This is a genomic window from Streptosporangium roseum DSM 43021 (assembly GCF_000024865.1).
In the GTDB taxonomy this organism is placed as follows: Bacteria; Actinomycetota; Actinomycetes; order Streptosporangiales; family Streptosporangiaceae; genus Streptosporangium; species Streptosporangium roseum.
The window spans coordinates 8909355-9024697 of sequence record NC_013595.1 but is presented as its reverse complement, the minus strand read 5'-3'; the positions used below and the strand labels follow the sequence as shown (position 1 = coordinate 9024697).

97 protein-coding genes and 2 pseudogenes (2 of these 99 cut by a window edge) are annotated in these 115343 nt (G+C 70.4%); 56 read left to right on the top strand and 43 right to left on the bottom strand.

Annotated features, from left to right (window positions below):
- Positions 1-236 carry the 5' portion of a hypothetical protein gene (locus SROS_RS39465; protein WP_012894563.1) on the bottom strand. The gene continues 1753 nt to the left of window position 1, outside the view, so 236 of the gene's 1989 nt are visible here — the first part of the coding sequence; the start codon lies at positions 234-236; the stop codon falls past the left edge of the window.
- A gap of 296 nt (positions 237-532) precedes the next feature.
- Between SROS_RS39465 and SROS_RS39460 the strand changes: the two genes are divergently transcribed.
- The 6 genes from SROS_RS39460 (at position 533) to SROS_RS39435 (ending at position 7036) form a co-directional block, all read left to right on the top strand.
- Positions 533-1636, top strand: a complete 1104-nt coding sequence (locus SROS_RS39460; protein WP_012894562.1) for an ABC transporter ATP-binding protein — start codon at positions 533-535, stop codon at positions 1634-1636.
- The gene (locus tag SROS_RS39455; RefSeq protein WP_012894561.1) at positions 1629-2291 is read left to right on the top strand and encodes an ABC transporter permease; all 663 of its coding nucleotides are present in this window, start codon (positions 1629-1631) and stop codon (positions 2289-2291) included. Before SROS_RS39460 ends, SROS_RS39455 begins: the two co-directional genes overlap by 8 nt.
- Positions 2288-2959, top strand: a complete 672-nt coding sequence (locus SROS_RS39450; protein WP_012894560.1) for an ABC transporter permease — start codon at positions 2288-2290, stop codon at positions 2957-2959. The genes SROS_RS39455 and SROS_RS39450 overlap by 4 nt, the downstream gene beginning before the upstream one ends.
- A gap of 37 nt (positions 2960-2996) precedes the next feature.
- Entirely contained in the window at positions 2997-3911 is a 915-nt protein-coding gene (locus SROS_RS39445) for an ABC transporter substrate-binding protein (RefSeq protein ID WP_012894559.1), read from the top strand.
- Between the two features lie 248 nt (positions 3912-4159).
- Entirely contained in the window at positions 4160-6370 is a 2211-nt protein-coding gene (locus SROS_RS39440; protein ID WP_012894558.1) for a transglycosylase domain-containing protein, read from the top strand.
- Positions 6371-6556: 186 nt separating this feature from the next.
- The gene (locus SROS_RS39435) at positions 6557-7036 is read left to right on the top strand and encodes a flavin reductase family protein (RefSeq protein ID WP_012894557.1); all 480 of its coding nucleotides are present in this window, start codon (positions 6557-6559) and stop codon (positions 7034-7036) included.
- 133 nt (positions 7037-7169) lie between these two features.
- Here the strand turns inward: SROS_RS39435 and SROS_RS39430 are convergent, their stop codons facing one another.
- Positions 7170-8144 carry an ArsR/SmtB family transcription factor gene (locus tag SROS_RS39430; protein ID WP_012894556.1) on the bottom strand — a complete coding sequence of 325 codons (975 nt, stop codon included), beginning with the start codon at positions 8142-8144 and terminating at the stop codon, positions 7170-7172.
- A gap of 162 nt (positions 8145-8306) precedes the next feature.
- Here SROS_RS39430 and SROS_RS39425 point away from each other — a divergent pair, with 162 nt between their 5' ends.
- Positions 8307-8621, top strand: a complete 315-nt coding sequence (locus SROS_RS39425; protein WP_012894555.1) for a hypothetical protein — start codon at positions 8307-8309, stop codon at positions 8619-8621.
- A gap of 39 nt (positions 8622-8660) precedes the next feature.
- On the opposite strand, the gene sppA is transcribed toward SROS_RS39425, so the two are convergent.
- From sppA to glgB, 5 genes are all read right to left on the bottom strand, one after another.
- Positions 8661-10361 (bottom strand): signal peptide peptidase SppA, encoded by a 1701-nt coding sequence (gene sppA, locus SROS_RS39420; RefSeq protein ID WP_012894554.1) that lies wholly within the window; start codon positions 10359-10361, stop codon positions 8661-8663.
- 30 nt (positions 10362-10391) lie between these two features.
- Complete coding sequence (locus SROS_RS46610) at positions 10392-12374, bottom strand: S8 family peptidase (RefSeq protein ID WP_012894553.1); 1983 nt, start codon at positions 12372-12374, stop codon at positions 10392-10394.
- A gap of 150 nt (positions 12375-12524) precedes the next feature.
- Complete coding sequence (locus tag SROS_RS39410) at positions 12525-14108, bottom strand: glycosyl hydrolase family 18 protein (protein ID WP_245564446.1); 1584 nt, start codon at positions 14106-14108, stop codon at positions 12525-12527.
- 249 nt (positions 14109-14357) lie between these two features.
- Positions 14358-16304: a S8 family peptidase gene (locus SROS_RS46605; RefSeq protein ID WP_012894551.1), complete on the bottom strand. Its 1947-nt coding sequence runs from the start codon at positions 16302-16304 to the stop codon at positions 14358-14360.
- Positions 16305-16451: 147 nt separating this feature from the next.
- Positions 16452-18809 carry a 1,4-alpha-glucan branching protein GlgB gene (gene glgB, locus SROS_RS39400; RefSeq protein WP_012894550.1) on the bottom strand — a complete coding sequence of 786 codons (2358 nt, stop codon included), beginning with the start codon at positions 18807-18809 and terminating at the stop codon, positions 16452-16454.
- A 191-nt stretch (positions 18810-19000) separates the two neighbouring features.
- Between glgB and SROS_RS39395 the strand changes: the two genes are divergently transcribed.
- Positions 19001-19714, top strand: a complete 714-nt coding sequence (locus SROS_RS39395; protein ID WP_012894549.1) for a DUF4328 domain-containing protein — start codon at positions 19001-19003, stop codon at positions 19712-19714.
- A gap of 27 nt (positions 19715-19741) precedes the next feature.
- Here SROS_RS39395 and SROS_RS39390 read toward each other — a convergent pair whose 3' ends face one another.
- The 7 genes from SROS_RS39390 to SROS_RS39360 all read right to left on the bottom strand — a co-directional run bounded on the left by SROS_RS39390 (position 19742) and on the right by SROS_RS39360 (position 24484).
- Entirely contained in the window at positions 19742-21043 is a 1302-nt protein-coding gene (locus SROS_RS39390) for a copper amine oxidase (protein ID WP_218919757.1), read from the bottom strand.
- Positions 21040-21693: a hypothetical protein gene (locus SROS_RS39385; protein WP_148269354.1), complete on the bottom strand. Its 654-nt coding sequence runs from the start codon at positions 21691-21693 to the stop codon at positions 21040-21042. The genes SROS_RS39390 and SROS_RS39385 overlap by 4 nt, the downstream gene beginning before the upstream one ends.
- A 221-nt stretch (positions 21694-21914) precedes the next feature.
- A complete protein-coding gene (locus SROS_RS39380) occupies positions 21915-22406 on the bottom strand; it encodes a GNAT family N-acetyltransferase (RefSeq protein ID WP_012894546.1) in 492 nt (163 codons plus the stop codon).
- Between the two features lie 220 nt (positions 22407-22626).
- Complete coding sequence (locus SROS_RS39375) at positions 22627-23268, bottom strand: DsbA family oxidoreductase (RefSeq protein ID WP_012894545.1); 642 nt, start codon at positions 23266-23268, stop codon at positions 22627-22629.
- A gap of 13 nt (positions 23269-23281) precedes the next feature.
- Complete coding sequence (locus SROS_RS39370) at positions 23282-23755, bottom strand: nucleoside deaminase (RefSeq protein ID WP_012894544.1); 474 nt, start codon at positions 23753-23755, stop codon at positions 23282-23284.
- Between the two features lie 6 nt (positions 23756-23761).
- Positions 23762-24082 (bottom strand): DMT family transporter, encoded by a 321-nt coding sequence (locus SROS_RS39365; protein ID WP_012894543.1) that lies wholly within the window; start codon positions 24080-24082, stop codon positions 23762-23764.
- Between the two features lie 57 nt (positions 24083-24139).
- Positions 24140-24484, bottom strand: a complete 345-nt coding sequence (locus SROS_RS39360) for a DMT family transporter (protein WP_012894542.1) — start codon at positions 24482-24484, stop codon at positions 24140-24142.
- 124 nt (positions 24485-24608) lie between these two features.
- On the opposite strand from SROS_RS39360, the gene SROS_RS39355 reads away from it, so the two are divergent.
- A complete protein-coding gene (locus SROS_RS39355; RefSeq protein WP_012894541.1) occupies positions 24609-25070 on the top strand; it encodes a MarR family winged helix-turn-helix transcriptional regulator in 462 nt (153 codons plus the stop codon).
- 499 nt (positions 25071-25569) lie between these two features.
- Here SROS_RS39355 and SROS_RS39350 read toward each other — a convergent pair whose 3' ends face one another.
- The 3 genes from SROS_RS39350 to SROS_RS39340 all read right to left on the bottom strand — a co-directional run bounded on the left by SROS_RS39350 (position 25570) and on the right by SROS_RS39340 (position 28521).
- Positions 25570-26697 (bottom strand): serine hydrolase domain-containing protein, encoded by a 1128-nt coding sequence (locus SROS_RS39350; RefSeq protein WP_012894540.1) that lies wholly within the window; start codon positions 26695-26697, stop codon positions 25570-25572.
- A gap of 64 nt (positions 26698-26761) precedes the next feature.
- Positions 26762-27580 (bottom strand): ABC transporter permease, encoded by an 819-nt coding sequence (locus SROS_RS39345; RefSeq protein ID WP_012894539.1) that lies wholly within the window; start codon positions 27578-27580, stop codon positions 26762-26764.
- Positions 27577-28521: a daunorubicin resistance protein DrrA family ABC transporter ATP-binding protein gene (locus tag SROS_RS39340; protein ID WP_012894538.1), complete on the bottom strand. Its 945-nt coding sequence runs from the start codon at positions 28519-28521 to the stop codon at positions 27577-27579. Before SROS_RS39340 ends, SROS_RS39345 begins: the two co-directional genes overlap by 4 nt.
- A 58-nt stretch (positions 28522-28579) precedes the next feature.
- Between SROS_RS39340 and SROS_RS39335 the strand changes: the two genes are divergently transcribed.
- Together SROS_RS39335 and SROS_RS54670 are read left to right on the top strand one after the other, a co-directional pair.
- Positions 28580-29425: a TetR/AcrR family transcriptional regulator gene (locus tag SROS_RS39335; RefSeq protein WP_245564443.1), complete on the top strand. Its 846-nt coding sequence runs from the start codon at positions 28580-28582 to the stop codon at positions 29423-29425.
- Positions 29426-29488: 63 nt separating this feature from the next.
- Positions 29489-29793, top strand: a pseudogene (locus SROS_RS54670) (Scr1 family TA system antitoxin-like transcriptional regulator).
- Here the strand turns inward: SROS_RS54670 and SROS_RS51760 are convergent.
- Complete coding sequence (locus SROS_RS51760) at positions 29768-30067, bottom strand: hypothetical protein (RefSeq protein ID WP_043653864.1); 300 nt, start codon at positions 30065-30067, stop codon at positions 29768-29770. The pseudogene SROS_RS54670 and the gene SROS_RS51760 overlap by 26 nt on opposite strands.
- A 39-nt stretch (positions 30068-30106) precedes the next feature.
- Positions 30107-31381 carry an FAD-dependent monooxygenase gene (locus SROS_RS39325; protein ID WP_012894536.1) on the bottom strand — a complete coding sequence of 425 codons (1275 nt, stop codon included), beginning with the start codon at positions 31379-31381 and terminating at the stop codon, positions 30107-30109.
- A gap of 114 nt (positions 31382-31495) precedes the next feature.
- Between SROS_RS39325 and SROS_RS39320 the strand changes: the two genes are divergently transcribed.
- From SROS_RS39320 to SROS_RS39295, 6 genes are all read left to right on the top strand, one after another.
- Complete coding sequence (locus tag SROS_RS39320) at positions 31496-32020, top strand: TetR/AcrR family transcriptional regulator (RefSeq protein WP_012894535.1); 525 nt, start codon at positions 31496-31498, stop codon at positions 32018-32020.
- Positions 32021-32191: 171 nt separating this feature from the next.
- The gene (locus SROS_RS39315; RefSeq protein WP_012894534.1) at positions 32192-33100 is read left to right on the top strand and encodes a helix-turn-helix domain-containing protein; all 909 of its coding nucleotides are present in this window, start codon (positions 32192-32194) and stop codon (positions 33098-33100) included.
- A 440-nt stretch (positions 33101-33540) separates the two neighbouring features.
- Positions 33541-33870, top strand: a complete 330-nt coding sequence (locus SROS_RS39310) for a vWA domain-containing protein (protein WP_043653861.1) — start codon at positions 33541-33543, stop codon at positions 33868-33870.
- A 558-nt stretch (positions 33871-34428) separates the two neighbouring features.
- Entirely contained in the window at positions 34429-35064 is a 636-nt protein-coding gene (locus tag SROS_RS39305) for a TetR/AcrR family transcriptional regulator (RefSeq protein ID WP_218919756.1), read from the top strand.
- 85 nt (positions 35065-35149) lie between these two features.
- The gene (locus SROS_RS39300; protein ID WP_012894532.1) at positions 35150-37054 is read left to right on the top strand and encodes a S9 family peptidase; all 1905 of its coding nucleotides are present in this window, start codon (positions 35150-35152) and stop codon (positions 37052-37054) included.
- A gap of 296 nt (positions 37055-37350) precedes the next feature.
- Positions 37351-37959, top strand: coding sequence for a response regulator transcription factor (locus SROS_RS39295; protein WP_012894531.1), 609 nt, complete (start codon positions 37351-37353; stop codon positions 37957-37959).
- Here the strand turns inward: SROS_RS39295 and SROS_RS39290 are convergent.
- Positions 37900-39645, bottom strand: a complete 1746-nt coding sequence (locus SROS_RS39290) for a sensor histidine kinase (RefSeq protein ID WP_012894530.1) — start codon at positions 39643-39645, stop codon at positions 37900-37902. The genes SROS_RS39295 and SROS_RS39290 overlap by 60 nt on opposite strands.
- Before the next feature lie 103 nt (positions 39646-39748).
- On the opposite strand from SROS_RS39290, the gene SROS_RS39280 reads away from it, so the two are divergent.
- Both SROS_RS39280 and SROS_RS39275 read left to right on the top strand, forming a co-directional pair.
- Positions 39749-41701: a serine hydrolase domain-containing protein gene (locus SROS_RS39280; protein WP_169369477.1), complete on the top strand. Its 1953-nt coding sequence runs from the start codon at positions 39749-39751 to the stop codon at positions 41699-41701.
- Between the two features lie 280 nt (positions 41702-41981).
- Positions 41982-44429 (top strand): M14 family zinc carboxypeptidase, encoded by a 2448-nt coding sequence (locus tag SROS_RS39275; RefSeq protein ID WP_012894528.1) that lies wholly within the window; start codon positions 41982-41984, stop codon positions 44427-44429.
- A 62-nt stretch (positions 44430-44491) separates the two neighbouring features.
- Here the strand turns inward: SROS_RS39275 and SROS_RS39270 are convergent, their stop codons facing one another.
- The 3 genes from SROS_RS39270 to SROS_RS39260 are packed head-to-tail and all read right to left on the bottom strand — an operon-like array spanning position 44492 to position 49745.
- Complete coding sequence (locus SROS_RS39270) at positions 44492-45805, bottom strand: maltokinase N-terminal cap-like domain-containing protein (protein ID WP_012894527.1); 1314 nt, start codon at positions 45803-45805, stop codon at positions 44492-44494.
- Between the two features lie 4 nt (positions 45806-45809).
- On the bottom strand, positions 45810-47513 hold the full coding sequence (gene treS, locus SROS_RS39265; protein WP_012894526.1) for a maltose alpha-D-glucosyltransferase: 1704 nt from the start codon (positions 47511-47513) through the stop codon (positions 45810-45812).
- Between the two features lie 45 nt (positions 47514-47558).
- Positions 47559-49745, bottom strand: a complete 2187-nt coding sequence (locus SROS_RS39260) for an alpha-1,4-glucan--maltose-1-phosphate maltosyltransferase (RefSeq protein ID WP_012894525.1) — start codon at positions 49743-49745, stop codon at positions 47559-47561.
- Between the two features lie 355 nt (positions 49746-50100).
- Here SROS_RS39260 and glgP point away from each other — a divergent pair, with 355 nt between their 5' ends.
- A complete protein-coding gene (glgP, locus tag SROS_RS39255; RefSeq protein WP_012894524.1) occupies positions 50101-52683 on the top strand; it encodes an alpha-glucan family phosphorylase in 2583 nt (860 codons plus the stop codon).
- A gap of 193 nt (positions 52684-52876) precedes the next feature.
- Here the strand turns inward: glgP and SROS_RS39250 are convergent, their stop codons facing one another.
- On the bottom strand, positions 52877-54817 hold the full coding sequence (locus SROS_RS39250; protein WP_012894523.1) for an N-acetylmuramoyl-L-alanine amidase: 1941 nt from the start codon (positions 54815-54817) through the stop codon (positions 52877-52879).
- A gap of 143 nt (positions 54818-54960) precedes the next feature.
- Between SROS_RS39250 and SROS_RS39245 the strand changes: the two genes are divergently transcribed.
- Positions 54961-56430: a protoporphyrinogen/coproporphyrinogen oxidase gene (locus SROS_RS39245; protein WP_148269351.1), complete on the top strand. Its 1470-nt coding sequence runs from the start codon at positions 54961-54963 to the stop codon at positions 56428-56430.
- A 45-nt stretch (positions 56431-56475) separates the two neighbouring features.
- Here the strand turns inward: SROS_RS39245 and SROS_RS39240 are convergent, their stop codons facing one another.
- Both SROS_RS39240 and SROS_RS39235 read right to left on the bottom strand, forming a co-directional pair.
- Positions 56476-56859, bottom strand: coding sequence for an ArsR/SmtB family transcription factor (locus SROS_RS39240; RefSeq protein WP_012894521.1), 384 nt, complete (start codon positions 56857-56859; stop codon positions 56476-56478).
- A 164-nt stretch (positions 56860-57023) separates the two neighbouring features.
- Entirely contained in the window at positions 57024-58217 is a 1194-nt protein-coding gene (locus SROS_RS39235) for a DUF418 domain-containing protein (protein WP_012894520.1), read from the bottom strand.
- Positions 58218-58298: 81 nt separating this feature from the next.
- Between SROS_RS39235 and SROS_RS39230 the strand changes: the two genes are divergently transcribed.
- Positions 58299-58910 carry a TetR/AcrR family transcriptional regulator gene (locus tag SROS_RS39230; RefSeq protein ID WP_012894519.1) on the top strand — a complete coding sequence of 204 codons (612 nt, stop codon included), beginning with the start codon at positions 58299-58301 and terminating at the stop codon, positions 58908-58910.
- Positions 58911-58958: 48 nt separating this feature from the next.
- On the opposite strand, the gene SROS_RS39225 is transcribed toward SROS_RS39230, so the two are convergent.
- Positions 58959-59735, bottom strand: coding sequence for a glycosyltransferase family 2 protein (locus SROS_RS39225; RefSeq protein ID WP_218919755.1), 777 nt, complete (start codon positions 59733-59735; stop codon positions 58959-58961).
- 180 nt (positions 59736-59915) lie between these two features.
- On the opposite strand from SROS_RS39225, the gene SROS_RS39220 reads away from it, so the two are divergent.
- The 7 genes from SROS_RS39220 to SROS_RS39190 all read left to right on the top strand — a co-directional run bounded on the left by SROS_RS39220 (position 59916) and on the right by SROS_RS39190 (position 68787).
- Positions 59916-60101 carry an NAD-dependent epimerase/dehydratase family protein gene (locus SROS_RS39220; RefSeq protein ID WP_012894517.1) on the top strand — a complete coding sequence of 62 codons (186 nt, stop codon included), beginning with the start codon at positions 59916-59918 and terminating at the stop codon, positions 60099-60101.
- 110 nt (positions 60102-60211) lie between these two features.
- Positions 60212-61618 carry a hypothetical protein gene (locus tag SROS_RS39215; RefSeq protein WP_043653852.1) on the top strand — a complete coding sequence of 469 codons (1407 nt, stop codon included), beginning with the start codon at positions 60212-60214 and terminating at the stop codon, positions 61616-61618.
- A gap of 12 nt (positions 61619-61630) precedes the next feature.
- Positions 61631-62653: an iron ABC transporter substrate-binding protein gene (locus tag SROS_RS39210; protein WP_012894515.1), complete on the top strand. Its 1023-nt coding sequence runs from the start codon at positions 61631-61633 to the stop codon at positions 62651-62653.
- Positions 62654-64162 (top strand): ABC transporter permease, encoded by a 1509-nt coding sequence (locus tag SROS_RS39205; RefSeq protein ID WP_012894514.1) that lies wholly within the window; start codon positions 62654-62656, stop codon positions 64160-64162.
- Positions 64159-65160 carry an ABC transporter ATP-binding protein gene (locus tag SROS_RS39200; protein ID WP_012894513.1) on the top strand — a complete coding sequence of 334 codons (1002 nt, stop codon included), beginning with the start codon at positions 64159-64161 and terminating at the stop codon, positions 65158-65160. Before SROS_RS39205 ends, SROS_RS39200 begins: the two co-directional genes overlap by 4 nt.
- A gap of 165 nt (positions 65161-65325) precedes the next feature.
- Entirely contained in the window at positions 65326-67446 is a 2121-nt protein-coding gene (locus SROS_RS39195; RefSeq protein ID WP_012894512.1) for an amylo-alpha-1,6-glucosidase, read from the top strand.
- 234 nt (positions 67447-67680) lie between these two features.
- Positions 67681-68787, top strand: coding sequence for a glycosyltransferase family 4 protein (locus SROS_RS39190; RefSeq protein ID WP_012894511.1), 1107 nt, complete (start codon positions 67681-67683; stop codon positions 68785-68787).
- A gap of 7 nt (positions 68788-68794) precedes the next feature.
- On the opposite strand, the gene SROS_RS53545 is transcribed toward SROS_RS39190, so the two are convergent.
- The 4 genes and pseudogenes from SROS_RS53545 to rsgA form a co-directional block, all read right to left on the bottom strand.
- Positions 68795-68953 carry a hypothetical protein gene (locus SROS_RS53545; protein ID WP_245564441.1) on the bottom strand — a complete coding sequence of 53 codons (159 nt, stop codon included), beginning with the start codon at positions 68951-68953 and terminating at the stop codon, positions 68795-68797.
- A 182-nt stretch (positions 68954-69135) separates the two neighbouring features.
- Entirely contained in the window at positions 69136-69648 is a 513-nt protein-coding gene (locus SROS_RS53540) for a GNAT family N-acetyltransferase (protein WP_245564788.1), read from the bottom strand.
- A 237-nt stretch (positions 69649-69885) separates the two neighbouring features.
- A pseudogene (locus SROS_RS53535) lies at positions 69886-70530 on the bottom strand (class I SAM-dependent methyltransferase); the annotation flags it as partial.
- On the bottom strand, positions 70527-71609 hold the full coding sequence (gene rsgA / locus SROS_RS39180; RefSeq protein ID WP_012894509.1) for a ribosome small subunit-dependent GTPase A: 1083 nt from the start codon (positions 71607-71609) through the stop codon (positions 70527-70529). The pseudogene SROS_RS53535 and the gene rsgA, both read right to left, overlap by 4 nt.
- 322 nt (positions 71610-71931) lie before the next feature.
- Between rsgA and SROS_RS39175 the strand changes: the two genes are divergently transcribed.
- The 11 genes from SROS_RS39175 (at position 71932) to SROS_RS39125 (ending at position 85284) form a co-directional block, all read left to right on the top strand.
- Positions 71932-72705: an enoyl-CoA hydratase/isomerase family protein gene (locus SROS_RS39175; protein WP_012894508.1), complete on the top strand. Its 774-nt coding sequence runs from the start codon at positions 71932-71934 to the stop codon at positions 72703-72705.
- A gap of 229 nt (positions 72706-72934) precedes the next feature.
- The gene (locus tag SROS_RS39170; RefSeq protein WP_174435274.1) at positions 72935-73348 is read left to right on the top strand and encodes a hypothetical protein; all 414 of its coding nucleotides are present in this window, start codon (positions 72935-72937) and stop codon (positions 73346-73348) included.
- Positions 73345-74568, top strand: a complete 1224-nt coding sequence (locus SROS_RS39165; protein ID WP_012894506.1) for a DUF6395 domain-containing protein — start codon at positions 73345-73347, stop codon at positions 74566-74568. Before SROS_RS39170 ends, SROS_RS39165 begins: the two co-directional genes overlap by 4 nt.
- On the top strand, positions 74565-75407 hold the full coding sequence (locus SROS_RS39160) for a M55 family metallopeptidase (protein ID WP_012894505.1): 843 nt from the start codon (positions 74565-74567) through the stop codon (positions 75405-75407). The genes SROS_RS39165 and SROS_RS39160 overlap by 4 nt, the downstream gene beginning before the upstream one ends.
- A 5-nt stretch (positions 75408-75412) precedes the next feature.
- On the top strand, positions 75413-76975 hold the full coding sequence (locus tag SROS_RS39155; RefSeq protein WP_012894504.1) for a flavin monoamine oxidase family protein: 1563 nt from the start codon (positions 75413-75415) through the stop codon (positions 76973-76975).
- Positions 76976-77028: 53 nt separating this feature from the next.
- Entirely contained in the window at positions 77029-77550 is a 522-nt protein-coding gene (locus SROS_RS39150) for a YbaK/EbsC family protein (protein WP_012894503.1), read from the top strand.
- Positions 77551-77681: 131 nt separating this feature from the next.
- Positions 77682-79868, top strand: coding sequence for a serine/threonine-protein kinase (locus tag SROS_RS46600; protein WP_169369475.1), 2187 nt, complete (start codon positions 77682-77684; stop codon positions 79866-79868).
- Positions 79865-81829: a serine/threonine-protein kinase gene (locus SROS_RS39140; RefSeq protein WP_012894501.1), complete on the top strand. Its 1965-nt coding sequence runs from the start codon at positions 79865-79867 to the stop codon at positions 81827-81829. The genes SROS_RS46600 and SROS_RS39140 overlap by 4 nt, the downstream gene beginning before the upstream one ends.
- A gap of 59 nt (positions 81830-81888) precedes the next feature.
- Entirely contained in the window at positions 81889-83205 is a 1317-nt protein-coding gene (locus SROS_RS39135; RefSeq protein ID WP_012894500.1) for a serine/threonine-protein kinase, read from the top strand.
- 327 nt (positions 83206-83532) lie between these two features.
- Positions 83533-84312: an electron transfer flavoprotein subunit beta/FixA family protein gene (locus tag SROS_RS39130; RefSeq protein WP_012894499.1), complete on the top strand. Its 780-nt coding sequence runs from the start codon at positions 83533-83535 to the stop codon at positions 84310-84312.
- Between the two features lie 18 nt (positions 84313-84330).
- A complete protein-coding gene (locus SROS_RS39125; RefSeq protein WP_012894498.1) occupies positions 84331-85284 on the top strand; it encodes an electron transfer flavoprotein subunit alpha/FixB family protein in 954 nt (317 codons plus the stop codon).
- A 78-nt stretch (positions 85285-85362) separates the two neighbouring features.
- Here SROS_RS39125 and SROS_RS39120 read toward each other — a convergent pair whose 3' ends face one another.
- Both SROS_RS39120 and SROS_RS39115 read right to left on the bottom strand, forming a co-directional pair.
- Positions 85363-86553 (bottom strand): MFS transporter, encoded by a 1191-nt coding sequence (locus SROS_RS39120; protein ID WP_012894497.1) that lies wholly within the window; start codon positions 86551-86553, stop codon positions 85363-85365.
- 128 nt (positions 86554-86681) lie between these two features.
- Positions 86682-87188, bottom strand: coding sequence for a TetR/AcrR family transcriptional regulator (locus SROS_RS39115; protein ID WP_012894496.1), 507 nt, complete (start codon positions 87186-87188; stop codon positions 86682-86684).
- Positions 87189-87298: 110 nt separating this feature from the next.
- On the opposite strand from SROS_RS39115, the gene SROS_RS39110 reads away from it, so the two are divergent.
- Positions 87299-88462 (top strand): cysteine desulfurase family protein, encoded by a 1164-nt coding sequence (locus SROS_RS39110; protein ID WP_012894495.1) that lies wholly within the window; start codon positions 87299-87301, stop codon positions 88460-88462.
- A gap of 466 nt (positions 88463-88928) precedes the next feature.
- Here SROS_RS39110 and SROS_RS39105 read toward each other — a convergent pair whose 3' ends face one another.
- On the bottom strand, positions 88929-89975 hold the full coding sequence (locus tag SROS_RS39105; protein WP_012894494.1) for a DUF695 domain-containing protein: 1047 nt from the start codon (positions 89973-89975) through the stop codon (positions 88929-88931).
- 59 nt (positions 89976-90034) lie between these two features.
- Here SROS_RS39105 and mnmA point away from each other — a divergent pair, with 59 nt between their 5' ends.
- Positions 90035-91105 carry a tRNA 2-thiouridine(34) synthase MnmA gene (gene mnmA / locus SROS_RS39100; protein WP_012894493.1) on the top strand — a complete coding sequence of 357 codons (1071 nt, stop codon included), beginning with the start codon at positions 90035-90037 and terminating at the stop codon, positions 91103-91105.
- A 104-nt stretch (positions 91106-91209) separates the two neighbouring features.
- On the opposite strand, the gene SROS_RS39095 is transcribed toward mnmA, so the two are convergent.
- From SROS_RS39095 to SROS_RS46595, 4 genes are all read right to left on the bottom strand, one after another.
- Positions 91210-91851: an MBL fold metallo-hydrolase gene (locus tag SROS_RS39095; RefSeq protein ID WP_012894492.1), complete on the bottom strand. Its 642-nt coding sequence runs from the start codon at positions 91849-91851 to the stop codon at positions 91210-91212.
- A gap of 92 nt (positions 91852-91943) precedes the next feature.
- Positions 91944-93194 carry a WXG100 family type VII secretion target gene (locus SROS_RS39090; RefSeq protein WP_012894491.1) on the bottom strand — a complete coding sequence of 417 codons (1251 nt, stop codon included), beginning with the start codon at positions 93192-93194 and terminating at the stop codon, positions 91944-91946.
- Positions 93191-93487 carry a hypothetical protein gene (locus tag SROS_RS39085; protein ID WP_012894490.1) on the bottom strand — a complete coding sequence of 99 codons (297 nt, stop codon included), beginning with the start codon at positions 93485-93487 and terminating at the stop codon, positions 93191-93193. The genes SROS_RS39090 and SROS_RS39085 overlap by 4 nt, the downstream gene beginning before the upstream one ends.
- A 233-nt stretch (positions 93488-93720) precedes the next feature.
- Entirely contained in the window at positions 93721-94902 is a 1182-nt protein-coding gene (locus tag SROS_RS46595) for a bifunctional WXG100 family type VII secretion target/C40 family peptidase (RefSeq protein ID WP_012894488.1), read from the bottom strand.
- A gap of 350 nt (positions 94903-95252) precedes the next feature.
- Here SROS_RS46595 and SROS_RS39075 point away from each other — a divergent pair, with 350 nt between their 5' ends.
- Positions 95253-95657: a YbaB/EbfC family nucleoid-associated protein gene (locus tag SROS_RS39075; protein ID WP_012894487.1), complete on the top strand. Its 405-nt coding sequence runs from the start codon at positions 95253-95255 to the stop codon at positions 95655-95657.
- Between the two features lie 119 nt (positions 95658-95776).
- Here the strand turns inward: SROS_RS39075 and SROS_RS39070 are convergent, their stop codons facing one another.
- Positions 95777-99775, bottom strand: a complete 3999-nt coding sequence (locus SROS_RS39070; protein ID WP_043653845.1) for a type VII secretion protein EccC — start codon at positions 99773-99775, stop codon at positions 95777-95779.
- A 137-nt stretch (positions 99776-99912) separates the two neighbouring features.
- On the opposite strand from SROS_RS39070, the gene eccD reads away from it, so the two are divergent.
- Positions 99913-101358, top strand: coding sequence for a type VII secretion integral membrane protein EccD (eccD, locus tag SROS_RS39065; protein WP_012894485.1), 1446 nt, complete (start codon positions 99913-99915; stop codon positions 101356-101358).
- Positions 101359-101503: 145 nt separating this feature from the next.
- A complete protein-coding gene (locus SROS_RS39060) occupies positions 101504-101947 on the top strand; it encodes a YbaB/EbfC family nucleoid-associated protein (RefSeq protein WP_012894484.1) in 444 nt (147 codons plus the stop codon).
- 69 nt (positions 101948-102016) lie between these two features.
- Here the strand turns inward: SROS_RS39060 and SROS_RS39055 are convergent, their stop codons facing one another.
- Positions 102017-102898 (bottom strand): hypothetical protein, encoded by an 882-nt coding sequence (locus tag SROS_RS39055; RefSeq protein ID WP_012894483.1) that lies wholly within the window; start codon positions 102896-102898, stop codon positions 102017-102019.
- Positions 102899-102903: 5 nt separating this feature from the next.
- Positions 102904-104253, bottom strand: coding sequence for a hypothetical protein (locus SROS_RS52470; protein WP_218919754.1), 1350 nt, complete (start codon positions 104251-104253; stop codon positions 102904-102906).
- Between the two features lie 574 nt (positions 104254-104827).
- Between SROS_RS52470 and SROS_RS39045 the strand changes: the two genes are divergently transcribed.
- From SROS_RS39045 to SROS_RS39010, 8 genes are all read left to right on the top strand, one after another.
- Entirely contained in the window at positions 104828-105169 is a 342-nt protein-coding gene (locus SROS_RS39045) for a WXG100 family type VII secretion target (protein ID WP_012894481.1), read from the top strand.
- A 9-nt stretch (positions 105170-105178) separates the two neighbouring features.
- Positions 105179-105514: a WXG100 family type VII secretion target gene (locus SROS_RS39040; protein ID WP_012894480.1), complete on the top strand. Its 336-nt coding sequence runs from the start codon at positions 105179-105181 to the stop codon at positions 105512-105514.
- Between the two features lie 115 nt (positions 105515-105629).
- Positions 105630-106067, top strand: a complete 438-nt coding sequence (locus SROS_RS39035) for a hypothetical protein (protein WP_012894479.1) — start codon at positions 105630-105632, stop codon at positions 106065-106067.
- 11 nt (positions 106068-106078) lie between these two features.
- Positions 106079-107464: a WXG100 family type VII secretion target gene (locus tag SROS_RS46585; RefSeq protein ID WP_012894478.1), complete on the top strand. Its 1386-nt coding sequence runs from the start codon at positions 106079-106081 to the stop codon at positions 107462-107464.
- Between the two features lie 24 nt (positions 107465-107488).
- The gene (locus SROS_RS39025; RefSeq protein WP_012894477.1) at positions 107489-107968 is read left to right on the top strand and encodes a hypothetical protein; all 480 of its coding nucleotides are present in this window, start codon (positions 107489-107491) and stop codon (positions 107966-107968) included.
- Positions 107969-107979: 11 nt separating this feature from the next.
- On the top strand, positions 107980-109332 hold the full coding sequence (locus SROS_RS46580) for a hypothetical protein (protein ID WP_012894476.1): 1353 nt from the start codon (positions 107980-107982) through the stop codon (positions 109330-109332).
- Positions 109333-109499: 167 nt separating this feature from the next.
- On the top strand, positions 109500-110612 hold the full coding sequence (locus tag SROS_RS51455) for a hypothetical protein (protein WP_012894475.1): 1113 nt from the start codon (positions 109500-109502) through the stop codon (positions 110610-110612).
- Between the two features lie 50 nt (positions 110613-110662).
- Entirely contained in the window at positions 110663-111379 is a 717-nt protein-coding gene (locus SROS_RS39010; RefSeq protein ID WP_012894474.1) for a hypothetical protein, read from the top strand.
- A gap of 120 nt (positions 111380-111499) precedes the next feature.
- Here the strand turns inward: SROS_RS39010 and eccB are convergent, their stop codons facing one another.
- Entirely contained in the window at positions 111500-112951 is a 1452-nt protein-coding gene (eccB, locus tag SROS_RS39005) for a type VII secretion protein EccB (protein WP_012894473.1), read from the bottom strand.
- Positions 112952-113172: 221 nt separating this feature from the next.
- Here eccB and SROS_RS39000 point away from each other — a divergent pair, with 221 nt between their 5' ends.
- From SROS_RS39000 to SROS_RS38985, 3 genes are read left to right on the top strand one after another with little or no spacing between them, the layout of a single operon-like run.
- Positions 113173-113475 (top strand): hypothetical protein, encoded by a 303-nt coding sequence (locus tag SROS_RS39000; protein WP_012894472.1) that lies wholly within the window; start codon positions 113173-113175, stop codon positions 113473-113475.
- A 15-nt stretch (positions 113476-113490) separates the two neighbouring features.
- Positions 113491-114306, top strand: coding sequence for a hypothetical protein (locus SROS_RS38990; protein ID WP_012894471.1), 816 nt, complete (start codon positions 113491-113493; stop codon positions 114304-114306).
- A gap of 26 nt (positions 114307-114332) precedes the next feature.
- Positions 114333-114725, top strand: coding sequence for a YbaB/EbfC family nucleoid-associated protein (locus SROS_RS38985; RefSeq protein WP_148269349.1), 393 nt, complete (start codon positions 114333-114335; stop codon positions 114723-114725).
- Positions 114726-114770: 45 nt separating this feature from the next.
- On the opposite strand, the gene SROS_RS38980 is transcribed toward SROS_RS38985, so the two are convergent.
- Positions 114771-115343 carry the 3' portion of a hypothetical protein gene (locus tag SROS_RS38980; protein WP_012894469.1) on the bottom strand. The gene runs 264 nt beyond the window's last position, so 573 of the gene's 837 nt are visible here — the last part of the coding sequence; the start codon falls outside the window, past its right edge; it ends in the stop codon at positions 114771-114773.

Here is a 115343-nt window from a genome sequence, read left to right as displayed (position 1 = left end):
GGCGGGGCGTGGACGACGTCCCGCAGGTGGATCTCGCGGCGGGCGAACGCGTAGAGCGCGGCGCGCGGGGGCTCCACGTCCGGGACGGCGGTGAGGACGGCCACCAGCGCGGCGGCGGCGGATCCGGGATCGCCGAGCTGGTCGTGACAGTACGCGAACAGCCCGGCGGCGTGACGGTCGTAGAGCTCGGCGATCAGTTCGCCGCGCGAGCGCTGACCGAGGAGCGGTTGGGTCACGGGACCGGTTCCTCTGGGGTTCGAGCGAGTGTGGTGATGAACAGAGACCGCGAGGCCTGTGGTACGCATGGCGCTGGAGGTGTCAATCTCCACGATATGGGTAATCATGCCGATCTGTTGAGGTTCTCCGCAGTATTGAATGCCCATTTGATAGATATCGCGGGGGCGGGGGGCATCGATCGAAGGCGGGAAGTCAGATCGGAAATGTCGGGCATAGGCCCTAGGGTGGTCCACGTCAGATCATGGGGCAGTTGTGGCAGGGGGCCGCAGCCCTGCCGAGGAGCAAGAGGTTGCGCATGATCAAATTTGACCGGGTCACCAAGCGTTACGCCGACGGGACCGTCGCCGTGGACAACCTCAGCCTTGAGGTGCCCACGGGGGAGATAACCGTGTTCGTCGGCCCTTCGGGCTGTGGCAAGACGACCTCCCTGCGGATGATCAACAGAATGATCGACGCGACCGAGGGGCAGATCCTTCTCGACGGCGTGGACGTGACGACCATCGACCCGCCGACGTTGCGCCGGGGCATCGGCTACGTCATCCAGCAGGCGGGGCTCTTCCCGCACCGCAAGATCGTCGACAACGTGGCGACGGTGCCCTACCTGCTCGGCTGGGACAAGAAGAAGGCCCGGGACCGGGCCATGGAGCTGCTGGAGCGGGTCGGGCTCGACCTCAAGATGGCCGACCGCTACCCCTTCCAGCTCTCCGGCGGCCAGCAGCAGCGCGTCGGCGTGGCCCGCGCGCTGGCGGCCGACCCGCCGGTGCTGCTGATGGACGAGCCGTTCAGCGCGGTGGACCCGATCGTGCGCACGAGCCTGCAGGAGGAGCTGCTCCGGCTGCAGGCCGAGCTCAACAAGACCATCGTGTTCGTCACCCACGACATCGACGAGGCCATCAAACTCGGCGACCGGGTGGCCGTGCTCCGGGTCGGCGGACGGCTGGCGCAGCTCGCCGACCCCCCGACGCTGCTGGCCCGCCCCGCCGACGACTTCGTCCGCGAGTTCCTCGGCCGTGACCGGGGCATCCGGCGGCTGTCGTTCGTCTCCGACGAGGGGCTGCGGCTGCGCGCCGACCTGACCGTGCCCGCCTCCGCCGACGTCTCCACGGTGCGCGGCACGGCGGAGTCCTGGCTGGCCGTGGTGGACGGGGAGAACCGGCCGCTGGGCTGGGCCTCCGTCAAGGACCTGCCGGAGACCGGCACGCTCGCGGACGCGCGGCTCGCGCCGTACGGGACGTTCGTCAGGGGCCGTGACTCGCTGCGCGGCGCGCTGGACGCGGCGCTGCTGTCCCCCTCGGGGAGCGCGATCGCGGTGGACGAGACGGGCAGGGCCGAGGGCGTGGCCACCCGTGAGGCGCTGGACGAGGCGCTGGGCAAGGTCGCCGGGGGCGTCGGTGCATGAGGAACCGCTGGTCCGCTGGGACTGGATCGGGCGCAACTGGCCCTCCATCCAGGTCCTGCTGGAGGACCACGTCGTCATGGCGCTGGTGCCGATCGTCATCGGGCTGCTCGTCGCGCTCCCGCTCGGGCTGGCCGGCGTCCGCTGGCGCTGGCTCTACCAGCCGACCGTCGGCGTCATGAACGTGATCTACTCGCTGCCCTCGCTGGCGGTCTTCATCGTGCTCATCCCGGTCACCGGCCTCGCCACCCGGACGACGGTGATGGTCCCGCTCACGTTCTACGCCATGGCGGTGCTGATCCCGGCCGTCGTGGACGGCCTCACCTCGGTCCCCGACCATGTGCGCCAGTCGGCGGTGGCCATGGGCTTCACCCCGCTGCGGCGGCTGCTCCAGGTGGAGCTGCCGATCGCGGTCCCGGTCGTGCTGGCCGGGCTCAGGGTGGCCGCGGTCTCCAGCATCAGCCTGGTCAGCGTGGGTGCCCTGGTCGGCCGGGGCGGGCTGGGCTACCTGTTCATCGACGGCTGGCAGCGGCAGTTCTACACCCCGATCATCGTGGGCATCGTGCTGGTCGTGGTGCTGGCGGCAATCGCCGACCTGCTGCTGGTCCTGGCGCAGCGCCTGCTGACCCCGTGGTCGCGGGCAAGGGGGGCCGCGTGAACTGGCTGATCGACTTCTTCGGCAACCCGGACAACTGGTCCGGCCCGGACGGCATCCCCGTCCGGCTGCTGGAGCACCTGGAGTTCTCCGGGCTCTCGCTGCTGCTGGCCATGCTGATCGCGCTGCCGCTGGGGCTGTGGATCGGCCACACGGGCAGGGGCGCGCTGTTCGCGATCCTGAGCGCCAACGCGGCCCGCGCCCTGCCGACGCTGGGCCTGCTCGTGCTCATCGTGCTGCTGATGGGCGTCGGCACCATCGTCCCGGTGCTGATCCCGCTGGTGGCGCTCGCCGTACCGCCCATCCTGGTCAACACCTACGAGGGCCTGCGCGGGGTGGATCCCGACCTGCGCGACGCCGCGTACGGCATGGGCCTGCGCGGGGGCGAGGTGCTCGGCCGGGTGCTCGTGCCGGTGGCGCTGCCGCTGATCCTGCTCGGCCTGCGGATCGCCGCGATCCAGGTGGTGTCGACCGCGACCGTGGCCGCCTACGTGGGCCTGGGCGGCCTGGGCCGGTTCATCGTCGACGGCCTGGCGACCAAGGACTTCCCGCGCACGATCGGAGGGGCAGTCCTGGTGGCGCTGCTGGCCCTGATCGTCCAGCTGGGTTTCGCTCTGGTGCAACGCGTCATGGTCTCCCCGGGGGTGAGTCAGCGCCAGACCGTACGCTAATCTCCTTATTACCCCCCGTTTTAGAAGGGAAAGCACGATGAAGCGCCTGTTCAGCACCGCGGCAGTCATCCTGTCCGCGGCGCTCACACTTACCGCGTGCGGTGGCGGTGGCGACCCGCTCACCAGCGCGTCCGCGAGCCCCGCGGGCTCCGGATCCGCGGCCGGGGGGAAGGTCGTCGTCGGCTCGGCCAACTTCCCGGAGAACGTCCTGCTCGCAGAGATCTACGCCCAGGCCCTGGAGGCCAAGGGGGTGCAGGTCGAGAAGAAGCTCAACATCGGCAGCCGCGAGGTCCTGTTCGACCAGGCCAAGAGCGGTGGTCTGACGGTCCTGCCGGAGTACATCGGCTCCCTGCTGGCCTTCGTCGACAAGACGACGACGGCCAAGACCAAGGACGACGTCGTCGCCGGGCTCAAGGAGAAGCTCCCGGCCGAGCTGGAGGTCCTGGAGCCCGCCGCGGCCGAGGACAACAACTCACTGACCGTCACCAAGGCGACCGCCACCAAGGACGGCCTCACCACGATCGAGGACCTGGTCAAGGTCGGCAAGAACTACGCCGTGGGCGGCCCGCCGGAGTTCCAGTCCCGCCAGGAGAAGAACTTCAAGGACACCTACGGCCTGGAGTTCAAGGAGTGGAAGAAGACCGGTGACGCCACCGCCGACGCCATCAAGGACGGCACCGTCCAGGTGGGCAACGTCTTCACCACCGACCCCAAGATCGTGATCAACGACCTGGTCTCGTTGAAGGACACCAAGAACGCCTTCGCCGCCGACAACGTCGCGCCCCTGGTCAACAAGGCCGCGGTGAACGACACCGTGAAGAGCACGCTGAACGCCGTCTCCGCCAAGCTCGACACCCCCGGTCTGCTCGCGCTGATGAAGCGCGTGGCGATCGACAAGGACGACGCGGCCACGGTCGCCAAGGACTGGCTGACCCAGAACAGCCTGCTCTAGGCACTCCGCCGTCACCCGCGGCCCGCGCACGGACTCCCGTGCGCGGGCCGTACCGCTGTAGGCGGCCGGCCGCACTTGAGCCCTGGAGGTCGGTGACCGAGGATCCGGAGGCATACCCTTCATTCCACCCATAGGTTATAGGCGAGTCATAAAGGTGTAATGGGGGGAACCGTATGCGTGCGCCCGTTGAGCGTCTGCTCACTGACGCCAGGGGGGCCGGTCGTCCGTCGCGCGACACCGGAGCCGGAATGTCGGCCGGTGGGAAGATCGTACGGCTCGCCGGAGCGGCAGTGGCCGCGGGGCTGCTGGCCAGCGGCCTCGCACTGCCGGCCGTGGGCGGTGCGGGGGCGGTGGTCGTCACCGCGTCGGACGAGCTGAACATCAGGCCGGTGGACCTCAAGGAGCCCCCGCTGGCGGAGAAGACGACGGTCCTGGACGCCAGGGGCAACCAGATCGCGCAGTTCTGGGACGTGTACCGCGAGGTCGTGCCGCTCAGCCAGGTGGCCGATGTGATGAAGACGGCGATCATCTCGATCGAGGACTACCGCTTCTACGAGCACGGCGCCATCGACCTTGAGGGGACCATGCGGGCCCTGGCCAAGAACCTCGCCTCGGGCGGGGTCAGCCAGGGCGGCTCCAGCATCACCCAGCAGTACGTCAAACAGGTGCTGCTCACCACGGCGGTCACCAAGAAGGAGCAGGAAAAGGCGCTGGAGGCCAGCTACGCGCGCAAGCTCAACGAGCTGCGGTACGCGATGGCGGTCGAGCAGAAATACTCCAAGGACCAGATCCTGGAGAAATACCTGAACATCGCCTTCTTCGGGGCGAGGGCCAACGGGGTCGAGGCGGCGGCCAAGCGGTTCTTCGGGGTGCCGGCGGCCGAGCTCACCCTGTCGCAGGCGGCGACCCTGGCGGCGGCGGTGCAGTCTCCCAACAGCACCAACCCCGACGCGGGCAAGAAGGCGCAGCGGCTGCTGCTGGAGCGGCGCAACCTGGTGCTCGACCGGATGGCGGAGCTCAAGAAGATCACGCCGGAGGAGGCCGCGAAGGCCAAGAAGGAGAAGCTGGGCTACAGGGGCACGCCGCTGCCGGGCGGGTGCGAGGCCAGCCCCTACCCCTACTTCTGCTTCTACGTGCGCAGCGAGATCTCCGGCAACCCGGCCTTCGGCAAGACCGAGGAGGCCCGGCTCCGGTTCCTCAACCGCGGCGGGCTGACGATCAGGACGACGCTGGACCCGAAGATGCAGGTCGCGGCCGACACGGCGATCAGGAAACGGGTGTACGCCTCCGACAACCCGATGGCCTCCCAGGCGCTCGTGCAGCCCGGCACCGGTGCGATCAGAGCGATGGCGGCCAGCCGGAAGTACGGCATCGCCAAGCGCAGGAACGAGATGTCCTACAACGTGGTGGCCGACGCCGCGCACGGCGGTGGGGTGGGGTTCCAGGCGGGCTCGACGTTCAAGACCTTCACCCTGATCGCCGCGTTGAAGAAGGGCATGAAGATCAACGACGGCATCACCACCGGCGCCGGCTACACCGCCCCGAGCTATGCGGCCTTCAAGAACTGCAAGGGCGAGAGCATCGGCGACCCGACCCACACCGTCACCAACGACGAGGGCTCGCCCGGGTTCAAGACGCTGCAGACCGGCACCTGGGGGTCGGTCAACACCTTCTTCGTCGCCCTGGAGCAGCGCGTGGGGCTGTGCGACACGGTGCAGACCGCCAAGTCGCTGGGCATCAAGCGGGCCGACGGAAAGCCGCTGCAGGAGTATGAGACCTTCACCCTCGGCATCAACGAGATGGACCCGGTGACGGTGGCCAACGCCTACGCCGCGATCGGCGCGCGCGGCAAGTACTGCGCGCCGATGGCCATCACCCAGATCACCGACCGAAACGGCAAGGTGACCCGTTACGCGCCGCAGTGCCGTCAGGCGCTGGACCCCGAGGTCGCCGACGCGACGGCCGCCATCCTGTCCGGGGTGTTCACCAAGGGCACCATGCGCGGCGTGGGCGGCATCGGCCGCCCCGCGGCGGGCAAGACCGGCACCACGGACGCGTACGCCACCGCGTGGTTCGCCGGGTTCACCCCCGACCTGGCCGGCGCGGTGAGCATCGGCGACCCCCGCGGCTCGACGGAGCACAAGCTCACCGGCGTCACCATCGGCGGCAAGTACTACGGCATCGTCGCCGGCGCCAGCCTCCCCGGCCCGATCTGGAAGGACACCATGATGGCGGCGCTGACGGGCGTCAGGGCCACTCCCTTCCACCCGGTCGACTCCGCCCGCTTCGGCGGCTGCGGCCAGGGCTGCGCCCCCGAGCAGTCGGCCCGCGACGGCCGTGACGGCCCCGGGAACGGCGAGCGCGACATGGCCGGCAGGGGCGACCGCGACCGCGGCAACGACCGTGACCGCGGCCGCGGCAACGGCCGGGGCCACGGGAACGGCCGCGGCCGGGGGTGACGGTACGGAGGGCCCGGTCCGGGACGGAGAGTCCGGGCCGGTCCTGACGGTGCGGACGGCCGGTCCGGGAGGGGCTGGTCGGCGCCGGGGATAACGGTGAGGAGGATCGGTCCGGGACGGAGAGTCCGGGGCCGGTCCTGACGGCCGCCGCCCCTGGGGCCGGCCGCCTTCCGGAATGATTGCCCCATGAACGAGTTCATCGAGGCCATGGCGCAGGTCCCGACCGCCGTGACGGTCATCACCGTGAAGGACGAGCGCGACGACGTGGGGGCGACGGTCGGCACCCTCGTCTCGGTCTCGCTCGACCCCCGGCTGGTGATGGTGAGCCTGGAGAACACCGGCTACCTCAACGAGCTGCTGCTGCGCCGTGACCGCTGGGCCGCAAGCGTGCTGTCCGCCGGGCAGAAGGCGATCGCCAGCCGCTTCGCCACCGCCGGCCGGCCCGGCGCCCGGCTGCTGCTCGCCGGCACGCCGCACCACCGGGGGGAGCTGAGCGAGGCGCTCGTCGTGGACGGCGGTGTGACCGCCCTGGAGGCCGAGACGACCCAGGTCGTCCCGGCAGGGGACCACACTCTCTACGTCGCCCGGGTGCTCGACGTGAGCTACGTCAACTCGGGAGTCCTCCCGCTCGTACGGCTCCGCGGCCGGTACCGCCCGGTCGGCTGAGCCGGGACGATCTCCAACACTGATCTCCGTACGGCGTCCCGCCGGTCCTGTGATCGTTTCCCGCGCGTCGGCGCTCTGATCACGGTCGCGACGGTCTGTCCGGCCTGTAACGGTGCCGGACGAGCGTCGTGGGTCATGAACCGGCGTTCGAGCCGCTGTACAGGAGGGCCTCCCCGAGGGGGGCCAGGACGTGCAGGACGGCGCCGCCCGTCCGGGTGGTCGAGATGAGCCCGGCATTGCGCAGCACCGTGGTGTGCTCGCTGGCCGAGGCGAGGGAGATGCCGACCCGTTCGGCCACCGACGTGGTGGTGGCCGGGTTGCGCAGGGTGGCCAGCACGGCTGCGCGGGTACGGCCGATCAGGCGCCCGAGCACGTCGCCCGGGCCGGTGGACCGGTCTGCGGCGAAGATCGGATAGACCAGTACGGTGGCCGCGTGGTTCTGGTACATCACCATCGGACGGGGCACGAAGTAGGACGGGATCAGCACCAGCCCGCGTCCGCACAATGGGAAGTCATGGTCGCCGGTGACCGGGATGTGCAGGGTCGGCGGCCGCCAGCGGCAGTCGGGGTGGAGCGTGGCCAGCAGGGCGTCGACTCCGCCGCGCAGCAAGGTCTCGGAGCGTAGGGCGCGGTCGGCGGCGGCCTCGGCCTGGATCTGCGGCCACAGTGGCTCCACTGTCGAGGCGAAGTAGCCGTACAGGTCATCGGCAAGGGTCTGGCGCGCCCAGGGGGCGCCGTCGGCCAGCTCGCCCGCCCACCTCCCGGCCCGCTGGGCGGGCGACAACAAGCTCAGCTCGATCGCCAGCCGCGAGTCGGGTGTCTGGCGGACCAGCTCGACACTGGCGGCGAAGTCACCGGCGTCCGGCTGGAGCAGAAACCCGGGGACGGGACTCTTCGGGGCGACAAGAGGCGCGAGCACCCCGGCCCGCTCCGGCAGGCTGTCCTTCACCTGCCGGTGCAGATGGCGGACTCCAGGCCGCGACCAGGTCCTGCCGGTCGGCGCGCCACGCATCAGGCGCACGCTCAGAACCGTCTCCCACAGGGCGTTCGGAGCCGGGGCGAACGTGATCCGGCGAAGGTCGGTGTCGGAGAAGTGCAGTCGCATCATGCCAATGCATCTTCACGCCGCCACCCCTGTCCAGCCAAGGCCGGCCGGACCCTTTCGGTCAGGAACGAAAGGTGTGGCGGCCGGAATCCGCCTGGGACAGGCTTGCTGCCACGGGCCCGGAACGCCACATATCACCAGGTTCATGACTCCAGGAGGAACACCATGCGCATTGTCACTCGTCAGCGACTCGCGGGGGCGGTCGTCGCGGTGGCGGCCCTTACGGCCTCGGTCCTCTCCACCGCGTCCGCATCGGCGTCGGCGGCGGCGGGACCGAGCGCGAGGACGCCGGTCCAGGTCCTGGCCAACAGCTGTGGCCTGCCGACCTCCGCCCGCCCGAACAGTTCCTTCATCGAGTCGTTCTACTACTGCGGCGACTGCAAGAAGATGGCGGCCTACGACCAGAAGACGTTCGGCGGAACCTTCTACTGCACCTACAACCCGAGCAACGGGCTCACCGACGAGCATCGCCAGTACTGATCGTCCTGGCTGGGCGATGAGCCCGGATCCGTCGGAGTACTAGCGGATCGTCCACCCACCGGGGAGCATGAGCGGGCCGTAGGACGGCAGGCCCAGCTCGGCGGCCAGGTGGGCGAGCGGGCCCCAGGCCTCCAGCCGGATCCGGGCTGTGGCGGCGGTCCTGTCCTCGCTGGAGTCCGCTGGGCGCAGGCGCTCCAGCGGGCTCAGCCTGGGGTAGGCGCGCACCGGGGCGTCGGCGGCCAGGCCGGCCTTCCTGCGGGCCAGGGCGAGGGCGTCCTGGAGGCCGCCGAGCTCGTCGACGAGCCCGTGGGCGTGGGCGTCGGCGCCGGTCCAGACCCGGCCCTTGGCCAGCTCGTGGGCGCGTTCCCGGGACAGGCCGCGGCCCTCGGCCACCTTGTTCACGAAGTCCTCGTAGACCCGGTCGAGCCAGGCGTTGACCCGCGCCCACTGCGCCTCGGAGAAGGCGTTGGTGGAGGAGAACATCCCCGCGTTGGCGCCCTCGCCGACCGTCTCGGAGGAGACGCCGATCTTCTCCAGCAGCCCGCCGATGACCGCCTTGCCGCCGAACACACCGATGGAACCGGTGAGCGTGCCCGGCTGGGCCACGATCGCGTCCGCGGCCATCGAGACCATGTAGCCGCCGGAGGCGGCCAGGTCGCCCATCGAGACCACGATCGGCTTGCCGGCCTTGCGGGTGAGCACGACCTCGCGCCAGATGGCGTCGGAGGCCACGTAGGAGCCGCCGGGACTGTCCACCCGGAAGACGACGGCCTTCACGTGCTCGTCGCGGCGGGCCGCGCGCAGGGCGGCGCAGACGGTGTCGGAGCCCATCGCGCTGCCGCCGCCCAGCGGGCTCCGCCCGCTGCGGCCGAGCCGGATCGCGCCGTTGCCGTGGACCAGCGCGACGGTCTCCTCGCCGGGTCGCGGGAGCTTCTTCGCGATCGGACCCTTGGCGTAACGGCCCACGTACAGCAGGAGGGCGTCGTCGCCGACGGCCTGCTTGACCTCGTCGTAGACCTCGTCGCGGTAGGCCATCCGGTCCACCAGGCCGGCCTCGACCGCCTCGGCGCCGATGAACGGGCCCTCGTCGATGAGCTTGCGGACCTTGGTGGGCTCCAGCCCGCGCCCCTCGGCGACGCCCGCGACGATCTGCTCGGTGACCGACTCGGTGATCCGGCCCATCGACTCGCGGTGGGGGTCGGTCATGTGGTCCTGGGTGAAGGTGTTGGCCGCGGTCTTGTACTCGTGCCGCTGGCCCATCTGGTACTCGACGCCGAGCTTGCCGAGCGCCCCCCGCAGGAAGCGCTGCTCCATCGCGACGCCGGTCAGCCCGACGTCGCCCGACGGCTGCAGGTAGACCCGCTCGAAGGCGCTGCCGAGGTAGTAGGGCACCGTGCCGGCGCCGAACTCGCCGAAGGTCTCGGCGAACGCGACGGTCAGCTTGCCCGCCGCCCGGAACTCGATCACGGCCTGGCGCAGATCCTGCACCATCGCCAGCCCCAGCGGCTGGGTGCCGATCTTGACGATCAGCGCCTTGACCCGGGAGTCCTTCCTGGCGCGCTTCAGCCCGGACAACACGTCGGTCAGGCTCGTCTTGCGCATGGCCAGGAGCGCGCTCAGCGGGTCCGACGGCGGCCCGTCGGACAGCCCGTCGGTGAGGTCGAGTTCAAGGACCAGCGGAGCGGTACGCCGCTGCCGGAGCCGGTCGACTGTATCGATGATCACCTTGGTCGCGTCCATGGCTATCACCCTAAGCGACCAATCTCGAACTTATGCGATACGGCGGGCGTTCACATGCTTTTTCAGTATTGAGGTGTATTCGGAGAGGGAGGAGCCCTTCAGCCGCTGCCTCTCCGCGGCGATGAGAGTGTCCCTGACCGTGGTCGACCTGCTGATCTTCGCGGTGAAGTTGACCCCGCCGTGCGCCCAGTTCAGCCAGGCGGCCAGCAGCTCGCTCTCCATCTTGATCTTCTGGGTGAGCTTCGTCTTCTTGGCGGGCTTGAGCACCCGGTAGGCCGTACCCGGCGTGGAGGCGCGGGTGAGCTCGGGGAAGACGTCGCTGGCCTTCGCGACCAGGCGCAGGTAACAGCTGAGCGTCTCGTCCGAGAGCTCCCCCTTGCCCCGGGTCATCTCCGTGGCCCATCCGGCGGCGGTCAGGGTCTTGGCGGCCTTGCCCCGGCTGCACACCACCGGCGCGGTGGTGGGCGTGGCGGTCACGGTCACGGTGACGGTCACCGTGGGCAGCGGGACCGGGCTGGGCGCGGGCGGGTCCACCGGGTCGGGGACCGGGGACGGGCCGGAGCTCGGGTTGGGATCGGGGTCGTCGCCGGGGTCGTCCGGTGTGGAGCCGTCCCCGGGGGCGGGATCCTGGGTGGCGGGGGGCGAGGGCGCGCGGCCGGTGAGCGCGCCGTACAGGTCGAGGCGGGGCGTGGTCACTCCGTCGTAGACGATGGGGCGGCCCGCCGCGGTGAGCTTGCCGACAAGCGCGTCCGGGGTGACGTCCGCCGACTTCCCGGCCAGCACCGCCAGCGCGCCCGTGACGTGCGGGGTCGACATCGAGGTCCCGCTGTAGACCGCGGTGCCGCCGTTCGGCACCGCGGAGTCGATCTCGACACCGGGGGCGAAGAGGTCGAGCACGGAGCCGTAGTTGGACCACTCGGGGACGCGGTCGTCGTCACCGGTCGCGCCCACGGTCACCGCGCCGGAGATGCATCCCGGAGCGCCGGCACCGGACATCCCCTCGTTCCCCGCGGCGGCGACGGTCACCACGCCCTTGGCGCGCAGGGTCTCGATCTTCTGCTTCATCGCCCCGATCTCGGGTGCGCCGTCGCACGCCCCCTCATAGAGGCCGCCACCGAGGCTGAGGTTCACCGCGACGAGGCCGGGGTGGGAGTCCTTCAGCTTGGCGACGTGGTCGAGGGCGAGCAGGATCGTGGACTCGTAGGCGCTCAGGCAGGCCTCCCCGCCTTCGCAGTCGTCGATGCGGCTGAAGACCTGGATCGCCGCGATGTCCGCGCCGGGTGCGACGGCGTGGGCGATGCCCGCCACGTGGGTGCCGTGGTCGCACAGGTTGACGGCGCCCTCCACGCACATGGGGGTCTTCGCGTCGGCGGAACCCTGACCGGTCTGCGTGTCAGCCCCGCCGGGGCACAGGGACTTCGCGCCGCCGTCCGTCGCGGAGAAGCAGGCCTCCTCCACCACCTTGCCCGCCAGCGCGGGATGGTCCCGGTCGATCCCGGTGTCGATGACCGCGATCATCTTGCCCTCGCCGGTGGCCCCCTCGGCCTGGGCCTGGTCCGCCCCGATCAGCTTCAGACCCGAAGCCAGCGAGACGGGGGAGTAGGCGCGGTCCCGGCGGACCGACACCACCCGGGGGTCCTGGGCCAGCGCGGCCAGCGACTCGCTCGTGCCCTCGACCACGATGAACGAGGTGTCCGGCGGCTGGAGGACGACCTCGGCGCCGGGCAGGTCCTGGGCCTGGCCCGCGACGGGTGCGGCCTCCGCCGGCGCGGTGACCTCGACGATGACCCGGGCCCCGTCGCCGTCGGCGGCCAGCCCGGGTTCCAGCTTGGGCGCCGCCGGCTGTTCCGCCGGAGCCGGTGTCTCCCCGGTGGGAGCCGGTGTCTCCCCGGTGGGGGCCGGTGTCTCCGCGGTGGCCGCCGGAGGGGGTGGTGGCGGCTCCTCGGCGAGGGCGGGGACGCCAGGGGCGACGGTGAGCACGATCGCCATGGCCACGAGGGCTCGAAGTCGCACACGTCCTCCGGGGGGATCAAACGGGCGATTCGGAGTCTAAGCAGCGTTTTGTTCCGAGTGAATACCTTGATCCCGATTCGAAGGATCTTTTCAGAAAACGACTCGACCCCCCGCGGCGTGACGCACACGGAGGGCCGAGTGTTCGAAATGCTACTTGAGTCCGTTGGAGATCGCGCTGATGAGTTCACCGTTGGCGGTGTCGCCGCTGGTCTCCCAGAAGAACGCGCCGCCCAGACCCTGGTTCTTGGCGTAGGTCATCTTGCCCGTGATGGTGGCCGGGGTGTCGTAGCCCCACCACTGGCCGTTGCAGAAGCCGTAGGCCGTGCCACCGATCGTGCCGGTGGCGGGGCACTTGGTCTTGAGGACCTTGTAGTCCTCGTTGCCCGCCTCGTAGGTGCCCGGGGCGGCGCCGGTGGCGGTGCCACCCGGAGTCGCCTGGGTCACGCCGGTCCAGCCGCGGCCGTAGAAGCCGATGCCGAGCAGGATCTTGCTAGCGGGAACGCCCTTGCCCTTGAGCTTCTGGATCGCGGCGTCGGAGTTGTAGCCGTCCTTCGGAATGCCGGGGTAGGCGGTCAGGGGCGAGTGCGGAGCCGTCGGGCCCTTCGCGTCCCAGCTACCGAAGAAGTCGTACGTCATCGGCATGATCCAGTCGAGGTACTGAGCCCCACCGGCGTAGTCGGCGACGTCCATCTTGCCGCCGGTGGAACCGTCGGCGGTGATCGCCGAGGTGACCAGGGCGCTGGGGCCGAACTTGGCGCGCAGCGCGGACAGCACATTCTTGTACGCCGCCGGCCCGCTGGCGTCACAGGTCAGACCGCAGGCGTTCGGGTACTCCCAGTCGATGTCGATGCCGTCGAAGACGTCGGCCCAGCGCGGGTCCTCGACCATCTTGTAGCAGGAGTCGGCGAACGCGGCCGGGTTGGCAGCCGCCTGGGTGAAGCCGCCGGACCAGGTCCAGCCGCCGATGGAGTAGATGACCTTGATGTTCGGGTAGGCCTTCTTCAGCTTGCGGAGCTGGTTGAAGTTGCCGCGCAGCGGCTGGTCCCAGGTGTCGGCGACGCCGTCGACGCTCTGGTCGGCGGTGTAGGCCTTCTCGTAGTCGGCGTAGGAGTCGCCGATCGAGCACCTGCCGCCGGCGGAGTTGCCGAAGGCGTACAGGATGTGCGTCAGCTTCGCCGCCGAACCGCTCGTGACCAGGTTCTTCACGTGGTAGTTGCGGCCGTAGACGCCCCATTCGGTGAAGTAGCCGACGACCTTCTTGCCCGAGGGGTCGGGGCCGACGGTGGGGGTGACCGTCGGGGTCGGCGTGGGGGTCGGGTCGACGGTGGGGGTGACCGTCGGGGTGGGCGTCGGGTCGGGGGTGCCGGTGCCGTTGCAGGCGGCGCCGTTCAGCTTGCAGTCGAGCACGCCGGACAGTCCGCCGGGCGCGCCGTTGAAACCGAAGCTCACGGACGCGCCGGCCGCCAGGGCGCCGTTCCACGCCTTGTTGACGAAGGTGTAGTGGTTGCCGCTCCTGGTGAGGTCGGCGTCCCACGCCGAGGCGATCGAGCTGCCGGCGGGGAGGTCGAACTCGACCTTCCAGCTCGTCAGCGCGCTCGTACCCGCCTTCACGGTGACTTTGCCCTCGAATCCCGAACCCCAGTCGGAGGCGGTCGAGTACGTGGCGGTGGCCGGAGTGGCGGCTGTGGCGGTGCTCATTCCCAAGGGGACGAGCAGCGCAGCCGCTGCGATCAAGGAGCCGATGGTCATTCGTCGCAAGGGTTGCTCCAGGTCAGAGAGTGCCAAGCCCCCGAATTCATAGGAAAGTTTCCTATTAGTTTCCAGAGCGTAGATTCTCGTTCCCGGGCGGTCAATGCCTCACCGATCGATATAAGGCTGATTTAAGGTTCGTTCCACGCCCCCCCGGGCGCCCCCGGACATGAAACGGGCCGGTCACGTCATGCGTGGCCGGCCCGGATCGGTCGGGAGTTCGGTCGGAAAAACTTACTTCGCCTTGTTGACGTGGGCGCTCAGATACCTGGCGGCGCCGGAGATCTGGGCGGCGGTCGCCTTGGTGTTGAGACGGTGCCTCTCGGCGACGGCGACCGCGCTCTTGAGCGTGGTGGCGCCGTGGACCTTGGATGAACCGTTGTAGGCGCCGTGGGCCCAGTTCAGCCAGGCGGCCAGCAGCTCACGGTCCAGGGCGGCCCTGGCGGACTTGCCCTTGAGCACCTTGTGGGCCTTGGCGAGGGAGTTGGAGTCGGTGGCCTCGGGGAAGACCTTGCTGCCGTTCTGGGACAGGCTGAGGTAGCAGGTCAGGGTCTTGTCGGTGAACTTGCCGGGCTTCTTGTGGAACTCGGTGGCCCACCGCGCGGCGGTCAGCGCGGTACCGCCCTTGCCCCGCCCGCACGCCGTCCCGCTCCCGGCGGGGTCCGGGGTGCCGGGGCCGCTGTCGGTGACCGCCGGGCTCGGCGCCGGCGTCTTGCTCGGCGTCGACGCGGGCGTGCTTGACGGCTGGGGGGTGGCCGTCGGCTGAGGAGTGGCCGTCGCGCTCGGGGTCGCCGAGGGCGTCGGGGTGGGCGTCGGAGTGGGCACGGGAAGGCCGAAAGCCCGTGACAGGTCGATCCGCGCCGTGGTCACGGTCTTCTCCCTGCTCCGATAGGTGATCGCCTTCCCGGTGTCCTGGAGCTTCTTCAGCAGCTCGGCGGGGCTCGCGCCGGGCGACCTCTCCTTGAGCAGGGCGAAGGCGCCCGTCGCGTGCGCGGCGGCCAGCGAGGTGCCGCTCCCGGTGGCCCAGCGGCCGTCCGGGGCCGAGGAGGTGATGTCGACGCCGGGAGCGAAGAGGTCGAGCAGCGTCCCGCGGTTGGAGAAGTGCGCCACGGCGTCGGAGTCGTCGGTGGCGCCTACCGTGACGGCCGCCGGGACGCAGCCCGGAACGCTCACCCTGCCCTCGTGGCCGCCGTTGCCGGCGGAGACGACGGTGGGGACGCCCAGCTTGAGCAGCCCCTCGATCTCCTCCGAGACGGGGTCGACATTGCACGTCTCGTCTTCGTCGTACTCGTGGGCACCGAAGATGTCGGTGCTCATGTTGACCGCTGCGATCTTGTGGCTCCTGGTGAGCTGCATCACGTACTGCAGGGCACGCAACTGGTCGGAGGCCCAGGCCAGCACGCAGGGAGCCTTGCCCTCGCCGCAGTGCTCCTCGCTCTCGAACCGGGTGAACACCTGGACGGCGATGACGCCCGCGCCCGGTGCGACGCCGTCGGCCTGCCCGTCCCCGGTCTTCCCGCCGGCCGCGACGCCGGCCACCAGCGAGCCGTGGGCGCACATGTTCGTCGTGCCGGACAGGCATCTCGGCGTCTTCGCGTCCGCCGAGCCGGGACCGGTCTGCCTGGTCGACAGGTCGGGGCAGAGTGACCGCGTGTTCCAGATCGTGCTCTGGGAGGAGAAACAGGCCTCGGCCACGATGCGGCCGGCGAAGAACGGGTTGGTCCGGTCGATGCCGGTGTCCAGGATGACGACGTTCTGCCCCGCGCCCGTGACACCGGCCGCGTGGGCCCGGTCGGCGCCGATCACCCTGGTGCTGGAGGCGAGCGCCGGCGCGCTGAGCCGGTCCTTCCGGATGGAGCCGATGCGCCGGTCGTCGTCGAGCTTGGCGAGGGTCGTCCTGTCGACCTCCATGACGAAGAAGCCCTGGCCGCCTGATCCCGGCAGGACGCCGGTCGTCGCCGAGATGGCCTCCGCGCTCCTGGCGACCGGGGCGACGGCCTGGCCGTCGTCCAGATCGACGATGACACGGACCTTCTCGCCGGCCCTGACCTCGGCCGTGACGGCCGGATCCACCGTGGCCGGGGGATCGGCGGCGGCCGAGACCGCGGGGGGCGTGGCAGCCAGGACCGCCGATGTGGCGGCGAGCACGATGGCTCCCGTGAGGAGACGTCGAAGTCTCACTGAACCTCCGGAGAAGGGCGCGTGCGCTACCGCACGCACCTGCTGATCACCTGTAGGCGCGCGGCTCGATGATCATCGCGCATCATGATCCAGAGGGTAGAGCGAGAATTCGATAATATGTACGAATGTGGCCGATCTGTGATCAGATCAGGCTGACTTCTCCTGGGCTTTCCCCCCGACCCCTTCGACGTCCTTTCCGGCGGTTGCGCCCACGGCGTCCCGGGCCGCGGCGTCGCCGGCCACCGTGTCACCGGCCACGGTCCTCTCCTCCGGCTCCCCGCTCGCCGCCTCCTCCAGGATCTCTTCGGCCGTGACCACGGCCGCGGCCTCCGCGACGGGCTTCGCCTCGGCGCTCACGCCGGGGTGGCGGAACCAGACGGCGCCCAGCGGCGGGACGCGCAGGCGGGCGGAGTACGGCAGGCCGTGCCGGGGCTCCTCCGCCGCCTCCACGGCGCCGAGGTTGCCCACGCCGCTGCCCGCGTAGCTGTAGGAGTCGGTGTTGAGCGCCTCCTCCCACGCACCGGCATAGGGCAGGCCGAGACGGTAGTCCTCGTGCGGCGCGCCGGAGAAGTTGACCACGCAGGCCACGGCCGAGCCGTCCGGGGCGCGGCGCAGGAACGAGAACACGTTGCCCATCGCGTCATCGGCGTCGATCCAGCGGAAGCCGTCGGGGGAGGCGTCGAGGCTCCAGAGGGCGGGAGTCTCCCGGTAGACCCGGTTGAGGTCGCGGACCAGCCGTTGGACCCCCTTGTGCCCGTCGAAGTCGAGCACCCACCAGTCGAGCCCGCGCTCCTCGGACCACTCCGAGCCCTGGCCGAACTCCCCGCCCATGAACAGCAGTTGCTTGCCCGGATGGGCCCACATGAACGCGAACAGCGCGCGCAGGTTGGCGAACCGCTGCCACTCGTCGCCGGGCATCTTGCCGAGCAGCGACCCCTTGCCGTGCACCACCTCGTCGTGCGACAGCGGCAGCACGAAGTTCTCCGAGTAGGCGTACATCAGGGAGAACGTCATCTGGTGGTGGTGGTACTGCCGGAAGATCGGCTCGTGCTTGAGGTAGGCGAGGGTGTCGTGCATCCAGCCCATGTTCCACTTGAACCCGAACCCGAGCCCGCCCAGGTGCACCGGCCGGGAGACCCCGGGCCAGGCGGTCGACTCCTCGGCGACGGTGATGATCCCCGGCTGGTCCCGGTAGGAGACCATGTTCATCTCCTTGAGGAACTCCACCGCGTCGAGGTTCTCCCGCCCGCCGTACTCGTTGGGCGTCCACTCGCCCTCGCGCCGCGAGTAGTCGAGATAGAGCATCGAGGCGACCGCGTCCACCCGCAGCCCGTCGATGTGGAACTCGCGCAGCCAGTAGACCGCGTTGGCGACCAGGAAGTTGCGCACCTCCCGGCGGCCGAAGTCGAAGACGTAGGTCCCCCAGTCGGGGTGCTCGCCCCGCGCCGGGTCGGCGTGCTCGTACAGCGGGGTCCCGTCGAACCTGGCCAGCGCCCAGTCGTCCATCGGGAAGTGCGCGGGCACCCAGTCGACCACCACCCCGATCCCCGCCTCGTGCAGGCGGTCCACCAGATGGCGGAACTCGTCCGGGGTGCCGAACCGGGCGGTCGGCGCGTAGTAGGACGTCACCTGGTAGCCCCAGGAGCCGCCGAACGGGTGCTCGGCCACCGGCATGAACTCGACGTGCGTGAACCCCATGTCCACCACGTAGTCGACCAGCTCGGTGGCGAGCTGCCGGTAGGACAGCCCCGGCCGCCACGAGCCGAGGTGCACCTCGTAGGTGCTCATCGGCGCTTCCAGCGCGTTGTGGCTCGCGCGCCGGCGCATCCACTCGTCGTCCTGCCAGTCGTAGTCGGACCTGTCGATCACCGACGCGGTCGCGGGCGGGGTCTCGGTGCGCCGGGCCATCGGGTCGGCCTTGGCCCGCCAGACCCCGTCCGCGCCGAGGACGCCGAACTTGTAGCGGTCGCCCTCGCCCAGGCCGGGAATGAAGAGCTCCCAGACACCGGACCTGCCGAGCGAGCGCATGGGATAGGCGGTGCCGTCCCAGTGATTGAAGTCCCCGATCACCCGGATCCCGCGCGCGTTCGGCGCCCACACGGCGAAGGCGGTGCCCTCCACGTCCTCGTGCCGCATGACCCGCGCGCCGAGCACCTCCCACAGCCGCTCGTGACGCCCCTCACCGATCAGGTGCAGGTCCACCTCGCCCAGCGTGGGCCAGTGCCGGTAGGGGTCGGCCATCTCGTACGGCTCGGCTCCGGCGTAGGTGACCCGGAAACGGTAGTCGGGCACCTTGTCCAGACCGGGGATCGTCACCGCGAACACCCCGTGGGCGACGTGCTCCATGTCATGGACCTGGCCGTCCACGACGACCTGGACCTTCTCGGCGAGCGGCCGCAGCACCCTGACGGTCACGCCCCCCGGCCCCGGGTGCGCTCCGAGGATCGAGTGCGGATCGTGGTGTGCCCCACCCGCCAGGCGCTCCAGGTCCAAGTGCGCGTTCATGGATCACTCCCGTAGATCGGTATCCCCTAACCCTGCCCTATGCGGGCGCTTCATCCCATGCCCTTGTCCGCTATCACCATGCGTGTCGTGAAAACGTGCGAAGACGTAAGGAGGAAAAAATCTCGATTGTCAGGCCATATCGCTTGTAGGAATATTGGCCGTCGATCTAATTGATCACGCAGAGGACTGTGATGCGTCTCCACCCCCCACCGCCCCGCCCCCTGCGGCCACTGCGGGAATCGGCCGTCGTGGCGGTGACCGCGCTGGGAGCCGCCGCCCTCGCCGAGATCGTCTGGGTGCTCGCCGGGTCAGGCCTCACCTCGGTGCTGGACAGGACATCGGAGGGGCCGTCCCTGCGGAGCATCGAGGACCTGCTCCCCCTCGTGACATTCCTCGTCCGCGTCCTCGGGACGAGCGTCGCCGTGGTCTGGCTTTTCCTGGTCCGCGCCGTCGCGGCGATCGCCTTCCTGGTCTGGCTCTTCCGGGCCCGCGCGAACGCCGAGTCGCTGACCCCGGTCCCGCACCGCTGGTTCCGGATCCTCATCGTGCTCGGCTGGGCCCTGCCGGTGGTCAACTGGTGGATCCCCAAGCAGATCATGGACGACGTCTGGGCGTCCTCCCGGCCCGGCGGTGTGCGCGGCGAGCACATCGGCAGGGAGGCGCACTCGGGGCTGATCTGGTCCTGGTGGGTGTCGTGGCTCCTCGGGTCCTGGGTGCTGCCGCTCGTCGGCGTGCTGCTCTTCGCGGGGGGAGACCGGAGCTCCTCGGGCGGCGCGTTCTGGCTCGACGTCTTCACCCTGGCCCCCACCCTGGCCGCGGCGGCTCTGGCGGGCACGGTGATCCTGCGGATCACGAAAGCCCAGGAGGGCCGCCGCGCCTGGGCCGCCGGGCTCCCTCCGCCGTGAGGTGTCAACGCGGTCTCCGGTGACGTCTCAGTGGGGGTTCTTGGCCGTGACGTCGCGGGGGGTGATGCGGAAACCCTGCCAGTGGGTCGGCATGGGATCGGCGTCCTCGTCGCGAGGGACGTGGTGGTAGCCGACGTTGACCCAGAGCACGGGGTCGGTGAGCCTCTCCCCGTTCGCGTAGCGGTCGACGGACCCGGCGCACCTGGGCGCCGGGTTGGTGGTCGCCAGGCGCTCGCAGGAGCGGTAGTCGGTGACGTAGACGTCGGCGCGGGTGAAGGCCTCGCCGGCCGGGCCGCGATACTGCGCGCTGTCGGAGTTGTTGAGCTCCCAGGAGACGGGGTGTCCGTCGGCGTTGCGGACCCCGCGGTCGACCACGCGCCACCAGCGCGTCCGGCGGTTGAGGGCCTTGGCCTCCCTGGTGAGGGTCGTGCGCTTGAGCTTCCGCTTGGCCGTACGGCTCCCGGAGAAGTCGTACTGCTCGACGACGTCGCCGCTCTTGCCCTGGATGTCGAAGTCGAGGCGCCAGAAGACGTTGTGGCTGTGGCTCTCCTCGAACGTCGCGCTGCCCACGCCGATCGGCCAGCCGTGCCCGGGTGTGGTGGTGGACCCGGCCAGTGAGCCGGTCGCGCCCACCCGGGGGGTGATCGCCCCGTCGTCGGAGAAGGCCCATTCGGCCAGGTAGGTGTACCAGCCCACCTGGAAGGCGGCGAACACCACCAGGTCGTGCCCCTGGGCCGAGGTGCTCGGCCCGTCGTAGCCGGACTTCAGATAGGCGTGGCCGCGCGCCCGGGTCGTCACGCAGACGGACTGCTCCCGGCGCTCGCCGCCGGGACAGTCGGCGGCCAGCAGGGGGATGGCCGTGTGGCCCAGGGCCCCGATGTCGTGGTAGCGGGGGCTGCCGCTGTCGTAGGGCACGTGGATCTGGGCCAGCGCGGTGCTGCGCAGCACGCTGACCGGGCGGTTGCCCTTCGGCGTGTAGACGACCTTGGTGAGGGTCAGTCCCTCGATGGTGCGCATCTCCCAGCAGAGCTGCCAGCGCGCGCCGTTCGGCAGGGTCCTGTCGATCCGGTACGGCGCGCTGCACGGCGACGCCGGAGCCCGTACGGCCTGCGCGACCGCGCCCTGCGGAACCCGTACGGCCCGCGCGGGAGCCGCGACGTGCGGGAGCCGTACGGCGTGCGCGGCGGGTATGGCAGGTGTGACGTGCGCGGCCTGGGCGGCGTGCGCGGCGGAGGCCTGGGCGGCGTGCGCGGCGTGCGTGGTCTGCGCCGGGCCGAGGACGCCGGCGAGCAAGGCGCAGGAGAGGATCAGGCGCAGGGACACGGTCACCACTCCAGGGTGTGGATCTTCTTGGCGGACAGGTCGACGACGATCCGGCTGGTGTCCAGCCAGGTGTTGCCGGGGAGCCGGACGAACAGCCGCACGCACCGGTGGGCCGCGCACCGGCGGGCCCCGGCCTCGTGGCCGGGAGTGAAGATCAGTCCCCGCAGCCCCAGGTCCGACGCGGAGCGCAGTTGCCCGCCGCCCGCCCTGGCGTAGGCCTCGCGCACGCCCCCGCCGTACGTCGGGTCGGCCAGCAGCAGCTCGGCGGCCCTGACCTCCTCCGCCCGGGACGGCGGCGGCTGCACGCCCCGCGTCACGGCCTCCTTCACGACCCTGCCCTGGCCGAGGTCCACGGTCCGCACGATCAGCCTGTCGGTGGCGTAGTCGTAGAGGTAGGCCTCGGCCCGCCGCCGCTCCTCGGCGTCCTTGCCGTCGTCACGCTCGACGTAGAGCAGATTGATCCGTCCGGCGGCCATGTGCGCCCGCGAGGTCGCCGAGGCGATGGCGCCCGCCCTCGCGACCTCCGCACCGGTCAGCGGATCCCCCGGGACCGGCTGTCCCGGCGCTGCCTCCGCCGCCTGCGACCCCTGCCCGCCGGGCAGGAGGAGTGCCGCCCCCACCGCGGCCGCCGCCCCCGCCCCCGCGAGTGTCATCATGATCCGCCGTCGCCCCACAAGCACCCTCTTTACCGATTGTTGACCTGTAGTCGCGGAGTGTAGCCAAATCGCGGCGGCCGGGCGGCTCGAAAGTCGTAATGCGGCGATAGTGGGGGGTCCGGCGGGGAGGCGCTCTCCTGGTCTGCGCGATCAGCTCGTGCGGGTGGCCGTCGCCCGGGTCCCGTGCCCCGGTGGGCCCGGGACCCGGGGCCGCAGGGAGGTCAGGGCGCGTCGGGCAGCAGCTCCCACTCCTCCCAGGAGATGTCCCTGCCGGGCCAGCGCACCGAGGCGTACGGCCACGCCTCGCGCATCCAGGCGCGGACCACCCGTTCCAGCTCCTCCTCCAGGCCGGTTCCCTCCTCGTCGGCCCGTACCCAGAACGACACGTCGGCGTCGGCTCCCCGCTTCTCCGGAGGGTCGATGTAGACGCATCCGAGCTGGCGGGATCCGTCGGGGCTCATCACCGCGTAGTTGAACGACCTGCGGAGCAGGGCCTCCTTCTGGTGCCAGGCCAGATCGATCAGGTTCTCCTCCAGCGTCATGTCGTCGAGCGGCCATCCGCCTCCGCCGGGGAAGCTCTCCCGCAGCCGGGAGGCACTGCTCATCACGGCGTCGAAATCACGCACCGTGTCATGAATGGTGATGGGCCGGATGTGGAATCTCTCGTGCTCCACACCTGCGGGAATCTCATGGGTTCTCGGTAGAAACGGCATGGGGCCAGCCTGGTGCGCCTGGCTTGGCGCCGGCTGAACTCCCGCTTGCTCGATCACCCCGGGGCGCGGTCGTCTCCGGGGCGTTCCGGCACCGCGGGCTCGCCAACCGGTCCGTCGGCCTGGGAGGAGCGGAGAGGTGTCCAGGGCGGCGACGTAAGGACATCCTCTTCAACCACGGGGAGAAAGAGGCACGTTCGTCCTGGGGCGTGTCTCCGGCCGTTCAGCACCCCTCGATCGAGCAGGCCAGGCGTGGCGCAAGGTGGTCTCCTTGCCTGGTTGCGGCTCTTTCGATGGCCTCGTGCAGTGCGGCCTGGCTGGGCATGCCCTCGATCCTGATGTCCTCGATGAGGATCGTGGGGACGGCGGTGATGCGGTGCGCGGCGGCCTCGGCCAGCGCCGCTCGGTGGGCTTGGGCGTACCGGCCGCTCTCCAGCGCGGCACGGTACGCGGTTGCGGGCAGCCCGAGCCCGGCGGCCAGCTTCTCCAGCACGTCGAGGTCGCCGATGTCGAGCCCGTCTTCGAAGAAGGCCCGCAGCATGCGGTCGTTGTAGGCGTCGGCCAGGTAGTGCTCCTTGGCGAACTGGTAGCCCTCGAAAGCCAGGCGGGTGTGAGGCTGTGGTGAGACGTCCGGCAGCCGGATGGCGACGCCCATGCGCTCGGCCATCGGGTAGACCACCCGCGACCAGATGTCGCGCAGGTAGTCGCCTTCCGGGCGGAGCGTCGGGGTGGGTTCTGGCCGCAGCTCGAACGGCATCCACTCGACGGCGACGTCGTGGCCGGCGGTGGCCTCGGCGAGCGGCTGCTTGGCCAGCAGGCAGAAGGGGCAGACGTAGTCGGACCAGACCTTGATGCGTACGGTCATGACGAAGTCCCTTTCAGCGGGTGAGCCAGGCGCGGAACGGCTCCTGTGCGCCTTCGACGGGCAGGAGCAGCGGGGACAGCCGCCACTGCTCGACGGGGACGGCGAACAGGTCGTAGGAGGAGGCGTAGTCGAATCCGGCGGCCGCGGCGGCGTGCCGGTCGGCGGCGAAGACGATCCGGCTGACGCCGGACCACAGGGCGGTCACGTAGCAGAGCGGGCAGGGCTCGCCCGAGGCGAGCAGCGTGGTGCCGGCGAGGGCGTGGGGCCCGTGTTCGCGGGCAGCCTCGCGCAGGGCGACGATCTCGGCGTGCGCGGTCGGGTCGCGGTGCGCCCTGACCCGGTTGACGCCCGAGCCGAGCACGGTCCCCGTGCCGTCCACGACGAGCCCGGCGAACGGGATGCCGCCGGCGTGGACCTCGGCGGTGGCCAGGGCGACGGTCTGGGTCAGGCGCTCGGTGAGCCAGGCGGGTGGGGTGGCGTTCGGCATCGCGGCTCAGATCCCCGCGGCGATCTTGAGGAGGACGACGCCACCGATGATCGCGGCGAACGAGCCGAGCTTGGCGGGGGTGATCTTCTCCTTGTAGATGAGGGCGCCGAGGATGACGGTGCCGATGGAGCCGACGCCGGTCCAGATGGTGTAGCCGACGCCGACGTCCAGCGTCTTGAGCGCCAGGCTCAGGGTGAAGATGCCGCCGGCGGCCGACAGCAGCGTGAAGACCGACGGCCAGAGCCGGGTGAAGCCCTTGGTTGCGTTGGTGCCGAGGGCGAAGCCGATCTCGAAGACGATCGCGATGGAGAGGTAGATCCAGGCCATGATGACGTTTCCTTCGGGCGTGAGGTGACAGGGCAGGGAAGTGACAGGGCGGGGTGTTCAGGCCGCGGACGGCTTGTCGGCGGTCAGGCGGTCGGAGAGCTTGAGGCCCAGCACGCCGCCGATGATCAGGACGAAGGCCAGCACCTTCCAGATGGTGAACTCCTCACCGAAGATCACAGCGCCGAGCACGACCGTGCCGACCGAGCCGATGCCGGTCCAGATGGTGTAACCGACGCCGACGTCCAGCGTCTTGAGCGCCAGGCTCAGGAAGAAGATCCCGACGGCCGCCGCGGCGGCCGTGAGCAGGGACGGCCCCAACTGGGTGAAGCCCTCGGTGGCGTTGGTGGCCAGAGCGAAGACGACTTCGAAGACGGCCGCGATGAGCAGGTAGATCCAGGCCATGAGAGGTGCTCCTATTTGTATGTACGTGCAAGTTCCTGTGGGACAGAATGTTGCATGTACATGTATGCTCTTGTCAAGCCGGTCTCAGGAAAGATCGGGAAGGCCGTAAGAACGGAGGGGTCTCATGACTCCCGCAGTCCCCGCCCCGGTTGCCGCGCCGCCCGTCTCGGACCTCGCCGCGACCTGGCAGCACATCCTCCTCCTGCACGCCCGCGTGGAGAACAGACTCGCCGCCGCGCTGCAGCGAAGGCACGGCATCGGCCTGTCGGAGTTCCGTGCGCTGGGCCATCTCGTCGCCTCCCCCACCTCCGAGCTGCGCATGCAGGAGCTGGCCGACAAGGTCGGGCTCAACCAGAGTTCGGTGACCCGCCTGGTGGCGCGGCTGAGCACGGCGGACTTCGCCGTCCGGGATCTGTGCCCGGACGACAAGCGGGGGGTCTACACGGTCATCACCGAGACGGGCCGGACGAGATACGCCGAGGCGAGCCGCACCTATGAGGAGACGCTGAACGCCGCCCTGGAGGAAGCGAGGCAGGCGGACCCGCAACTCGCTGCCGCCCTCACGGTGCTGGGCGCCGCGGACTGAGTGCCTACGCCTACGGCTCCGCCCTGTCGACCGCAGCCGTAGGCTGGAGGCCCCCTTCGCGCCGGAGTTCGGAAAACGCAGGTCATCCCTGAAGGAGTGGGGCTGGTCAAGTAGCGGTGAGAGGCCCCGCTCCTTCATCGCATCAGAGCCGGTTTGTTGGAATTTCGGCCGAGACTACGACCACCCCGGAAGAAGCCCTCAACCTGATCACGGTTGACCGCTGGCCAAACCTGCCGGCGGAAACGCGCATCAAGATCGGCCACCACCTATCAGGCGCCGGCTCGACGCTGAGCAGCGGCTCTGCCGTCGCGCGGCCCGTTCCCGCCGTATTCCGGCGGCACCCGTCAGAACTCCTCGTTTCTGAGAGGGTGGTCCGCGAGCCGCCATCCTTCTCGACTCGCGAACCGCCATCCTCTGAGCGTCACGATGGCAAGCGCCGGGGTGTCACGGGTCGACCGGGTCCGCGCAACGCGGCATGCGGCGGGACTGCTCCGGCCGGTCAGCCGAGGGCGACGCCGTACATCGCCTTGATGATCTTGATGGGGATGTCCAAGGTCTTCGGCTCGATGTTGGTGTGGATGACGACGCTCTGCCGGCCGTCGTCGGTGCTCAGCGCGAGGGTGAAGGATCCCGGGAGGGTGCCGCTGACGCCACGCACGGTCAGGCCGTCCATCCCCGCGTTGTCGAACTCGATCACGCCGAGGCCATAGCGGGCGTGCGGCAACCAGACGACGCTGTCGTTGGTGACCATGGTCCACATCTCGTGGTGCTGAGCCGGTGGCAGCAGACCGCCGGTCGCGATCGCCCTGAGAAAGCGGGTCAGGTCTTCGGTGGTGGAGACGATGCCGCCGGCCGCCCAGCCCCATGAGGTGTTGAGCGCGGTGACGTCGATGGGCGGCTTGTCATGGTCGATCATCGACGCCCAGTTCTCCGCGGTGAGCGTCGCCGGGTCGACGCCATCCTTGAGGGCGCCGGCAACGTAGGCCGTGGGATGCGGGTGGAGATAGCTTGTGGCGTCTGCGGGCCGTACGTAGGTGCGGGTCAGGTCGAGCGGCCGGATGACTGTGCGTTCGACTTCGGCGGCGTAGGTGTTGCCGGTGACCTTCTCGATGATCGCGCCGGCCAGGTAGTAGCCGCCGTTGGAGTAGATGAACTGCTCGCCCGGCTCGCCGGCCGGCGGCTGGGACACCGCGAGCCTCACCAGCTCGGAGGTGGTCCAGATGCGGGTCGGCTGCGTGGCGATGCTGCGCTGTAGTTCTGGTGCGAGGCCGGTGAGGAACAGGCCGCTGGTGTGGTTGAGCAGATGCCGGATGGTGATCTTGTCGCCGTCGTAGCCGCCCGTCTCCATGACGCCGGGCAGCCATGTGTTCACCGGGTCCTCGAGGCTCAGCCTGCCTTCGGCTGCCAGGGCCAGCACGGTGGCGGCGGTGAAGGCCTTACCGGAGCTGCCGATGTGCAGGTGCTCCCCGGGCTGACGCCGATGCCCGCCGGCGAGGTCGGCCACTCCTGCGGCGCCGAACCATGTTCCGTCGGCGTCGTGAACTTCGGCGACGATGCCGGGAACGCCGTCCTCGGCCACAGCCCGGTTCAGGATCTGCTGGATCTTCTCGTGGATGTTGTGCGGCATTTTTATGACTTTCGGAGGAGAAGTATTCGGAGGAGAACACGCGGTCTGCAGATGCCTGGAGCGTTCAGCGTCCTCTGCGCATGTAGGAGCGGAGCGACAGCGGGACGAAGATCACCAGCAGTGCGGCCGACCAGAGCAGGACGGTGGTCACCGGATGCGCGAGTGGCCAGGCCACGTCCCCGGACGGGGCGCCCGGGTTGCCGAACAGCTCCCGTGAGGCGGCGGTGAGCGTGCTCACCGGGTTCCAGTCGGCCAGGAAGCGCAGCCAGCCCGGCATGCCGTCGGTCGGGACGAACGCGTTCGACAGCATCGTGAACGGCAGGCCCAGCGGCACCATCGCGTCGGCGACCTGGTCGTTCTTCACCGCCAGGCCCACATAGACGCCCACCCAGCTCAGCGCGTACCGCAGCACGATCATCAGCAGGAACGCCTGGGCCGTGGGGATCAGGCCGCGGTGCGGCTGCCAGCCCACCAGCAGGCCCGCGCCCACCATGATGGCCAGCATCAGCAGGCCGGTCAGCAGGTCGGCGCCGGTCTGCCCGAACGGCACCGCCAAGCGCGCCATCGGCATGGAGCGGAACCGGTCCATCACGCCGCGGGAGGCGTCGGTGGCCATCCGCGTCATGACCCCCAACCACGCGGAGAAGGTCACCATCGCGAACAGGCCGGGCATGAGGTACTCGCGGTAGTCGCCGCCTCCCGGCACCTGGATCGCGCTGCCGAAGACGTACCCGAACAGCACCACCATGATGACCGGGAAGACCAGCGCGGCGACGATCTGCCCGGGCTCCTGCCGCAGCCGTCCCAGCTCGCGGCCGACCAGGGTCAGCCCGTCGGTGAGCGTCCAGCGCAGGCGGCCCAGTGGTGAGGTGAGGACGGTCATCGCACGGTCTCCTTGCGGTCGGTGAGGCGCAGGAACACCTCGTCGAGGGTGGGGCGGCGCAGGCTCACGTCGGCGGCGACGACTCCGGCGCGGTCGAGCTCGCGCACGATGTCGGCGAGCCGGAGGCGGCCGCCGGACAGGGCGACGCTGAGCCGGTCGGCGCCCGTCGTCGTGGGATCGGTGCCGGTGAGGGTGTTCAGGACGGTCATCGCCGCAGGCAGTGCGGCGGGGTTTTCGAGGGTGACGTCGAGGCGGTCGCCGATCGTGGCCTTCAGCTCGTCGGGCGTGCCGGTGGCGATCACCTGCCCGTGGTCGATGACGGCGATGTCGTCGGCCAGCTGGTCGGCCTCGTCCAGGTACTGCGTGGTGAGCAGCACGGTGGTGCCGTCGGCCACCAGCTCGCGGATGCTGTCCCAGATCTCGCCGCGGCTGCGCGGGTCCAGGCCGGTGGTCGGCTCGTCCAGGAAGAGCACCTCGGGGCGCAGGATGAGGCAGGTGATCAGGTCGAGGCGGCGGCGCATGCCGCCGGAGTAGCCGAGAACCGGCCGGTCGGCGGCGTCCATCAGGCCGAAGCGCTCCAGCAGCTCGTCGGCCCGCCGGTGCGCCTGGCGTCGTGGCAGGTGGTAGAGCCGGCCGAACATGCGCAGGTTGCCACGGCCGGTGAGTTTCTCGTCCACGGCGGCGTACTGGCCCGCGAGCCCGATGCTCGCCCGCACCTGGTCGGCCTCGCGGACGACGTCGTGTCCGGCGATGCGGGCGTGCCCGGCGTCGGGATCGGACAAGGTCGCCAGGATGCGTATCGCGGTCGTCTTCCCCGCGCCGTTGGGCCCCAGCACGCCGCAGACCGTTCCTCTCGGAACGCTCAGGTCCAGCCCCCGCAGCGCATGGGTGTCGCCGAAGGACTTGTGCAGCCCCTCGGCGACCACGATCGGATCAGGCATGACCCCTCCACTGGGTATGTTGTACGCGGTTGCGGGTCAGGCTAAATTACTGGGTACCATGTATGCAACTGGGGAGGAGGAGACGGTGGCCGACGCCGAGTACGTGAACATCTGGATGCGGCCCGAGCGCCCCGCCCGCGGGCCGAAGCCCACCTACAGCCGCGCGCAGATCACCGAGGCGGCGATCCGGATCGCCGACGCCGAGGGGCTGGAGGCCGCCACCATGCGGCGGATCGCCGCCGAGATCGGCGCGGGCGCGATGTCCCTCTACCGCTACGTCCCGAGCCGCGACAACCTGGTCGAGCTCATGGCCGACCGGCTGCAGGGCGAGATCGACGTCACGGGCATGCCCTCGGGCGACTGGCGCGCCGACCTGACCCGCTACGCCGACGGGCTGCGGGCCATGTGGCTGAGGCACCCGTGGATCGGAACCGTGCAGCGGTCACTCCCCAGTTTCGGCCCCAACCAGCTGCTCTTGATCGAACGGCTGATGGGAGTGCTCGACGCCTTCGTCTCCATCGACGAGAACCTCGGCCTCATGGCCATACTCAACGGCTACGTCGAGGGCACCGTCCGCGAGGAGATCAGCTCGACCAAGGAAGTCCGCCGCAACGGGCTCAGCGAGTCGGAGTGGATGGCGCGGAACTACCCGTACATCGAGCAGCTGGTGAAGAGCGGGGAGTACCCGATCTTCACCAAGATCGTGATGGAGGCGCGCCAGCCGCACCTGAGCCGCGACGACCAGTTCCGGTACGGGCTCCAGCGCGTCCTCGACTGCATCGCCGCGGCCCTCCCGTCAACGGCCGAGTCTCCGATGCAGGCACACCGAGAGGGGCGGGAAGAACAGGGCGGGCCAGGGCAGGCTCGTAGTCGACCCTCCGAGAGGGCATCAAGAGCGGAATAGGCGCACAAGCCATGCCTGAATGCCCACCAAAAAGGCGCAGCGGCGGCCCGTGCCTGGTCACGGGTGGAGTCCAGGGCTTGCCGATGCCGGGGTGTTCCCCGACGGGGATGGGGTGGACGCCTTCGCGCAGGAAGCGCACACCCTGCACACCTGGGAACCGTCGTGCCGGGTCTCCTCCAGGCCGAGGAGTACGCGCGAGCGGTCATCCGCGGCGAGCCCGACAGACCGAGGAGCAAGTGGGAAAGGCCGTGGCCGCTCGCATGGAGCGGCGGGAGATCTTCACTCGCATTGCTCCGCCATTGTTCTGCGTGGTGCTGGACGAAGGTGTTTCACATCGTCCGATCAGTGGCAGGGAAGGCGCGCCTTGAGCGCCCGGTCAGCCGCCGAAGGCGGGGTAGCCCGGCAGCGTGAGCAGGTCGGCCGCGGTCCGTTCGAGCCACGGAACCTCCTCCAGGTACGGCGTGCCTCCGCGGTGAAGCCGCGCAGCGCCTCCGGCCCGGTGCCGTACGCCTTGACGATCACGCTGCCGCCCTCGGCGGTCCGGCAGCGCAGAACGGTGCTGCGTAAGCTGCCGCCCAGGTCGGCGGGGTCGGAGAGTTCGACGCCCATCACCTTGCCCGCGGCGCGCAGGATCGCTTCCACTCCGGTTTCCTTCCAGCGCGCTCTGCCGGGGATGTCGCGTCAGACAGGCAGAGGTGGGGGAGGCCGTTCCCCGTCAGGGGCCGCGGCGCTCTTCATGGCGGTCGCCTGCGGATAGTACTTCACCGTGATCTCGTCGTGCAGCCGTAGGCCCCCGCCGCCGAAGCCGGCCAGGGCGCGGGCGATCGGCGTGGGGACATGGTTGATCAGCCGCACTCCCTGGACCAGGCCCCACAGACCCAGGCGGGTGTCGGGGATGAGCCGCTTGGCGGCGCCGACGGCGAAGGTACGGCTGCGCCGTACATAGTCGCCGATCTCCCGCTCGTAGGCCGGGAACGCCCGCGTGTGGTCGCCGCGGGTCTCGGCCAGCTCACCGGCCAGGACATAGGCGCCCACGACGGCCAGGCTGGTGCTGCCGCCGACCGCGGGGCCCGGGCAGTAGCCGGCGTCGCCGACCAGGCTCACCCGTCCCCGGGACCAGGTGTCCATGCGCAGCTGGGTGATCGAGTCGAAATAGAACGTCGAGGCGCGGTCCAGCTCCTCGCCCAGCAGGCGGGGCACCTCCCAGCCCAGCCCGGCGAACTGCTGCCGCAGCAGTTCCTTCTGCCGGTCGACGTCCCGGTGGTGGTAGTCGAGCTCGGCGGCGGGGCGGAACAGGAAGACCGCGCGTGCGTCGTCCATGCGCGCCCCGCCGTACACCCCCACCATCCTGTTCACGCCGGTGATCCCGTCCATGCGGTCGCGCAGGCCCAGGTAATTGGGTATCGACATGACCGCCAGGTAGGCCCCGATCCAGGTGGAGAAGCGCGACTCCGCTCCGAAGACCAGGCGCCGGACGTTGGAGTGCAGCCCGTCGGCCCCGATCACCAGGTCGAACCTGCGGGCGGGCCCCTGCTCGAAGGTGACGTCGATGCCGTCGGCGTTCTCGTCCATGGCGGCGATGGAGTCGCCGAAGAGGTATTCCACGTCGTGCCGGGTGCTGTCGTAGAGGATCTCGCCGAGATCGTCCCGCATGATCTCGACGTGCCGGTCGGACACGACGCGCATCAGCCTGCCGACCTCCAGTTCGTGGAGGTGGGCGCTGTTCCCCGCGCGGAACGAGAGCCACTCGGTGCCGGTCTTCCTGGCCTGGACCGGTTCGATCAGGCCCATCTTGTCGATGATGTCCATGGCGGGGCGGAACAGGTCGATCGCGTGCCCGCCCGCTTTGCGCAGCGCCGGGGCCCGCTCGACCACGGTGACGGCGAAGCCGTACCTGTTGAGCCAGTAGGCCAGGACGGGGCCGGCGACGCTGGCGCCGGAGATGAGGATCCGCATGCACCGTCTCCTTACTTAACGGAAGGTAAGCAACTTACTTAACGATAGGTAAGCATGATTCGCGGCCGGCCGCAACGACTTACTTAACGATAGGTAAGCGCTACTCTTGGTTCCATGGCGAGACCTTCGGACACCAAGACGCGCATCCAGGCGGTGGCGCGCGAGCTCTTCCTGGAGCAGGGCGTGCAGAACACCAGCCTGAAGCAGATCTCCGACCGGCTCGGCATCACCAAACCGGCCCTCTACTACCACTTCGAGTCAAGGGACGACCTGGTCAGAAGCATCATCCAGCCGCTCATGGACGACCTGGAGACGTTCGTGGCCGAGCGCGAGCCCGGAGACGGGCGGCGGCTGCTCGAAGACTACTTCGACCTCATCTGGCGGCACCGGGAAGTGATCATGCTGGTCCTGCACGCGCCCGCCACGCTGGTCGAACTCGATCTGATGGACCGGATGTGGGCGTGGCGCAAGCAACTGACCACGCTCCTGCTCGGCCCCGCCCCCTCCACCGCCGCGCGGATCCACGCGACCGTGGCGCTCGGCGGCATGTCGGACTGCGTGGTGGAACACGCGACCCTTCCGTTCGACGAGGTCAGGTCCGCAGCCGTGGAGTCCGCGCTGACCGTCCTCGCCATCTGATCCCCGGCAAGGGGGCAGCGCCTCCACGGACTGCGGGGGGAGGGCGCGGTTTTCCGGTCCTGCTCCGAAGTGTCTGAAACCCCCTCCGTGCCTGCGGCCTTCCGCGTGATCGCTCGATTCCGGCGAAAATGCCCTTGAGTCTCCAGTGACTGGAAGGTCGAAGCTGGTCTCGTGAACGACCACACGGAGCTGTTCAGCATCGGACAGCTCGCCCGCCGTACCGGAGTGCCGGTGCGCACCGTCCGCTTCTGGTCCGACATGGGGATCGTCGCGCCGACGCGCCGCTCGGCCGGTGGCTACCGGCTCTACGACCTGTCGGCGGTGTCGCGCCTGGACCTGGTACGGACGCTCCGCGAGCTCGGCCTGGACCTGGAGACGGTCCAGCGGGTCCTGAACCGGCAGGGCACCGTCGCCGAGATCGCCGGGGCGCACGCCGACGCCCTGGACGCGGAGATCCGCGTCCTTCAGCTGCGGCGCGCGGTGCTGCGGTCGATCGCCCGACGAGGAAGCACCACCGAGGAGATGAGACTCATGCACAAACTGGCCAGACTGTCCGCGCAGGAGCGGCAGCGCGTCATCGACGACTTCGTCGACCAGACCTTCGCCGGCCTCGACCCTGACATGCCGGGGGCCCACATCGCGCAGATGATGCGCCGGATGCCGGCGGAGCTGCCGGACGATCCGACCGCGGAACAGGTTGACGCCTGGGTGGAGCTCGCCGAGCTCGTCGGCGACGAGGAGTTCCGGCGGCGCGTGCGCCAGATGGCGGTGGCGGGCGCGGAGCCCGGCGAGCAGCCGCAGCAGTACGACCACGAGCCGATCCTCGAGCACGGCGGCGGCGCGCTGGCCGCGGGGATCGCCCCGGAATCCGCCGAGGGCAGGACTGCTCTGCACCGGATCATCAGCGCGGACACCCCCGCCGAGGAGCGCGTCCGGCTGGCCGATGAGCTGGAGAGGTTCACCGACCGGCGGGTGGAGCGGTACTGGCAGCTGATCGGGGCCGTCAACGGCCTGCCGCCGTTCCCCCCCAGCGCCGCGGCGTTCGAGTGGTTCATCGCGGCGCTCCGCGCGCACCGGTGAGCCGGCCCGGCTGAGGACCTCTCGGCGTCGGCCGGAGAGGGCCCATCGGGGCAGGGCCGGGATCCCCGGACCGGATCCGATGGCGTCCGGTTGCGTCCACGGATGCGGTGTACGGGTTCCGTCGGTGACGGGCGGCGACAGCGTTGCCCGTTCACCTCCACTCCGCCCCAGGGGTGTCCATCTGTGCGGCGCCGTACGGGTGTCCATCTGTGCGGCGCCGTACGGGGTGGAAGGTCAAAAGCGCGGCGAGGGGTGGGTGGGGTGGCCGGGGACCGGCCCATCCGCGCGGCGCCGTACGGAGTGCTCCCCGCTGCGCGGAGGAGGGGGCGATACGGGGGTTTTCCTTGATCTGTTGGGATTGGGCGTCCTGTAGCACGGCTAATCCCAACAGATCATGGAAAAACCATGATCACTACCGCTCCCGGGGCTCATACGCCCGGGTGCTGCAGGTCGGAGAGCCGGCCGGACTCGAGTGGGACAGGGGCCAGGGCACCAACCTGCATCACACGCTGCTGATCGCCGGCCGCCACCTGGACCGGCGTCCCGACTTCGAGCCGACCGCCCACCTCGAACGGGACGGCGGCTACGTGTTCCGATGGCCGCCGTCGGCCGAGACGCTGGAGTTCACCCTGGTGGAAGTCGACAAGATGACCCGCCGCCGCGACGATCAACCGCAATTAGTCTTGTTCTTGGAGGCGTTGGCTTTCTGGCCGTCCCAGTTCCAGATGAATGAACTCCACCACATGCATTTACCTTTTCCGTACTTGTAAACAGGTCCGGCATAGGTGGAGTACACGCCCTGGTCGATCGCTTCTCCGGCGGCACCCGACTGGGTGTTCAGTCTGATGCCCATCCACCACGGGTCAGTTGCTTTAACATTTCGGATGGCGACGGCGCAGTTGTAGCCGTTGGAGCTGTTGTAGGACGCCGCGGAGGCGGGTGAGGACACGGCCACCGAACCGGCTAATGCCACCGCGACCATTGTCGCACTCAAGGCTGACCTTCTCGGGTTCATCCATCCTCCTTACGTATAAATCGCCCTATTTGGGTGATTTGGCGCACCGAGCCGGGGCCTCTTCTGGTGATCGACATCAACACTCTGGGGTGCACCCGGTCCGTCGCGGAAGTCGTCAAGATCCACGCCCTCTGAAGACCGTGACCACGACTACTCGGAGCTGCATCGCGTCCGGTCACGGCTGCCCGAGTGGAGGGCCTTCGGGTCCGCTCGCGTCGCTCGCCATGTCACTTAGTGACATAATGTCTCTTGAAGACATTGGAAGAGGCGAGTGTGAGGTGCCATGACCACGAAGCAACGCGGCGGGGGAGGGGTGAACGAGCAGCGGCGTGCGCGGCTGCGGCTGGAGATCTCCCGGGAGGCGGCGCGTCTCTTCTGGGAGCAGGGAGTGGCCGCGACCAGCGGCGATCAGATCGCGGACGCCGTGGATCTGTCCACTCGCACCCTCTGGCGGCACTTCCGCAGCAAGGAAAGCTGCGCGGAGCCGATCATCATGCAGGGCGTGGTCACGTTGCTGGGCGTGCTGCGCCGCTGGCCCCGGCAGAGCTCCCTGGAGGATCACCTGGCAACGGAACTGACCAACCTCAGACTCGGTCACGAAACGCCGCCTGTCGGGCTTGCCGACGAGATGCTCGCGATGAGGATGATCCGGCTCGCCGACACCGACCCAGCGTTGCGCACTGCGTGGCTTATGGCCTGCGACCAGGTGGAACGCGAGATGTGCGCGATCATCGGTGATCGTCTCGAGCGCCCGGCCGGTGATCTGGAGGTGCGTATGCACGCCGCGTCGGCAGCGGCTGTGGTACGGGTGCTGGACGAGCACATCGGCGCCGCCGCGCTCGCCGGCGACGACCTCACCGAGTTCGAAGACGTGACGGCCCTCGCCCGGCGCTACGCCCACGCGATCCGCACCGCCACCGGCGGAGCCGTCGGCGACCCCGTCGCCTGACGACACCGCCCAGCCTCGAGTAGCCCGCCGACCGAACGGCGACGGACCCAAGCTGAACCCAGACGAACCCCATAGGAGTGCCTGTATGCCCGCCCATGCTCATGAGGCCTCACGGATCGCTGTCGAGGACTTGTTCGACTCTCCCGTCCGTGCCGGTGCATCGATCTCGCCCGACGGCACGAAGATCGCCTACCTGTCGCCCTGGCGGGACCGGCTGAACGTATGGGTGGAGAGCCTCGACTCGGACGAGGAGGCACGGTGCGTGACCGCCGACGACAACCGCAGCGTGCACATCTTCCACTGGACGGATGATCCGCGCTGGCTGCTGTACGAGCAGGACGGTGACGGCGACGAGATGTGGCACGTCTACCGGGTCGATCTGGCGGACCCGGATGCCAAGGCGGTCGATCTCACCCCCTTTCCCGGGGCCCTGGCTGTGGGGTTCGAGATGGTGGTCTCGCGGCCGGGTAAGGCGTTCCTGCATCTGAATGCGAGGAACCCCGTCGAGTTCGACCTCTACGAACTCGACATCGCCACAGGTGAGCTGACCATTCTGGCGCAGAACCCCGGCCAGGCCGCCGGCTGGCTGTGCACACCCGCCGGAGACCTGTACGCCCAGACCTTGACGGCCGGCGGTGACATCGAGCTGGCGCAGTGGGACACCTCAGAGGGGAAGCTGCGCCCGGTCGCCACGTTCGACGGCGCTGACTACCCGCTGAGTATCCAGCCGTTCGAGCTCACCCCGGACGGGACCGGCGTGTGGATCGGCTCCAATCGCAACAGTGACCGGACCCGGCTGGTCCGGCTCGATCTGGCCACCGGTGAGGAGACCGGTGTCGACAGCCATCCGGTCTTCGACCTCGACACACGGTGCGTCGTCTTCCCGACGATGCCGTCGCCGCTCATCCGCAACCAGTACACCGGAGCACTGCTCGGGGCGCGCTATCTCGGCGAGCGGCAGGTGATCCACGCCCTCGACCCGCACTTCGCCTCGGTGCTGCAGAACCTGGAGCAGCTGTCCGACGGTGATCTGGCCGCGGTGTCCTGCGACGTGAGCGGGAGGCGCTGGGTCGTCGGTTTCACCCATGACCGTGACCCCGGTGCCACTTACTTCTACGACCACACCAGCGGCGAGAGCCGACTGCTCTACCGGCCCTATCCGCATCTCGACCCCGATGTCCTGGCCCCGATGACGCCGGTCACGATCCCCGCACGCGACGGGCTGCGCCTGCCCGCCTACCTGACGCTGCCCGTCGGCGTCGATCCGGCCGGGCTGCCCCTGGTGCTGCTGGTCCACGGCGGCCCGTGGTTCCGCGACAGCTGGGGCTACCACCCCGTGGTGCAGCTGCTGGCCAACCGCGGCTACGCGGTGCTGCAGGTCAACTTCCGCGGCTCGATGGGCTACGGAAAGGCGTTCCTCAAGGCCGGTATCGGGGAGTTGGCCGGGAAGATGCACGACGACCTCATCGACGCCGTCGACTGGGCCGTCAAGCAGGGGTACGCGGACCCGGACCGCGTCGCCATCTTCGGCGGCTCGTACGGCGGATACGCCACGCTGGTCGGCGTCACCTTCACCCCCGACGTCTTCGCCGCCGCGATCGACGTCTGCGGCCCCTCGAACCTCGTCACCTACCTGAGGACCCTGCCGGAGTTCGCGCGGCCCGGCCTGGTCAACAACTGGTATCTCTACGCCGGTGATCCGAGCGACCCGGAGCAGGAGGCGGACCTGCTGGCGCGCTCCCCCATCAGCCGGGTGGACCAGATCCGCACCCCGCTGATGGTGGTGCAGGGCGCCAACGACATCCGTGTCGTCAAGGCCGAGTCCGACCGGATCGTCGACGCGCTGCGTGCCCGGGGCGTCGAGGTCGAGTACATGGTCAAGGACAACGAGGGCCACGGCTTCGTGAACCCGGACAACAACATCGACATGTACCGCGCGGCCGACCGCTTCCTCGCCCGTCACCTGAGCGGACGGCCGGACACGGAGTAAACCGGCGCTCCCCGCCCCTTCCGCTGCACGGCTCGCGCCGATCCTGCCGTCGGGCGCGAGCCGGGAACCGCACAGGTGGGCAACGAGGCCGCCGCGTCGGCAACTTCACCCGACACGACCAGCGCCCGAGCGTGACGCGCGGTTCCGGCGTCCTCGTCCCGAACGTGTCCCAGGCCGCCAAGTGGCCCGCTGCGTTCCGGGCCGGTGTGACCCCTGCCCGGTTTGCGGACGGCAAGGGCCGGGCGAGAGGGTTGGCTCGGCAATGGCGGCGGTACGAGCTTCAAGGGGTGGGTGATGTGATCCGGGTGCTGCTGGCGGAGGACATGAACCTCATCCGGGGTGCACTCGTCGCCCTCCTGGGCCTGGAGCCCGACATGGAGGTGGTCGCCGAGGTCTCGTCGGGTGACTCGGCCGTCTCCGAGGCACTCCGGCACCGGCCGGACGTCGCCGTGCTCGACATCAACATGCCCGGCGGCATCGACGGGCTGGCCGCGGCGGCCGTGCTCGCCGAGCGGCTCCCGGACTGCCGCGTGCTGATCCTGACCTCGCTGGGCCGTCCCGAGATGCTGCGCAGGGCCCTGTCGGCCGAGGTGCGGGGGTTCATGCTCAAGGACGCCCCGCCCGCCGAGCTGGCCGGGGCGATCCGCCGGGTGGCCGGCGGGGAACGGGTGATGGATCCGCAACTGGCCGCCGCGGCCATCACGGGCAGGCGGAACCCGCTGAGCCCGCGGGAGGTCGAGGTGCTGCGCATGGCCTCGGAGGGGGCCGAGCCGGCGGAGATCGCGTCCAGGCTCCACCTGACCAAGGGGACCGTCCGCAATTACCTGGGGGCGATCGTCACCAAGCTAGACGCCCGCAACCGCCTCGACGCCGTCCGTATCGCCACCGAGGCCGACTGGCTGTAGCACCGACAGCCCGTACCCGCCGCCGCCGGTCGGCGCCGCCTCCAACCGGCCTCCCGCGGCGGACACCCGCTCGGCGAGGTTGGCGATCCCCTGGCCGCCGGTCCGTTCCCCGGGCGTACCCGCCGGTCCGCCGGGCGGTGCGCCGTCATTGCTCACGCGCAGCCGTACCAGGCCGTCGCCGCACGCCACCTCGATGCGGCAGTGGTCCGCCCGGCTGTGCCGCAGGACGTTGGTGACGGCCTCGCGGAGCACGGTGGCCAGCAGCGCGTCGGCGGGGCCCGGAACGGGTGCCCGGAGCTCGGTGTCGACATGGACGGTCACGCCCGCGGCGGTGAGGAGCTCGCGGGCCGAGGCGAGTTCGGCGTCCAGGGACAGGCCGGGGTCGTCGTCGCGCGGGATGGCGCGCAGGTCGGCCAGCGCGCGGCGGGCGATCCGCGCGATGTCGGCGAGCTCCCGCTCGGCCCGTTCGGGAGCTCGCACGGCCAGCTCCCCCTTGACGACGATGGCCGACAGGCTGGAGCCGAGGAGGTCGTGCACGTCGCGGGAGATCCGGCGGCGTTCCTTGACGACCGCGATCTCGGCCAGAGCCAGCCGTGCCTCCCGCACTTGAAAGACCAGGCCGGTGTGGAGCGCCAGCCCGTAGAGCATCGCCGCGACCGCCGCCGCGTTGAACGTCCAGTAGAGGTTCTCCGCGGGAGCGACACCCCGCAGCAGCAGCGTCGCGCAGACGCCCAGGATGATCGCACCGGACATCGGCCACGCGGCCCATGCCGCCTTTCCGCACATGACGATCAGGACGGACGCGGCGGCGAAGCCGGCCAGCTGGGGATACGGCCGGTCGGGTGACAGGAGCGGCAGGCAGGCGAGCGCCAGCTGTACCGGCAGCGTCCAGGCGGCGTGCCGGGGCCGTACGCCGGGAGGGCGCGGCAGGGAGTGGTAGAGCTGCAACCCGACGACCCCGGCGACGGCGAGCAGGGCTCCGGCCAGCACCCAGGGCGGTGGACGCATCTGCCACAGGTAGATCACCGAGACGATCAGGAATCCGGCGTGCGCGGCGACGTGGATGGGCAGCGCGAGCCGTGGCGTCAGATCGCCGCGCGGCAGCTCCACCGCCGCGCCGGGTGTCTCCCGAGCCCGCGCGGCGGCCTCCCGGCCCAGCACGATGATCTCCTCGGTTCTCCCCTTCGCCGCGAGGCCGATGACGGCCGACAGGCTGGAGCCGAGGACGGCGTCCAGATCGCGGGACGCCCGCTCGCGCTCTCCCGCCACGGATTCGGCGGCCGGCTCCCCGCGGGCGGCGTGCAGTTCGGCGCGCAGGTCGCTGAGCCTGGTCACCCCGAAGACGATCAAACCCTGGGCCAGCGCGTTGCCCATGGCGTTGGCGCAGCTGTAGGCGTCCGAGAGGTTGAGCAGCCCGGCGGCGGCCACGACCCCGGCGAACATCACCCAGCGGATCGGCCCGCCCGCGATCAGGAGCACCGAGGCCGCCAGCAGTCCGGGCGCCCCCTGACCGGCCCAGGGGAAGAGCAGGGCCTGGGCGGCGAGGCTCCACGGACCGCGCAGGCTCTTCAGCCCCGGCAGGCTGTGCACGATCTGCAGGCCGAGCATCGCGACCGTCGCCATGCTCGGCAGCGGATGCGAGGGGTCGAAGGTCACACTCAGCAGAACCACGAGAATGACCGTCACGGCGGGGCATTCTATCGATTTTGTCCGAATTATGTGTTCTGCATATCCCGTTGGTGTGTGTGACACTGGCGACGCGTATGCGCAGGTCGGCACCGTTGTCATCATGAAGACGAGCGTCAGGAAGATCCTCGCCGCGGTGCTCGCCGCGGGTGCGGTGGCCGGATTCCAGATGCCGGCGGGGGCCGAGCCGGCGCCTCGACCGCGGATCGAGCCGCACGACGTCGAGGAGCTGGTCGACCGGATCGTGCCCGCGCAGCTCGCCGGGGACAGGATCCCCGGCGCGGCGGTGGCCGTGGTCGCCGACGGGCGGACGGTTCTCGCGAAGGGGTACGGCGTCGCCGACGTCACGACCGGGAGACCGGTGGACGCGAGCCGTACGGGCTTCTTCACCGGGTCGATGAGCAAGCTGCTCACCACCACCGCCGTCCTGCAACTGGTGGAGCGGGGCAGGCTCGATCTGCGCGCCGACGTCAACCGCTACCTCACCGCCTTCAAGATCAAGGACACCTATCCCGGGCAGCCCGTCACCGTTGAGCATCTGCTGACCTACACGGCGGGATTCGACGACGACATCGTCGGGCTCGCCACGACCGATCCCCGGGCCGTCGCCCCCCTCGGCCGCAGCGTGGCCGACCGGCAACCGAGACGGGTGCGCCCGCCGGGCACTCGCGTGGCCTACAACAACTACGGCCTGGCGCTGGCCGGCCATCTCGTCGAGATCGCCTCCGGGCAGCCGTTCGCGCACTACGTCGACCAGCGCGTCCTCAAGCCGCTGGGCATGGACTCCACCACCGTGGCGGTGCCGCATCCGGCTGCGATCGACGCCGCCCTCGCCCGTGGCCACCGTCCCGCCGGGGACGGTCACACCGTCGAGAAGGCCCTGTACGGCCCGTGGACCCCCACCGGGACCGGCCCCGCCACCACCGCCGCCGACATGGCCCGGTTCATGCTCGCCCAGCTGCGGAACGACCCCCGGCTCGGCCGGAACGTGGCCCGCCTGATGCAGCGGCAGCACCACACCCAGGACACCCGCATGCCCGGCATGGGTTACACCTTCGAGCAGCGCCCCCGCAACGGCCGGTGGCTGGTCTACAAGGACGGCGACGTGCCCGGCTTCCACAACGTCATGGCGCTGCTGCCCGACGAGGGCGTCGGGATCTACGTCGTCTACAACGGCGACGGGGTGGACACCGTGGCCCCCTGGGACGGCAACGCCCTCGTCAACCAGATCGTCGACCGCTATCTCCCCGACACGGGGCGCCGCACGCACGGCACGGCCGGCGGCGAGGTGTCCCGGCCCGACCGCGCGCGGGACGCCGCCGCCGGCGAGGTGTCCGCGTTCGCCGGAACGTATCGGTCGGCCCGGACCAGCCAGACCAGCCTCTTGAAGGTCGCCGCGCTGTCGGCGGCACCGACCGTGTCGGCCAACGCCGACGGCACCCTGACGACCACCGGGCTGTCGCCGGACCCCGCCAGGCGGACCCAGCACTGGATCCGGATCCAGGCCGGCCTCTTCGCGGAACGCGACGGCCAGGACCGGATCGCCTTCGACGGCAAGGGGGTGCTGAGCACCTCGGCGAACCCGGCGGAGACCCTTGAGAAGCTCGCCTGGTACGACTCCCCGGCACCGCACCTCGGCCTGCTCGGCGCCGGGGCACTGGCGCTGGTGCTCGCCTTCCTCGGGTTCCCGCTCCTGGCGGCCGTACGGATCCTCGGACGGCGCCCCCGGCACACGCCCGGTGCCCGCGCGGCCCGGTCGCTGGCCTGGATCACCGGGGCGCTCGTCACCGCCTTCCTGACCGGGTTCGCCGTCGTCATGGCCGACCCCGCCACCGTGCTGCTCGACTCGCCGTGGCCGGCCGCCCTGCAGGTCACCGCGGCCGTGGCCCTCGTGTCCGCGATCCTCGTGTCGGCGGCCGCCGTCGCCGCCTGGTGGAAGGGCTGGTGGGGGTGGGCCGGACGGCTGTCCTACACGCTGGTCGCGCTGGGCGGGGCGGGGTTCTTCACCGTCGCCGTGTCCTACAACCTCGTCGCCCTGCCGTTCTCCGCCGGCTGAGACGGGCGTTCGGGCGGCGCGGCCCGGACCGTTCGAATGATTGCCGAACAGGTGATTTCCGGCGGTGTTCTTGCCGTGTTGAGCCGCAGGTGACCGTGTATCAAGCGATATGGTCCGAGGATAAATCGCATAACTTCTCACTGGCGCCGCTGAATGCACTGGATGAATGCATTTGGAGCCTTAGTGAAGATTTTCCCTATAGAGAAAAACCCTGCCAATTGTGCCTTTTCTCCTGGGGGAGCCGCTGCCCGGGGTCGGGCGCCAACTGGAGGAATTCTCGATGAGGAGCTCTGCCGACGGCAGGAGAGCCGGCCGGGTCGCGGTCGTGCTCGCCCTGCCCGTTGCCCTCGGCCTCGGCTCGATCCCCGTTCTCGCCGATCCGTCCCCGCCGCCCGGCGAGGTCGTGCCCGACCGGCGGTCCGGCACCGGACAGAACGGCGTGGCGCTACTGCGCGTCGTCGTCCCCGGCCAGGACGGCATCGACAGGCTCAACGCCCTGGGAGTCGACCTCGCGGAGTACAGGAAACCCGTCGACGGCGGTTTCGAGGTACACGCCGTACTGAGCCCTCAGGAGGCTCAGGGGCTGCGCGATCGGGGATTCGACGTACGCGGCGCCCTCTCGGACCAGGCCGACCACGCCGAGAACACGGCCGACCGGCAGGCCGCGCTCGCTTCGGCGGCGGAAGCGGCGGCGGAGGCCGACACGCTGATCCCGCTCCGCGCCGAGTGGTTCACCAGCCGCGGCGACCGGCGTTTCCTGTCGGTGGAGGTGAAGTCGAGCGCCACCGACGCGCAGACGGTGCTCGCCGTCACCTGGGACAGCGGCAAGAGGACGCCTCCCGGCTCCGGTGGCACCGCGACGATGTCGCGCTTCACCGACGCGGGCCAGTACCTGTACCACCGGTTCAACTCGCCGCTGTCCGTCGCCGAGATTCCCGCCAGGGTCACGGTCACCAGCAGCCGGGGCGGCTCGGTCACGGTCCCGGTGGCCAGGTGGCTGGGGGACAGGCGCAAGGCACCCGGCAGGCACTACGTCGCGGACTTCGTCGACCACTACATGGACCCGACCGAGGTGACCGACCGGATCACCACGCTGGCCGGGGAGTTTCCGAAGATCTCGCAGATCGTCGATCTGCCGTACCGGACGAACGGCTACCGCCGGGCGGCGCAGGCGCAGTTCGGCAGCGTCGCGGCGAGCACGTTCTACGTGAGCTCGAAGGCGTACGGACACGAGGGCGGCAACGACATCAGCGTGGCCCTGGTGAGGCCCGATGCCGCCTCCGCCCCGATCGGCGTCTCGGTCACCGGCAAGGACATCGTGGTCAACCTCGCCACGGACGGGGCCGGCGCGATCAGCAGCACCGCCCGGCAGGTGGTCGACGCGCTCGGCGCCGACGCGGAGGCATCGGCGCTGCTGACCGCCGGCACCTATCGGGGCGACGCCGGTGGCGGCACGGTCGCCGCGGCGCCGGCGACGAGGCTGACCGACAGCCTGAAGGCGCCGTCAAGCGTCTCGCGTGACCCGTTCCAGATGAAGGCGCTGCGTATCGGGAAGAAACGGGACGGCTCGAAGACCGGCGTGTTCCTCTACTGCCAGGAGCACGCCCGCGAGTGGGTGACCCCGCTGGTCTGCGTGGAGACCGCCGAGCGGCTCCTGCGCAACTACGCCCGCCACGGGCGGACCAGGAAGCTGGTCGACGACCTCGACATCTTCATCGTGCCGACGGTCAACCCGGACGGCGCGCACTACAGCATGTACGACTACAACTTCCAACGTCGCAACATGACCAACCACTGCGCGGCCGGCGCGGCGGACCCGGCGCAGCGCAACTCCTGGGGCGTGGACCTGAACCGCAACTTCTCGGTCGGCTCCGTATTCGACGGATACAGCGGCGCCTCGACGGACTGCACCGGTGACACCTTCGCCGGTCCGAGGGAACTGTCCGAACCGGAGGCGCGCAACGAGGTCTGGCTGACCCGGCGCCACCCGAACATCAAGTTCGCGATGAACACCCACGCTTACGGCGGCTACTTCATGTGGCCTCCAGGCGCGTACAGACCGGCCGGACGCGAGCTGCTGCCACGGGTCGACCTCGGCATGGAGAACTTCTTCTGGGAGGCCTCCGGCCACATCCTCTCCGCGGTCCAGTCCTGGCGCGGTACGGCGATCTGGCCGGGTCGCACCGGTGCGGTGCCGGACGTGCTGTACTCCGCGGCCGGCAACAGCTCCGACGAGCACTGGTTCAACCGCGGAGTCATCGGCTGGGACTTCGAGGTCGGCGCGGACGTCTACGACCCGGCGACCAAGCAGTTCCAGGCGGTCGGCTTCCAGCCGGGGTTCGCCGAGGGGCACGAGGAGGCGATGGAGTTCGCCGGCGGCCAGATCGGCATCCTGGAGGTCGCCCGGTCCTTCGCCGACGACGGGGACCGTCCCGGGTCGGATCTGAAGGTGACCGGCCGGACCGGCACCTCGGCCACGTTCACGTTCGAGACCGACGAGCCCGCCAACGTCTACTACACGCTGGACGGCAGCCGTCCGACGCTGAGCTCGCCCAAGCTCGCGGCCGCGGGGATACGTGAGGGAGCACAGCGGATCACGGTCGGCAGGACCACCGAGGTGCGCTGGTTCGCCGTGGACATCGCCGGCAATGTCGAGAAGGACTACAGGCCGGACGGCGGGAGCGACGACTACCGCAAGGAGAGGGTGGAGGTCCGCGACCCCCGCTGACCTCCCGCGGCGGCTCGGTAGGTCCATCACAACCGTCGCCTCGGGAACGGCAGGGGCACTCCCTACCGTTCGACCTGGAAGGCGGCCATGGGGATGGGGAGCCAGGAGGGGCGGTTGCGGGCCTCGTAGCCGACCTCGTAGACGGCCTTGACCAGCTCCAGGGCGCGGAGCAGTATGGCGTCCTCGGCGTGCAGGCGGCCGCCGCCGGCGGAGTAGCCGGCCAGGAAGGACGAGCGGTTGAGCTCGGCCCATTCGACGGCCCGGGGGCGCAGCTCATCGGCGTCGGGATGGTCGGCCAGCAGGTGGCGGGCGGCGTAGTCGAACGAGCGGAGCATGCCGGCCACGTCCCGCAGCGGGGAGGACAGCGCGCGGCGCTCGGCGAGGGGCTGGCCGGGCTCGCCCTCGAAGTCGAGGACGACCCAGTCGGTGGTCGTGCGCATCACCTGGCCGAGGTGGTAGTCGCCGTGGACGCGCTGCACGGGGATCTCGGAGACCACGTCGGCGACCCGCTGGTAGGCCTCCTCGGCCACCCGCGCGTACCGGCCGAGCTGCGGCACCTCCTCGATCACACCGGCCAGGCGGCGGCGATGGTCCTCGACCATCTGCTTGACCTCCTGCGACTCCATCACGTCGGTGGGGAACGCGGCGGCCAGCTCGCGGTGGACCTCGGCGGTGGCCACGCCGAGCCGGTAGGCCTCGGAGCTGAAGTCGCCGCCCGCGTCGGAGGCCGAGGAGTCCAGGCAGGCGTACAGGTCGCGGACGCTGGCCAGGGCCAGGGCCCAGCCGTCGTTGGCGGTGGCGAGGAACTCCTGGGTCATCGCCAGGGTGGTGGGCTCGCCGTCGAGGTCGGTCTCGATCCAGCCGTACGGCTGCGCGATGTGGCCGGCGCCGTGCCGGGCCAGGGCGGTGACGATCTCCAGCTCGGGGTTGACGCCGGGGATCAGGCGGCGGAACAGCTTGCAGATGTAGGTCTCGCCGTACACCAGGGAGGTGTTGGACTGCTCCGCGCCGAGCACGAGGCTCCGCAGGGAGGTGTCGATCTCCACCCCCTCCAGGTGGCGGAAGCGGAGCGGGCCGAGGTCGCGGTCCCCGGCCATCCCCGCGAGCAGGGTGCCGGTGAGGTCGGGGTCGTAGGCGGCGTCGTAGTAGCCGTCGCCGATCCGGGCGTGGCTGTAGCGCCCGGAGGCGTCCCCGTCGGTGCCGAGCAGGAGCTGGTAGCGGTCGTGTGCCCCGCCCTGGCGCACCGAGATGATCAGATGGTGCAGGCCGGGGGAGAGCTCGACGTCGGAATCGACGCCGAGCTCGTCTATCGGCCGCCCCTTACCGGCGAACCATCGTTGATGGGTTATCCAGCCGGTAAGGAGCTCCGTCAACACGGCTTTACGCCTCCTGGGTTACGGGTGGCAGGGTGAACCAATAGAACCCATGCCCAGGAAGCGTCAAAAGATACGGAAGTTCGCCAATCGGTGGGAACGGTACTCCGCCCATGGTCTCGACGGGCACCGATCCCTCGAACCGGCGCAGGTCCAGCTCCACCGGCTGCGGGAACCGCGACAGGTTGTTGACGCACAGGATGCGGTCGTCGCCGTACTCGCGCACGTAGGCGAGGACGCTCGGGTTGGAGGAGTTCAGCTCGGTGAACGCCCCCAGGCCGAAGACCGGGTGGCGCTTGCGGATGTCGATCATCCGCTTGGTCCAGTGCAGCAGCGAGCCGGAGCTCTTCTGCTGCGCCTCGACGTTGATCGCCTGATAGCCGTAGATCGGGTCCATGATGACCGGCAGGTAGAGCCGGGCGGGGTCGCAGTCGGAGAACCCGGCGTTGCGGTCGGGGCTCCACTGCATCGGAGTGCGGACGCCGTCGCGGTCGCCCAGCCAGATGTTGTCGCCCATCCCGATCTCGTCGCCGTAGTAGAGCACCGGGGAACCGGGCAGCGAGAGCAGCAGCGCGGTGAACAGCTCGATCTGGTTGCGGTCGTTCTCCAGCAGCGGGGCCAGCCGCCGCCGGATGCCGACGTTGGCCCGCATCCGGGGGTCCTTGGCGTACTCCGAGTACATGTAGTCGCGCTCGTCGTCGGTCACCATCTCAAGCGTGAGCTCGTCGTGGTTGCGCAGGAAGATGCCCCACTGGCAGTTCTCGGGGATCTTCGGCGTCTGGGCCATGATCTCCGAGATCGGGTAGCGGGACTCCCGCCTGACGGCCATGAAGATGCGCGGCATCAGCGGGAAGTGGAACGCCATGTGGCACTCGTCGCCGCCGGTCGCCGGGTCGCCGAAGTACTCCACCACGTCCGCCGGCCACTGGTTGGCCTCGGCCAGCAGCACCCGGTCGGGGTAGAGGCGGTCGACCTCGGCCCTGACCCGCTTCAGGTATTCGTGGGTCCTGGGCAGGTTCTCGCAGTTCGTGCCGTCCTGCTCGAACAGGTAGGGGATGGCGTCCATCCGGAACCCGTCGATGCCCAGGTCCAGCCAGAACCGCAGCACCTCCAGCATCGCGTCCTGCACGTCCGGGTTCTCGTAGTTGAGGTCCGGCTGGTGGGAGAAGAACCTGTGCCAGTAGTACTGGCCCCGCACCGGGTCGTGGGACCAGTTGGACGTCTCGGTGTCGATGAAGATGACCCGGGCGTCCTTGTAGAGCTCGTCGGAGTCGCTCCAGACGTAGAAGTCGCCGAACGGGCCCTCGGGGTCGTGGCGGGAGGCCTGGAACCAGGGGTGCTGGTCGCTGGTGTGGTTCATCACCAGGTCGGCGATGACGCGCATGCCCCGCTTGTGGGCTTCGTCCACCAGCTTGACGAAATCTCCGAGATCACCGAACTCGGGGAGGATCTTCATGAAGTCCGCGATGTCGTAGCCGCCATCGCGGAGCGGCGATTCGTACAGGGGCAGCAGCCAGAGGCAGTCCACGCCGAGCCACTGGAGATAGTCCAGTTTGTCGATGAGGCCGCGGATGTCTCCGGTGCCGTCCCCGTTGGAATCGGCGAAACCCCGGATGAGCACCTCGTAGAAAACAGCGCGCTTGAACCAGTACGGATCGCGCGGCTTCTCCTCGTCGAAGGTGTTCGGAATTGGCTCAGGTAGCTGACTCACCAGTGGACTCCCCGCTGTTCTGCCGGTATCGCGTACCCGGCCGGCTCACCGCTGGTTCGCCGTCGCGGCACGCAAAGTGAAGATGTGTGCTGGGTGGATATGGGGATCGAGGCGCACGTAGTTGTTCTGTCGCCAGCGATACGACTCGCCTGACAGCTCGTCGTCGACGAAGAACTCGGCATGCCAGTCGAGACCCAGAGACGGCATGTCCAGGGACACCGTCGCCTCATGGGTGTTGTGTGGATCGAGATTCACGACCGTCAGCACCACATCGCCCAGGCCGTGCCGTCGTGTGGCCGTGTCGTAGGCGCCGGGCAGCCGCTTGGAGAAGCAGACCACGTCCGGATGGTCGACGCTATGGAACCGTAGGTTACGCAGTTCCTGGAGCGCCGGGTGTGCTCTTCGGAACAAATTAAGTTGCGTGATGAAGGGCGCGAGGCTACGGCCTTCCCGCTCAGCCGCTACCCAATCGCGCGGTTTATACTGATATTTCTCACTATCTAGGTATTCTTCGCTCCCCGGCCGAACCGGGACATTCTCCGCAAGTTCATATCCGGCGTATACCCCCCAGGTCGGCATCGCCGTCGCCGCGAGGATAGCTCTGATATAAAATGCCGGGACTCCCCCGTGTTGCAGGTATTCATGGAGAATGTCCGGAGTGTTGACGAACACGTTCGGCCGCAGGAAGTGTGACGTCTCGTGGGAGAGCTCGCTCAGGTAGGCCTCGACCTCCGGCCGGGAGTTCTTCCACGTGAAGTAGGTGTAGGACTGGTGGAAGCCGACCTTGGCCAGCGCCTGCATCATCGCCGGGCGGGTGAACGCCTCCGCCAGGAACAGCACGTCCGGGTCGGTGGAGTTGATGTCGGCCAGCAGCCGCTCCCAGAACGCCACCGGCTTGGTGTGCGGGTTGTCCACCCGGAAGATCCGCACGCCGTGGTCCATCCAGAGCCGCACCACCCGCTTGACCTCGGCGTAGATGCCCTCGGGATCCTTGTCGAAGTTCAGCGGGTAGATGTCCTGGTACTTCTTCGGGGGGTTCTCCGCGTAGGCGATCGAGCCGTCGGCGCGGATGTTGAACCACTCCGGGTGCTCCCTGACCCACGGGTGGTCGGGCGCGCACTGCAGGGCCAGATCGAGGGCGACCTCCATGCCGAGCTCGCGGGTCTTGGCCACGAAGGCGTCGAAGTCCTCGAAGGTGCCGAGGTCGGGGTGGATGGCGTCGTGTCCGCCCTCCTCGGAGCCGATTGCCCAGGGGGAGCCGGGGTCGTACGGCTCGGGCGTCAGGGTGTTGTTGCGGCCCTTGCGGAAGCTGTGGCCGATCGGGTGGATCGGCGGCAGGTACACGACGTCGAAACCCATTTTCGCGACGGCGGGCAGCCGCTTCGCAGAGGTCGTGAAATTTCCGGACTTGGGGGCGGTGTCCCGTTCGACGATCGCGCCCTCGGAACGGGGGAAGAACTCGTACCAGGAGCCGAACAGCGCCCTGCGCCGGTCGACCCTGACCACGCGCCTGGGCGACCTGGTCACCAGATCCCGGAGCGGGTGGGCGCGCAGCAGCTCGGCGGTCTCGGGGAGCTGGGCCAGGGAGAACCGGGCGCGCGGGTCGAGCTCCTGGTCGCGCAGCTTGGCCGCCACCGACAGCAGCGCGGCCCGGTGCCCGCACGCCTGGGCCTCCACGACGGCCTCCCGTCCCGCGGAACCGGCCGGGGCCGTACCGGCGGCCTTGCCCGCCGCCTTGCCGCCCGCCGCCTTGCCGCCCGCCGCCTTGCCGCCCGCCGCCTTGCCGTCGGGCGCCTTCACGGCCGCGGGCCTGCGGCTCAGGCCGCCGCAGTCCGCGGGCCGTACGGCTCTGGCCGCGCGTTCGAAGAGCCGGGCGCCCTCCTCGCACATGAGTTCGGCGTCCATGTCACGCGGGATCTTGATGCCCGCGTCGTGGAGCCAGGTGGCCATGGGATCACTCCACGCCTCGACGCGGAAGTGCCAGTCGCCCTCGGTGGGCAGCGTCACCTCGACGCCCCAGCGGTCGGTGCCCGGAGCCAGCTCTCTCATGCGCAGCAGCGGGCCGCGCACGCCGTCCGGGCCGGTGAGCACGGCTCCGGCGGCCACCGCGTCGTGTCCCTCCCGGAACACGGTGGCGGCGATCTCGAAGGTCTCGCCCGCAGCGGCCTTGGCGGGGTAGCGCCCGCAGTCGACCGTGGGGTGGATGTCCTGGATTGGGATTCGTCCGATCATCGCGTCTCAAGGTAGCGACGGCACGCCCGGTACCGCCGGAAAAAAGTCGGCAAAAAAAGATCTTCGTTTTTTCAAACGTCCCCGTGACCGGCCTGGGGGCAGGACTGCGTCCCGCCTCCGCGTGGACGGCCGGTTCCAGGAGGCGGGGGCATTGCGGCCCATAGATGCGTTGCCCCAATAGTCCATCTTCATGCGTGTAGGCGGAAGAGTGCGGGATCTCTTACTCCCCGGCGAGTTGCATGAAGGTGTGATCAACCCGGCTTTGATGTGTTTGGGGTTGATTGATAGCGGTGAGGGGGAGACGCGTGAGTGTTGAGGTCGCCCTCGTGGCGCTGAGTAACTAGGGTCTGGCAGCGTGAGAGCAATCCGCAGGTTCACCGTCCGCACCGTCCTTCCTCCGGAGCTGGCCTCCCTCGGCGAGCTTGTGCACAATCTGCGCTGGTCGTGGCATCCCGAGACACTCGACCTCTTCGCCGAGGTCGATCCGGTCGTCTGGGAACGGGTAGGCCACGACCCCGTCGCGCTGCTCGGCGCGGTCGACGCAGGTCGCCTCCGCGAGCTGGCCGCCGACCGCCGCTTCCTCAGACGGGTCGCCGACGCGGCGGACGACCTCCGTGAATACATGACCGCACCGAGGTGGTACCAGACCATCCCCGACGCCCCCCGGGCCGTCGCCTACTTCTCGCCCGAGTACGGCATCGCCGCCGCCCTGCCGCAGTACTCCGGTGGCCTGGGCATCCTCGCCGGCGACCATCTCAAGACCGCCAGCGACCTCGGCGTGCCGATCCTGGCGGTAGGCCTGTTGTACCGGCACGGCTACTTCACCCAGTCCCTCTCGCCTGAGGGGTGGCAGCTGGAGCACTACCCGTCCCTCGACCCGGGCGGCCTGCCCCTGGCCCTCCTGAAGGAGGAGGACGGCACGCCGGTGCGGGTCGCGATCAGCCTGCCCGAGCAGCGCACGCTGCACGCCCAGATCTGGGTGGCCCAGGTGGGCCGGGTCCCGCTGCTGCTGCTCGACTCCGACGTCGCCGAGAACGACACCGCCGCCCGCGACGTCACCGACCGCCTGTACGGCGGGGGCACCGATCACCGGCTGATGCAGGAGCTGCTGCTCGGCGTCGGCGGCGTCCGGGCCATCCGGGCCTACTCCCGGGTCAGCGGCCACCCCGAGCCCGAGGTGTTCCACACCAACGAGGGGCACGCGGGCTTCCTGGGCCTGGAACGCATCCGCGAGCTCACCGAGACCAGGCTCTCCTTCGACGAGGCCCTGGAGGCGGTCCGCGCCGGGACGGTCTTCACCACCCACACCCCCGTCCCCGCCGGAATCGACCGCTTCCCGGCCGAGATGATCGCCCGCCAGTTCGGCGGCGACAACGCGTGGCCCACGGTCCCGGTCGACCGCATCCTGGCGCTCGGCGCCGAGGAGGAGCCGGGCAAGTTCAACATGGCCGCGATGGGCATGCGGCTGGCCCAGCGGGTCAACGGGGTCTCGGAGCTGCACGGGGCGGTCAGCCGGGAGATGTTCCAGGGCCTGTGGCCGGGGTTCGACGCCGACGAGGTCCCGATCGGCTCGATCACCAACGGCGTGCACGCGCCCACCTGGGTCGGCCGCGAGATCATGGAGCTGGCCGGCAGGGAGCTGCCCACGCTGGTCGAGCGGGCCCAGGGCTGGGAGGGCGTCAACAAGATCTCCGACGCCGACATCTGGGGGATCCGCGGGCAGTTGCGCGCGCGGCTGGTGGAGGCCGCACGCGCACGGCTGCGCCGGTCCTGGCTCGACCGGGGCGCCTCCCGCGCCGAGCTCGGCTGGATCGACGACGCCCTCGACCCCGACGTGCTGACCATCGGGTTCGCCCGCCGGGTCCCCTCCTACAAGCGGCTGACCCTGATGCTGAGCGACCAGAACCGGCTCCGCGAGCTGCTCCTTGACCCGGACAAGCCGGTCCAGATCGTGATCGCGGGCAAGGCGCACCCGGCCGACGAGGGCGGCAAGAAGCTCATCCAGCAGATCGTGAAGTTCGCCGACCGGGAGGACGTGCGGCACCGCATCGTCTTCCTGCCCGACTACGACATGGCCCTGGGGCAGCTCCTCGTCCAGGGCTCCGACGTGTGGATGAACAACCCGATCCGGCCGCTGGAGGCGAGCGGTACCTCGGGCATGAAGGCCGCGCTGAACGGCGGCCTCAACCTGTCCATCCGCGACGGCTGGTGGGACGAGTGGTACGACGGCACCAACGGCTGGGCCATTCCCACCGCCGACGGCGTCACCGACCCCGACCGCCGCGACGAGCTGGAGGCCGGCGCGCTCTACGACCTGATCGAGCACGAGGTGGCCGACAGGTTCTACGACCGCGCCTCCGACGGCCTGCCGCTGCGCTGGCTGGAGATGGTCCGCCACACCCTGACCTCCCTCGGGCCCAAGGTCCTCGCCGGGCGGATGCTCCGCGACTACGTCGTCGACCTCTACACCCCGGCGGCCAAGTCCGCGCGTGCTCTGCTGGCGGACGGATACGAGCCGGCCAAGAGCTTCGCCGCGTGGAAGCTGCGGGTCGGCCAGGCGTGGCCGGGGGTCCGGGTCGAGCACGTGGAGGCCTCGAACCTGGGGGACACCCCCGAGGTGGGGGCGGCCCTGGAGCTGCGGGCGACCATCGCCCTGGGCGAGCTGGAGCCCGGAGACATCCGGGTCCAGGCCGCCTACGGCCTGGTGGGGCTCCACGACGAGCTGGTCGGCCCGGCCTACGCGGACCTGACCCTTGAGGCGGACGGCGACGACGGCAAGGCGGTGTTCAGCGGCAGCATCCCGCTGGACCGCACCGGCTCCTTCGGCTACACCGTCCGGGTCGTCCCCGACCATCCCCTCGTGGCGTCCCCCTCCGAGCTCGGCCTGGTCGCCGTCCCGGAGGAGCCCGCCGGCATGACCAACGGCACCCTGCGCTGAGGCCGCCGGGAACCGGACGGCCGCTCGGCCGGGGAGCCGGGCCGGCCGGAGAACCGGGTTGGGAGACCCGCCGGCCGGGGAGCCGGGCCGGAGCGCCCGGCCGACAGGCCGACAGGCCCGGAAACCGGCCGGGGGAGACCGGGGCTCACGCCCCGGCCTCCCCTGCCTGCTCACGTCATCGCCCGCGGTCGCCTCAGGCGAGGGAGACCACGACGTCGTCGGCCTTGACGAACATCACGCGGTGGCCGAACTGGATCTGGTAGTACTTCAGCTTCCCGCGGACCACCACGTGCTGGGACGCGTCGAAGGTCACGGCCCTGTAGTACTCCCCCTGGGCGGCGAGGCCGAGGGTGTAGCGCTGGCCCGCGGAGAAGGTGTACTGCAGCGGAGTGATCGCCTGGACCGGCACGTTCGCCGGGTAGGCCTCCGGCTCGGGGTAGGCCCTGCCGTACACCGGCACGGTCGCGAGGCCCGGCTTGGGCGTCACCACCAGGCCGCGGGAGGGGACGGCGGTGGGCTGGGCGGCGGGGTTGTGGAACCAGGCCTTCTGGCCGAGGTACCAGATCGCCGTCCAGTCGCCCTGGCGTTCGGCCAGAGCGTAGCGCTGGCCGGTGTTGGCGCGGGCGCTGTGGTCGTAGACGCTGTAGAGCGAGTCGCCGGTGGGGTGCTTGCCGATGTCCTTGACCAGCGGGGCGTCCTCACGCGGCTCGGTGCGCAGCCAGATCGACGACGAGCCGTGCGGCGCGCAGTCGGCCGTCGGGTTCTTGCGGTCGCAGCCGTAGTAGTAGGGCTGGTTCTTGGCGTAGTCGGGCAGGATCATCACCGACTGCGCCTTCGGGCCGCCGGAGGCGTGCAGGGGCTTGCCGAGCAGTTCGAAGTAGCGCGCCCAGTCCCAGAAGGGCCCCGGGTCCTCGTGCATGCCGCGCACGGTGGTCGGCAGGGTGCCCGGCACGTTGTCGTGGCCGATGATGTGCGCGCGGTCCAGCGGGACCCCGTGCCGCATGGCCAGGTAGCGCACCAGCTTGGCCGAGGTGCGGTACATCGCCTCGGTGTACCAGGCGGCGCCCTCGCCGAGGAAGCCCTCGTGCTCCAGCCCGATCGACTTGGCGTTGACGTACCAGTTGCCCGCCTGCCAGCCGACGTCCTTGGTCTTGAGGTGCTGGGCGATGTGGCCGTCGCTGGAACGGAGCGAGTAGTGCCAGCTCGCGGGCCGCGCGGGGTTCTGCACCAGGTCCACCGAGGGGCCGAAGTAGCCCTCCATGTCGTGGATGACGATGTAGTCGATCTTCTGGTTCCACGGCCGGTTCGACAGGTCGTGGTTGCCGTAGTCGTCGTCGGGCAGGGCCTGGTAGGGCGCCGGGATCCACTCGCACGAGATCGTGGGCGGGCACTCGACGCCGTCGCGGCCGGGCCGGCGCAGGCCGAGCCTCTCCAGCCACTTCTCGAACTTCTTCAGGTCGGGCACCGCCTTCAGGCCGACCCTCTGCCCGTCGTCGGTGACCCGCTCGGCGCCGGCCTGGATCGTGGCGTACACCTCGTCGGCGAAGAACTTCGCCGCCTCCGCCTCGGCCGCGCCCGAGTAGCGGGCGACCGCGCCGTACCACTCGGCGGGGTCGGCGCTGAGGGGCGCGCCGAGCTGCTTCTGGTAGTCGGCCAGCAGGGCCGCGCCGCCGCGGATGTTCACGGCGGGGTCGGCGCGCAGGTCGTCACGGCTCGCGCCGGTGAGCTCGGCGGCCTTCTCCAGCGTTCTGAGCGAGGCGGGGATCTCGGCCGGCGCCGCCGGCTGCGCGGTGACCGCGAGAGGGCGGCCGTCGTCGCCGCGGGGGTCCTCCTCGCCCTGACCGTGGTGGTCGGTGGCGGGCAGGTCGCTCAGCGCGGCGGCGTCGGTGAGGTGCATGGGGCCGAACCCGGCGGAGTTGCTCGGCCGCCCCGCGTTGGCGTCCCACCGTGACTCCAGGTAGGACACGCCGAGCAGGACGCTCTCCGGCACGTCGTAGGCCTTGGCGGCCTCCGCGAAGGCCGCCTGCCGGTCGTCGGGGGCCGCCTGGGCGGCCGACGCCGGCTGTATCAGGGCGAGACCGCCGACGGCGATGACGGCCGCGGCCGTCATGCGGAGCGGCGTGAGTCGTTGCATGGGGGTTGCTCCTCGGCTGGGGGATCCGATGCAGTCAGACTGCGAAGTTAAGATCGCGATGTCAATAAGTTTCTTCATATTTGTGACAGTCGGAGAAGAATTTCTTCACCACGCGGCCTCGGTAACGTTGAGCCGTTATGGGGATGAGCTCGGATCTCGTCGTGATGGGCGCCGGACCGTCGGGGCTGGCAGCCGCCTGGCGGGCGGCCCGGCGCGGGCTGTCGGTGACCGTGCTGGAGCGGGCCGACCACGTCGGCGGGCTGTCGGCGAGCTTCGAGGTCTCCGGCGTCCGGGTGGACCACGGCAGCCACCGCCTGCACCCCGCCACCCCGCCGCACCTCCTGGCAGACCTGCGCGGGCTCCTCGGTGACGACCTCCAGCGACGGTCCCGCAACGGACGCCTGAGGATCGCAGACCGCTACGTGGGTTTCCCGCTGAAACCCGCGGAACTGGCGAAACGATTGCCTCCGGGGCTGCTGGCGGGGGTGGCCCGCGACGCGCTGACGGCCCCCCTGAGAGGGGCGGGCCGCGGCGGCACCTACGCCGGGGCGCTCAGGGCGAGCCTGGGCCCCGCCCTCTACGAGGCGCTCTACGCGCCGTACGCGCTCAAGCTGTGGGGGCTGCCCGGCGAGGAGATCGACGGGGACCAGGCGCGCAGGAGGGTCACCGCCGACAGCCCGTGGAAGATCGTGCGCCGGATCCTCCGGGGACGGTCCAGCGGGCAGGGGAAGATCTTCTACTACCCCCGCCGCGGCTTCGGCCAGATCGCCGACGCGCTCGCCGACGCGGCCGCCGCCGCCGGAGCGGACATCCGCCTCGGTACGGCCTGCACGCGGATCGAGCCCGCGGCCGGAGCCGTCGTCCTGCACACCTCACCGGGACCGGGACCGGGTCGTGGATCGGGGCCCGGGGCCGGTGGAGGGGCCGTATCCCGGGACCCCGCGCCGGACGCGGATCCCACGGCGGAGGCCCGGCTGACCGCCGGGCACGTGTTCTCCACCATCCCGATGCCCGCTCTGGCGCGGCTGGTGGAGCCCGGTCCCGCCCCGGAGGTCGCCGAGGCGGCCGGGCGGTTGCGGTTCCGGGCGATGGTGCTGGTCTACGCGGTGCACGAGGGCGGGCGGTGGACGCCGTTCGACGCGCACTACCTGCCGGGCCCCGAAACGCCGGTGACGCGGATCTCCGAGCCCGCCAACTACCGGACCAGCGCCGACGATCCCGGCGACCGCACCGTGCTCTGCTTCGAGATCCCCTGTGCGGCGGGCGACGAGATCTGGGCCACCGGCGACTTCTCCGGCGTCGTCCACGAGACCCTGGCCCGCTCCGGGCTCCCGCCGGTCGACCTGGCCGGGGTGGTCGTACGGCGGGTGCCATACGTCTATCCGATCTACGCGACCGGCTACGCCGAGCACCTGGCCGGCCTGGACGCCTGGGCCGGGACGATCCCGGACGTGACCACCTTCGGTCGCCTCGGCCTGTTCGCCCACGACAACACCCACCACGCCATGGCCATGGGCTACGACGCCGTCGACTCCCTCACCGAGACGGGCTGGGACGGCTCCGCCTGGCGGGCCGCCCGCGGGCGCTTCGCCGGACACGTCGTCGAGGACTGACCCCGGCGAGACCCGTGAGGTCCGCGAGGCGGATCGCCTTCCGGGTCATCCGCCCGCGGGCGGTGATTCCTTCAGCACGAGGTCGAGCAGGCCGGGGAACGCCTCGTCGAACTCGGGCCGGCGCAGCCGGTTGACCCGGCGTGGACCGGCGTCGCGCTGCTCGATGAGACCCGCCTGGCGCAGCACCGCGAAGTGGTGGCTCCGGGTCGCCTTGCCGACCGGCAGGTCGAAGGTGCCGCAGGCGCGTGTCCAGTCGGGCTCCCCGGCGAGCTCGCACAGGATCGCCCGGCGCACCGGATCGGCGACCGCGTCCAGGGCGGCCTGCAGGGGGACGTCCGCCGGATGGACGTGGGTCAGGTTCCGGGCCCGCGCAGATCCCGGCGGGCCGTCCGCGTCTGACGGGCCGTCCGATGCTGATCGTGCGCTCATGTGATCGACCTCCGTCGAACAGTTTAGACGTCGTGGATGCCGCGTGCCTCATGCCCGGCCGCGGGCGTGAGGGGGCGGGGAAGCGGGCCGTGACCGGCGGATGGGCCTGAGCGGTGTTCCGGCCCGTGCGGACTCTCGCCCGACCTGTCGGCACGGGCCCTACGTCACCGGACGGAACCGTACGTCAGCCGTCGCAGCGCGGCCTCGGCCGGTCCCCTTCGCCCCCCGGGGGCGAGCAGCGCGGCGAGCAGCACGGTGGTCGACCAGGTGACCACGGCGATGCCGGACGCGGCGGCGTCGCCGACGTGGGCACCGAGGCCGCCCGCGTACGGTGCGAACACCGCGACGAATATCACCGACTGGAGCAGGTAGCAGGTGAGTGACCACTGGCCGCACGCGGCGAGGGCGGTGGTCACCCACCCGGTGGTCATGGAACGCCGGCCGTTCCTGCGGTGCATCCGCTCCACGATCAGCCCGATCAGCGCCGCGTACCCGAGGCCACCGGCGATGCCGGTCAGGCTGTGGAGCACGTACGCGGGCACGGAGATCGCGGCTGCGGGGGTCCAGAGCCGCGTGTCGACGAGCATCAAGGGGAGCCCGCCGACGATCGCGAGGCCCACGCCGATGGTCGCGATCCGGGAGAGCAGCGCTCGGTGCGGGCCCGGCTCGTCCAGCAGGCGGCGGCGTGCCGCCCAGATCCCGAGGAGGAAGGCCGGCACGACGCTCACGGCGAAGTAGGTGGGCGTCATCGCGGACCAGCCGATCAGCCGCATCACGGTCGCCTCGAGCGGGTCGGCCGTCGCGGCGGGCGTGTCACCCTTCTCGGCGAATACCGTGAGCAGCCCGAACAGGGCGAGCACGATGACGTGCAGGACCAGTCCGACGCCGGCGGCCCACAGCACGGCGCGGTCAGTACGCCGGATGAATCCGACGAGAACGAGCCCGACCAGGCCGTACGCGCCCAGGATGTCGCCGAAGAACAGCAGCAGCGCGTGGCAGAACCCGAACGCCAGCAGCCACAGGCTCCGGGCTCGTAGCACCCGCCGTATCTGCGGCCAGCTCCTGCCCGCGGCGGACTGCCGGTTCGTGAGCTGTACCAGTCCGTAGCCGAACAGGGCGGCGAACATCGGGAGTGCGCGCCCGTCCACCAGCAGGATCTGAATCCCGGCCACCACCCGGTCGACGGGGCCTCCGTCCAGGGCGTAGCCGCGGAAGCCCGGCTGGTGGCCGGACAGGTACATGTGCGCGTGGGCCAGCGCGATGAGCAGCAGCATGAGCCCCCGCGCGAGATCGGGGGCCAGGGATCGCTGAGCGAGCGGTACGGCCCGCTGCGCAGAGGCCGGTGGGGCGATGGACATGGAAATCCCCTAGAATTAGATACACGAATGTAGCTTGTATCTAAAATAAGCTACAAGCTTGTAGCTAAACAAGGGGCGATTGTGGGCGATCTCAACGGGCGGACCCGGCGGCGCGGCGAAGAGTTGACCAACGCGATTTACACCGCGGTGCTGGAAGAGGTGGCGGAGGTCGGGGTCGGACGCCTGACCATGGACGGCATCGGCAGGCGAGCCGCGACGGCCCGGACCACGCTGTACCGCCGCTGGTCCGACCCCGTCGAGGTGCTCCTGGACGCGCTCTACCACATGCACCCCGTAGAGGAACCGACCCCCGGAGCGGACGACCTGCGCGGCGATCTGATCCGGGCCCTTCAACTCATGGTCACGTGGGCACTCAGCCCGGCAGGTCGCGCGGTCGCGGCCATCCTCACCGACCCCAAGGGCGCGCCACAGGTTTCCGAGGCGCTGTTCGAAAGGGTCTTCGCCAATCGGGGCGGCACTTTCACCAGCACCGTGCTCCGGCATTACGCCGAACGTGGTCACTTCCCCGCCGACCTGCTCACTCCGGTCGTGGTCGACATAGGCGAAGCCCTCGTCACCAAGCGACTGCTCGACACCGGAAGGCCCCTCGCTGCCGCCGAGCTGGAAGCCATCGTCGACCAGGCCATCCTGCCCGCGATCGGACTCGGCAGGAGCCGTGCCCCTGGGATCTGAGTCCGGGGGACGGCCGCCGCCCCCCGGGCACCTGCGCCGCCAGTTCGCCTACGGCATTGAGGAAGGCGGCACCTGGGGCGAGTTGAGCTCGCGGTGGACGGCGGGGACGACCTTGCGGAGGTAGGGGCCCAGCTTGACGAAGGACTCGCCGGAGGCGCGGAAGGCGTAGCGGATCGGGACCTCGTGGTAGCGGTAGCCCTTGGCCAGCAGGTCCAGGGTGATGACCTGGGCGTAGTTGTAGTCGTGGATCACTTCGGCGGCGCGGGCCGCGGAGGGGGAGAAGGCGCGGTAGCCGCTCTGCCCGTCGGTGACGTCGTGCCTGGTCATCCAGCGGACCCAGACGGTCAGCACGCGGTTGCCGAAGCGGCGGTGCGCCAGCATCCGCTCGATGGTCCCGGCGAACCGGGAGCCCACCACGTAGTCGGCCTCGCCGGTCAGGACCGGGCCCGCGACCTGCTCGATGTCCTCGGGGAAGTACTCCAGGTCGGCGTCCAGGTAGACGACCGCCGCCGGGGCCAGCCGTACCGCCTCCGCCAGCCCCCGCCGCACCGCGGCCCCCAGCCCGAGGTTCCCCGGCTGGGACACGACCGTCGCCCCCGCCTCCCGCGCGAGCGGGACCGAGGCGTCCGTGGACCCGTCGTCCACCACGATCGTGACCACCCGCCGCCCGGCGACCGAGGCCGGCAGCCGCCTGACCACCTCCCCGACGGTCGCCTCCTCGTTGTGGACCGGGATGAACGCGACGACCGGCGCGTCCGGGGGGACGGGCAGGGGGACCGGCCGGGCGGGAAGCACCCGGGGCAGCCTGAGCCTGGTGGGAGTCACGGGCACGACACCTCCGAGCTGCCGGGCAGGGACACGTGCAGCGCGGCCCAAGACCTCGGCGAACCGCCCTGACCAGGGAGGACGCGGGCATGGGGTCCTCACTGGAAGCTTTGCGCCTCAGCTTAGTGAGGTTAGGCTGCCTTTAGTGAGTTAGAGGAAAGGGCAGGGGGGTCGTCCATCGTGACCGGGGCCTCCGGGTTCATCGGCCGGATGCTGACCCGGATGCTTGTCGATTCGGGTGAGAAGGCCGTCGGCATCGACCGCGTTCCCCAGCCTCCGCGGCTGGGGCTGACAGTGCTGACCGCCGACCGCCACGACGCCGTCCGCCGCCAGGTCGCCGCCCGCCCCCTGCTGGAGGTGGCGTGAGGGACATCCCGCCCGCCGGAACCGCCGCCACGGGTCCCCCCCGCCCCGGCACGGCGAGTCTCCCGCCCGATCCGCCGGGGCGCCCCGTCCCGGCAGCGGGGACGGTCCTGGTGGCGGTCGTCGGTACGGTGGCCGCCCTCCTCGGCATCGGGGTGCGGGCACGGTTCGGCGCGCACGTGGCGGTGGACGAGCCGCAGTACCTGCTGACCGCATTGTCGATCTTCGAGGACCTCGACCTCGACATCACCGACGAGCTGGACGAGGGCCGCTGGATGCCGTGGGCGGGGACCGACGCCCTGCCGGTGCAGACCGAGGTGCTCCCCGGCGGCACGCAGATCAGCCCGCACGATCCGCTGCTGCCGATCCTGCTGGCCGTACCGATGGGGCTCGGGGGCTGGATCGCGGCCAAGGCCGTCATGGCGCTCATGGCCGGGGCGCTCGCCGCGCTGACCCTGTGGACGGCGGTGCGCCGGTTCGCCGTCCCCGCGAGACTCGCCACGGTGGGGGTGCTCCTCGCCTCGGCCGCCGCCCCCCTCGCGGTCTACGGCCAGCAGGTCTATCCGGAGATCCCGGCCGCGCTGGCCACCCTCGCGGCGGTGGCCGTCCTGGCCGGGCCCGCCTTCGCCGGAGCGGCCCCGCCGACCGGCCGCCCGCCCGCCACGGGACCGCGTGCCGTCGCGGTGTTCGGCCTGACGGTCACCGCGCTGCCGTGGTTGTCGGTCAAATACGCCCCGGTGGCCGCCGCGCTCGCGATCCTCGGCCTGTGGCGGCTGCGGGCCGATCGCCGCCGGCTCCTGGGCCTCACCGCCGGGTTCGCCGTCATGGGCGCCGTCTACCTGGGGATCCACCGCCTCGTCTGGGGCGGCTGGACCGTCTACGCCAGCGGCGACCACTTCCAGGAGTCCGGCGAGTTCGGCGTGATGGGCTTCGCCCCCGACTACGCGGGCCGGGCCGTACGGCTGGTCGGGCTGATGGTCGACAGGGGGTACGGCCTGGCGGCCTGGCAGCCCGCGTGGCTGCTGCTCCTGCCCGCCGCCGGCTTCGCGCTCCGGCGCCCGCGCCCGTACGGCGCGGTGCTGCTGCTCCCGCTGGCCGCCGGGTGGCTGACCGCCACCTTCGTCGCGCTGACCATGCACGGCTACTGGTGGCCGGGCCGCCAGACCGTCGTGGTGCTGCCGCCGGCCGTGCTGCTCATCCTGGTCCTGCTGGCCGGCGGGCCGGGGTGGCTCCGCCGGGCCGGGTTCGGGCTCGGCGTGGCCGGGCTGGCCGACTACGCGTGGCTGCTGGCCGACGGGTACGCCCGGAGGGTCACATGGGTGAGCGGCTTCGGACAGGCGGGCTCCCCGCTCCACCGGCTCCTGGGAAACCTCCTGCCCGACTACCGGCTCGGCTGGACCGGCTTCTGGCCGCTCCACCTGGCCTGGGTGCTCGCGTCCGTCCTGCTGGTCGCGTACGGCACGCCGTATCTCTCCTCTCGCGTGATCTCCCGGACACAGAAATGCCGGACACCGGACTAAGGAAGAACTCCCATGTCGCTGCGTAAGCTGGTCGCCACCGCTCTCGTCCCACTGGCGCTGCTCGCGTCCGCCTGCGGCGGCGACGGCGGAGACGGTCAGAGCTTCGGCGACGACTCCCTGGTGATCTACTCGGGGCGCAACAAGAACCTCGTCGGCCCGCTGATCGACAAGCTGAGGACCGCCACCGGCCTGGACGTCCAGGTCCGCTACGGCGATAGCGCGGAGCTGGCCGCGCAGATCCTCGAAGAGGGCGCGGACAGCCGGGCGGACGTGTTCTTCTCCCAGGACGCCGGGGCGCTCGGGGCGCTGAGCAAGCACCGGATGCTCGCGCCGGTGCCCCCGGAGCTGCTGGACCGGGTCGCGGCCAGATACCGCGGCTCGGAGGGGACGTGGGTGGGGGTCTCCGGCCGCTCCCGCGTCATCGTCTACGACCCCCGCACGGTCGCCGCCCCGCCCAAGAGCGTCTTCGAGCTGACCGGCCCCAAGTGGAAGGACAAGGTCGGCTGGTCCCCGACCAACGCGTCGTTCCAGTCCTTCGTCACCGCGCTGCGGGTGGTCGCCGGCGAGGACAGGGCCAGGCAGTGGCTCGAGGCGATGAAGGCCAACGGCACCAGGTCCTACCCGAACAACGTGGAGATCCTCAACGCCGTGGACGACGGCAAGCTCCAGCTCGGCCTGATCAACCACTACTACTGGTACGAGAAGGTGGCCGAGAACGGGCCGAACGGCGTGCCGTCCAAGCTCGCCTACCTGCCGGGCGGCGACCCGGGGGCACTGGTCAACGTGGCGGGCGTGGGCATGCTGAAGGGCACCGAGCACGGCGAGGCCGCCAGGAAGGCGATGGACTACCTCCTCGGCGCCGACGCCCAGAAGTACTTCGCCGACACCACCAAGGAGTATCCGCTCATCACCGGGGTGCCGGCCGCCCCCGGGCTGCCCCCGTTCGACTCGCTCAAGGGCCCCGAGGTGGACCTGTCCAAGCTCGACTCGCTGGAGCAGACCATCACCATGCTGCAAGACGTGGGCCTGGTCTAGATGTCGGTCCGCCGGATCCCCGCGGGACTGCTGACGCCCGCCGCCGTGACGGCGGCGCTGGCGCTGCTGCCGGTGGGCTACCTGGTGGTGCGCTCGGCCGAGGGCGGCCTCGACGGCGTGGCCAGGACGCTGCTGCGGGCCAGGACGCTGGAGCTGGCCCTGCGCAGCCTGGGACTGGCGGCCGTGGTGACCGCGCTGTGCGTGGCCATCGGGATCTCGCTGGCCTGGCTGGTGATCAGGAGCGACCTGCCGGGACGCGGCTTCTTCGGCATCCTGGCCGCGCTGCCGCTCGCCGTGCCGTCCTACGTCGCCGCCTACACGTGGGTGGCCGCGGTCGACCTGGAGGGTTTCACCGGGTCGGTGCTGGTGCTCACGCTCTGCAGCTACCCCTACGTCTACCTTCCGGTGGCCGCCGCGCTCAGCAGGATGGATCCGGCGACGGAGGAGGTCGCGCTCTCCCTGGGGCGCGGCCGGTCCGGCGTCGTCCTCCGCCAGCTACGGCCCTCGGCCGCGGCGGGGGCGCTACTGGTCGCGATGTACGTGCTCGCCGAGTTCGGTGCGGTGGCGATCATGCGCTTCGACGTGTTCACCACGCAGATCTACACCTCCTACCGGGCGGGCTTCAACCGCACCCCGGCGGCGGTGCTCGGGCTGCTGCTGGTGCTGATCACACTCCTGATCGTGGTGGCGGAGTCCCGCAGCCGGGGCAGGGCCTCCTACGCCATGCGGGGCAACCCGGCGCGCAGGCCCCCGGTCATCCGGCTGCGCGCAGGGACCAGGGCGTTCGCGCTGGCCTGGGCCACCGCGCTCGCCGGCCTCGCGGTCGGCTTCCCCCTGGCCGGCATCGGCTACTGGCTGCTCAACGGCTCCTCGGCCAGGGTCGACCTGGGAGAGCTGTCCGGGGCGGTGGGCGCCACGCTGGGCGTCGCGGCGGCGGGCGCGCTGCTCACCACGGCGCTGGCCGTACCGGTCGGGATCATCGCGGCGCGTTACCGCGGCCGTACGGCGACCTTCCTGGAGCAGTCCACCTACGTGGGGCATTCGCTGCCCGGCATCGTCATGGCGCTGTCGTTGGTGTTCTTCGCCGTGCGCTACGTCCCGGCCGTCTACCAGCGCTCCCCGCTGCTGGTGGTCGCCTACGCCGTGCTGTTCATGCCCGCCGCGGTCGGCGCGGTGCGGGCCTCGGTCCTCCAGTCGCCGCCGGTGCTGGAGGAGGTCGCCCGGTCGCTGGGCCGCACCCCGCTGCAGGCCGTCCGCGCCGTCACCCTCCCGCTCGCCCTGCCCGGCGTGCTCGCGGGGGCCGCTCTGGTGTTCCTCACCGCGATGAAGGAACTGCCCGCCACCCTGCTGCTCCGGCCGACCGGCATGGAGACCCTCGCGACCCAGCTGTGGGCGGAGACCGGTTCGGGCGCCTACGCCGCCGCCGCGCCGTACGCCGCCCTGCTCATGCTTCTGGCGGCCGTCCCCGGTTTCCTCCTGGGCCGCCGATCCCTCAAGGAGACGTCTTGAGACTGACCGTCACGGACGTGACCAAGGCCTTCGGCGGCACGCAGGTGCTGCGCGGCGCGTCGCTGACCGTGGAGGAGGGCGACCTCGCCGCGGTGCTCGGCCCGTCCGGCTGCGGCAAGACCACGCTGCTGCGCATCGTCGCGGGTTTCGAGAGCCTCGACTCGGGGTCGGTGGCGATCGGCGAGCGCGAGGTGTCCGGGCTGCCGCCCGAGCGGCGCAAGGTCGGGATCGTGCCGCAGGAGGCGGCGCTCTTCCCGCACCTGTCGGTGGCGCGCAACGTCGGCTTCGGGCTGCCGCGCGGGTCCTCCGAACGTGTCGAGGAGTGCCTGGAGCTGGTCGGCCTGGCCGGGTTCGGCGACCGCATGCCGCACCAGATCTCCGGCGGCCAGCAGCAGCGGGTGGCCCTCGCCCGCGCCCTCGCCCCGCACCCGGGCGTGGTCCTGCTGGACGAGCCGTTCAACGCCCTGGACCGCTCGCTCCGGGTGAGCGTCCGCGACGAGGTGCGGGCGGCGCTGAAACGGGCCGGGGCGACCGCGGTGCTCGTCACGCACGACCAGGAGGAGGCGCTGTCCATGGCCGACACCGTCGCGGTCATGCGCGAGGGCCGGATCGTCCAGGAGGGCACCCCCGCCTCGGTCTACGCGGCCCCGCGAGACCTGGGCGTGGCCACGTTCGTGGGGGAGGCGGTGGTGCTCGCCGCCACCGCCGACCACGGCGTCGCCTCCTGCGTGCTCGGCGACCTGCCGCAGCGGGCCAACGGGGTCGCGGGGAAGGGCCGGGTCGCGCTCCGGCCCGAGCAGTTCGTGCTCCGCGAGCCGGGGGAGGGCGTCGGCGGGCTGGTCGAGCGGGTGGAGTTCTTCGGGCACGACGCCGCGATCACGGTCGCGCTGGAGCCGGGGACCATGATCCGGGCCCGTACGCGCGGCGACGTGCCGCACCGCCCCGGCGACCGCGTGGGCGTCACGGTCGAGGGGCCGGTGCTGTTCTTCCCCGAGTGAGCCCCCTCCGGTCTTCTCCGAGTGCCCCCCTCCTGCCGCTGCGAGGCTGTGACCAGCGACTTTGTCGATCTATGTGGGCATTCCGCCCGCCCTGAGGCGTTCTTCTCCCCGCTGAGATGGGAATGGCTACAGAGCCGAGACCTGACTGACAGCCCGGAGACGACAGTGGACGGATGGACGTTCGAAGGCCAGCCCGGAGCACTGGGCGACACCACGGTGACCCTGGTGGAGGGCGGGTCCTTCTGCGTGTGCGCGCGCGGTGGCGACATCGTGCCAGGAGGGGCGCAGGGCGTCTACCATGCCGACACCCGGCTGCTGTCGCGCTGGGAGCTGAGGGTGGACGACGCGCCGGTGGAGGCTCTCCGGGTGCTCACGGGCGAGCCGTACCACGCGACGTTCGTCGGCCGGGCGGGGCCGCGGCCGGGGCGGGCGGAGAGCAGCCTGCTGGTGATCAGGGACCGCTACGTCGGGGGCGGCCTCCGCGAGGACCTGACCCTGCGCAACCTGTCCGACGAACCGGCCGGATGCGTGGTCGACATCCACGTCAGCTCGGACGTGGCCGACCTGTTCGAGGTGAAGGCCGGCCGGGTCCGCTACGTGCCCGACGTGGAGATGACCCCCGACAGGTCGGGCCTGCTGGTCTTCTCCGCCAGCCGCTCGCGCGGCGCCCGGGTGGTGGGCGAGCCCACGCCGTTCGCCGTACCGGGCATGCTCATCTTCCGGGTCGTCGTGCCCGCGCGCGGCGAATGGACCGTCAGCCTGCAGGTCAACCCGATCCTGGAGGGGGAGGAGTCGCCCGCCTGGTTCTCCACCCACCACCCGGTGGAGCACGCCGAACCCGCCAGGCGCCGCGCCGACTGGGCGCGCCTCAGCCCCAGCCTCAGCACTCCCGACCGCACCCTCTCCCAGGTCCTGCACCGCTCCAGGGAGGACCTCGGGGCGCTGCGGCTGTTCGAGCCCGACAGACCCGACGAACCACCCAGCATCGCCGCGGGCGCGCCGTGGTTCATGACCCTGTTCGGCCGCGACTCGCTGCTGACCTCGTGGATGGCGCTGCCGCTGGACCAGACCCTGGCGCTCGGCACCGTCCGCCGCCTGGCCCGGCTGCAGGGCAGGATCGACGACCCGCTCACCGAGGAGGAGCCCGGGAAGATCCTGCACGAGCTCCGCTTCGGCGTGCAGACCGGCGCCTCGCCGCACGGCGGCCTCGCCTACTACGGCTCGGTCGACTCCACCCCGCTGTTCGTGATGCTCCTGGGCGAGCTGCGCCGGTGGGGAGTGCACGGGGAGGCGGTCGAGGAGCTGATGCCGAACGTCGACGACGCCCTCGCCTGGATAACCCGGTCGGCCGACCCGTTCCTGTTCTACCGCCGCAAGACCGACCACGGCCTGGTCAACCAGGGCTGGAAGGACTCCTTCGACGGCGTCAACTTCGCCGACGGCGCGCTGGCCCGCCCGCCCATCGCGCTGGCCGAGGTCCAGGGATACGTCTACGCCGCCTACACCGCGCGCGCCCACTTCGCCCACGAGGCCGGTGACCAGGGGCTGGAGGAGCACTGGGCCGACCAGGCGACGCGGATCCGGGAGGCGTTCAACGAGCGCTTCTGGCTGTCCGACCGGGGGTACTACGCCATCGGCCTCGACGGCAGGGGACGCCCCATCGACAGCCTCGCCTCCAACATGGGGCACTGCCTGTGGACCGGCATCGTCGACGAGGACAAGGCCGAGGCCGTCGCCGCGCACCTGCTCTCACCGGAGATGTTCACCGGGTACGGCGTGCGCACCCTGGCCTCCGGCATGGGTGCCTACAACCCGATGAGCTACCACAACGGCTCGGTCTGGCCGCACGACAACGCCATCATCGCCGCCGGTCTGATGCGCTACGGCTTCACGGAGGAGGCGCGGCGCATCGCGTTCGGCCTGCTGGAGGCGGCCGAGGTCTTCGGCTGGCGGCTGCCGGAGCTGTTCTGCGGGTTCGGCAGGGACGAGTTCGCCTGGCCGGTGCCCTATCCCACCTCCTGCTCCCCGCAGGCCTGGGCCGCCGCGACCCCCATCCAGCTCGTCCGCTCCCTGCTCCGCTTCGACCCGTGGGTCCCGCGCGGCCAGATCTGGGTGGCTCCCGTCGGGCTGGACAACCTGCGGATCACCGGGATCCCGATCGCCGGGGCCCGGATCGACCTTGAGGTCGCCGACGGCGGCGTCTCCGTCACCGGGGTGCCCGAGGGGATCACCGTGCACTCCGAACCACGCCATCCCATGAGGGCGGCCCTCCACCGGGTCTCCTGACGCCCACGCCTCCCGAGCCCCGGGTCTCCCGACACCCGGGTCTCCTGACACCCACGTCTCCTGAGCCCCGGGTCCGACATCCGGGTCTCCTGACACCCACGTCTCCTGAGCCCCGGGTCCGACATCCGGGTCTCCTGACACCCACGGCCTCTCCCGGCCGTCGCATCCCCTGCCCCCCTTGCTCGGTTAGCTCGGACGTTCCAGGCAGGCCGCACGGCCATAGGTGAGGTTGACATGATCGCTGAAGCAGGCGTTTCCGGATGGCGCGACGGGTTGCGCATCGTGATGATCGCTCCCCCCTGGTACGACGTACCGCCCCACGGGTACGGAGGCATCGAGTCGATGATGGCCGAGCTCGTCGCCGGCCTGTCCCGGCGCGGGCACGACGTCACCCTCATCGGGGCGGGCCGGGCCGGGACGTCCGCGCGGTTCCTGCCCACCTACGTCCCGGCGCCCTCCGCGCGGATCGGCGAGTCGATGCCCGAGGTGCTGCACGCGGCCATGGCGCACGACATCGTCTCCGGCCTCGACGCCGACATCGTCCACGACCATTCGCTGGCCGGGCCGCTGACCGCGGCCGCGCGGAGCGTACCGACCCTTGTCACCTGTCACGGGGAGGTGGACGGCGAGCTCGGCGAGTACTACCGGGTGCTCTACGACACCGTGTCGATGGTCGGCATCTCCGAGGCCCAGCGGCGGATCGCCCCGGACCTGAACTGGGCCGGAGTGGTCTACAACGCCGTCGAGACGGACTCCTTCCCCTTCCGGGAGGACAAGGAGGACTGGGTGCTGTGGCTGGGCAGGTTCAACGAGGACAAGGGCGCGCATCTGGCCATCGACGTCGCCCGGGAGGCCGGACGGCGGATCCTGCTCGCGGGCAAGCTCACCGAGCAGATGGAGCACGACTACTTCGAGGAGCACATCAGGCCCCGGCTCGGCCCCGACGCCGAGTATGTCGGCGAGGCCGACGCCTCCCGCAAGCGCGAGCTGCTGTCGGCGGCCCGCTGCCTGGTCTTCCCGATCACCTGGGAGGAGCCGTTCGGCATGGTCATGATCGAGGCCATGGCGTGCGGCACCCCCGTGGTCGCCCTCGACCGGGGGGCCGTGCCCGAGGTGGTCGTGGACGGGGTCACCGGGTTCGTCCGGAGCCATGCCGGGGAGCTGCCCGAGGCCGTCGAGGCGGCCGGCACGCTCGACCCGCACGCCTGCCGCGCGCACGTGCGGAGCCGCTTCGACGCCGAGGTGATGACCGCGGAGTACGAGAAGATCTACCGCCGGGTGATCAGCGGTCTCGCCGACCCCACGGAGGGAAGCATGAGCCTGGCACTGCCCGCCAACTGATGGCCCGTCACCGAAGCCTGGACGGGTGATCGATTTCCTGGGACGCCCCCGTCGGGCCGGCTGCTTCCGCCGCCACGACGTGGTCGCCCGCCGCGAGCGCCGACTCCGCCAGCGCGCGCCCGAAACCGCGGGACGCGCCAGTGATGATCCAGGTCTGTGTCGTCACGGCGGGAACGCTATGGCTTCGAGCGCGCTCGAACGCAAACCCGGGCGGCCTGCCGGCGATCGGGTCTCCACCGCTGGCAGGCCGCCCACCTCAGGGCCGTCCGGGTACGTGCGGCATCAGGACCGTCTGCCCGGCGGCTGTGGCCCGGGGACGGCCGCGGTCTCCTCCCCGGAGGTCCTGGATCAGACGCCGAACGCGGCCGGGTAGCGGATGGTGCCGGGCGGCACGGGCACGGCGGGGTCGAGGACGAGCGCCATCATGTACTTGTCCTCGACGTCGAAGGGGGGCCGGATGGAATGGCCGGAGGCCGGGGTGAAGCCGAAACGCGGGTAGTAGTCGGCGTGGCCGAGCACAAGCACGAGGTTCTCGCCCTGCTCACGGGCGGCGTCGAGGGCGGCGCGGATGGCGGCGGAACCGGCGCCGCGCTGCTGGTGCTCGGGCCGTACCGCGCACGGGCCCAGGGTGAGCGCCGGAGAGCCGTCGACGTGGCAGCGGGTGAGCAGCGCGAATCCGGCGATGGAGCCGTCGGGCGCCTCGGCGACCCAGGACAGGCTGGGGATCCACGCCTGCCGGTCGGCGCGCAGGGCCTCGACCAGGTCGGCCTCGTGCGAGGTGGGGAAGGCCGCGAGGTTGACCTCGCGGATCTGGGCGAGGTCGGCAGCGGTCTCAGGGCGGGTGATCCAGGAAGTGGCCATGGGGGTATTCGAGTCCGTTTCTGTGTTTGCCTGGGGGCGCAGGACGTAGCCGGTGTACTGGTAGTCCGTGCCGTGTTCGTGGCGCATGTTGATCTCTTGCCGGGCGGCCGCGACCGCTTCGCGCATCCCGGCCACGGTCAGGTCGGCCGTGTGGGCTCGTTGCGACAGCGGCGTGTAGTACTCCTCGAACCAGTCGCTGTCGGGGAGTGGGTGCAGCGCGGCGACGGCATATCCGGCGCCGCGGGCCGCGGCGACGTTCTGGTCTTGGGTGCGCAGCCGGTAGTGCCGGTCCCAGAACGCCCGCACTTCGGCGGACGGGGAATCGGTGGTCCATTCGCATTCGGTGACGACCAGCGTGCCGCCGGGGGCGAGCAGCCGCTGCCAGGAGCGCAGCGCGGTGTCGAAGCCGATGTGGTAGGCGGATCCTTCAGCCCAGATCAAGTCGAAGCTCTCACTGGGGAAGGGCAGATCCGCCATCGACGCCCGGATCGTGCGGATGGCGTGGCCGACGCCGCGGGCGGCGGCGGCTCGCGTCAGCTCGTCGAGGAACGGCTGGTGCAGGTCGATCGCGGTGACCTCGGCGGCGGCCTCCAGGGCCAGTAGCAGCGAGGCGCGGCCTGGCCCGCAGCCGATGTCCAGCACGCGCGGACGCGGTGGAAGCGGTCCGGTCAGGGCGAGCAGGCGGCGGGTGGTCGCGTCGGAGCCGGGACCCTGGCGGGGCAGGCCGTGGTGCAGGGCGAAGAGCGCCGTCACGACGGGGTCGGTGATCGCGTCGTGCGGGGCGTCGCTCGCGGCGGTGGCTGTTCCTTGCGGGGAACGGTCCGGCCCGGGGCCGCACTCGGCCGGCGGGTGGGGCTGCGTCGGCGGGATGCGGTCGGTCATGACTGCTGGTCCCTGAACTTGTAGGTGGCGCGCAGATGGCTGGTGATGGCCTTCTGCTGGTTGGTGCGTTCGCCACGTAGCCGGGCATCGGTGCGCGAGGCCGCCCACGCGTTCTCGCGTTGCAGCTTGCGGTAGTTGCCCAGACGGCGCTCGGTCAGCTCGCCCGCCTGGATGGCGGCCTGAACCGCGCAACCTGGTTCGGTGTCGTGGGAGCAGTCGCCGAAGCGGCAGTCCTGGGCGAGGCGTTCGATCTCGGCGAAGACCTGTTCCAGGCCGTCGGCGGCGTCGTACAGGCTGATCCCGCGCAGGCCGGGCGTGTCGATGAGGACACCGCCACCGGGAAGGGGAACCAGTTCGCGGCGGACGGTGGTGTGGCGGCCCTTGCCGTCCTGCGCCCGTACCTCGCCGGTGGCCAGAAGCTCGTCGCCGAGCAGCGCGTTGCCGAGTCTGGACTTGCCCGCGCCGGAGGATCCGAGCAGGACCGTTGTGCCGCTCAGCAGCGCGGTCAGCACATCGATGTTCTGACCGGTGGCCGCGCTGGTGATCAGGATGTCCACGCCCGGTGCCAGCGTGCTCGTTTCGGCGTGCACGGCGGCGGCGTCGGCGGCCAGATCTGCCTTGGTCAAGACGATCAGCGGCCTGGCGCCGCTGTCCCACGCCAGGGCCAGCAGCCGCTCCAGCCGGGCCGCGTCCAGCGGAGTGGTCAGTGAGACGGCGAGGACGACGGTGTCGACGTTGGCGGCCAGCACCTGCGCGTGGGAGGTGCGTGACGCCGACGAGCGCACGATCGCGCTACGACGCGGTAGCAGGGCCACCAGTTCCGGCTCGCGGCCCCAGCGCAGTGCGGCCCAGTCGCCGGTGCAGGGCGCCAGGAGCGGGTCGGGGGAGTACAGCGCCGTGAGGGCGGCCCGCACCGGGCCGGACTCGGTGACCGCGTCACACAGGCCGCGATCCACCCGTGCGATCCGGGCCGGTACCAGGCCGGCCTCGCGGTGTTCGACGAAGGCGTTGTCGAGTGTTTCCGTCCATCCGTACCGGGACAGGCCGGCGTCGGATGGATCGGTGAAGAGGTTTGGCAACGTGAGACACCTTGCGGGAAGGGGCCCCGACGAGACGCAGACATCACCCTTGCCTCGTAAGCCGGACGGCTACGGCGAGGGGAAGAAGTGGGTCAGACCGGGGCCCGGGACGTGAGGAATGTCCGGGCGCTGCACACAGCAGCGGTCTTCACCGCGGTCATCAAACCTCACCTCCCTCTCATCCGGAAATCCGACACCAAACGATCAGTAGCCTAGCACTCCCGGCGGGATGCCTGTCACGGGTTCCCGCGCCGGAGGGTCAAGAACTTCGCGTCCAGGCACCCTATGTTGGGGTGACGGCATTTTCGGCGGAGGGACGGCCATGGGTGAGTTCGTACGGGTGGAGACGGCCGAGGGGATCGCGACGATCAGGCTGGACCGGCCGAAGATGAACGCGCTCAACCGGCAGGTGCAGGAGGAGATCGCGGCCTGCGCCCGGCAGGTGGACGCCGACCCCGGCGTCCACGCCGTGGTCCTCTACGGCGGGGAGCGGGTCTTCGCCGCCGGCGCCGACATCAAGGAGATGGCCGACATGTCCTACGCGGACATGGCGGCGCACTCCGCGGTGCTGCAGGACTGCTTCACCGCCGTCGCGGAGATCGGCAAGCCGGTCATCGCCGCCGTGACCGGCTACGCCCTGGGCGGCGGCTGCGAGCTCGCCCTGTGCGCCGACATCCGCATCGCGGGTGAGTCGGCCAGGCTCGGCCAGCCGGAGATCCTGCTCGGCATCATCCCCGGGGCGGGCGGCACCCAGCGCCTGCCCCGGCTGGTCGGCCCCGCCAGGGCCAAGGACCTCATCTTCACCGGCCGTCACGTGCCGGCCGCCGAGGCGCTGCAGATCGGGCTGGTCGACCGGGTCGTCCCCGACGCCGACGTCTACACCGAGGCGCTCGCCTACGCCGCCACGTTCGCCGGCGGCCCGGCCCTGGCGCTGCGCGCCGCCAAGCAGGCCGTCGACCGCGGCCTGGAGGTGGACCTGAACAGCGGCCTGGAGATGGAGCGCCTGCAGTTCTCGGCGCTGTTCGCCACCGAGGACGCCAAGATCGGCATGCGCGCCTTCGCGGAGAAGTCCCAGGCGAAGTTCACCGGCCGCTGACGCGCGTCCCGGAAGGCGGTGACACCCGCGCCGGCCCGGAGGCGCGGTGACGTCCGCGCGGGTCCGGGCCGGAGAGGCGGTGACACCCGCTCCGGCCCGGAGACGCGATGACACTTGCGCCGGTCCGGAGAGGCGGTGACACCCGCGCCGGATCGGAGATCCGGATGTCGGTGGGACCGTCCTGGTAGATCAAGCTTTGCCGGTATCGTGCCAGACTATGGTTCGGTTGGTGAAGCGTGCTCTGATGCCCGCCCCGCTCCGGCGGGCGGTGCGCAGGTGGTTCGACTCCCGATACATCTCCCTGACCGATCACCGTCAGGACATCGAGGACACGCTCCGGGAGGTCCAGACGCTGGGCCGGGAGGTCACCGGGCTGCGGACCGAGATCGACAGGCTCCGGGCGCAGGTCGCCAAGGCCGGCGTGGACCAGGCCCAGGCCAGGCGCTGGGACGACGCCCATCGCCTGGCCCAGGAGACCGCGGTCGCGATGGACGGGGTGCTCCAGAACGAGGTGCTGCTCTGGCAGGCCGTGGACCGCCTGCCCTCTCCGGGCCCGGACCGCTCCCCCGGGCAGGCCGTGGACCGCCTGCCCGGCGGCGCGTCCTCCCCGGGCCCGGAGCGCTCCTCCGGGGGGCCCGCGTGAGGGTCACCTGGGCGGCGGACGGCGGCGTCCGGCGTCTCACCTTCCGGCTGGACCCCGAGGACGAGATCACCGGGTTCTGCGCCGACGGCCAGCCCCTGAGACTGGCCACGAACTCCTGCAGGGTCGAGCTGCCGCGCGAGCCGTACGACATCCACCCCGACCTGCTGGCCCTCGCCGCGTGGACCGTCGTCGCGCCGTGGACGCGGCGCGCGATCGTCTTCGACCGGCCGGTCTCGCCGGAGTTCGCCGCGGCGATCCAGTCGGGCTGGGGGATCGAGGCGGGACCCGTCGGCGGGGCGCCGCGGTCCGGCGGCAGGCTGGCGATCTCCTACAGCGGCGGAGCCGACTCCGCGGCGGTGGCCGCGATGCTGCCCGACGCGCCGTTCGTCCACTTCCAGCGGGTCTCCCACCCGCGCGTGCCCAACCGCTGGACCCACTACCGCGCCGACGTGCTGGCCTCGCTGGCCGCGCAGACCGGCCGCGAGCTCACCGTCGTCCGCTCCGACCTGGAGTTCACGCTCGCCGAGCCCCGGCCCGGCTACCCCGAGCACCACGCGGTGGCGGCCGGGGCGCTGCTGCTGGCCGACGAGCTCGACCTGGGCGGCCTCGCCTTCGGCTACGAGCTGGGCTCGCGCTGGCTGGGCGGGGACCGCTACCTGCTCCGCTACACCCCCGACAACCTGATGTGGTCCCCGCACGGCGCCTGGGGCCGGGCCTTCGCCGCGGCGGGACTGCACATCGTGCTCCCGGTCGGCGGGGTGAGCGAGGCCGTCACCATGCGCCTGGCCCTGGAGTCGGACCTGCGCGAGCAGGTCCGCTGGTGCCTGCGCGGGGTGAACGGCCCCTGCGGCACCTGCGGCAAGTGCCTCTACAAGGAGCTCATCCAGGCCGCCGTCGAACGCCGCCCGCTGCGCACCACGGTCGCTCCGGGCCGGCCGGTCGCGCGCAAGTGGCAGGAGCCCCCGCCGTACGGCGGGCAGGAGATGATCGAGTACGGCTGCGCGCGGGTGCCCGGCATCGAGGACACGCTTTTCGGCAGGGCCGCGGGCTTCCTGGGCGCGACCGAGGAGTCGACGGCCTGGCTGGACCGCTGCTACCCGCCCGCGATCGAGGAGATCCCCGAGCCGTGGCGCGGGCAGGTCCGCGACTTCGTCGCGGGAGAGGTCGGGTTCATGAGCGACGACGAGGCACGCCGCGTCGAGACGTGGGGGATGTCGTGAAGGTATATGTCTCGGTGGACATGGAAGGCGTCACGGGGCTGACCGACCCCGAGGAGATGCACGCCGGAGGCCGGGGTTACGAGCGCGGCTGCGAGCTGATGACCGGCGACGCCAACGCGGTCATCCAGGGCGCCTTCGACGCCGGGGCCGAGGCCGTGCGCGTCAACGACGCGCACGGGTCGGTCAAGAACCTCAGGATCGATCTGCTCGACGAGCGGGCCACGCTGATCCGGGGGCCGGGCAAGCCGCTGCGGATGGGACAGGGACTCGACCCGAGCTACCGGGCGGCCTGCTTCGCCGGCTACCACGCGCGGGCCGGGGTCCAGCACGGGGTGCTCAACCACACCTGGATGGGCAAGGAGATCCAGAACGTCTACCTCAACGGCGAGGTCTGCGGCGAGACCCGCCTGGTGGCGTCGTTCGCCGGGTCGCTCGGCGTGCCGGTGGCCCTGGTGACCGGCGACGAGGCCGTCTGCGAGGAGGCCCGCGAGCTGCTCGGCGACGTCGAGACGGTCGCGGTCAAGAAGGGGGTCGACAGGTTCTCCGCCGAGCTCCTGCCGCCCGCCGTCGCCCAGGCCCGCATCCGGGAGGCCGCCGCCCGCGCGCTCAACCGGGTCGCGGACTTCCGCCCGTGCGCCCCCGAGCCCCCGTTCACCCTCGGCGTCGAGTGGAACTCCACCGCGATCGCCGCCGGATGCGCGCTCATCCCCGGGGTCAGGTCGGCGGGTCCCCGCCACACCGAGTTCGTCACCGACGACTTCTCCCAGATCATGGCGCTGATGGGCATCTTCTCCATGGTCGGCGGCCAGATCGCCTGCGGCAGCGGCGTGTACGGCTGACGCACATGAGTGACTCCAAAGTGATGACGCGCAGGGCGCTGCTGGTCGGCGTGGGCGCGGCCGGCGGCGCCGGAGCCATGTTCGCGGCCATGGGGGCGCTGGGCCTGGCCCCCGACGCCCAGGAGAAGGACTTCGTCCCCCCGCAGCCCTCCGACTTCTCCCTGCGCGGCAGGGCCGCGGCGAAGGTGGTGATCCTCGGCGCCGGGGTCGCCGGGCTGACCTGCGCCTACGAGCTGGGCAAGGCCGGATACGACTGCACGGTCCTGGAGGCCGCCGACCGGGTCGGGGGCAGGAACCTCACGCTGCGCCGCGGGGACCGGCTGCCCGAGACGGGCGGGGAGACCCAGACGGCGGAGTTCGAGGAGGGGACCTACTTCAACGCCGGGCCGGGCCGGATCGCGCAGTGGATGGTCGCCCTGGACTACTGCCGCGAGCTGGGCGTGCCCATCGAGACGTTCGTCAACAACAACGCGTCGGCCTACGTCTACACGGGGGGCATGAAGGCCCCGGCGCGGGCGCGCACGGCACGGGCGGACCTCTACGGCTACGTCGCCGAGCTGCTGGCCAAGGCCACCCACGCCGGCGCGCTGAACCGCCGGCTGACCAAGGACGACCGTGAGCGGCTGTCGGAGTTCCTGCGGCGCTTCGGCGACATCGGCCCCGACCTGACCTACCGGGGTTCCACCCGCCGCGGCTTCGAGACCTACCCCGGCGTCACCGGCGGCGTCCCCGCCGGCACGCCGCCCTCCCTGAGCGACGTGCTCTCGGCCGGCACGGGCCGGGCGCTCACGATGGACTTCGGCTACGAGCAGGCCATGCCGATGTTCCAGCCGGTGGGGGGCATGGACGCGATCGTGACCGCGCTCGCCGGGGCGGTCGGCCGCGACCGGATCAGGACGGGTGCCCGGGTCACCGGCGTGAAGAACCTGCCCGACGGCGTCGAGGTCGCCTACCAGGGCGGCACGCTCCGCGCCGACTACTGCATCGCCACCCTGCCGCCCCACCTGCTCGCCCGCCTCCCGCACAACCTGGGCGCCCCGATCACCGCCGCGCTCCGCACCCCCGTCCCGGTCGCCGCAGGCAAGATCGGCCTGGAGTACGGCAGGCGCTGGTGGGAGATCGACGACCGCATCTACGGCGGGATCACCGAGACCGACCTGGACATCACCCACATCTGGTACCCCTCCCACGGCTACCACTCCAGGAGCGGCCTGGTCGTCGGTTACTACAACACCGAGGAGAACGCCGAGCTGTACGGCGGGCTGCCCCACCGGGACCGCCGGGGCCGCGCCCTCACCCAGGGCAAGAAGATCCACGGTGAGAAATACCGCGCCGAGCTCCGTTCCAGCGTCTCGATCGCCTGGCAGCGCCAGCCGCACATCGAGGGCGGCTGGGTCTACTGGCCCTCCCACCAGGGCGCCTTCACCCTCCTGCAGCGCCCGGCGGGCCGGGTCTACTTCGCGGGCGACTGGCTCACCCATCTGATCGCCTGGCAGGCCGGGGCCATGGAGTCGGCCAGGAAGGCCGTCACCGAGCTGCACGGGCGGGTTCTGCAGACGACGTCCTGAGCCCTCCGCGCGGCCGTAAAGTCTCAGGGGCAAGTGATACGGAGGAGACGACGATGGCGATCGGGACATTGGACTGGGTGCGGGCCGCCGAGCGGCTGGACCTGCTCGCGGAGCCGGTGGCGCGGGCGGTCGCGGGGCTCGACGGCGTCGAGGTGGCGGAGATCGATCCGACGCTGGCGGACACGGCGGCGTTCTGCGAGCGGTACGGCGTGAGCCTGGCGGAGTCGGCGAACTGCGTGATCGTGGCGGCCAAGCGGGGCGGGGAGGTCCGCTACGCGGCGTGCATGGTGCTCGCCACGACGAGGGTCGACGTCAACGGGGTGGTCCGGCGGCATCTGGACGCGCGGAAGATCTCGTTCGCGTCGCAGGACGACGCGGTCGGCCTGACCGGGATGGAGTACGGCGGGATCACCCCGCTGGGGCTGCCCGAGGGATGGCCGGTGCTGGTGGACGAGGCCGTGGCGGCCCATCCGGGCGTCGTGATCGGCAGTGGCGTCCGGCACTCCAAGCTGGCACTGCCGGGCGCGGTGCTCGCGGACCTGAAAATCGCGGAGGTGCTCCGCATGGCGAACTGACGCCGAAAAGAGATTGAGTGTTACCGGGGTTTGGGAAACCGTTGAAGCCTGGCAGACGTTGTTCAAACGGAGAATATGGCCTGATGGTTCATCTCATGGGCGGTGTTTAAGCCGGTATGGTTCTTCATGCCATGAATCAGGACGACCGACTGGGCCCCTACCGACTGCTCCGGCGGCTCGGTGAGGGCGGCATGGGCGTGGTCCACCTCGCCGTCGACCCTCAGGGGCGGCAGGTGGCGGTGAAGGTCCTGCGAGCGGAGGTGGCGGGCGACGACGTCGCGCGTCGCCGGCTCTCGCGGGAGGTGGAGACCATGCGGCGGGTGCGCAGCGAGCACATCGCCGAGGTCCTCGACGCCGACGTGACCGGCCACCGGCCCTACATCGTGACCCGATACGTCCCCGGCCAGCCGCTGGACGAGCTCATCAAGCAGGACGGCCCGATGGAGCTGCCCGCGCTGCTCAAGGTCGCGCACGGGGTGGCCGCGGCGCTGGCCGCCGTGCACTCCGTCGGGGTGATCCACCGCGACCTCAAGCCGGGCAACGTCCTCATCCTGGACGGCCAGCCCGTCCTCATCGACTTCGGCATCGCGCAGGCCGTGGACGCCACCAGGCTCACCCAGACCGGCATGTTCATCGGCACGCCCGGCTACCTCGCCCCCGAGATCATCGAGGGTCACGAGGCGGGTCCCGAGGTGGACGTGCACGCCTGGGCGGGCACGCTGGTCTTCGCGGCCACCGGCCAGCCGCCCTTCGGCAAGGGCACGCTGGAGATGATCTTCTACAACATCACCGCGGGCAAGGCGGACGTGGACGCCGTCCCGGCGCCGCTCCAGCCGGTGCTGCGGGCCGCGCTCCAGCGCGACCCGGCCAAGCGGCCCAGGGCCACCGAGCTCGCCGCGCAGGTGGAGCGCCTGCTGTCCAGGGCGGGCCGGCCCCGGGTGCCCGACGAGATCACCACGGTCTCGCACTTCGACGACTCCGGCCGGAGCGGTCACGGGGGGCCGGGGGGCCAGGGCTTCTCCGGCGTCCCGGCAGGCCCGGTCGGTCAGGGGTTCCCCGCCGGGCCCGGCGGTGTCGGCGCGCCCTCCAGGCCGGGCGTCCAGGGCTTTCCCACCGGTCCCGGCGTGCCGGGCCGCGCGGGTGACCCCGGCGACGTGCCGACCCCGATCGCCTCCCGTCCGGGTGTCTCCCAGCAGTCCACGCCGTGGCCCCCGGCCCCGGCGGCGCAGCCGCGCGAATACGTCTCGCTGCTGGGCGAGCAGCCGCCCGACCCGTCGCCCACCCGCCGGGTGACGGCCGAGGAGCTGCGTCAGGCGGCGGCGGCCCAGCAGGCCTCCTACGACCTGCCCACCGGCATGCTCAGCCCCGAGGACATCCCCACCAGGAACCGTTTCCCCGCCGGCGACCCGCCCGGGGCCGACCAGGCCAGGCCCGAGGCCGGCCGGCTGGAGGCCACGGCACCCGTGGCCGACGGGGACATCCCGACCCAGCGGGTCCGCCCCCAGGACCTGGCGGAATACATCCGCGGCCACACCCCGCAGCCGGGTCGCCCCGCGCAGCCGGGCCAGGTGCCGCAGCCGTACCCGCCGCAGCAGGCCGCGTTCGAGCAGACGCCGCACGTCCGGCAGCCCGCGCCGCCGCCCTACTCCTACCCGCCGCGGCCCCAGGCCCAGGCGCCAGTGACGCCGCATCCCGGACAGCGTCCGGGCCACATGTTGCAGCGTTCCAAGGCGTACGGCGTGGCGAGCGGGATGATCATGATCATCGTGGCGGTCGCGGCGGTCTTCGCGCCGATCGTCGTCGCCGCCGTGGCGATCCCGGCCGTGATCCTGCTCCGGGCCGCCGACATCGCCCAGCCCAGGCTCAACACCCGCCGTGCGGCGGGTGAGGCCGCCGCCGACGTCTTCCGGGTGCTCGGCCAGCCGGCCGCGCTCCTGAAGTCGGTGAGCATCACCGTCGCGCTGGTGCCGTACGCGCTGATCCTCGGCCTGCCGGTGACGCTGCTGCTCACCGTGGTCGCGGTGAAGATGCCCCCGGCCAACGCGCTGAGCTGGGGCACGGCGGTCGCGCTGTGGACGGTCTGCGCGGGACCCGGGGTGGAGGGCCCCGGCCGCCAGATGCGACGTACCCTGGCATCAATGCTGCCTTCGCGCAGCGCGGCCATGATCGTGGCCTCGGTGCTGGGTGCGTTGGCCGCCCTCATGATTCTTATCGCGATCGGCAGCGTGGGGAACGGGGCACGGCAGGCGCGGTGGGCGCCGGTCGATGTCGGGACGGTGGTGACGGAACTGACGGATCTACGAAAGGCGGCGCGATGACGGGGGACACGCAGGCGCCTGAGCGACTGGGACCGTACCGTCTGCTCAGAAAGATCGGCGAAGGTGGCATGGGGGTCGTCCACCTGGGGCTCGACGAGGACGGGCGGGAGGTGGCCGTCAAGGTCCTGCACCCGCACGTCGCCGCCGACCTCAAGGCCCGCGACCGGCTCACCCGCGAGGTGGAGACCATGCGGCGGGTGCGCAGCCAGCAGGTCGCGGAGGTCCTCGACGCCGAGCTGACCGGCAGGCAGCCCTACATCGTGACCCGCTTCGCCCCGGGCCGCACGCTGGAGGAGACCGTCCTCGCCGACGGGCCGCTCGCGCCCGGCGAGGTGGTCAGGCTCGCCCAGGGCATGTGCGCGGCGCTCGTGGCGATCCACGCCGCCGACGTCATCCACCGCGACTTCAAACCGTCCAACGTGATGATCGTCAACGGCGAGCCGCTGGTCATCGACTTCGGCATCGCGCACCTGGTCAACGCCACCCGGCTGACCCAGACCGGCATGTTCGTCGGCACGCCCGGCTACCTCGCCCCGGAGATCATCCGGGACACCGAGATCACCCAGGCGGCCGACGTCCACGCGCTGGCCTCGACGGTCTTCTTCGGGGCGACCGGCAAGCCGCCGTTCGGCACGGGCAGCTTCGAGATCGTCTGCTTCAACATCATGGAGGGCCGGGCCAACATCGACCTGGCCCCGGTCTGGCTGCGCGGCTGGCTCCGCCAGGCCCTGGCGGTGGACCCCGCGGTCCGGCCGACCGCGCAGGCGCTCCACCGGATGGCGCGTGCCCTCGACCCCTCGGTGACGGTCTTCGAGGAGACGCCCCCCACCACCGCCGTCATCGACGGCGGCACCAGGGTGCTCGACTCCGACGGCACGAAGGTGATCAACACCGACGGCACGCGGGTCCTGGACGGCCAGACCCAGCCTCCGTCCCCCACCACGCAGCCCTCGCCGAACGGCACCCGGGCGCTGCCGCAGGACGGAAGCTACTCCGACCTGCTGACGCCGGTGGAGTACGCCAAGCCGGAGCGGCGCGAGCGCAGGCCGCGCGGCGAGCCGACCCGTCCGTCGGGGGCGACCCCGCCCCCGTACGTCCCGGCGACCCCGCCGCCCTACGTGCCGGCTCCCTCCCCGGAGCAGCGGCCGAGGTCGGCCCCGCCGCCCTACGCCGACCAGCGGGTCGCCGGCTACCCGGCGCCGCCGCCGACCGGCCAGGCACGGCCGTACGCCCCGCCGGCCGTCCAGCCCCGGCCGCACACCCCGCCGCAGGACCGTCCGCGCTACCGCACCGGTCACCCGCTGGCCGCGGTGCTGCTGCTGGCGATCATCGTCGGGCTGGCCTGCGTGCTGCCGGTCATGGTGAGCGCGTTCGCTCTGGTCACGGTGCTCTGCCTGCGGGTCGGGGAGTATCTCTTCGGAGACCTCGCCGAGCGCCGCTCGGTCCGGGGCAACAGCGCCACCGACCCGCTGCTCGCCGTGCTCGGCACCCCGTGGGCGTTGATCAAGGCGGTGCTCGCGACGCTGGTCACGGCCCCGCTGGCCGCCATGTTCGGCATGTGCGTGTGGGGTGCGCTGGTCTACATCGGGCAGATGAAGACCGATCCGGCCGCCGCCTACGCGGCGGGCGCGTTCGTGGCCGGGCTGTTCGTGCTGCCCGGTGGGGGCAAGCCGCGCAAGGCCGTCTCCCGCGCGCTGACCGGCGTGATCCGCAGCCCCGGGGCGGCCATGGTGACCACCATCGTCCTGGGCACGCTGGCGTTCTTCTCGGTGATGGCGGCGCTGGGGATGGCCCCGTCGTTCGCGCCGTGGGACCAGCCCACCGATGTGGTGGAGGCGGTGAAGAGGGAGTGGCAGACCCAGGTGGAGAACGGCAAGATGGGCGTGCTCGACCTCATCGGCGGTCTGGTCAAGGATCTGATGAAGAGTCTGGGGCTGGGCTTCCTCACCTTCGGAAAGTGATCCCGTGCGCGATCGGCCCCTCTGGTGCACGATGAAGGGGACACGCCGGAGGGAGTCGCATGGGAGCGCCGGACGGTGAGCGCCTGGGCCCGTACCACCTGCTGTCGACGCTCGGTGCGGGAGGTTTCGGAGAGGTCCACCTCGCGCTGGACCCCGAGGGGCACACGGTGGCCGTCAAGATCCTGCACCCGCACGTCGCGGCCGACCGCACCGCCCTCGCCCGGCTGGCCCGCGAGGTGGAGACCATGCGGCGGGTCCAGGGGCCGTACGTCGCCGAAGTCCTGGACGCCTCGCTGGAGGGCGCCCGCCCCTACCTGGTCACCCGTTACGTGCAGGGCCGCCCGCTCAGCGCGGTGGTCGCCGGTGACGGGCCGGTCGGGGGCGACGACCTCGTACGGCTGGCGCGCGGCCTGGCCGAGGCCCTGGCCGCCGTCCACGCCGCCGGGGTCGTCCACCGCGACCTGAAGCCCGCCAACGTGATACTGACCGACGGCGAGCCGGTCGTGATCGACTTCGGTATCGCCTGCGCGCTCGACTCCGCCTCGGTCACCGTGTCCGGCGCGATCCTCGGCACCCCCGGCTACCTGGCGCCCGAGGTGCTGGAGGGCGCGGACTCGGGCGCGGAGGCCGACCTGTTCTCCCTCGGCGCCACCCTCGCCTACGCGTCCACCGGGCGGCATCCGTACGGCACGGGCCCGCCCTCGGCGGTCGGCTACCGCGTGGTCCACCACGCCCCCGACCTGGAGGGCGTGCCCGGCTGGCTGGAGCCGCTGCTCCAGGAGTGCCTGCGGCGGGATCCGGCCGCCCGCCCTTCCGCCGCCGAGCTCCTGGACCGGCTGGGCGCCGCCGGGCCGGCCGTACACACGGCGATCCCGAGGGCGCGCCCTTCCACCGCCGCGACCGGCGGGCGGGGAGCCGTCCGGGGCCAGGAAGCCACCCACCTGCAGGACGCCGCCCCGCACGAGGCGGGGGGCGGCGTGCAGGAGCTCACCACCAGGCAGTGGCGTCCGGGACGCCGTCCGGCGCCCGGCAGGCTCTCGGCCGAGGAGGCCCGCGAGCGCCGCCGGGCGGTCCTGCACCGCCGCTGGATCGTCGGCACCGGCCTGCTCGTGTCCCTGATGGCGGCGGCGGCCAGGGAGCCGCTCCCGGAGGTGTCGCTGCTCCTCCTCACCTCCTACGGCCTGGTGACGCTCGTCGACGGGGGGATCGCCCTGTTCGGCCGCCGGGACCGCTCGCGCGTGGTCGTCGATCTGGCCGGCGCCGCCGGCGCCATCGCGCTGTGGGCCGTCCTCGGCACGTTCTTCAGCACGCTCACCCTCGCGCTGGCCCTGGGCACCGTCGTCTTCGTCCTGGTCGCGATCCTGATGGCCAGCTGAGGCTCTCCGGGGCTCCGGCCGCCCGGGATCCCGGGCGCAAATTCTGGAACATAGTTCGGTATGGTGGGGGGAGTGACCGATCGGGCGGGCGGTTGTCCGGCGCGAGCCGTGCAACCTGGTGGTTTGCACCTAAGCTACCGATGGGTAACATGATGTCGGAGGGCCAGGGCGGGTACGTCCCGACCGGGCCACCCGCTGTCACACCGCCCTCGGGCACCTGGCAGTCTTGGCATCACGCGCACGTGCCCCGCGTGCGCGTACCGAGCATCCGGCGCCAACCGCAGCGACGCGGTGGCGCACGCGAACACGGGAGGTCGGCCACCGGCCATGAACATCGTCGTCTGCGTGAAGCAGGTCCCCGACACGGCGACCGAGCGCAAGCTGAGGTCCGATGACAAGACGCTCGACCGTGATGCCGCCGACGGCGTCATCAACGAACTGTGTGAATACGCGGTCGAAGAGGCGCTGCTCCTGAAGGAGGCCCACGGCGGTGAGGTGACCGTCCTCACCATGGGCCCCGACAAGGCCAGCGACACCATCCGCAAGGCCCTGGCGATGGGCGCCGACAAGGCGGTCCACCTGGTGGACGACGCGCTGCACGGTTCGGACGCGCTGGGCACCTCCTACGCCCTGGCGCAGACGCTCAGGAAGATCGGCTTCGATCTGGTCGTGCTCGGCTCCGAGTCGACCGACGCCCGCACCGGCGTGCTCGCCGCGATGCTGGCCGAGCGCCTGGACGTGCCGCAGCTCACCTTCGCCAACAAGGTCGAGGTGAACGGCGCGTCCATCGCCATCCAGCGCGTCACCGACTACGGCTACGACAAGGTGGAGGCCACACTGCCCGCCGTCGTCTCCGTGGTCGAGAAGATCAACGAGCCGCGCTACCCGTCCTTCAAGGGCATCATGGCCGCCAAGAAGAAGCCGGTCGAGAAGCTCGGCGTCGCCGATGCCGAGATCGACGCCTCCCAGGTCGGCCTGGCCAACTCCTGGAGCGAGGTCGCCGACTTCGCCGCCGCCCCGCCGCGCGCGGCCGGCACGATCGTCAAGGACGAGGGCGACGGCGGCGTGAAGACCGCCGACTTCCTCGCGTCGAAGAAGTTCGTCTGAGAACGGGGGTTAGCTGATATGTCTGAGATTCTCGTTCTGGTCGAGCACGTCGAAGGTCAGGTCAAGAAGGTCACGCTGGAGCTGCTGACGCTCGCCCGGAAGCTGGGCACGCCGTCGGCGGTGTGGGCGGGCCCCGGATACTCCCCCGACGCCAAGGCCAGGCTGGCCGAGTACGGCGCGGAGAAGATCTACGTGGCCGACTCCGCCGACATCAGCGACTACGTCGTCGCTCCCAAGGCGGAGCTGCTGGCCCAGCTCGTCTCCGAGAAGTCCCCCGCCGCGGTGCTCGTCGCCGCGACGGCCGAGGCGAAGGAGATCGCCGGCCGGCTGGCCATCAAGATCGACTCGGGTCTGCTCACCGACGTCGTGGGTCTCCAGGACGGCCTGGTGGCCGACCAGTCGATCTTCGGTGGCGGTGTCAACGTCCAGTCGCGCGTGACCAAGGGCACCCCGATCGTCGCGGTCCGCCCCAACTCGACGCCGGTCGAGGCCGCCGCGGGCGCCGGTGCCGAGGAGCAGGTCTCCGTGACCGTCTCCGCCGCCGCCAGGGGCGCCAAGGTCGTCGACCGCGTCAAGGAGGAGAAGGGCGCCCGTCCCGAGCTCACCGAGGCCGCGATCGTGGTCTCCGGTGGCCGCGGCGTGGGCTCCGCGGAGAACTTCTCGATCATCGAGAAGCTCGCCGACTCGCTCGGCGCGGCCGTCGGCGCCTCCCGCGCCGCCACTGACGCCGGCTGGTACCCGCACCAGTTCCAGGTCGGCCAGACCGGCAAGACCGTCTCGCCGCAGCTCTACATCGCGGCGGGCATCTCCGGTGCCATCCAGCACCGGGCCGGTATGCAGACCGCCAAGACGATCATCGCGATCAACAAGGACGCCGAGGCGCCGATCTTCGAGCTCGCCGACTTCGGTGTCGTGGGCGACCTGAACCAGGTCGTCCCGCAGCTGACCGACGAGGTCGTCAAGCGCAAGTAGCCGCACAGCGAGAACGGCGCCGCACACATCGTGTGCGGCGCCGTTCTTCTTGCGCCGTCCCGCGTGTCGCCGGGCGGGTCAGGCGGCCATCGAGAGCTCGCGCTCGGGGGTCTCGGCCGGGGTGGCGTCCCTGAGGCTGCGGGGCAGGAACCGGGCGACCAGAGCGATCACGACGCCGAGCACCACGGCGATGCCGAGCGCGGTCCCGAGCGTGGCCACGTCCGAGAGGAAACCGATGATCACCGGCCCGAGCAGCAGCCCCGCGTAGCCCATCGCGCCGGTCTGGGCGATGGCCGGGCCCGGGTTGTCGACCGCGCCGCCCGCCAGGGACATGGCCATCGGGGAGACCGTGGCCACCGCGATGCCCACGAAGAACATGGCGGAGAGGGCGACCAGGGCCGTCGAGGCCGTGATGACCACGGTGAAGGTGACGGCGGTGGCCAGCCCGGAAGTGATGATCATGCCGCGCGCACCGAAGCGGGCCCGGACGCGGTCACCGGTGAGCCGGCCGAGCAGCATGCCCGCCTCGAAGATCGGGTATCCCAGCGCGGCCAGCGCCTCGGGGGCGCCGAGGACGTTGCGCAGGTAGAGCCCGTTCCAGTCGGCGACCGTGCCCTCGACCATGAACGCGCAGAACGCGATCACGCCGAGGAGGTAGACCACCGGGGGCATCCGGTGGCGGGCTCGCGCCTCGCCGCCGGTGGTGACGGCGGGGTCCGGCAGGTAGGTGCGGCTGACGATGACCAGCAGGGGCAGCGTGAGCAGGGCGATCAGGGCCAGGTGGGCCGTGAACGACAGTCCCGCCGCGATGGCCGCGGTGCCGAGCAGACCCGCGGAGATCGCGCCCACGCACCAGCCCGCGTGCATGCCGTTCATCAGCGGGCGGCCGTAGGCGCGCTCGACCGCCGAGCCCTGCGCGTTCATCGCGATGTCCACCGCGCCGAACGCCATGCCGAAGAGCCCGGCGGCGACCAGCAGCAGCGGGAACGTCGGAGCGAACGCCAGCAGCGCGAGGGTGGCCGCGCAGAGGGGGGCGCCGACCCGCAGGATGCTCCGGCTGCCGAAGCGCGTCATCACCCCGCGCATCGACTGCATGGTGACCAGCGCGCCCAGCCCCCACACGAGGAGGGTGACGCCGATCGACCCCTCGGACAGGCCGAGTTTGTCGGACAGCGCTGGAATACGCACGGTCATCGTTCCACACAGGAGGCCGGCAAGCACGAATGTGAGAACCGCCCCGATACGAGCGGTCCTCAGGTCGCGGGTCATGACGCAATCCCTTCAATGATGGTTCGGGGGCCGAAAAGAGGGTTCGGAGGCCGAAAAACGGGCACACATAAACCGGTCGCTTCCGTAGAACGGAAGCGACCACCAATATGTACGGAGAGTGATCCCGGCTAGGCGGGCAGCAGGTCCAGCAGACGCCGTTTCAACTCGGCGTAGTGGTCGTCGTCGTAGAGGTCGGGATCATGGGTGGCCACGTCCCACAGTCCCTCGCAGGCGAGACGCACGATCTGCGCGGCCGCGGGGTCGGGCTCGGAGCCGAGTCCCTCGCGGTGCCACCGGGCCATCGCCACGCGCAGCGGGGCGAGCAGGTAGAGGTTGCCGGAGGCACCCGTGACCACCGCCCAGCGTCGCAGCCTGCCGCTCTGCACGGCGGCGAACGTGGCGGCCAGATAGTTCTTGGTGTAGGTGTCGTGGCCCTGGGCGGCGATGAGCTGGTCGAAGTCTTCGATCAGCCGCTCGACCATGCCCTTGATCAGGGCCTCTTTGGAGGAGAAGTGGTAGAGCAGGCCGCCCTTGCTGCATCCGGCGCGCTCAGCGACGGCTGCCAGGGTGAGCGCCTGAGAGCCCTGGTCGCAGAGCAGATCCTCTGCCGCGTCCAACAGCTCTTCCCGTCTCATGAAAATCACTGTACCGTCTGGACGGTTTAGTGGTCAAACCCGGGATGGCGCCCTCCGGGACCACGGATACGCTTGGAAGGCAAAAGCGAGCTGGGGAGGGGAGTGCGGCCGTGGAGTCCGCTTATCTCGATCACGCGGCGACCACGCCGATGCTTCCCGAGGCGATCGAGGCGATGACAGCCCAACTCGGTCGGGTCGGTAACGCGTCGTCGTTGCACGCGGCGGGCCGGCGCACCCGCCGGGTCGTGGAGGAGTCGCGCGAGACCATCGCATACGCGCTCGGCGCCCGGCCCAGCGAGGTGGTCTTCACCTCCGGTGGCACCGAGGCCGACAACCTGGCGATCAAGGGCCTCTACTGGGCCCGCCGCGCCAACGGCGCGAGCCGGATCCTGCTCAGCGCGGTGGAGCACCACGGCGCGCTGGACCCCGCGCGCTGGCTGGGCGACCGCCAGGGCGCGACCGTCGAACTGCTCGACGTGGACGAGTACGGCAGGGTGCACCCGCAGACCCTCCGCGCCGCCATCGAGCGCGATCCGGAGAGCGTCGCCCTGGTCAGCGTGATGTGGGCCAACAACGAGGTCGGCACCGTCCAGCCGGTCCGGGTGCTCGCCGGGATCGCCCACGATCACGGCATCCCTTTCCACACCGACGCGGTCCAGGCCGTGGGCCAGCTCCCCGTGGTGTTCACCGGCTCCGGAGTCGACGCGCTGACGCTCTCCGGTCACAAGGTCGGCGGCCCGATGGGGGTCGGCGCGCTGCTGCTCGCCCGGGGCGTGGACCCGGTGCCGGTGCTGCACGGCGGCGGCCAGGAGCGCGACGTGCGTTCGGGCACCCTCGACGCCCCGTCGGTCGCCGGGTTCGCCGCGGCGGTGAAGACCGCGGTGGCCCGCCAGGCCGAGACGTCGGCGCGCCTGACCGGTCTCCGCGACGACCTGATCCGCAGGGTCCGCCAGGCCGTGCCCGACGTGATTCTCAACGGCGACCCGGTGAACCGGCTCCCCGGCAACGCGCACTTCTCCTTCCCCGGCTGCGAGGGCGACGCGCTGCTCATGCTCCTGGACGCCAAGGGCGTGGAGTGCTCCACCGGCTCGGCGTGTTCGGCAGGGGTGGCCCAGCCCTCCCACGTCCTGCTCGCGATGGGCGCCGACGCGGTCCGGGCGCGGGGTTCGCTCCGCTTCTCCCTCGGCCACACCTCGACCGGGGCCGACGTGGACCGGCTGATCGCCGTCATCGGCCTGGTCGTCGAACGCGCCCGCCGCGCGGGCCTCAGCTGAGGCGCCTGCCCGAGGTCCGGCCAGTACGACGGACGACGCGCCCGCCCCGCGGGCCTCAGCTGAGGCGCCGCGGGGCCGTGAGCCGGTCGTGCGGCGCCGATCCGGCGGGTGCCGGGCCGATGGAAGCCGATCCGGCGGGTGCCGGCGTTCCGGACGCCCGGGAGCCGGCCGGCTAGTAGTGCCTGGTCAGGTGGAGGTCGATCCGGCGAGTCCCCCGGCGGCAGGGCCTTGAGTGGGCGGCGATTGGGGCTCATCCGTCCCATCTGGGGCTCTGCATCTCTTCCGCCTCGTCTTCAAGAGACCGACACGCCGTCGCGTCCGAAGCCGACCAAGCCCTACTAGTGCTCTGTTCCTCATTGGAAGCGCGGATCCCCGATGACCCGGAGTGCCGAGAGTGGGGAAGGCCGCCCCTGGCGGCCTCGGGCTCTCGACCGCCTGTTCGCGACTCCCGTTGAGGAACGTCGCACTAGGTCAGGAAGGGCGAGATCGCGCTCCAGCCGGGGTCGCCGACCACGTCGACCCGGGGCCGGCCCTCCTCCCAGCTCACGATCAGCTCCTTGGCGTGGATGGCCGCGTCGCCCACGGGGTCGGCGTAGACGTGCAGCACCCGCTGGCCCTCCGCGCTCATGTGCGCGGCGAACACGGCGCTGCCGTTCAGCCTGCTGATCCGCCCGGCGAGGCGCTCCTCGAAGTCGCGCAGTGCCTCCAGGGACCGCCCGACGGGCAGCCCGTCCGCATCGCCGTGCAGGTAGGGCAGGGTGATCGCGATGTGCTGGTCGAACAGGGGATGGTCGACCGGCCGGAGCGGGTAGCGGGCGGTGGCGATCAGACGGGCTCCGGTGGCGGTCTCGCCCTCCAGCAGCGCCCACTGCTCGTCCCGGTAACCGGAGGCCAGGTCGGCGACCACGCTGGGCAGGTGCACTGCGGGCACCGCGTCGATCGGCTCGAACCCGGCGGCGGAGATGTCGCCGACCCAGCGGGCCACGTCGTCCTCGCCGAGCAGCCAGTCGAGGGCGAGCAGGGCGGCCTCGATCCTGGTGTCGTCGTCCAGGATGGTGAAGATCGGGTGGTAGGCGACCACGTCGACGCGCGGGTTGCCCAGGGGCGCGCGCAGGCCGAGCATGAGCTTGTCGAGCGCGAACTCGTAGCCGCCCACGTCGAGGGTGAGCTCCATGGCGTGCGGGTTGGCCCGCCGGGACGGATGGAACTCCCACAGGGCGTCGGCGGCGGGCGCGGCGGCCGCCCAGCGGTGCGCGGTGGGGCGCAGCTCCGGATCCCCGGCGGAGGTGACCACGAGTGCCTGGTCGGAGCCGAGCCCGGGGGCGATCTCCCACACCAGGGAAGGGTGGACGACCTGCACCGCCGGCCCGATCCACTCGGCCAGCCGGTCGGCCTCGCCCGCGGCGACCATCGCGTCGAGCTCCGGCCTCGCCTCGGCCCACCACGTCCAGAATTCGCCGATGCCGTCAGCCGGCTCGGCGGTGAATTCGTCCTTGCGCCCGAACAGTCGCATGACCCCGGATTCTCCCAGTACGACGCGGCGCACGCCAACGCAGGTACGCTCAGGGTGTTATGAGACTTCGTGTGCTTGCCGCCATGTCCGGCGGCGTCGACTCCGCCGTGGCGGCCGCCCGTATCGCCGAGGCAGGCCATGACGTCACCGGCGTGCATCTGGCGCTCTCGGCCAACCCTCAGTCGTACCGGACCGGCGCCCGCGGGTGCTGCACGATCGAGGACTCGCGAGACGCCCGCAGGGCCGCCGACGTGATCGGCATCCCCTTCTACATCTGGGACATGGCCGAGCGGTTCCACCGCGACGTGGTCGAGGACTTCGTCAGCGAATACGCCGCGGGCCGTACGCCCAACCCCTGCCTGCGCTGCAACGAGAAGATCAAGTTCGAGGCGGTCCTCGACCGGGCCCTCGCGCTGGGCTTCGACGCGGTGGCCACCGGGCACCACGCGCGGATCGCCGACGGCGTGCTGAGCCGCAGCCCCGACGAGGGCAAGGACCAGTCCTACGTGCTCGGCGTGCTCACCAGGGAGCAGCTCAAGCACGCGATCTTCCCGCTGGGCGACTCCACCAAGGCCCAGGTCCGCGAGGAGGCCGCGCGGCGCGGGCTCATGGTGGCCGACAAGCCCGACAGCCACGACATCTGCTTCATCGCCGACGGCGACACCCGGGGTTTCCTCGCCGACCGCCTCGGCGCGGAGCAGGGCCCGATCGTCGACGAGTCCGGTGCGGTCGTCGGCAGGCACGAGGGCGCGTACGGCTTCACCGTCGGCCAGCGCAAGGGCCTGCACATCGACCGTCCGGCCCCCGACGGCCGCCCGCGCTACGTGCTGTCCATCGAGCCCGTCTCCAACACGGTCACGGTCGGCCCCCGCTCGGCCCTGGAGGTCACGGGCATCGTGGCCACCCGGCCGGTCTGGAACGGCCCGGCGGACGTGCCGCACGAGCCGCTGACCTGCACCGTCCAGCTCCGCGCCCACGGCGAGGTGTACGGCTGCCGCGCCCAGCTCTCCGGCGACGAGGTCCACATCGCGCTGGACACCCCCGCCACCGGCGTCGCCGCCGGCCAGGCGGCCGTGCTCTACCTGGGCGACACCGTGATCGGATCGGCCACGATCGCCACGGCGGCGTAACCGGCGCCAGGAGGGGTGACCGGGACCGTGAGCGGGGCCATGACCGGTCCCGGGGCCGTGAGCGGCGCCAGGAGGCGTGACCGGGACCGGGACCGTGAGCGGCGCTAGGGCAGGGTGACCGACTCGCCCGGCTTCAGGCGGCGCATCTCGGCCTTCTGCCTGTCCGACTCCAGGCCCAGCCACGAGTCGACGAGGCCGAGGCCGATGTCGTTGAGCAGACCGTCGTGGGTGGAGAAGGCCCTGGCCGGGCGGACCTGGCGCAGGTATTCCACCATCTCCGACGCCTTCATCCACGGCGCGTTGGTCGGCACCAGGAGCGTGGGTACCTCGACGCCGGGCGGGGTGAAGGCGTCACCCGGGTAGAAGACCTCCTCCTCCACCAGGAAGCCGACGTTGCGCACGATCGGCATGTCCGGGTGGTTGGGGGCGTGCCACTCGCCGACGACCCGCACCCCGAAACCCGCCGTGTCGAACGTGTCGCCGTGCCGTACGACCTGGATCTTCGCCGGGACACCGGTCAGCGTGGCGGCCACGCCCTCGTTGGTCCAGATCTCCAGTGACGGGTTGGCCTCGGCGGCCCGGCGCAGCCGGTCGGCCTCCACGTGGTCGAAGTGCTCGTGGGTGATGAGGACGGTCTGCGCCCCGTCCAGCGCGGACTCCTCGCTGAAGGAGCCCGGGTCGATCACCAGGACCGAGCCGTCCTTCTCCAGGCGGACGCACGCGTGTCCGAACTTCGTGAGCTTCATCAGGAACTCCCCAGGAATCCCCCGGCTTCAGCCGCGGGGAGGATGTCAACGGTTCAGCCTAACGGGGACCGGGCGGCCGGGGCCGCCCGGCATCAGTAGGGCTTGTAGCCGCCGGGGTCGGGGCGTCCCTGGGCGTCGACGCGCTCCAGGGATGCGATGCCGGGGTGCTCGGCGAGGGAGCCGTAGCGGCCGTAGGTGTACAGGACTCCGGCGATGATGTTGTCGACAGGGTCCTTGATCACCTTGTGGCCCTCGGGGCTCCAGGCGGCGAACGTGGGCGGGATCGTCTGCATCAGGCCCTGGGACGGGACGCCGTTCCTCGCGTTGATGTCCCAGTTGTTCTGCGCGTTGGGGTTGCCGCCGGACTCGTGGAAGATGATCTTCCAGATCCGCTCGATGTCCTTCGGGTCGTTGGGATCCAGGTCCTTGACCTTCTCCAGGATTCCCTTCCGGGCCAGGAAGCCGTCGATCTTCCCCGACTTGATGATCGTGAGCGCCTCCTTGATCCACCCCACGACCTTCTCCTTCGGCTGGGGGATGGTCCCGCCCGACGACGTGCCGCCGGAGCCGATCACGCCGGACGCGTCGCCGCCGGAGCCGCTTCCTCCCGATCCGTTGCCGCCGTTGCCGCCGTTGCCGCCGTTCGTGCCGGCGAGCGTCGTCTGCCCCGGGTTGGCCAGAGGGGTCTTCTCCCAGTGGAGGACGCGGTCGGGCGCCATGAACCTCTCGTCGCCGACCGCGGGGATGTCGGAGAAGTGGATCGACCGCTCGTCCATGTACGTCTTCAGATCGGCCGCCGCCTGGGTGACGGCCTTGTCGGCGCTGTCGAGCTGGAGGCGGGCGTTGGAGACGGCCGTGTCGACCGACGGTTTGATCCCCGCCGCGAGCTCCGTCTCGGTCCTGGTGGAGCCGTCGGCGTTTTTGCTGTTGTTGGTGCGGTAGGTGTTCCACTCGGTGACGAGGTTCTCGGTGAGGGTCTTCACCTTGGTCTCGGCGGTGTCGAGCGCGCCGGCGGCGGTGTCGAGCGCGCCCGCGCAGTCGGCAAGTGCGAGGTGCAGCGCGTCACCGGCCTTGCCGTACTTGCGCATGTAGTCGTCGAAGGCGTCCGCCGAGTCGCCCTGCCAGGAGTGGTCCACCGTGTTCACCGCGCGGGTGAGCTCGATGGCGTGGTCGTTCAGGTCGCCCGCGGTGGTCCGCCACCGATTGGCGATCGTGGTGATCGAGTCCTTCGCGCCGTTGACCTTCATGGCGATGGTGAGCAGTTCCGAGCTGCCCGGGACGACGGGAACGATCGGTTCCCTGTCGCCGTCCCTGTCGGTCAGCGATCCGCGGTCGTCGCTCATGAGCTGTCCACGCGCGGGTATTTGACGTTGCGGAGGTTCTCCGCCACGGTGCTCAGCGCATGCTCGACGCCGTCGAGCTTGCTTTGGACGTTACCCATCTCGCTGTCGACCGTCTTCTCGATCCCGTCGACGGCCGCGGCCAGCGCGCTGGAGCTCGTCAGCCTCCCGAAGATGGAGGAGTCGGTCGACTGGGCGGGATATGTCTCAGCCAGGGCGCCGAACTTTCCCATGAGCTTTTTCGCGGCCGTACGGCAGTCATCGAGTGCGTCGAAGTGGACATCGACGTTCTTCACCTGGCCGACCCCTTCCGGCGTTGGTGCAAAGCGGACGAACAACGATCATAGGGGGATAGGAGTCTCTCCGGGAATGGATCTTGTCCGCATCCTCGCCGAAGGAGCCCGGGTCGATCACCAGGACCGGGCCGCCCTTCTCCGGGCGGACGCGGACGTGTCCGGACTCCGTGAGCCCCGTCGTCCCGGCCGGGTGTGCGAGCTCCATACGGAGGGCTTCCCGTGGCCGGTGGCCGTCACGTGAAACGCCGGTAGGTGATGGGCCCCGCCGCCGCCCCCGCCACGTCCTCCACCCTGACCATCGTTCCCGGGCGAGGCGCATGGATCATCTTGCCCTCGCCGGCGTAGATCCCGACGTGGGTCGCGGGATCCCCGAAGAACACGATGTCCCCGGGCTGCGGCGGGGGCGTGATGGGCTGCCCGCTCGCCTGGTAGCCGGCGGCGGTGGTGTCGCCGATCTTGATTCCGGCCTGGTTCAGGGTGTAGTAGACGAGCCCGCTGCAGTCGAAGGCCGACGGCCCGTCGGCGCCCCAGACATAGGGTTTCCCGATGTGTTTCTGCGCGGCGGCCACGATCGCGGCTCCGCTCCCGGACCCCGGTACGTACGGCAGCGCCTGCGCGGGGCCGCCCGGATCGCCGCCCGCCGGGCCGTTGCCGCCGGAGCCGCCGCTCCCGGAAAGGCTCGCGCCGTTGCCGCCGTTGCCGCCGTTGCCGCCGTTCGTGCCGGCGAGCGTCGTCTGTCCCGGGTTGGCCAGAGGGGTCTTCTCCCAGTGGAGGACGCGGTCGGGCGCCATGAACTTCTGGTCGCCGACCGCGGGGATGTCGCTGAAGTGGATCGACCGCTCGTCCATGTACTTCTTCAGGTCGGTCGTCGCCTTGGTGACGGCCTTGTCGGCGTTGTCGAGCTGGAGGCGGGCGTTGGAGACGGCCGTGTCGACCGACGGTTTGATCCCCGCCGCGAGTTCCGCCTCGGTCCTGGTGGAGCCGTCGGCGTTTTTGCTGTTGTTGGTGCGGTAGGTGTTCCACTCGGTGACGAGGTTCTCGGTGAGGGTCTTCACCTTGGTCTCGGCGGTGTCGAGCGCGCCGGCGGCGGTGTCGAGCGCGCCCGCGCAGTCGGTGAGAGCGACATGCAGCGCGTCGCCGGCCTTGCGGTACTTGCGCATGTAGTCGTCGAAGGCGTCCGCTGAGTCGCCCTGCCAGGAGTGGTCCACCGTGTTCACCGCGCGGGTGAGCTCGATGGCGTGGTCGTTCAGGTTGCCCGCGGTGGTCCGCCACCGCTTGGCGATCGTGGTGATCGAGTCCTTCGCGCCGTTGACCTTCATGGCGATGGTGAGCAGTTCCGAGCTGCCCGGGACGACGGGAGTGATCGGTTCCCTGTCGCCGTCCCTGTCGGTCAGCGATCCGCGGTCGTCGCTCATGAGCCGTTCACGACCGGGTATTTGACGCCGCTGAGGTTCTCCACGGCGCGTAGCGCCCGCTCGAAGTGGATATCAAGGTTCGCCACCTGGCCGACCCCTTCCGGCGTTGGTGCATAGCATACGAATGTCGATCATAGAGGACAGAGATCTTTCCAGAGGTGGGCCGTGCCCGCATTCAGGGGCGACGGGCGCGTCCGCCATCCCCCTCCGCCGATGGTCGCCCGTTCTCACACGGGGTGGGACGCCGCCCGCGCCACTCCCCGGCTGCTCGCTTGATAATGCGTGTTATTTCTGCGTCAATTGATGTTTTTGTGGCTTATGGGCTCACCTGACCTGTTGAGGGGGTATCAGTGAACGATGAGTTCCGGATCACGATGGAGGGGCTGGCCGACGAGTACAACAAGCAGGCGGCCCAGCTCCGCGAGACGTACGGCAAGCTGAACGACCTGACCGCGACCGCGCAGTCGGATGACCGGATGGTGACCGTCACCGTGGGCCCACGCGGGCAGGTGCAGGGGATCGAACTGGACCCGCGCGTCTACCGGAAGCTGTCGCCGTCGGAGCTGACCCACTCGATCATGGAACAGATCGGCGTGGCGACGGGCGAGGTGTCGGCCCGGATGCAGGAGCTGATGACCCCGCTCGTGCCGGACGGCCTGCCGTACGAGGAGCTGTTCGGGGAGGGCGCGAGTTTCGAGTCGTTCCTGCCCCAGCCGGTGAACCTGCCGTCGAGGGAGCCGGAGGACCGCCGGTGACGATGCCCGCCGGCTCCCGTACGGAGCCGGCGGGGCGCACCGCGGAGCCCGGAACGAAGGACCGCGTACCGGGGGGTACGCCGAGCCGGCGGACGCGTTCTCGCGGGAGGTGCGGCCCCTCAGCTCTCCTCCGGGGGTGACGGGGGTGCCACGAAGGCGGTCTGCACCAGGCGCGCGCCGTGCCTCCTGTCGACGAAGTAGCCGCGGCCCGGCGGGAGCGGATGGGGCCGCACGTTGCCGAACACGAAGCCCTCGTCCTTGTTGCCGGACAGGACGACGGCGGGGCTGGCCATGTCTTTGATCTTCTGGATGATCGGATCGAACATGGCCCGGCCGACGCCGCCCATCGCGCGCGACATGACGAGGTGGAGCCCGATGTCGCGGGCCTGCGGCAGCAGGTCGGCCAGTGGCTGGAGCGGGTTGGACGAGGTCGCCACGAGGTCGTAGTCGTCGACGACGATGTACAGGTCCGACCCCTGCCACCAGCTTCTGGACCGCAGCTGCTCCGGTGTCAGGTCCGCCGGGGGCAGCCGTTTGAGCAGTGCGTTGCGCACGTCGGCGATCAGTTCGAGCGCCGCCGCGCTGGAGGCGGCGTAGCCGATGCGGTGCTCGGTGGCGGCGGAGTCCAGCAGCGCCCGCCGGTAGTCGATCACGATCATCATGGCCTGCTGCGGCGTGTGCCGGGCGACCAGGCCCTCGGTGATGAGCCGCAGCATGTTGGACTTGCCGCTCTCGGTGTCGCCCACCACGATGAAGTGCGGGTCGGCGTCGAAGTCCAGCATGACGGGCGACAGGGTGGCCTCGTCGATCCCGAGCGGGATCCGGTTCGGCCCGCTCTGCTCCGCGTCGGGCAGCGTCTCGGCGGCCAGCACCGCCGGCAGCAGCCGCACGGCCGGGGCGGGAGGCCCCTGCCAGGCGTCCCTGACGGCGTGGACGAGTGCGCGCACGCCGTCCGACAGGTCGTCGGCTTTCTGGACCCCGTCGATCCTGGGCAGCGCCGACAGGAAGTGCAGGCCCTCCCTGGTGAGGCCGCGTCCCGGGACGCCCTCGGGCACGGCCAGCGACGCCTTGCGGTTGACCTCCGACTCGTAGGCGTCGCCGAGCTTGAGCTCCACCCGGGTGCCGAAGAGGTCGCGGATGCCCGGACGGAACTCCGACCACTTGTTGGTGGCGGCCACGACGTGGATGCCGTAGCCGAGGCCGCGGGCGGCCAGGTCGGTGATCACGGGTTCGAGCGTCTCGAACTCCTGCCTGACGGTCAGCCAGCCGTCGACCACGAGGAAGACGTCGCCGAAGCGGTCTCCCTCGATCGTCCCCTCGGCGCGCATGCGCCGGTAGGTGGTGATCGAGTCGATCCCCTGGTCGGTGAACTCGCGCTCCCGCTGCTGCAGGAGGGTGGCGATCTCGGCCACCGTACGGCGGACCCGGTCGCCGTCCAGACGGCTGGCGATCCCGCCCAGGTGGGGCAGCCCCTCCAGCGAGGCCAGGGCGCCGCCGCCGAAGTCGAGGCAGTAGAACTGCACCTCCCGGGGAGTGTGCATCAGCGCCATGCTGGCGATCAGCGTGCGCAGCACCGTGCTCTTGCCGCTCTGCGTTCCGCCGGCGACGCCGACGTGGCCGGCCGCCCCCGACAGGTCCAGCCAGAACGGGTCGCTCCGCTGCTCGAACGGTTTGTCGACGAGGCCCACGACGGCGTGCAGCTGGCCCCGGCCCACCCATCCGATCGTGCCCAGGCCCAGTTCGGGCGTCGCCGACAGGGGCGGGAGCAACTGCGTGAGGGACGGGGGATCGCCCAGCGGCGGCAGCCAGATCCGGTGGGCGGGCGGTCCCTGGTCGTGCAGCCGGCTGACCACGAGGTCCAGCAGGGTGACCGAACCCCGGTCGGCCGGTCCGTCGGCCGCGGGCAGCTCCTTCTTGGGCTCCTCCACGACGGGAACCGGGGCGAAGTCCGGGCCGTACTCCACGACCTGCCGCAGGATGGCCTGGCCGTCCGGCGTCACCCCCTGGCTGTGGTCCGCCTGGTAGGTGCCGGACACGTAGGCGGCCTTGAACCGGGTCATCCCGGTGGTCTCGAACTTGAGATAGCCGTTTCCCGGGGCGGACGGCAGCTCGTAGGCGTCGGCGACGCCGAGCACGACCCGGCTCTCCATCGCGGAGAAGGTGCGCAGGCCGACCCGGTAGGACAGGTGGGTGTCCAGGCCGCGCAGCCGGCCCTCCTCCAGCCGCTGGGAGGCCAGCAGCAGGTGGACGCCGAGGGAGCGGCCGAGCCGCCCGATCATCACGAACAGCTCGATGAACTCGGGTTTGGCCGAGAGCAGCTCGCTGAACTCGTCGATCACGACGAACAGCGTGGGCATCGGCTTCAGGTCGACGCCTTGCTCGCGGGCGCGCTCGTAGTCGCGCAGGGAGGCGTAGTTGCCGGCGGCGCGCAGCAGCTCCTGGCGGCGGACCATCTCCCCGTGCAGGGCGTCGTACATGCGGTCGACGAGCGGCAGCTCGTCCTCGAGGTTGGTGATGACCGCCGAGACGTGGGACAGGGTGTCGAGGCCGAGGAAGGTGGCGCCGCCCTTGAAGTCGACCAGGACGAAGTTCAGGATCTCCGACGAGTGGGTGATCGCCAGACCGAGCACCAGCGTCCGCAGCAGCTCGCTCTTGCCCGAGCCGGTGGCGCCGATGACCAGGCCGTGCGGCCCCATGCCGCCCTGGGCCGACTCCTTGATGTCGAGCTCGACGAGGCGGCCGTCCACGCCGAGGCCGATCGGCACCCGCAGCCGGTTGCGGCCCGCCCGGGGTCGCCACGTCAGTGACGCGTCGAGGCGGGTCGGATCGCCGACGCCGAGCAGGTCGGTCAGGGAGGTGTTCATCGCGAGCACGTCCTGCGTCTCCCCGCCCTTGGCGGTCGAGACGCGCAGGGGGGCGAGCTGCCGGGCCAGGCCCTCGGTCCGCAGGAAGTCCAGCCGGTCGGGGTCGCCGAGGCGGGTCGAGCTCTCCTTGCCCGCGTGGTCGATCTTGATCATGTGGAAGCCGTCCGGCTGGATGTCCAGCCGGAGGGTGTTCTTCTCCTCGATCGGCCCCGCGGCCCCGGACAGGTCGATCACGGTGACGCCCTGGATGGCGTCGGTGCCGAGCTGGGAGTCGTGCGGCACGTGGCCGCCGTCGATGATCAGCACGTGGTACGGCAGGGCGTCGGAGGAGGCGCCGGGCTTGAACCGCGCGCGCTCCTTCAGCTCCGAGCCGAGCAGGTGGTCGAGCTGGGACAGGTTCTCGGCCATCAGCCGCACCTGGCCGGCGGCGTCGGTCTCCTCCGGATGCAGCGCGTGGGGCAGCCACTTGACCCAGTCCCACTGGGCCATCCACTCCTTGCTCGCGCACACCATGACCCGCATGTCGTCCGGGGAGTGGAACACGGTCAGCTGGGCGATCATCGCCCGTACGAGCTCGCGTACGGCCACCGGGTCGCCCGTCAGGTTGATCCGCGCGAAGGAGTGCAGGGCCACGGCCACCGGCAGCTTGGCCACCGTCGAGTGCGCCCGGACGAACCTTCGCAGCGCGCCGGACGTCAGGGCGTCCAGGTCCTCGATCGGCTTGGAGTCGGGGGGAATGAGCTGGATGGCGAGTTTCTGCACGCCGGTGCCGAGCCGTACCGTGCCGAAGTCGTCGTCGCGGGGCCGCCGTTCCCACAGGCGCTGGCTCATGGCGACCCACCACAGTGATTCGGGGGCGGGACCGCCCCACTCCAGGGCCGCGCGCTGCTGCTTGGCGGCCTGGCGCACCCTCTTGCGGACCTGGGAGAGATAGCGGAAGTAGTCGCGGCGCAGGTTGTTGAGCCGGTTCTTGCGCTCTCCAGACTGGCGGCCCATCTGGCCCAGGGACATGCCCACCATGGATATCGCGAACAGGCCGCTCGCGACGTACATGAGCGGGTTGGAGTTGCCGCCGGCGGTGAACATCAGGCCCATCGCGGCGCCGCCCGCGATCATCGGCAGGTAGGTGAGCACCGCCATGAAGCCCTGCGGCTGGACCTCGGGGACCTCCGGCGGAGACTCGAGCAGGATCTCGCCCCGCGGAGGCTTGGGCGGTGGCCGGCGCTCTGGGCGCCGCACGATGACGATACTCACCCCTGGAATCGCCTTCCTGATCGTTTGCGCTACTTATTACCAGAAAACGTTTATCTGCGGCTGCCGCGCGTAATCCCCGCCGTCCCCGCTACCGTATCCGTGATGTCCGTGATGCCTGTGGTGAGAGGGATACGACTGTGAGGTCGCTGGCTCAACCGCCCGCTCAGGGGCCGATCACACAGGGCGCGCTGGCCCAGTTCGCCGCGCCGCTGCCGACGTTGTGCCACGTCACGATCGTGGCCCCCCGCAGGAAGGCCGACCTGGCGCTGCCCGCGGACATTCCACTGCCCCATGTCCTGCCCGGCCTGCTGCGCGCGGTGGGGGAGATCGGCGGTGACGCGTCGGCCGGTCCCGGTTGGGTGCTCCAACGGCTCGGCGGGGCCCCGCTCGACCTCGGCCAGAGCCTGGGAACCCTGGGCGTGCTCGACGGCGAGGTGCTCTATCTCAGGCCGCAGGAGGCCATGCTGCCTCCCGCGCTGTTCGACGACGTGGCCGACGTGGTCGCCACCGGGGTCCAGGAGGGCTCCGACAAATGGGGCCCGCGGCACACCCGCCTGGCCGGGGTGGGAGCCGCGGTCGCGCTCCTGCTCACCGGGGTGGCGGCCCTGGTGCTGGCCGGGCCGCCGTGGACGCCCGCCGCCGTGGTCGCCGTGGTCTTCGCGGCCCTCCTGGTCGCCGCGGGCGCCGCGATGTCCCGGGCGGCCGGCGACTCCCCGGCGGGCGCGCTGATCGGCTACGCGGCCCTGCCGTACGGCCTGCTGGCCGGGTTGCTGGCACCGTCGGCGGCCGGGGGACTGGGGGGACTCGGCGCGGCGCACATGCTCGCCGCCTTCGCCTCCGTCGGCCTCGTGGCGACCATCGCCGTGATCGCCATCGCCGACGGCGTGCCGGTCTTCCTCGGCGCCGCCATCGCCTCGATGACCGGAGCGGTGAGCGCGGCCGTCGTGATGGTGTCCCAGGCGCCCGCCGCCGGGGTGGCCGCGGTCACCGTCGCGATCCTGCTGGGGTTCACCCCGCTGATCCCGGTCCTGTCGTTCCGGCTCGCCCGCGTGCCGACGCCGACGATGCCCACCACCGCCGACGAACTGCGCAACGACAACCAGCAGATCGACGGCCCGCTCGTCGAGGAGCGCACCGCCCACGCGCTGAGCTACGCGACCGGGATGGTCGCGGGAGTGGCGCTGGTGGCGCTGGTGGCGCAGGCCTACCTCGTCATGCATGGCGGATGGGTCGCCACGGCCAACGCGCTGACGCTGTCGCTGACCCTCATCATGCGGACCCGCGTCTTCCACGGGTTCGGCCAGCGGCTCTGGCTGATGATCTCCGGTGTCTCCGGGCTCGTCATGTTCGCGATCTCGCAGGCCGCCGGAGGGGGAGGCCCCACCGCGATCATCGTGGTGATGGGACTGCTGGGCGCCGCGGCGATCTGCGCGGGCCTGGGCATGTGGCTGCAGGTCGGCAAGCCGTCCCCGTTCTGGGGGCGGGCCGGGGACATCGTCGAGCTCCTGCTGATCGTCGCGCTGTTCCCGCTGGCCCTCGGCGTGCTGGAGGTCTACTCCTGGGTCCGCGGCCTGTCCGGCTGAGCCGCCGGACCCGGCGTGGGCCGCTCTCCGCCGCCATGTTCTTCTGTCCGCATTGCGTCGATAGTGAGGGTGCGGTTAGCTTGCTCCGGAAGTGGCCGGTCGTCACTCATGAGACCGGTGGTGCCCATGTGGAGGGAATCGGTCAATGCAGGAGTTCGGGGACTTCGCGAACATTGATATCGACAAGCTCCTGAAGGGAGCGGACGAGCAGTTCGCGCGCATGGAGGAAATGCAGAAGGGCATGGCCGACCTCGTCGGGCGTGCCCAGGACGACGACGGCCTGGTCACCGTGGAGTACGCCGCCGAGGGCATACGCGAGCTCCAGTTGCACCCCAAGGCGATGCGGCTGAGCGCGGGCGAGCTGGCCGAGAAGGTCAAGGACGTCATCGCCGCCGCCACCACGGATCTGCAGAAGCAGGTCAACGAGGTCATGGCCGAGGTGTTCGGCGAGGAGGACAATCCGATGTCCTACATCAACGACCCGGACAAGGCGATGAACCAGATCAAGGACGCGGAAGCCGCTTACAACCGGACATTCGATGATGTGATGGGCGAGCTCGACAGCATCCGCCGCCGCATGAACCTGTAACCGCCGGAAACACCGCGCCTGCGAGCATCCGATCCGCTCGCGGGCGCGGAATTCCTGAGGGCCTGTCCCCTATGCCGTCTGGTCGCCGGTGGTGGTCTGATCCCCGGTGGTGGTCTGATCCCCGGTGGTGGTCTGGTCCCCGGTGGTGGTCTGGTCCCCGGTGGTGGTCTGGTCCCCGGTGGTGGTCTGGTCGCCGGTGGTGGTCTGGTCCCCGCTTGTCGTCTGGCCGAACGACTGCGGTAGGCCCTCGATGAAGACCTGCTCGAACATGGGCGTCGACTTCATGTCGGTGGGCGTCGCCGCCTGGGAGAGCCCCTGCTGCGTGGACGACGTCAGCATCTGCAGGAGCATGTAGCCCATCCCGACGATGGTCGCGATCATCATGAGGGACTTGCCGCTCTTGGCAACCATCGCGCGCAGGTTCTGGCGAATGGTCGTGGCACCTGCCGTCGTAATCGTGGTGGCGGTCAATGCGCCGACCGGTCCTGCCGCGCTGGCGGCTGCCTTCGCTATCGCCATCTTCAGGAGGATGCCGCCCAAAATCGCGCAGATCACCGCTGCGGCGAACGACATCAGCGCCGCACCGCCGAGGCTGTCGCCGATGTTATTGCAGCAGTCCCGGGTTTTGCCCATTTCGTCATAGAACTTCTTGCACGCGGCGTCGAACTCCTCCTTCCCCATGTTCTGCCACTTTTCCGGATCCACTCCCGAGGTGAAGCTGTTGAGGTCGATGTGCGCCTCGTCAAGTTCTTTGCACAGATCTTTCCACACCTGTTTTGTGCCGTCGATGTCGCTCGGGCTGGAGAATTGGAGGGTCATCAGCAGTCCCGACGAGATGGCGATGCTTCTGAACATGGGACTGGGCGGCAGAGAGGGCATCACCGAGGCGGCTGTGCACATGCCGATGGCACTGGTGTAGATACTGGTGCCGGCGTGATAAGCGAATGCCATTTCTCTCAGGTTTCCTTAACCGTGCTCGCGTCGTTGGCCTTAACCGTGCTCGCGTCGTTGGCCTTTTTCATGACCTCGGCCCCTTGGTGCAGCTGGTCGGTCCACTTCTCGCCCACCTGCGTTTTCGCCGCGGCGATGTATCCTTTGATCGCATCGCGAGCCGTGTTGTGCGCAGATGTGAGCCCCGACCCGAGCAGGCCGAATCCGGGCCACCCGACATTGATTCCCTCGGTTCTGCTCTGAGCTTGGGAGAGTTTTCCGCCGTCAGTGGCGGCGGTGGCGAACTTGGTTTTGAGGCTGGTGAACGCCTCGTCACTCGTGTTGCGCCAGCCGCCGTCTACGCCACCGCCCGAGATGATTTGCTCTCGTTGTTGCTTGGCGCGCTCTTTCGCCGCTGCGTCAGCCTTCGCCTTCGCCTCCGCGTCAGCCTTCGCCTTCGCCGCTGCGGCTGCCTTTTTCTGTTCCTCGGTCAGGGGTGCCGTGCCCCCGCCGGAGCCGGCACCGCCCACATTCGGGACGCCACCACCGCCTCCGGAGTCGGCACCGCCCAGATTCGGGACGCCGCCACCGCCTCCGGAGGACGGCGAGGGTAGATCCGGTGCCGGGGACCCACCGGAATCACCGGGCGTCTCGCCCGTGCCCGCAGGTGGAGTCACCTCCGGGGTCTCCGGTGCCTCCGGGGTCTCCGGCACTTCTGGATCCTTGGGGTCCTCGGGCTTGTCCGGGTCCTCGGGGTCGTTCGGGTCGCCGGGCTTGTCCGGGTCCTTGGGGTCCTCGGGCTTGTCCGGGTCTTCAGGGTCGTTCGGGTCGCCGGGCTTGTCCGGGTCCTTGGGGTCCTCGGGCTTGTCCGGGTCTTCAGGGTCGTTCGGGTCGCCGGGCTTGTCCGGGTCCTTGGGGTCCTCGGGCTTGTCCGGGTCTTCAGGGTCGTTCGGGTCGCCGGGCTTGTCCGGGTCCTTGGGGTCCTCGGGATCCTTGGGGTCCTCGGGATCCTTGGGGTCCTCGGGGTCGTTCGGGTCGCCGGGCTTGTCCGGGTCCTTGGGGTCCTCGGGATCGTTCGGGTCTTCAGGGTCGTTCGGGTCGCCGGGCTTGTCCGGGTCCTTGGGGTCCTCGGGATCCTTGGGGTCCTCGGGGTCGTTCGGGTCGCCGGGCTTGTCCGGGTCCTTGGGGTCCTCGGGATCCTTGGGGTCCTCGGGCTTGTCCGGGTCCTCGGGGTCGTTCGGGTCGCCGGGCTTGTCCGGGTCCTGGGGAGCGTTCGGGTCCGTGATGATTTCTATCTTGGGACCGTCGTTCGCGGCGGCCTGAGGGTCGACATACCCCGGTTCGGGGTCCTCGATGACGAGGACGTCGGAGTCCACGGCCTGCAGGCGGGTGACGTCGGACGTGTCGCCGTCAGGGAACAGGGAGGACCCGGAGTTCCCCCCGGCGTTCCCAAATGTGTCCCCGTAGGACGGGACCTCCGGTCCGCTGACGTCGGGCCGGATGACCTCCACCGAGCCGGTGGCGGGAAGATCGGAGGATGGGGCGACCCCGCCCCAGTTGAGCAGCTTGTCGATGTCCCGTTGTCCAGCCAAGTCCAGCCTCCACCCCGCGGCCCCTCAGAGATCGACAACAGTAGCCCAAGCGTGTTAGGTCGTACAGAAAGCGGGAAAGCGTCAGGTTCCGCATATACGGCACAGCCTGCGCCGCCGCACTGGCTTTCGGATGGCTGTAAAGCGCTGGCCTGCGCGTTTGTGTAAATGACACCAAAGTGTTACGCGCCCGTGATATAGATGCATGTTATCTATGTTGCGCTAGATCGCTAGCATGCCATTTGATGATGTTCGCGGCTGCAGTCCCGTCTGTCCGTCCGTGCGGTGGCACGGTCATAGGGCCGGCGCGAGGGCACGGCGCAGCGACGAAGAGATGGGCCCCATGTCACGGAGGTGACCGGTGGAATTTTACGGTGCTAGCCCCGACAAGATCAGAACAGGGGCGGGTCAGGTTGTCGACGCCGCGCAGCACGTCGAAGGACTGCGCAAGGGCGTTCAGCTCACCACGCAGGAGCTGACGGCTTCGGGCTGGCTTGGATCGGCGTCGGCCAAGTTCCTGCAGGCGATGACCAAGTGGGACGAGCAGATGATGATCGTCCGGCGAGACCTGGAAGACATCGCGGACAGGATGGGCCAGAACGTGGTCGTCTACAGCGCGGCCGACCAAGACGTGCAGTCGGGTATGGGACGGGTCGACTCGCTCATCAACACCGGCGCGGTCGACGGCAAGATCAACAGGTAGGGGAGCCTAATGTCTCAGTCAACCGACTACACCGGGGGTGGCTTCGCGGCCGACTACACGAAGGTCAACTTCGTGCAGATGGAGCGGGTCCAGGGCGAGCTCCTCCAGGTCGTCACCGCCATGGACACGGTCACCGACAATCTCATCACCCAGCTCAGGGCCACCCTGGGCGAGGCGAGCTGGTCCGGTGGAGCGTCGGAGTTCTTCGAGCAGCACCGGGCCAAGTGGGACCAGGCCGAGCAGGAGATGGGGCGCCAGCTTCAGGAGGCCGCGAAGGCCCTCGGCGTCGCCACCGAGAACTACCGGGCCGCCGAGCAGCGTAACAAGGCGATCTGGGCCGGCTGACGCGATCAGTAGATGATCACGTTCCTCTCGGTCACCGCATGACGCGGTGACCGAGATCGTTTGTCTCCGGCGAGCATGAGCGACTCACGGTTCGCCTTTTCTCCCGAGGAGCAACATGACCAGCAGAGACTCCATGTACGGAGGAGAGAAGGCTCTCAACCCCGATCCGAACTGGCCCGGTCTGGACGGCGGCGCACCCACCTCCGAGTTCAACGCCGACCGGCTGAAGAAGCTCGCGGGGGAGCTGGAGAGCTACATGCCGGGGATGCGGGGGCCCGCCTACTCCGAGGGTTACACCACCGGGTCCACGGAGGGTTTCAAGCCTGAGGCCATGCTGACCGAGCAGCAGCTCGGCACATGGCAGGCGGCGAGCGCGTTCGCCAAGACGGTCGGCGCCTCCACTTCCGACGAGCAGGGGGGCAGAGCCCTCGGGCATGTGTACGACCTGTTCGTCACCCGCCTCGAAGAGGTCATCAGGGCGATTCGCCTGAACGCCGGCGAGTATGACGGCGCCAACCAGGCGAACACCGGCGGGAACGGCACGAAGGCGTAGGGAAGGTCACTGTGGGTAGCGAATCGAAGGTTCTGATCATCCGGTCCTCTGCCGCGGTTCCGCAGGTGGACGGCGTCACCCAGACCAAGGACCAGATCAAGGAGCTGCTGCGCAACACCGCGCCCACCAGCATCGACGACGCGGGCTTCGCCTACGGCAACGCCGCCGGGACCATCGACCTCGTCTGCGGCGTCCTGCAGAGCGTCGCCGGCGAGCTCGCGAAGGTGTGGGGCGGGGAGACGGCGGCGGAGGTGCAGAAGGCGCTGCAGATGCTGCACGCCACCGGCACCGAGCTGGTCTCCAAGATGGAGCAGATGTCCACCACCCTCCGGTTGTACGGCGGGACCTACCTCCCCCAGGCCATCGAGAAGATCAACAAGCTGGAGAGTCAGGGCGGGACGTCGACGGTCCCGCCCAGCGCCAACGCCAGCATGTCGCCGGCGGCGGCGGACGTGGAAGCCGCCAACGAGGCCGCTCGCAAGGTGCTGAGGGAGCTCAACGAGAAGATCGTCGAACTCTACAACGTCCAGGTGCCCCCGCACGTCTCGTACGAGCTGCCGACCGTGTCACTGCCGGGCGGTCCTTCCTCGTACACGAAGACCCAGTACCCCGAGGGCGACTCGCCGTACCAGGGCGACTCGACCGGGTCCGGGAACGGCTCGACGGGCTCCGGGACGGGCGGCTCTTCCTCGTCTCCGGGCTCCGGCAGGGGGAACGGCGGATCGGGTGGTTCCGGTCCGGGCGGGTCAGGTCCGGAAGGTCCGGGCTCCGACGGCTCAGGCTCTGACGGGTCCGGTCCGAAGGGTTCCGACCCGGCTGATCCGGGGTCGAACGGCACCGACCCGGGCGGGTCCGGTTCCGACGGCACGGGTTCGCCCGGCTCCGGTGCCGGCGCTCCGGGCGCCGACGGCGGGAACGGGAACGGGAACGGGCAGGGACAGTCTCCGGTCGACGGCGCGAACGGCAAGGATTCCGACGCCACCGCCCCGGCCGTGATCGGCGGGAACGAGGACGCTCCCAGGCACAACCCCCGGAGCACCGAGACGGCGGGCCTCAACCAGCAGCCGGTGACGACTCTCGCTCCTCCCAACACTGTCGTGCCCACCGCCGTCGCTCCGCCTCCCACCACTTCGTTCGGACCGACGACCGCCGTCTCCCCGGTCCTCGGTGTGGGCGGTTCGGGAGCCGGTGCGGGCTCCCTGGGCGTGGGCGGGGCCAGCTCCGCCGCGCTGGCGCGGGGCACCATCGGCAACGGCACGATGATGCCGATGGGCGGCATGCCGATGGGCGGCGGGATGGGCCAGGAGGGCTGCGAGGAGCACGAGACATCGGTCTACCTGCCGGAAAAAGGTCACTGGGAGAGCGAGCACGATGTGACCTCCTCATGCATCTGCTGATCACTGACTTTTCCGGAGGTGCTCATGGCACTCGAACTCGATCCTGACTGGCCCGGCCTGACCGACAAGAGCGACGCCAGCGGCAAGGGCGACCCCGCCCTGCGGACGCCGGAGATCAAACGCATCGCCGGTGAGGTGCAGAAGATACTCGCGACGATGACCACCCCCACGGAGATGCCGGCGACCCAGGTCGCGTATGCCAAGGGCTCCACCCCGCCGCCGCTGCCGGGCCCGCCCGCCGGTGCCGGTTCGCTTCCGGACCTGCAGCGGCAGTGCGCGCTCAGTGAGATCCAGCTGGGGGAATGGCCCGTCGCCCAGAGTTTCAGCATGGCGACCGTCACCGCCTACGCGCAGCTCATAGGTGAACCGGGGCAGGGCGGGGGCCTCTACTCCTCGTTGATCGCACGGTGCCAGGCGGCCATCGACGGGCTCATCGAGTCGGCCAAGTCGTACGACGGCGCCGAGATGGCCAATCAGGAAGACGGCACGCGCCGCTACGTCTGAGAGGGAGCACCATGGCCGAGAAACAGACCACACCGCTCAATTTTTCCGGTCCCGCCCCGGACCCCGAGGTGAAGGGCGGGGGCTTCTTCGCGGACATGTTCCACTCGGATCTCGACCAGATCAAGAAGTGGATAGACAACACCAACCCGGACTCGGTGCGACGGGCGGGTCAGTACTACCTCGCGGGCAAGAGGGTGCTCGACGAAGCCGCGAGGAAGCTCAAGGAGCAGGCCATCCAGCTTTCCGGGCACCTGGAGGGGCCCGCGGCCGTCGAAATGCAGAAGGGCCTGCAGAGCCTGCATGCGAGCATGCGTGAGCTCGGGGCCAAGCTGGGCGAGATGGGCATGCCGCTGACCGAGTACGCGAACACCCTCAACTGGGCCCAGGCGAACCTGGTCGACTCCAGGTACCGCCACTCCAGGTCGGACCAGGGTTTCGAGCTCTCGGACTTCACACCGTTCGCCGGGATCTCGTGGGCGGAGGACCGGGCCCGCAATCATCTCGAAGCGGTCAACAAAAAGATCGTCGAGCACTACCAGAAGCTCCCCGCCGAGGTTCAGCAGGCGCTGCCCACCGTCACCCCGGTGAACATGCCCGATTTCGAGCCGGGCGGACCCACGGACTACACGGGGGGGCTTCCCAGCGACTCCGGCTCGCCGTACGATCCGAACGGCTCCGGGACGGGCGGCTTCATCCCCTCCTCCTACGGCGTCAACCCGAACGGCGCGTATCCCAAGGGGCTCAACCCCGACGGGACGTACCCGAACGGCCTCTATCCGAACGGTGTGAATCCGAACGGGCTCGATCCCAACGGCCTCGACCCGAACGGCGTCAACCCGAACGGCGTCAACCCGAACGGCGCATATCCCAACGGGCTCAACCCCGACGGGACGTACCCGAACGGCATCAACCCGAACGGCGTCAACCCGAACGGCGTCAACCCCAACGGGCTCGATCCGTCGAAGACGAACCTCTCCCTGCCGGATCCGAGAAACACCCAGCTCGCCGGTCTCAACGACCCGCTGACGTCCCGGCTGCCGATTCCCCCTGACCCGTCCACCTCCACCTGGCCGAACAGCTCGGGATACCAGGCGCCCGGGAACACCACGTCCGGCCACGGCGCGTCGGGCAACGTGGGGGTGTACGGCACGGCGCCCGGCGGAGTCGTGAACGCCGACACCTCCGGCGCCAGATCCCGCATGGCGGCGAACACCGGTATATCGGGGGTGGCTCCCACCCTGGGGGGAGGAGGCCCCAGCGGCCAGGAGGAGAAGACGCATGAGAAGGTCTACTGGCTTCCCGAAACCGACGAGTATTGGACCGGCCCTGCTGCCAAGAATGTCTCTCCCACGACACTCGCCTGACGGCATCATGGTGATCGGTTGTCTCGCGCGGCCGTAGGCAGGGCGCCGTGCCCGCTCCACCGGTCTGTACGGTGCCCGCGGAACCGCAGTAGCCTGTGCGATTAATGTGATCATGGTTTTCAAGGAGCCGGCAGGACACCCGGGAAGTGCGAGTCTGAGGGACGGAAATGGGCGAATTGCGCCAAGGTGAAGGTTTCGGGTACGGGTCCGAAGGCCTCGATCAACTGGGCCGGGGCGTCGGAGGCCATGCTCCGAGGCTGGAGACGCTCGGGACCAAGACCGGCGGGATCTCCGTCGACTTCCCCGGCTTTGGCGCCGTCGGTGTAGGACTCCAGTACACCCACGCCGAGACCCGCGACAGCGCGGTGAACGCCCTCCAGGCATGCAAGGAGGTGCTGGTCTCCTGGGAGAACTCCCTCGCTCAGACCAAGTCGAATTACCAGGCTAGCGATGATCATTCGGGCGGCGGTAAGGACAAGGGCGGCGGTAAGGACAAGGGCTCGGAGCCGGGCGGTTCGGAGCTGAGTGGTTCGGAGCTGAGTGGTTCCGGCCTGGACGGTTCGGGTCTCGGTGGTCCAGGCCTCGGTGGTTCAGGCCTGAACGGTTCCGGACTGGGTGGTTCTGGCTTGGGTGGTTCCGGACTGAACCCGTATGATCCGATCTCCTCGAAGCAAGTTCCTCTCGATCTGACCGGGCCCGACTCGAAGACGCCTGATTACAAGACGCCTGATTACAAGACGCCTGATTACAAGACGCCTGATTACAAGACGCCTGATTACAAGACGCCTGATTACAAGACGCCTGATTACAAGACGCCTGACTACAAGACGCCTGACTACAAGACGCCTGACTACAAGACGCCCGATTACAAGACGCCTGACTACAAGACCCCCGACCCGGGCTCCTCCACTCCCGATCTGCCCAATCCGAAGACGAGCCTGGCCGGCTACGATCCGAACGCCGTGACGACGCCGCAGACGCCGCAGGTGAAGAGCCCGGATCCCGCTGTGTGGACGGGTGACCAGGGGGGGACGAGTACTCCGACCCGGACCGGTGGCATCTCGACCGGGTCGGGAGGAGCCGGTTCCTCCCTGCCGCTCGGCCCCGGCCTGTCCAGCGGCACCCCCGGGATGAACGGCATGCTGCCCCCCGTGGGGGGCGCCGGCGCCGGTGGGAACAACGGCAATGAGCAAGAGACGTCCTCGATACTGACCGGGAACGAGGAGGACTGGGGAGACGATGTGCCGGTCGCCCCCTCGGTGATCGGCGAGATAGTGTGATCACCATATTTCCTCATGCCTGCCTGGTGTCCGGATAGGAGGTCTCCGTCATGGCCTACGAGTCGGACAGGGCGATCTACATGACGTCGGCGGCGACGGCGAAGGCGGCCGCCCAGATACTCGCGCATCCCGCCGCCGTGCCCAGGCTTCTCCTGGCGCAGACCATCGCCGACATGCTGGTCATGCTGGTGTCCAACCCGGGCGCCATGTGCAAGGCGTCGGAGGAGTGGTGCGACTCGGACACCGGCGATGCCGCTCTCGACGCTGCGGAGAAGGGCATCCGCGCGCTGAAGGTCAAGGCCAAGGAATATGGGGGATGGGAGGGGGACGCGTGCGAGTTCTTCATCGACAGGATGGAGATCCTGCTGGATGAGCTTGAGAAGATGAAGAACTACCGCAAATCCTCCAGCCAGACCCTTCAGCAGGCCGCCGAGATCTACCATCACGGCGCCCAATTCGTGGGCGGGGTGGCGGCGCTGATGTCGGGCCTGGCGGCCGCGTCGCTCATCCCCATCGCCAAGGGAGCCTCGAACCTCACCATCGCCACGGTGCTCCGGTCGGTCGGCAGAACCGTCCTGCGCGTTTTCAGGATGAAGCTCAAGGTGCTCGCCGCCGCGGGTGTGATCCTCGCCGGCGTGAACGGCTACCAGCTCGCGCAGGCGCAGTTGCTCCCCGGCCTGAAGGCCCTGCCGGACAAGGCGCCCGACTTCAAGCGGGCCGGCACGAAGGGTTTCCCCCTCGGGCAGCCGAAGGTCCTCTCTGTCTGAGCGCGCCGTCCCGGCCGCCGTCCATGCGACCGCCTTCTCCCGTCCCCACCTTCACGGAGCCGGATGCGGACACCCGCGGGTGTCCGCATCCGTCGTCCGTGGTGCGCGGTCATCCGCGCCTCACTGCCGAGGGGGAGCCGTCGCCGAAGGAGCGATCTGCACGGGCGCCTTCGCCGCCGCCGGGTCGAGCGCCGGGCCCTCGGGGATGAGTTTCACGATCTGCGTCGGGAGCGGGGCGACGTCCTTCAGCTCGTAGCCGAGGCTGGGCAGCATGTCCGCCGACAGGATGGCGTGCCGCCGTCCCTGGTCGCCGATCAGGTAGAGCGGCCTCATCGCCCCCGTCTGGCCGTTCCCCGGCAGCACTCCCACCAGGGCGCCGGCACCGCGGGAGAGCGTCACCCGGTCGGCCACGTCCTGGTTGAACCATCCCTTCGGCGGCTGGGGGATCGGCGCCGTGCTGCCGATCGTCAGGGTCGCCTGGGTCGAACCGCGCTCGGTCTCGGAGTAGACGGCGCAGAGCGGGCTCGTCGGAGCGGAAGAAATGATCCTCGGCATGGACGCGGGAAGGCCGCTGACGCCGAGACGGGTGCCTGACTGCTTCATCCCGTTCGCGGTCGCCGGGGCGATCTCCTTCGGCAGCGGCTCCGCGCGGCCGTACGCCTGCTTGATGGCCGGGTCGGCCAGCAGCAGGGTGGCCTGGAGGGGGCTGACGTCCGCCAGGCCGTCGGCGAGCAGGACGTACCACTTGGCGGGCCCGCCAGTCACCGGCGGCACGGTGAACACCCTGCCGACCGCGGACCTCCTGCCGTCGGGCCCGCGCGCCGAACCGCCGAGACCCGGGATCGCCGGCCTCTCGAAGGGACGCCCCTCCGGCAGGGCGTTGAGCCAGGCCGCGGGGATCTGGCGAGGTTGCTCCTGGGTCAGCGTCCGAACGGTCCTGGCGGGCACCTTCAGCCGCTGGTTCGCCCACAGCAGCCAGGCCTGGCTCCCCTCCTTCTCCCTGACGACCATGGCCGAGCCCTGCTCGACCGGGGCGCCGCCGACGCGGAAGCCGCCGATCAGCGAGGTGTACGGCTTGCGCTCGCCGTTGGTGTCGACACCCTCGGCGACGCACACCGACCAGGGAGCGCGGATCAGGCGGTCGCGGGCGGGCAGGGACTCGGGGGCGCCCAGGATGCCCACCAGCGTGCCGCGGTCGTACTTCGCGAGCGAGGCGGCGGTGACCGTGCGCACCTTCACGTCCTGCGTGTTCAGCAGCAGCCTGGCGGAGGCCACGTTGGTGACCGGGATCATCTTCTTCTGCGGGGCGCTGTAGACGTAGATCGCGCCTGTCTCCTCTTCCACGATCAGGTTCCCCGGATCGGTGAGCCCGGTGGCGTTGCCCGGGCGGATCAGGCCTATCACCCCGAAGACGGCCGTCACCAGCACCGCGACCAGAATTCCGCCGAACGTGGCCGTGTTGTGCCTGCGCATCGGTGACTCCGACAGGTCCGGCTCTCCCTGGAGCAGGGCCATGCCCAGGCGCTGTGTCATCAGCTTGTGCGCCTGATAAAGATCGCGACGGGTCTGCATCCCACCTCCGTCTCGCCGGACACGCGGTCGTCGACAGCATAGAAGCGTGATCGCGGAACGGCCTCACCGGAGTCGATGGTGAGGCGATGGTGAACGGCGGCCGTCCACGACGTTTCCGATCTTCGAAAGCATACTGAACAGGCTCGATGGACGCGTGGGACAGCAGAGATCAGGTGATATGAGATATCACGAAAGGGTTGTCGATCTCTGGAGGATGGCGCGTGACTCAGGACAGATACGTCACGTCGAAGGCGATCAAGGCGATCGGCGCCGAGCTGGACAATGACGTCATTCCCGAGATCAAGGAGTTGCGCCGGATCCTGGACAGCACCGACCTGGGAGGCCTCGGCTGGGGCGCCGTCGGTGAACTGCTGATCGGCCTGCGCTACCGCCATGTCCAGGAGACCGTCGAGGAGAAGTTCGCGCAGGCGGTGGCGGTGATGGAGTCCTGGCAGGAGGCACTGGACGTGGTCGAGACCAACTGGCGGACCGCCGAGGACAGAAGCGTCGTCGTCTACCAGTGATTCGGAAGGTCTGACATGCCGGTGCCGCCGGGGAAGAAGCCGACCCCCCTGACCGCGACCAGGAGCGCGAAGGGGGTGATGGTCAACTCCGCGAAGGTCCTCAGCAGCCTGGAGAAGGGAACCAGGCTGATGCCCACGGCCTGGGCGGGGGTGGCGATCGCGGCGACCGCGGCTGCCAACGTGCCCGGGATGGCCGACATCTACAACAACTGGACCTCGCTCCACTCGCGCCTCGACACCGCCGTCAAGAGCTACCTGGCCGACCTGAAGACCAAGGGCAAGGACGGCTGGATCGCCGAGGACCGCGACGCGTTCGACGACGCCGTCCAGAAGTACCAGGAGGAACTGGAGAGCCTGCGCGGCTACATCAAGAACATCGCCGACATCGTGGACGAGCTCGGCGACTCCTATCGCGCCTACTGGGTGGCGATCGGCCAGCTTGCCGCGCTCCTGCTCGCCCTCTCCGGGATCGCCGCCCTCATGCTCGCGACGCCCTTCGCGGGATCGGCCGTCCTCAACCTGCGGATGCTCGGCCTCCTGGCCAGCAGGATGATCGCCGCCTCGACCGGCGCCCTCGGCAGGACCATCGTCAGCGTGGTCAGCAGCAGCATGTCGCTCTACTTCTCCGGCAAGGCGTGGATGCAGTCGTTCAACCTGGAGCCCACCGGTCTGGCGAGGGTCGATTTCACCCAGGCCCGGATCAGGACCAACGGCCTGCCCCCCTTCCAGAAGCCGCCGCCCCAGCAGCCCGGACAGCCGCCCCAGCTTCCCGCGTACGGAACGTTCGAGTGGCTGTCCCCCAAGAAGGAACTCCCGGAGCGTTACAAGTGACGAACTTCAGCCCTGAGCACCTGCGCATGGAAAGCCTGGAAGACCTGGAGGAGGTCGTACGGCAGAGCGAGGAGGCGCTGACCCTGCTCGGCGGTGTCCAGAGTGAACTGGCGGCCGTCACGGGTGAAGGGTTCGGCGCCGACGGGCTCGCACGGGCCGTCGTCGACGGCGTCGGCCGCATCCAGCGGATCACCTTCGAGCCGCGCATCACGCGTCTGGACAGCCATCTGATCGCCGAAGCGGCGACGGAGGCGGTCCGGGCCGCCCAGGAGGACGCTCAGCGCCAGAACGAGGAGTTGCTCCGGGCGGCGACGGGAGGCGAGCCGCTCACCCTCGACATGGACCGGGCGCGCCGGCAGTTCGAGGAGATCGGTGAGGACCTGGTGCGTGCCTTGCGCGATCTGGGAGACAAGGCGTGACCGGCCAGAACCTGGCCGGTCGGGACCGGGCCGCGCCGCATGCCGTCAATTGCCGGACTCGGGGGTGAGGCCATCGATGACCTTGTCGACCTGGGGGTCCGGCGCATCCTTGTGGATAGCTCCGATCTCGCGTTTGGGGGCGATCCAGTTGGAGGGGGGTTTCGTGGAGATCTCGGCCTTCTGAAAGTCGATCTTCAGGCCTCCGGTCGGCTTGATGCTGGACATGCTGTTGAACTTGCCGCCGAGAGCGGCCAGAGCGTGGCCGGCCAGGGCCAGATAGGCGCCGAGGGCCGCTGTTATCTTGCCGACGAGACCATTCGTGATTGCGCCTAGTCGCTTGAGCTGCGCCTGCGCCGCCGCCGATGTGGCAGGGGAGACGGTGGACATGCGCACGACGGCCAGAATGTAGATCAAGATGATGCCGGAAAGCGCGGCGATATGTTTCCAGTAGTCGTAGTACGCCTCGCGGACCGCGTCTAACTTGCCTTCCATGGTGTAGCAGATGCCGCTGAGCTTCTGTAACTCGGAGCCGAACGTGGTGGCCGAGTCGAGAAATGCCTCGCGGTCGTCGGCCTGCCAGTCTCCGCGGCAGAGGAAGACCGCGTTGCCGATGACGCC

What these genes read in the sequence shown, in the direction of transcription:
- SROS_RS39440 (WP_012894558.1), top strand. Translation starts at nt 4,160, where the DNA reads ATGTCGGCCGGTGGGAAGATCGTACGGCTCGCCGGAGCGGCAGTGGCC.
- SROS_RS39380 (WP_012894546.1), bottom strand. Translation starts at nt 22,406, where the DNA reads ATGCCGTTTCTACCGAGAACCCATGAGATTCCCGCAGGTGTGGAGCAC.
- SROS_RS39025 (WP_012894477.1), top strand. Translation starts at nt 107,489, where the DNA reads ATGGCACTCGAACTCGATCCTGACTGGCCCGGCCTGACCGACAAGAGC.
- SROS_RS39250 (WP_012894523.1), bottom strand. Translation starts at nt 54,817, where the DNA reads ATGCAACGACTCACGCCGCTCCGCATGACGGCCGCGGCCGTCATCGCC.
- SROS_RS39035 (WP_012894479.1), top strand. Translation starts at nt 105,630, where the DNA reads ATGACCAGCAGAGACTCCATGTACGGAGGAGAGAAGGCTCTCAACCCC.
- SROS_RS39340 (WP_012894538.1), bottom strand. Translation starts at nt 28,521, where the DNA reads ATGCCTGATCCGATCGTGGTCGCCGAGGGGCTGCACAAGTCCTTCGGC.
- SROS_RS39205 (WP_012894514.1), top strand. Translation starts at nt 62,654, where the DNA reads ATGTCGGTCCGCCGGATCCCCGCGGGACTGCTGACGCCCGCCGCCGTG.
- SROS_RS39105 (WP_012894494.1), bottom strand. Translation starts at nt 89,975, where the DNA reads ATGCGACTGTTCGGGCGCAAGGACGAATTCACCGCCGAGCCGGCTGAC.
- SROS_RS39125 (WP_012894498.1), top strand. Translation starts at nt 84,331, where the DNA reads ATGTCTGAGATTCTCGTTCTGGTCGAGCACGTCGAAGGTCAGGTCAAG.
- SROS_RS39360 (WP_012894542.1), bottom strand. Translation starts at nt 24,484, where the DNA reads ATGGCCTGGATCTACCTGCTCATCGCGGCCGTCTTCGAAGTCGTCTTC.
- SROS_RS39395 (WP_012894549.1), top strand. Translation starts at nt 19,001, where the DNA reads ATGCGTCTCCACCCCCCACCGCCCCGCCCCCTGCGGCCACTGCGGGAA.
- SROS_RS39190 (WP_012894511.1), top strand. Translation starts at nt 67,681, where the DNA reads ATGATCGCTGAAGCAGGCGTTTCCGGATGGCGCGACGGGTTGCGCATC.
- SROS_RS39140 (WP_012894501.1), top strand. Translation starts at nt 79,865, where the DNA reads ATGACGGGGGACACGCAGGCGCCTGAGCGACTGGGACCGTACCGTCTG.
- SROS_RS39010 (WP_012894474.1), top strand. Translation starts at nt 110,663, where the DNA reads ATGGCCTACGAGTCGGACAGGGCGATCTACATGACGTCGGCGGCGACG.
- SROS_RS39090 (WP_012894491.1), bottom strand. Translation starts at nt 93,194, where the DNA reads ATGAGCGACGACCGCGGATCGCTGACCGACAGGGACGGCGACAGGGAA.
- SROS_RS39435 (WP_012894557.1), top strand. Translation starts at nt 6,557, where the DNA reads ATGAACGAGTTCATCGAGGCCATGGCGCAGGTCCCGACCGCCGTGACG.
- SROS_RS39040 (WP_012894480.1), top strand. Translation starts at nt 105,179, where the DNA reads ATGTCTCAGTCAACCGACTACACCGGGGGTGGCTTCGCGGCCGACTAC.
- SROS_RS39260 (WP_012894525.1), bottom strand. Translation starts at nt 49,745, where the DNA reads ATGATCGGACGAATCCCAATCCAGGACATCCACCCCACGGTCGACTGC.
- SROS_RS39060 (WP_012894484.1), top strand. Translation starts at nt 101,504, where the DNA reads ATGCAGGAGTTCGGGGACTTCGCGAACATTGATATCGACAAGCTCCTG.
- SROS_RS39460 (WP_012894562.1), top strand. Translation starts at nt 533, where the DNA reads ATGATCAAATTTGACCGGGTCACCAAGCGTTACGCCGACGGGACCGTC.
- SROS_RS38990 (WP_012894471.1), top strand. Translation starts at nt 113,491, where the DNA reads ATGCCGGTGCCGCCGGGGAAGAAGCCGACCCCCCTGACCGCGACCAGG.
- SROS_RS39345 (WP_012894539.1), bottom strand. Translation starts at nt 27,580, where the DNA reads ATGACCGTCCTCACCTCACCACTGGGCCGCCTGCGCTGGACGCTCACC.
- SROS_RS39430 (WP_012894556.1), bottom strand. Translation starts at nt 8,144, where the DNA reads ATGATGCGACTGCACTTCTCCGACACCGACCTTCGCCGGATCACGTTC.
- SROS_RS39175 (WP_012894508.1), top strand. Translation starts at nt 71,932, where the DNA reads ATGGGTGAGTTCGTACGGGTGGAGACGGCCGAGGGGATCGCGACGATC.
- SROS_RS39115 (WP_012894496.1), bottom strand. Translation starts at nt 87,188, where the DNA reads ATGAGACGGGAAGAGCTGTTGGACGCGGCAGAGGATCTGCTCTGCGAC.
- SROS_RS51455 (WP_012894475.1), top strand. Translation starts at nt 109,500, where the DNA reads ATGGGCGAATTGCGCCAAGGTGAAGGTTTCGGGTACGGGTCCGAAGGC.
- SROS_RS46580 (WP_012894476.1), top strand. Translation starts at nt 107,980, where the DNA reads ATGGCCGAGAAACAGACCACACCGCTCAATTTTTCCGGTCCCGCCCCG.
- SROS_RS39130 (WP_012894499.1), top strand. Translation starts at nt 83,533, where the DNA reads ATGAACATCGTCGTCTGCGTGAAGCAGGTCCCCGACACGGCGACCGAG.
- SROS_RS39210 (WP_012894515.1), top strand. Translation starts at nt 61,631, where the DNA reads ATGTCGCTGCGTAAGCTGGTCGCCACCGCTCTCGTCCCACTGGCGCTG.
- SROS_RS39325 (WP_012894536.1), bottom strand. Translation starts at nt 31,381, where the DNA reads ATGCGGATCCTCATCTCCGGCGCCAGCGTCGCCGGCCCCGTCCTGGCC.
- SROS_RS39095 (WP_012894492.1), bottom strand. Translation starts at nt 91,851, where the DNA reads ATGAAGCTCACGAAGTTCGGACACGCGTGCGTCCGCCTGGAGAAGGAC.
- SROS_RS39320 (WP_012894535.1), top strand. Translation starts at nt 31,496, where the DNA reads ATGGCGAGACCTTCGGACACCAAGACGCGCATCCAGGCGGTGGCGCGC.
- SROS_RS39385 (WP_148269354.1), bottom strand. Translation starts at nt 21,693, where the DNA reads ATGATGACACTCGCGGGGGCGGGGGCGGCGGCCGCGGTGGGGGCGGCA.
- SROS_RS39445 (WP_012894559.1), top strand. Translation starts at nt 2,997, where the DNA reads ATGAAGCGCCTGTTCAGCACCGCGGCAGTCATCCTGTCCGCGGCGCTC.
- SROS_RS46595 (WP_012894488.1), bottom strand. Translation starts at nt 94,902, where the DNA reads ATGAGCGACGACCGCGGATCGCTGACCGACAGGGACGGCGACAGGGAA.
- SROS_RS39375 (WP_012894545.1), bottom strand. Translation starts at nt 23,268, where the DNA reads ATGACCGTACGCATCAAGGTCTGGTCCGACTACGTCTGCCCCTTCTGC.
- SROS_RS39135 (WP_012894500.1), top strand. Translation starts at nt 81,889, where the DNA reads ATGGGAGCGCCGGACGGTGAGCGCCTGGGCCCGTACCACCTGCTGTCG.
- SROS_RS39155 (WP_012894504.1), top strand. Translation starts at nt 75,413, where the DNA reads ATGAGTGACTCCAAAGTGATGACGCGCAGGGCGCTGCTGGTCGGCGTG.
- sppA (WP_012894554.1), bottom strand. Translation starts at nt 10,361, where the DNA reads ATGGACGCGACCAAGGTGATCATCGATACAGTCGACCGGCTCCGGCAG.
- mnmA (WP_012894493.1), top strand. Translation starts at nt 90,035, where the DNA reads ATGAGACTTCGTGTGCTTGCCGCCATGTCCGGCGGCGTCGACTCCGCC.
- SROS_RS39370 (WP_012894544.1), bottom strand. Translation starts at nt 23,755, where the DNA reads ATGCCGAACGCCACCCCACCCGCCTGGCTCACCGAGCGCCTGACCCAG.
- SROS_RS46600 (WP_169369475.1), top strand. Translation starts at nt 77,682, where the DNA reads ATGAATCAGGACGACCGACTGGGCCCCTACCGACTGCTCCGGCGGCTC.
- SROS_RS39055 (WP_012894483.1), bottom strand. Translation starts at nt 102,898, where the DNA reads ATGGCATTCGCTTATCACGCCGGCACCAGTATCTACACCAGTGCCATC.
- SROS_RS39350 (WP_012894540.1), bottom strand. Translation starts at nt 26,697, where the DNA reads ATGCCGCACAACATCCACGAGAAGATCCAGCAGATCCTGAACCGGGCT.
- SROS_RS39280 (WP_169369477.1), top strand. Translation starts at nt 39,749, where the DNA reads ATGAAGACGAGCGTCAGGAAGATCCTCGCCGCGGTGCTCGCCGCGGGT.
- eccB (WP_012894473.1), bottom strand. Translation starts at nt 112,951, where the DNA reads ATGCAGACCCGTCGCGATCTTTATCAGGCGCACAAGCTGATGACACAG.
- SROS_RS39150 (WP_012894503.1), top strand. Translation starts at nt 77,029, where the DNA reads ATGGCGATCGGGACATTGGACTGGGTGCGGGCCGCCGAGCGGCTGGAC.
- SROS_RS39120 (WP_012894497.1), bottom strand. Translation starts at nt 86,553, where the DNA reads ATGACCCGCGACCTGAGGACCGCTCGTATCGGGGCGGTTCTCACATTC.
- SROS_RS39365 (WP_012894543.1), bottom strand. Translation starts at nt 24,082, where the DNA reads ATGGCCTGGATCTACCTCTCCATCGCGATCGTCTTCGAGATCGGCTTC.
- SROS_RS38985 (WP_148269349.1), top strand. Translation starts at nt 114,333, where the DNA reads ATGGAAAGCCTGGAAGACCTGGAGGAGGTCGTACGGCAGAGCGAGGAG.
- SROS_RS39425 (WP_012894555.1), top strand. Translation starts at nt 8,307, where the DNA reads ATGCGCATTGTCACTCGTCAGCGACTCGCGGGGGCGGTCGTCGCGGTG.
- SROS_RS39300 (WP_012894532.1), top strand. Translation starts at nt 35,150, where the DNA reads ATGCCCGCCCATGCTCATGAGGCCTCACGGATCGCTGTCGAGGACTTG.
- SROS_RS53540 (WP_245564788.1), bottom strand. Translation starts at nt 69,648, where the DNA reads ATGGCCACTTCCTGGATCACCCGCCCTGAGACCGCTGCCGACCTCGCC.
- SROS_RS39235 (WP_012894520.1), bottom strand. Translation starts at nt 58,217, where the DNA reads ATGTCCATCGCCCCACCGGCCTCTGCGCAGCGGGCCGTACCGCTCGCT.
- glgB (WP_012894550.1), bottom strand. Translation starts at nt 18,809, where the DNA reads ATGAACGCGCACTTGGACCTGGAGCGCCTGGCGGGTGGGGCACACCAC.
- SROS_RS39275 (WP_012894528.1), top strand. Translation starts at nt 41,982, where the DNA reads ATGAGGAGCTCTGCCGACGGCAGGAGAGCCGGCCGGGTCGCGGTCGTG.
- SROS_RS39240 (WP_012894521.1), bottom strand. Translation starts at nt 56,859, where the DNA reads ATGAGCGCACGATCAGCATCGGACGGCCCGTCAGACGCGGACGGCCCG.
- SROS_RS39355 (WP_012894541.1), top strand. Translation starts at nt 24,609, where the DNA reads ATGACTCCCGCAGTCCCCGCCCCGGTTGCCGCGCCGCCCGTCTCGGAC.
- SROS_RS39245 (WP_148269351.1), top strand. Translation starts at nt 54,961, where the DNA reads ATGAGCTCGGATCTCGTCGTGATGGGCGCCGGACCGTCGGGGCTGGCA.
- SROS_RS39335 (WP_245564443.1), top strand. Translation starts at nt 28,580, where the DNA reads ATGTATGCAACTGGGGAGGAGGAGACGGTGGCCGACGCCGAGTACGTG.